The sequence below is a fragment of the Amycolatopsis sp. NPDC003676 genome, from assembly GCF_053587275.1.
In genome coordinates this window covers 1-92596 of sequence record NZ_JBSFNS010000027.1, presented here as the reverse complement: position 1 = coordinate 92596, position 92596 = coordinate 1, and the positions used below count along the sequence as shown (strand labels likewise).

The following is a 92596-nucleotide window of genomic DNA, read 5'->3' as shown; positions in this document are numbered from 1 at the left end:
GGGGTCGACGCGTACCTGGCCGAGCACGGGATCGGCACCGACTGGTTCGGCATCGCGTGGGTGAGTTCCCTCAGGGTTCCCCTCACGTACTTCGGCACCGCGCGACAGGCTCGGCGACTTACAGGACCTGCGACAAGAACTGCTGCAACCGAGGACTAGCCGGTGCCTCGAACACCTGCTCCGGCGTCCCCTGCTCCACGATCCGGCCCGCGTCCATGAACGCGACCTCGTCCGCCACACTCCGGGCGAAGCCCATCTCGTGGGTCACCACGATCAGCGTCAGGCCCCGCGAAGCCAGCCCGGCCATCAGGTCCAGGACGCCCTTCACCAGTTCCGGGTCGAGCGCGCTCGTCGCCTCGTCGAAGAGCATCACTTCCGGTTCCATCGCCAGCGCTCGGGCGATCGCCACCCGCTGTTGCTGGCCGCCGGACAACGCGGCCGGGCGGTACGGGGCCTTGTCGCCAAGGCCGACTTCCGCCAGGCGCGCCCGGGCGACCTCGATAGCGTCCTCTTTGGACAGACCGCGCACGCTGCGCAGCGGCAGCACGATGTTGTCCAGCACGCTTCGATGCCCGAAAAGGTTGAAGTGCTGGAAAACCATCCCGACGCGCTGGCGCAGCGCGTCGGGATCCGAGGCGATGACGCTTTCCCCGTCCAGCAGCAGGTCGCCGCTATCCGGCTCCTGCAGGCGGTTCACGCAGCGCAGCAAGGTCGATTTACCGGAACCGGACGGGCCGATCACGCACGTGGTGCTCCCGCTCGGCACCTTCAGGTTCACCCCGCGCAGGACCTCCAGCGTCCCGAATCGGACGTGGATGTCCTTCAGTTCCACCGAAGAAGAACGAATCGCTGTACTCATAACGTCCCACCCGCGAGCATTTCGTTGCTCTCCGCCGTCACCTTGCGGCCGGTCTGCAGCCGCTTGTCGATGTAGTTCACCAGGTGCGTCAGCGGAACCGTGATCACCAGGTAAACCACACCGGCGGCCACCAGCGGCGACAAGTTGCCCGTGTTGGCCGCGAGGTCCTGGCCAATCCTGAACAGTTCTCGTTGCGAGGTAAGGAAACCGAGGAAGTACACCAGGGTCGAGTCCTTCACCAGCGCGATGAACTGGTTCACCAGCGCGGGCAGCACCCGCCGAACGCCCTGCGGGATCACCACCAGCAGCATCGCCTTGGAGTAGCTCATGCCGAGCGCGCGGCTCGCCTCCAGCTGTCCTTTGTCGACGCTCTGGATGCCCGCCCGGAAGATCTCGCCGATGTACGCGGCGGCGATCAGGCTCAGCGCGGCGATGCCCAGCGGGTACGGGTTGTTGCCCACCACATTGCGGGCGAGCAGGCCGACGCCCTGACCGATCACCAGGATGGTCAGGATCGCGGGCAGCCCACGGAAAATGTCCGTGTACACCCGCGCCGGCCAGCGCAGCCAGCGTTTCGCGGACAGGCCCATCACCGCGAGCACCATGCCGAGCAGGGTCCCGATGACAGCCGCCGCCACCGAAAGGATCAGGGTGTTCAGCAGGCCGGTCTTGAGCAGGTCCGGGAAAACCTCCCAGATGTACTGCCAGTTCAGGAAAGTGTCGAAAAACTGATCCATCAGGCTACTTCGTCTTGAAATCCGCGGGAACCGGAATGCTCGGCTCGAACTGCTGGTGCACCTTCGCCCAGGTGCCGTCCGCGACGGCCTTCTTGATGCCGTCGTTCAGCTTGCCCAGCAGTTCGGTGTTGCCCTTCCGCACCGCGTATCCGTGCGGGATGCTGGTCGTGATCGCCTTCGTGACCTTCAGCTCGGGGTTCTTGGTCGCGTAGTCCTCCGCGGACACCTGGTCGAACACCGCGCCGTCGATCGCCGAGGACTTCAGCGCGCTCAGCGCCGCCGCGTCGTTCGGGAACCGGACCGCCTGCGCTTTCGGCGCGTTCGCGGCGAGCCAGGTGTCCGACACCGTGCCCTGCACCACGCCGATCCGCTTGCCGGTCAACGAGTTCTCGTCACTGATGCCCGCGCTCGCCTTCGCTTCGATGCCGAGCGACTGGTAGTTGTACGGATCGCTGAACGCCACCGTCTTCTTGCGCTCGTCGGTCTGCGCGATCGCCGAGCTGCCGATGTCGAACCGGCCGTTCGCGACGCTGCCGAGCAGCGCCGAGAAATCGGTCGCCACGAATTCCAGCTTCAGGCCCTCTTTCGCGGCGATATCCTTCAGCAACGCGTTGTCGAAGCCGGTGAATTCGCCGTTTTCCTGGTACGCGTTGGGCCGGGAATCGCTCAGCGTGCCGACTCGCAGGGTCTCGCCCGCGTCGCCACCGCACGCGGTGAGACCGGCGACCAGTGCCGCCGCGAAGGCGGTGACGATCAGTTTCTTCATGCCACCAGTGTGCCTGGGCATCAGGAGTTCGCCACCGGGAGGCCGGGGCCGCCCTTCTCCAGCTCCTTCGCGACCGGCGCCTCCTTGAAGAACTGCGCGTGCAGCCGGGCCGCGGTGCCGTCGGCGATCGCCTTGGCCAGTCCGTCGTTGATCTTCTTCAGCAGCTCGGGGTTCGACTTGGCGACCGCGAAAGCCGACGGGGTGTCCTTGTCCGCGACGGTGTAGCCGAATTCGAGCGGAATCGTCGGGTTCTGGTCGATGTACTTCTGGCCGATGTCCTTCGGCACGACCCAGCCGTCGAGACCGCCGGTCTTCAGCTGCGCGAAACCGGCGTTGTAGTCCGGGAACCGGACAACCTGCGCACCGGCGAGCTTGCCGGCGAACTCGTCCTGCACCGAACCCTGCACGACGCCGACCCGCTTGCCCGCGAAGGAGTTAGCGGCGGGCAGCGCGGCGCCCTTCTTGCTGACGACGGTCGTGTAGCTGGTGTCGTAGCCGTTGCTGAACGCCACGGTCTTCTTGCGCGCGGCGGTCGCGGAGATCGTTGAGCTGCCGATGTCGAGCTGGCCGCCGGCCACCTTCGCGAGCAGGCTGGAGAACTCGGTGCCGACGAAGTCGACCTTGAAGCCCTCGCGCTTGGCGATGTCCCGCAGCAGTTCGTTGTCGTACCCGGTGAACTGGCCGTTTTCGAGGTAGATGCTGGGCGGGGCGTCGGTGAGGGTGCCGACGCGCAGGGTCTCCCCGGAAGCGTCCGAGGATCCGCACGCCGTAAGGCCCGCGGTGGCGGCGACTACGACGGCGAGCGTGCTGAGGATCTTTCTCATGACTTCTTCCTGAATATCCGGCGTGCGCAGACAAGAAGCGCCAGGCCGCGGGGTGGCGGCCTGGCGCTTCCGGGGTTCGGCACGAAGACTAAAAGCTTCGCCCGATCGAGTAATGCCGTCTCAGCACGTGGACGACGTGCGCGCACTCACAGAATCGGCTGCGGCGCGTACGCCGCGGCCTCCGGGAATCGCTTGAGCACGTCCTCGACGCGCGCTGCGACCTCTTCGACCTGGCGCGGGGCGACACCGGTGAACGAGATCCGGTCGGCGAGGAGTTCGTCCAGGTCAGCGCGGTCGAGCGGGAGGCGTTCGTCGGCCGCGAGCCGGTCGAGGAGGTCGTTCTCCGCGCCGCGTTCACGCATCGCGAGGGCGACCCCGACGGCGTTCTCCTTGATGGCCTCGTGAGCCGTCTCACGCCCGACGCCCCGGCGCACCGACGCCATGAGCACCTTCGTGGTCGCGAGGAACGGGAGATAGCGATCAAGCTCACGCTCCACGACGGCCGGGAACGCGCCGAATTCGCCGAGCACGGTGAGGAAGGTTTCGAGCAGGCCGTCGAGCGCGAAGAACGCGTCCGGCAGCGCGACGCGGCGCACCACGGAATCCGAGACGTCGCCCTCGTTCCACTGGTCGCCGGCCAGTTCGCCGATCATCGACAGGTAACCGCGCAACACCACCGCGAGACCGTTCACGCGCTCGCACGAGCGGGTGTTCATCTTGTGCGGCATGGCCGACGAGCCGACCTGGCCCGGTTTGAAGCCCTCGGTGACCAGCTCGTGCCCGGCCATCAGCCGGATCGTCTTGGCGAGGCTGGACGGCGCGGCGGCGAGCTGGACCACAGTGGACAGCACGTCGAAGTCGAGCGAACGCGGGTACACCTGCCCGACGCTGACGAACCGGTTGCCGAAGCCGAGGTGCTCGGCGATCCGGGATTCCAGCTGGTCCAAAGTGGACTCGTCGCCGAGCAGGTCGAGCATGTCCTGCGCGGTGCCGACCGGGCCCTTGATGCCGCGCAGCGGGTAGCGCTCGATCAGGTTGTCCAGCCGCGAGAACGCGACGAGCAGCTCGTCGGCGGCGGTCGCGAAGCGCTTGCCGAGCGTGGTCGCCTGCGCGGCGACGTTGTGCGAGCGGCCGGCCATCACCAGGTCGGAGTGCTCGACGGCGAGCGCGGCCAGCCTCGACAGCACCGCGGCGACGCGGCCACGGACCAGCTCCAGCGAGCGCAGCTGCTGCAACTGCTCGACGTTCTCGGTGAGGTCGCGCGAGGTCATGCCCTTGTGCACGTGCTCGTGCCCGGCGAGGGCGTTGAACTCCTCGATCCGGGCCTTCACGTCGTGCCGGGTGACGCGTTCGCGCGCGGCGATCGAGTCGAGGTCGACCTGCTCGACCACGCGCTCGTAGTCGTCGAGGACGCCGTCGGGCACCTCGACGCCCAGTTCGGCCTGAGCCCGCAGCACGGCGAGCCACAGCCGCCGCTCGAGCACGACCTTGCGTTCGGGCGACCAGAGCGCCACCAGCTCAGGCGAGGCGTAGCGGGCGGCGAGCACGTTCGGAATGCTGGGCTTGAGCGTCACGGGGCCACGATACCTGCGCAGGTCAGCGGGGCGGTCACCACTCCGTGAGGCTGCCGTCGGGGAGGCGCCACACTGGGGATCGCCAGGCATGGCCGGTCTCGTCGGCTCGGCGGACGGCCTCCTCGTCCACCTCGATACCGAGACCAGGCGCAGTCGGCCGTGCGGCATACCCGTCGACGAAGCGGAACAGTGCGTCATCGGCGAGATACGCGACCGGCTCGCGGCCATCGTGATAGTGCATGCCCAGGCTTTGTTCCTGGATCAGGAAGTTCGGCGTCGCGAACGCCACCTGCAGCGCGGCGGCCAGCGAGATCGGGCCGAGCGGGCAGTGCGGGGCGAGGTTCGCGCCGTACACCTCGGCCAGCGCGGCGATCCGGCGCAGCTCCGAGATGCCGCCCGCGTGCGACGGGTCCGGCTGCACCACGGCGACGCCCGCGTCCAGGACCGGTTTGAACTCCCAGCGCGAGAACAGCCGTTCCCCGAGCGCGATCGGGACCGTCGAGGCTTCGACCACCGACCTCACCACGTCGGCGGACAGTTCCGGCAGCACTGGCTCCTCGACGAACATCGGCTGTACTTCTTCGAGCATCTTCACCAAGCGTCGCGCCATCGCGGGCGAGACGCGGCCGTGGAAGTCGATCGCCAGGTCCCGGTCGGGGCCGAGCGCTTCCCTGGCCTCTCGCGCGCGGGCCAATGCCGCCTGAGCCTCGGCCGGAGTGGCGATCGGCCCGAGAGGACCGGCGACATTCATCTTCACTGCGGTAAAACCACGCTCTACCTGCGCGGACACCGCGTCGAAGATCCCCGACGGACGGTCGCCGCCGACCCACGAGTACACCCGCACGCGATCGCGCACCGGTCCGCCGAGCAGTTCGTGCACCGAGGCGTTCCGCGCCTTGCCCGCGATGTCCCACAGCGCCTGGTCGAACCCGGCGAGCGCGCTGGACAGCACTGGACCGCCGCGATAGAAACCGCCGCGCCGCAGCACCTGCCAGTGGTCCTCGATACGCAGCGGATCCTTCCCGATGACCAGCTCGGCCAGCTCGTGGACGGCCGCGCGGACAGTCCCGGCGCGGCCTTCCACGACCGGTTCGCCCCAGCCGCTGATGCCCTCGTCGGTGCTGACCTTCAGGAACAACCAGCGCGGCGCGACGAGGAAAGTCTCGATCCCGGTGATCTGCACTTCGTCTCCTAAGCAGAATCTTTCGCGGCCGACCAACCGCCGTCGACGGTCAGCTCGGCGCCCGTGACGAACGACGCCGCGGGCGAGAGCAGAAACGCGATCACCGCGGCGATTTCGGCCGGGTCGCCGAGCCGTCCGGCGGGCGTCGCGCGGACGCTGCGTGCGCGGTCTTCCGCGCTGACCCGGCACCATGCCTCGGTCTCGACCGGGCCGGGAAGCACCGAGTTCACCCGCACCTCTGGCGCGTACTCCACGGCCAATTGCCGGGCCAGAGACACCAAAGCGCCTTTGCTGGCCGCATAAGCTGGGTGGCCGGGCAAGCCGAATCGCGCGTGTACGGAGGAAACCAGCACCACCGAGCCGCGCCGAGAGCGCAGCGAAGGCAGGCAGGTCCGGACGGCCAGGTACGACGCGGTGAGGTTCACGTCCAGTTGCCGTTGCCATTGCGCGCGGTCGGTTTCGTGCAGTGGGCCCAAAGTCGGCAGATACGCGTTGCTGACCACGGCGTCGACTTCGCCCACGAGATCGAGAACGCGTTGCCACGTCTCATCTTCGGTCACGTCGCCTTGCACGCCGCCGGGCACCGGGGCGAGGTCGACGCCGACCACCCGGTAGCCGTCAGCTTCGAGACGGAGGGCGGTCGCGGCTCCGATCCCGGACGCCGCGCCGGTCACCACGGCAGTGCGCATGGTTCGGAAGCATGCACGGACGCCCGCGAGCCCGTCAAGAATAATTAGTAATTTATAATTTGCCTGCTAGGCTGGCCGGCATGGGATACCGGTGGGAGATCACGCGCGAAGCAGTGCGCCAGGGCGTCGTCGGGATCGTGCGGACAGCGGACGCCGCCTCGGCCGTCGCCGCCGCGCGGGCAGTACTCGACGCCGGGTTGAAGTCGGTCGAGGTCCCGCTCACGAACGCGGGTGCGCTCGTCGCGATCGAGGAGCTGGCCGCCGCGTATCCGGACGCCACGATCGGGGCGGGCACGGTGCTCGACGAGTCGTCCGCGACGGCCGCGATCCGGGCAGGGGCCCAGTTTCTCGTGTCGCCGTCGCTGCACACCGAGGTATTGCGTACCGCTCATCGGTACGGCGTCGCGGCGCTGCCGGGCACCGGTTCGGTCACCGAAATCGTGCGCGCGATGGAGGAAGGTGCTGACGCCGTAAAGGTTTTCCCGGCTTCCGCGCTCGGCCCGCAGTGGATTAAGGACGTGCGCGCGGCGCTTCCGCAGGCCCCGCTGGTGCCGACGGGTGGAATCGCTCCCGAGGACGTGCCACGCTGGCTCGACGCGGGCGCGGTCGCCTGCGGGATCGGGTCGGCGCTGACCCGTGGTTCGACTGAGGACATCCGGGCCAGAGTGGCCGCATTGGTGAGGGAGAGCTCGTGAGCGACGTCGTACTCGTCGGCTGCCGTACCGCCGAAACCGGCGGAAACGGCACGGGAATCGCGGTTTTCCGACGCTCCGGCGGCGAGCTGACGGCGGAATCGACGTTGCCGATGGTGTCGCCGACCTGGCTGACCCAGCATCCCGCGCTGCCGATGGTGTACGCGACCAACGAGACGAGCTACGGCGAGGTCACCTCCGTTTCGGTCGCCGACGGCCTGGTCGCGCTCGACGTGGTCGAATCCGGCGGGGCCAGCCCCTGTCACCTCGCGGTGACGCCGAACGGCCGGTTTCTGTTGTGCGCCAACTACGGCGGCGGCAGCCTGGCCGTGTTCGCCTTGCGCGAGGACGGCCGGATCGACCGCCGCACCGACCTGGTGCAGCACACTGGGAGCGGTCCGCGCGCCGACCGGCAGGAAGGCCCGCACGTCCACATGGCGGTGTCGTCAGCGGACAGTTCCGTGGTGAGCGCCGTCGATCTCGGCACCGACGAGATCCGCAGCTACACCCTGTCTCCGGAAGGAAAGCTGACTCCGCTGGCCGTTTCGTCGCTGCCGCCGGGAACGGGGCCGCGCCAGCTCGTGCGCGGCGCGGACGGAATCGCTTACGTGGCAGGAGAACTGTCCGGCGAGCTGATCACGATGCGGGAGACTTCGCCGGGAGAGTTCGAGTTCGTCGCGGCGACTCCGGCGACCGCGGCAGGCGGCGAATCCCTGGTGGCACACCTGGAAGTGCTCGATTCCGGGATCTACCTGTCGAACCGCGGTCCGGAATGCATCACGTCGTTCGCCGGAGATCCGCTGCGCGCGACCGCCGATCAGCCGTGCGGCGCGTACCCGTGGAACTTCGCCGTGGCGGACGGAACGTGCTACACCGCCGCGTTCCGAGACGACGTCATTTCCGTTTTTCCGTTGAAGGACTTGGGAAACGCGGAGGTCCGCAAATATCCGACCGGCTCGCCGACGTGCGTGCTCCCGCTACGGTGACCGACCATCGCCCTCGCGGTCTGCACGGCCAGACCGTGGAAACGCTCGCCGCACGCATTCTGTCCGGCGAATGGCGCGAGGGCACGGTGCTGGACCTTCCCGCGCTGCGCGAGGAGCTGGACATCAGCCTCACCGCGTTGCGTGAAGCGTTGAAGGTGTTGGCAGCAAAGGGAATGATCGGCGCGCGACAGAAGCACGGCACCTTTGTGCAACCGCGCGAGAACTGGCAGCTTCTCGACGCCGACGTCATGCGTTGGCAAACTACCGCACGCGGAAACGCCGGCCTGCTGGACGAATTGGCCGAGGTCCGCGCTGTGGTCGAGCCCGCCGCGGCGCGGATGGCTGCTGAGCGGGCGACCGCTGAAGACCTTGCCGCGCTGGCGTCCGCGCTCGACGCGATGGTGGAAGCACCGGATCTGGAGGCGAGTGTCGAGGCGGATCTGGCGTTCCACCGCGGCCTGTTGACCGCCGCGCACAACAACTTCCTGCTCCAGATCGAACGCGTCATCGCGATCGGCCTGGCGGAGCGGGACAAACTCGTCCACAGTGCCGGTCCCACCGACGATCCGGTGCCGAGCCATCGCCGGGTGCTGGACGCCATCGCCGCGCACGACCCGGTCGGCGCGGAGACCGCGATGCTGGAGCTGCTGGTGAAATCCGCCGCCGACGCCAAGAGGACAGGTCAGGAAGTGAAAGCCCGCCGGTAAGCCGTCGGCGTGGTTCCGAGCGTCCGCCGGAAGTGCAGCCGCAGGTTGGCCGGGGTGCCCAGACCGCAGTCCCGCGCCACCCGGTCCACTGAATGATCCGTGGACTCCAGCAGTTCCCGAGCTTTGCCGAGCCGCGCGTTGAGCAGCCACTGCAACGGCGTCGTCCCGGTTTCCTCGGCGAACCGGCGCAGAAAAGTCCGCTGCGACATCTCCGCGTGCCGGGCGAGCAGGCGGATGCTGAGCGATTCGTCCAGTCGCTGCAACGCCCATTCCCGCGTGGCGGACAGCGAAGCGTCGCCAGCGTCCGCGAGCGGAGTGGGGACGTACTGCGCCTGGCTGCCCTCCCGATGCGGAGCGGCGACCAGGCCGCGCGCGATCCGATTCGCGACCGCGGCGCCCAGGTCGCGGCGCACGATGTGCAGGCACAGGTCGATGCCGCAGCAGACGCCAGCCGAGGTGAGCACGTCGCCTTCATCGACGTAGAGGACATCCCGATCGACCTGGACCGCTGGGTATTCGCGCTCGAATTCGTCGATGTATTCCCAATGCGTCGTGGCGCGCAGGCCGTCGAGAATTCCGGCCGCGGCCAGCGCGAACGCGCCGGTGCAGATGGACACCACCCGCCGGCCGCGGTCGCGCGCCTCGGCCAGCAGTTCGACCGCCGCTTCCGGGGTCTCCCGGATCGGGTCGTAGCCCGGCACGATCACCGTGTCCGCCGCGCGCAGTTCCTCGATCCCGCCTTCGGCCGCCAGTTCGAACCCGGCGCTGGTGGCGACTTTCGGGCCGAGCGCGCACAACGTCATCTCGTAGTGCGTTTGCGGCCGCGCGTGAAACACCTGCGCCGGAATCGCCAGGTCGAGCGGGAGAACCCCGTCCAGCGCCAGCACCGCGACTCGATGCACCGTCATGGCAAGATTCTATCGAAGTACGGCAAACTTGCCACTCACCAGGTCAGGGCGTCGCGGGCCAGGCTTGACGGCATGACCGAACTCCTTCCGGACCCGGTTGCCGCACTGCCGGCGACTCCGCTGGCGGACGCCGTTCTCGAGGTCGTCCGCCCGCTGGAATCGCGGTCAGTGTTCAACCACAGCGTCCGCTCCTACCTGTTCGCCCGGCTGGTCGCCGACCGGCTGGAGCTGTCCGGCTACGACGACGACCTGCTGTTCGCCGCGTGCGTCATGCACGACATCGGCGTGGCACCGGACGGGCCGCACGTGGAACGCTTCGAGGTCGAAGGCGCGGACCGCGCAGCGGAATTCCTTGTCAAACAAGGGATTTCCGTCGCGGACGCCGACGAGGTCTGGCAGGCCATCGCGCTGCACACCACCGCCGGCATCGCGGAACGCCGCGGCCAACTGTGCCTGCTCGCCCGCGCCGGGGTCTCCGTCGACTTCGGCGGCCCGATCAGCTCCGAGTACCTCGCCGCGGTCACCGACGAGCAGGCCACAACGATCCACGCCGCCTACCCCCGGCTGAACATGGTCCGCTCGCTCACCGACGCGATCGTCGCGCAGGCCGCGAAAAACCCGAAAAACGCGCCGGTGCCGTCCGTTCCCGCTGATTTCTTGCGCGAGCGTGCAGCCGACGGCGAAACCCGGCTGGAACGCGCCGCCAGCGCCTCCCGCTGGGGCAACTGAGAAAGGGATCCCTATGCACTCCGTCGAAATCCCCGAGGACTCCGAGGTTTTCGGACCGTCCGGGGCATCCGCCTTCGCCCGCTTCGGTTACTCAGCCGCGGTCCGCGCGGGAAATCTCCTGTTCATCGCGGGGACGATCGGCCGCCGCCTGGACGGAGCGATCGCGGAAACCATCGAGGAGCAAACCGAGATCGCGCTCCGCCGGATCGAGGAAATCCTTCGCCTGGAAGGTCTCGACCTCTCCGCACTGGTCGACATCACGAGCTACCACGTCGACATCCACCAGCACCTGCCCGGTTTCCTGGAAGCCAAGCAGCGCCTCGTGACCGCGGAGCCTTACCCGGCGTGGTCGATGATCGGCGTCAGCGGGCTGGCCAGCCCGGGACTGCTGATCGAAATCCGCGCCACCGCGGCATACCCGGACTGACTGTCCTCAATGGACGCCAGCGGACTCCGCGAGCGCGGTCCGCAGCATCCGCCCGGCCGCGGCGCGCGGGGCCGGGTCGACCGCGATCAGCGCGTTGACCACGGCCCCGTCCACCAGCGCGACCAGCCGGTCCAGCTCGTCCTTGGCCACCGGTGTCCCGGAGCGGGCGAAGATCTCCGTCAGCAGTTCGTTGAGCTGCTGGGACAACGTCCGCATCAACGGCCGCAGGTACGGTCGCCGCCCCGTCGCGACCAGGCGCTCGTAGCGCAGCAGGACCGCCTCGGCGTCGGCCTCCGGGTCGCCGCTCTGGGGGCCGAGCAGCATGTCCAGCACGAGTTCCACGGTCGCCTGCACGCCCCGGTTCCGGGTCGTCAGGTCGTCGAGCTGCCGTCGTCCGTTGGCCAGTTCGGTCTGCCCGTGGTGTTCCACCGCGGCGGTGACGAGCTCTTCCAGCGAGTCGAAGTAGTACGTCGTGGAGGCCAGCGGCAGGCCCGCCCGCTCCGCGACAGCCCGGTGCCGGACCGCGTCGAAGCCGCCCTCGGCCAGCAGCTCAGCGGCGGCTTCGACGAGCGCTGCCCGTCGTCGCTCGCCCTTGGGAGTGGTGGCTGCTGCCGTCATGTCCGGTCATTCTGCCAGCCGTGCTGTGGGCCGCTGATCAGAACCGGGTGGCCAGCGAAGCGGCGAAGCGCGCCAGATCGGTTGCGTACGGTGCTGGATGCCCGGACGTCCCCGGCACGCTGACCAGCACGAGAGTCCCGCCGCTGCCAGTTTGCTGACGCACGGTGACGGCTCCAGCCGGTTGCGTGGGCACATTCACCGCAGCACCGCGGGCGAACACCGCCGCGCCGATCGTGCCGTCCGGAAGCGGGAACCCCGCGCCGCGCGACGACGTCGTACAAACGCTGCCTGGGGAAGCCTGCGCGGCATTCAAGTGGCCTGGGAGCTCGCCAGCGAGGGCTGTGGCGAGCTCCCAGTCCACCCGTCCGCACCCGGAGGTGCCTTCGACCCGAGGGCCGGTCCTCCCGGTTTCGCCGGCTCCCTGCCGAGACGGCTGACCCGGGAAGTCATCCCCAGTGCTGAAAGGACGCGCCGCCGGTCCGCCGGGTTGCGCCGGTGCGGCCGCGGAATTCGCCATCGAATCGGACTTCTCGCTCGAAATTCCGACAATTCCCCACGTGCCGAACCCGGCGGCCACCACCACGGCCGCCGCGCCGGCGGTGATCCGGTTGCGCCGGCGCACCGTCTCGCGCTTGGAACGGCGCACCACGTCCTCCACCGAGAACGTCGGAGGCGGCACCTCGCCGGGAGCGGCGGAGAACAACGTCTCGGCTTCCCGCTCATCCATTGGTCTCCACCTCCCGTTCCAGCACCTGACGCAGATTCGCCAGCCCGCGCGCCGTCTGGCTCTTGACGTTGCCTTCGCTGCAGCCCAGCGCTGTCGCCGCGGCCCCGACGTCCAGTCCGTCGAAGAACCGCAGCACCAGTACCGCCCGTTGCTTCGGCGGCACTTCCTTCAGCGCGGCGAGCAGGTCCTCGCGCGTCGCGACGCGTTCGGCGAGCCCCGGGCCGTCGTCCACGGGCTCCGGCAGCACTTCGGTCTGCCGCTCCCGCCGCCACGGCCGCCGGGACTCGTCGATGACCGCGCGCACGAGCGTCTTGCGCACGTACGCGTCGGTCGCCGCGCGGTCTCTGATCTTCTTCCACCTCCGGTGCAACGCGACGAACGCCGTCTGCGCGAGGTCGTCGGCTTTGTGCCAATCCCCGCACATCAGATAGGCCGTCCGGCGCACGGCGTCCCTCCTCGCGGCGAAGTACTCCGCGAACTCCTGTTCGTCGCGCTGGTCCACGCGCTTTGCAGCTCCGCTCTGGCCATGTCCGGTGAAGGGACGGATCCGGGGGCGTCCACGGTTGCACGTCCGGCCGGAAACGTTCCACCCCCCGTCGCATTGATGCCGCGCCCACCTGTGTGATGTGATCGGACTGTGACCATGACTGGGCAGCTGATCGACTTCCGTTCCGACACCGTCACCCGCCCGGACGCGATCATGCGCGCGGCCATGGCCGAGGCCGAGGTCGACGACAACGTCATCGGCACCGACCCGACCATCGCCGAACTCGAACGCCGGGCCGCGCAGACGCTCGGCATGCCCGCGGCGCTGTGGACGCCGAGCGGGACGATGGCGAACCTGATCGCGCTGAGCGTCCACCTGCGGCGCGGCGACCGGTTCCTCGCCACCCGCGGCGCGCACGTGCTCACCAATGAACTCGGCTCGGCCGCCTGGCTCGCCGGCGGCATGCCGGACATCCTCGAACACGACGCGGGCCCCGGCCGGTGCCTCCCGGAAACGCTCGAAGCCGCGATCGGCAACCCCGGCCCGTACTTCACGCTCCGCACCACGCTGCTGTGCCTGGAGAACACCCACAACGCGGCCGGCGGTGCGGTCACTCCGCCGGACGAGCACGCGCAACTGCTGTCCGTCGCGAAACAGGCCGGGCTCACCGTGCACCTCGACGGCGCGCGGATCTGGCACGCGGCCGTCGCGCTGCAGGTGCCGCCAGCAGCGCTGACCGTGGGCGTGGACTCGGTGTCGGCGTGCTTCAGCAAGGGCCTCGGCGCGCCGGTCGGCTCGGTCGTCGCGGGCAGCGTCGAGTTCGTCGAGCAGGCCCGCCGGATGCGGCAGATGCTCGGCGGCGGCGTGCGCCAGGGCGGCGTGCTCGCCGCGGCTTGCCTGGTCGCGCTGGACCGCGTCGACGAACTGGCCGAGACGCACGAGTTCGCGAAGCGGCTGGCCGACGGCCTTTCCGAGCACGGCTGGGACGTGCGGACGCCGGACACCAATATCGTTCTGGCCGGGGTGCCGGACGTGCCGACCGCGCTGAACTGGCTCGGCTCGCTCGGCATCCAGGCTCTGCCCATGGCGGGCAAGGTCCGGTTCGTGACGCACCGCGACCTGTCGTCCGCTGACATCGCCGAAGCACTGCACCGGATCAAGGCCGGTGCCTGAACCCTGGGGGACTCGGGTGACCAACTGGATCGTGTTCGACTACGGCGAGGTGCTCAGCGTCCGCACCGCCGCGGTGCCGAAGCTGGCCGCCGCGATGGGCGTCTCGCTCGAGACGTTCGAGCCGGTGTACTGGAGCGTGCGCGACCCGTACGACCGCGGCTGCCCTGACCTGGAGTACTGGACGTCGATCGGCGACCAGGTGGGCGCGAAGGTGGACGACGCGCTGTCGGCCGAACTGACCGCGCTCGACGTCGCGGGCTGGGGACAGCTCGCGCCGGGATCGCTGGACCTGCTGCAGTCGCTCTCCGACGCCGGTGCCTCGCTCGCGTTGCTGTCGAACGCGCCGTCGGCGTTCGGCGTCTGGGTGCGCGAGCAGGAATGGTCGAAGCTCTTCAAGCACACGCTGTTCTCCGGCGACGTTAAGGTCGCGAAGCCGGACGCCGAGATTTTCCAGCTGCTGCTGGACAAACTGGGTGCGAAGCCGGACGAGTGCCTGTTCTTCGACGACCGCCAGATCAACATCGACGGCGCCCGCGCGGTCGGACTCCGCGCACACCTGTGGGACGGCGCCGAAGCCGCCCGCGCGGCACTGGCCTGAACCGCGAACGGCTCCCGCACCTTCCCGGTGCGGGAGCCTTCGTGTGCCTCAGTATGGTTCGGCGCCGGTCAGCGGCTGATGCGCTTCGACTGCTTCTTCCCGGTGATCGCCCCGTAGGCCGCGGTGCCCAGGAACAGCACCCCGCCGATGATGCCGATCCACAGCACGGCCTTGAACACGAAGCCGATCACTGACCCGAGCACCATGAAGGCGATCCAGGCCACGACGAGCGCTCCGACGATCTTCCAGAACATGGCTCCTCCGATGCCGTTTCCGCGCCACGTCGGCCCGGTGCCCTCCAGCGTGCCATCCGTGCGACGGAAACTCTCTACATCCTGTCAACGTTCAGGGGGATCTCCGGGTTCCCCCTGAGCCAGCTTTCCTGGTCGTCCCGTCCGGCGGGTCCGGCTCGAGTGCCCGAACCCAGCGCCGTGACCAGTGCGGCCCGCGCGGGGCCGAGACATCACGGAATGCAGTTTTTACGGCTTTACGACTGTCCGTTGAAAGGCACCTACTATCGGCCCGTTGTTCACTCAGCGCCCCGGACCAATTATTAATGGTGAATTATTCACCACTCAGTCGGGAGCAGAATCAATGCGCAAGAAATTGATCGCAGGCGGTGCCTTCGCCGTCGCGCTCGCCCTTACCACCGGTGGAACTGCCACCGCGCAGCAGTTCTCCGCCGCCCCCGCGGCCACCGGTGGTCCGACGGTGAAAAACGCCTGTGCGCAGGTGCGCGCGGCAGGCCACATGTCCTGCTTCGCACAGGTGCGCACCGACATCAAGCAGGCCCGGCGCGCCCCCGGCGCCGCCCCCTCCGGCTACGGCCCCGCTGAGCTGCAAGCCGCCTATCAGCTGAAGGCCGACGGCGGTGCGGGCCAGACTATCGCCGTCACCGAGTCCGGCGATTATCCCTCTCTCAAAGCAGATTTGGCCGCCTACCGCAAGCAGTTCGGATTGCCCGCGGGCGACGTGCAGATCGTGAATGAAGACGGCCAGGAGAGCCCGCTGCCGGCCGCCGACCCGGACTGGGCCGTCGAGACCGCGCTGGACGTCGACATGATCGCGGCGACCGCGCCGAACGCCAAGATCCTCGTGGTCGAGGCCAAGCAGGCCAACACCGACGACCTGGGCAAGGCGGTGGACACCGCGGTCAAGCTCGGCGCGAAGTTCGTCTCCAACAGCTGGGGCGGCGACGAGTCCGAGGGCGGCGCGGGCGACACGCACTTCAATCACCCCGGCGTGGCGATCACCGCGTCCAGCGGTGACAACGGCTACGGCGCGAGCTGGCCGGCGTCCTCCCCCTACGCCGTCGGCGTCGGCGGCACGACCCTGAAGAACAGCGGCGGCTCGTACACCGAGACGGCGTGGAAGGGCGCGGGCTCAGGTTGCTCCAGCTACGCGGCGAAGCCCGCTTACCAAACCGCCGCGACCGGCTGCGACAAGAAGGCCATCGCGGACGTCTCCGCGGTCGCCGACCCGGCCACCGGTGTCGCGGTGTATGACACCTTCCAGCAGAGCGGTTGGCAGGTCGTCGGCGGCACCAGCGCTTCGTCACCGATCATCGCGAGCGTCTACGCCGATGCCGGCACCCCCGGCGCGCAGGACTGGCCCGCCCAGTACCCGTGGTCGCACACCGACCAGCTGACCGACGTCACCTCGGGCAGCAACGGCAGCTGCGACACCAAGCAGTGGTGCAACGCGGGCACCGGCTGGGACGGCCCGACCGGGCTGGGCACCCCGAAGGGCACCGCCGCCTTCACCAAGTAAGAATCGACAATTTCAGATAGTTCACCTTAATCGGGCATAATAGCGACTAGCGATCGGGCGGAACAAATACGACGTTCCTCCCGATCGCTCGTCGTTACCTTTGTCTATCCCCTTTCACTCGATAGGGTGCCGAACGAAGGAAGGTGCCACCGGCACGGGGAGCCGCAGCGGAGGTGACGCGCGTTGACGCTCCACGACTATTCGAATGCGGCGCACAGTCCCGATCAGCAGAACAATTTTGACTCCCTCGACCTGGCCGGGCCCTCCTTCGCCGAAACGCTGCGCGGCGCGATCGATGCCAGCGGCCTCACCCTGGAACGCATCCGGGCCAGGCTGACCGAGCGCGGAAGCCGGGTCAGCCTGGCGACGCTGAGCAACTGGCAGTCCGGCAGCCGCCAGCCCGAACAACGCCGGTCGATAGAAGCGGTGCGCCAACTCGAGAACGTCCTCGAACTGCCGATGGGCAGGCTGTCCGGCAGGCTGGGACCGCCCCGGCCGAGGGGCAGGCAAGTCGCCGCCGAGGAGTCCGCCGCGCCCGACGAGCAGTGGCTGGACTCCAGTGGCCTGTCGGCGCTGATGACCGACGCCGACATCGCACCGCAGAACGGACTGCGCCGGATCAGCTTGCACCTGCGCTGCCACCTCGACTCCGACCGGGCGGTGCACCGGATCAGCTACCGGCACGTCCTGCTGGCCGAACAGGACGGCATCAGCCAGGACCTCAACCTGCTGGAGCTCACCCCGGGCTCCCGCAGGCGGCCCACGCTCATCCCGACGTACAACTGCAGGCTGGGCCGCCAGTCGGTGAGCGAAGAGAAGCACCTGATGATCAACGAACTGCTCTTCGACAGTGCGCTCCGCCGCGGCGAAACCGTGGTCCTCGAATACGAGATCGAGCTGTACCCCGAGCCTGGACAGCCGTCCGACAACGGCTGGACCGCCAGTTTCCGGCTGCCCATCCAGGAATTCCTGATCGAGGCCCGGTTCGGCCCCGGCGCCGTCCCGGTCCGCTGCCGGGAGGTCCGCCGTCCGTTCAGCGATCCGACCCCGACCGAACGACCGGTGCGCATCGGCGAATCGGCCAACACGCACGCCGTCATGCTCGGGCTGCGCGCCGGGAGGTACGGGCTCGAATGGGACTGGCCCGAGCAGCACGGCTGACCGGATTCACCCGAGCCAGCCGCCGAGCCGGCGCACCCCTTCGGTCACGTCCTCGGTCGCGCCCGCGAAGGAAAACCGCACGTAGCGGCCGCCGTCGACCGGGTCGAAGTCGATTCCCGGGGTGATCGCGAGGCCGGTGTCGGCGAGCAGTCGCTGGCACCAGCTGAGGCTGTCGGTGGTGTGGTCGGAAACGTCGGCGTAGGCGTAGAACGCGCCGTCGGCGGGGGCTAGCTTGTCGAGGCCGATCTCGCGCAGGCCGGCGAAGAGCAGGTCCCGGTTGCGCCGGTAATGCTCGACGTGCGCGTCCGCCTCGGCGTACGACTCCGGCGTGAACGCCGCGACCGCCGCGTACTGCGAAACCGCGGGCGGGCAGATAGTGAAGTTGCCGGTCAGGACGTCGACCGCGCGGTGCAGCCGCTGCGGCACCAGCATCCAGCCGAGCCGCCAGCCGGTCATCGCGAAGTACTTCGAGAACGACCCGAGCACCAGCGCTTCCCGGCCGTACTGCCAGGCGCAATCGAGCTGTTTGCCGTACGAGATGCCGTGGTAGATCTCGTCGCTGATCAACTGCACGCCGTGCGACGCGCACCAGCCGGAAATCGCGGCCAGCTCACCCGGCGGCAACACGGTCCCGGTGGGATTGCTGGGACTCGCGACGATGAGCCCGTCGATCGGCCCGAGCCGGTCGAGCTGCTCGACGGTCGGCTGGAAATTCGTCTCGGCGGTGGTGGCGAACTCGACGACCTCGCAGCCGAGAACGTTCAGCAGATTCCGGTACGCCGGATAACCCGGACGGGCCATCGCGACTCGCGCGCCCGGGTCGAACGCACTGAGGAACGACAGCAGGAATCCGCCGGACGAGCCGGTGGTCATGACGACGTCGGACGCGGCCACGTCGATGTCGTAGGTGCGCCGGTAATGCCCGGCGACGGCTTCGCGCAGCTCAGGAATGCCGAGCTGCTCGGTGTAGCCGAGGGTGTGCTTTTTGAGCGCTTCCTGAGCGGCCTCGAGCACCGCCGCCGGAGCTGGCACGGACGGCTGCCCGGCGGCCAGCGAGATGAGGTCGCCGTGGCTGCGCTGCCGGGCTTGCGCCGCGGACAGCACGTCCATCACGTGAAAAGGAGGCACGCCTGCCCGCAACGCGGGCCCGCCGAAAGCACCAATGTCGACCATGCGGCCAGGCTAACCGGCGGAACCGCGAGCGGGGTGTGGCGTGTGCTGTGCGGGTCTGTCGTCAGTAACCGCGGTACGCGCCGCCGTGCGCCATCGCCGCGATACCCGGAACGTTGGACATCGAGCCGTACCGGTCGAGCGAGTAGCGGACGCCCGCGATGATGTTGTCGACCGGGTTGTAGATGTTGTCGTGGCCGGGCAGCTTGTGCGCGTTGAACGTCGAGTCGATGCACTGCATCAGACCCTTGGACGGGTGCCCCGCCGCGGCGTTGGAATCCCAGTTGTTGATCGCGTTCGGGTTGCCGCCGGACTCGTGCTGGATGATCGCCCAGATGTTCTTGATGTCCGCGTCGGTCACGTTCACGCCCGCGGCCTGCAGGGCCTTGATGGCTTCCTGGATCCACTGCTGAACGTTGCCGGGAGGAGGCGAAGAGGGCGGACCGCCGCTCGGGCCGAGACCGCCGCCGCCACCGCTGGCGCCCCCGCCACCGCCGCCGTGGTGACCGCCGCCTCCGCCGCTGCCGCCACCACCGTGTCCGGTGTGCAGACCGCCGGTGCTCTGCGGGACGGTGCCGTCCGAGTTGGGCAGCGGAACCTTCGAGTAGCCGCCCTCGATCTGCGTCTTCATCAGATCCTGCGACTTCTTGACCATGTCGTCAGCCTGCTTCAGCAGCGGGTCGATGGTCTGCTCGGCAGTCGTGGCGTCCGTTTGGTTGGCCTTGTTCGCGGCGTCGATGATCGACTGCGACGTCGGGCTGGGCGGCGGGCCCTTCTTGTCCGACTTGTCGTTGGCGTACGCCGCTTCGGCCGCCTGCGCCTTCTGCGCTTTGTCCGACTCTTCCTTGATCCGCTTGTCGATATTCGTCTTGGCGGTGTTGAAGGCCTCGGTGACCTTGCTTTTGATCCCGCCGAGGTCAGACGACAGCTGCGTCAGGTCCTTGCCGACGTCGTCAAGATGCCCCTGCACCTTGTCGCCCGCCTTGGTGATCTGCGTGACGTACTCGACGAAGGAGTCCGCCGCCGGACCTTCCCACACTCCGCCTGACAACGACTTCGTGGAATTGTTCAGCGCGGCACTGTGGTCGCCCGCCTGCTTCGCGGCGTCGGTGAACTGCTTCCCGGCGTCGCTGATCACGCCCGGGTTGATCTTGTCGACCTTCTTAGCTTTATCGACAATGCCGTTCCAGTTCGGCGGATAGTCGATCAGCGCCATGCTCTAGCCCCCTCGTGCCTGCTCAGCGGTCTTCGTGGACGGTCAGGTCGGTCTTGTGGACCTGATCGGTCTCCTGGATCAGCCCCGCCGCCTTCTTGATAATGAAGCTGGTCGCCTCCATCAGCTTCCCGGCCGCGTCGAACTCGCTGTGCACGCCCTGCTTGAACGTGCCGACCGCGCCGTGCACGTCCTTCGAGCCGCCCATCGTGCCGAACGGGCTTTCGTGCTCCTCGTCAACGCCGGTGAGGTGCTTCTTGGACTTCTCGAACTCGTCCTTCAGCTTCTCCACGTTCCTGGCGGCAATGGCCATGGAATCCGGGTCGTAGACAGGCACCGTTCGTCATCCCCTTCGCGACACTCGCTTCCCGACCAGTTCGGACGCTCCGCTCACCGAGTCGGTTCCCTGCTTACTCTAAGACTTCGAGCGCGTGCCGTGTGCAGTTCTCCGCGACTTCGGGCCGCGAACCCCCGAACCGGGTTATAGCGCGAGCGAAAAGGGATAAAACGGTCATCCCGAAGGCGTCAAATCGCGGCCTGCAACTCCCGCACCCGCTCCGCCAACACCGCGTTGTCCGCCGGACTCACCGTCGCCCACGTGTGCCCGTCCGAATCATCAGTGAGCTGGAACAGATACCGCCCGGAATCAGTGTCGTAAAACGCCGCCACATGCGGCGACCGGCGCACCGTCCCGTCCCGCAGCACCCGCTCCGCGCAGAACTGGCCCCGTGCCGCCTGTCCCATCAGCATGCCCGCCAGCTCCTGCGCCTCCCACAACGCCACGCCCCGATCCTCCAACGCCGTGACCAGCGCTTTCGGGTCGCCAGCGGCCGCCGTATCGGCAGCGACGAGCGTGCTGTGCGGCACCGAGATCGACTGGCCGATGCCCGGGTCCAGCGATCCGGCCACCGACACCACGGCGTCGGCGAGCCCGTTGGCGTCAGCGGGGATCAGCCACACCTCGTCCCGGTCGACCACTGCGAGCACGGCCTGGCTGCCCCGGCTCACCGCGCGACCGCGGATCTCGCGGTCCGCCCACACCCAGACGTCCACGGCTTCCCGCGGACGCGCCAGCAAATGCAGCTGATCCAGCACCGTCCCGGATGGACGGCGGCCGCGCGCGAGCCTGCGCTGTGCCAGTGACTCCCAGACGGACTCGATCAGCTCGGCCCGTTCGGTGTGCGTGCGCCCTGGCGACGGAACCGCGAGCGCGGCCGGGCGTCCGCCCAGGTCCAGCGATTCCCACAGCACGTCGAATTCGAGGGCGGTCAGTACCAGGTTCACGGCCGGCGCACGTCTCCCGTGCCGTCGCCGAGGACGTCGCGCGTCACCATCCGGCCGTCGGCGAACAGGTCCTTGTCGTCGACGCCGAAGCGGCGCACGTGCTCGTCGTCGCTTTCCTGCGGAGCGGCTTCGGAGAGGTACTTGGCGTCGCCGCCGCCTGATTTCGGCGCGATCTGCTCGGCTTTCCGCAGTGCGACGGCTTCTTCCTCGGGAAGCTCGTCTACCGGCAACGGCCGGACCAAGCCCTTCTGCTGACCGTCTTGCGCGCGGCCTTGCCGTTCGCGGTCGCCGGAAAGCGCGCCACCGGCCACTCCCGCGCCCAACGCCGCAGCGCCTGCCCCGATTTCGCCAGCCGACGCTCCTCCGCCGCGCGGGGCCGGAGCGTTGCCGGGAGTTTCGGCGACGGGAGCAGGCGGTGGCTGCTGGACGCTGCCGACCAGCCGACCTCGTTGCAGCGCTTGGTTTTCGTGCCCGCCACCGGGGTAGCCGCCACCCGCGCCGCCGCCGGGGTTTCCTCCCGAGCCGCCGCGACCCGTTGTGCCGCCGAAGCTTTCGGAACTGCCGACAGTGCCGCGATTGGCCGGACCGCCGCTGTCGGATCCGCTGCTCGTCCCGCGCGGACCGGTCGGCAGGAATGTGCCGGACTCCCCGGGACGCACCGCGCCAGGAACCCGTGTCCCGCCGGAAGTGCTTGGCGCACTGGGGATTCCCGGCGCGTTGGTGGAGCCGCCCGACCGAGGCGCGCCAGGCAATCCCGGCTCGCTGCCCCGAGATGGCGGTGCTTTTTCCCAACCCGACGGCGGAGGCGCGGACGGCGGCACGTAGCTAGCCGCGACCACCGGCGCTGCTGGCCGCGCGGCCGGTGCCTGCGAAGCTGTGCCGTACGCAGGCGTCGGCGGGTCCACCACCGGAGCGGCCGGAGCGACTGGAGGCGGTGGGGGCACGTACTGCGACTTAACCGAAGCCGCAGCAGGCCGCACCTGGCCATCCGGCGTCACCTCGACCGCCGCGGCCGCACGGTCGACCGGACTCGGCCCGCTGCCGGGCTGGACCATCGCGAGCGATTGCGGCTGGCTCAACGGTTCGGTCGACAGCAGGTTTTCCCCGCTCTGCTGGGCATAAGAGTTCAGCGCCTCGACCGCTTGGCCGCGCGCGTTGTCCGCGGCCTGCACCTGTGCCGCGTGATCGGTCTCGAAGCCGAGGAAACTCGCCACCGAATCGACGAGCGTGAGGCTCTCCGCGCCTTTGCGCACCGCGGCCGGGTCGGGCAGCTTGTACTTGGTCCGGTTGAACGCTTCCCCTTGCGCGAAAAGCATTTCCGCGGTGTGCGTGACCTTCTGCATCGCATCCTGCGAGAAACCGGCCTGATCCGACAGCACCTGCCCGGCCTGCCCGCCCGCCTGGCTCTGCCATTCGACGCCGAGCTTCGCCAGCTGGTCGCGCAGCGTGCGGTCGGTGCCCGCGAGCGCGGTCGCGACCTCCCGCAGCGCCTCGACCGCGGTGGCGATGCTGGCGATTCCGTCGCCGGTGCCGAACTTCTCGATCTCGTCGGCGATGGCGGTGTCGGTCCACCCGTCGAAACGGTGGTCGCGGATCCTGCCCGCGAGTTCGGAGATCTCCACGCGCCCTCCCTAGGTCCGGTTCTTCAGGCCCTGCACGGCCAGGCCGGCGGCCTGGGTGGCGATATCGCACAACTGCGGCTGGCTGAACGCGCCGGCGGTGACCGCGAACTCCTGTGCCGCCATGGTTTGCCCCTGAGCGACGCCGACGAGCACCTCGCAGTCGGAGGGCGTGCCCGCCGCGCGGTAATTCGTGATCGCCGGATAGCCCTCGACGCTGGTGGCCGCGGTGGTCATGCTGTTCTTGCGCCGCGAGCCGGTGAGCCACTCCTGCACGTCCGCGCCGACGATCCGCAGGTGCAGCGCGTGGAACGGCTCGGTCTTGTCCGAGTCGAACACGCAGGTGGGCCCGTCCTTCGACTCTGCGGCCTTGCGCGGCACGCTCGTGACCTTCAGCAGGTCGAGCTGCGCCTGGCCGAGCAGGTCGCACGGGTCGGTCCCGGCGATCGGCAGATCCGACGGCCGCTGCGGCAGTGCGGCCGCTTTCGTCTGCTGCGCCAGGGAACTCATCGCGGGCTGTACGGGGTACGCGGTGCCTTGCGCGCCCGACGAGCAGCCCGCGACGCCGAGTACCGCGACCACCGCGAGGATCGGCTTAGTGGATGCCGTGCGCACCGCGGTCCCCGAAAGCCGCGGCCTTGTCCGCGTCGCTGGCTTCGTACGTCTTCGCTGCTTCGCGCAACTGTCCGACGAGCTTGTGCAGATTGGCGACGTACGCGCGCACCTGCGCCGCGTACGACTGATCACCTTCCGCGACAACGGTGTTCCACGCAGCCATCGCGTTCACGCTCACCGTGTCCGACGAAGGAGTGTCGACGCGCAGTTCGCCCAGCCGCGTGAGGAGCTTGTCCTCGAGCGCGCTGACCTGCTCGTCGACCACCCGCGCGACCTCGAGCAGCTTCGCCGGCTCGACCACGATGTCCGCGACGCCCGGCGCTGCCGGTATGGCCGAAGCCAGGTCGGTGAGCGGTGTGCTTCCCGGCATGCGCTAACCCCTCCCGTGATACGGACGGTGACCGTACGGACCCGTTTCGAGGCTACCAACCGCCGCGTGAACCCGAGGCGAACTTCGTGGAGAAGCTGCTCAGGCGGGAGCGCTTACTTCCCCGTTGGCCGCACGCAGTGCGATATCGGTGCGATGGTGCGAGCCAGCGAGGTGTACGCGCTCGACAGTCTCGTACGCGTGCTTACGCGCCGCCTTAAGCGACTTACCAGTGCCGACAACCGACAGCACGCGTCCGCCGGCCGAGATCACCGCACCGTCGTCGCGACGCCGTGTACCCGCGTGAAGCACGCCTTCGATCTCTCCGCCGGTGATGACGTCCCCAGTGCGCGGCTTGCCCGGGTACCCGTCCGCGGCGATCACGACGGTGACCGCGGCCCCGCCCGACCACTCCAGGGGCGGAAGCTCAGCCAGCTTCCCGGTGGCCGTCGCGTTCAGGACGGTCGCGAGCGACGTACGCAGCAGCGCGAGCACAACCTGCGTCTCGGGGTCGCCGAAGCGGCAGTTGAACTCGATCACCTGCGGGCCTTCCGAGGTGAGCGCGAGACCGGCGTAGAGCAGGCCGGAGAACGAGCTGCCCCGGTCGGCGAGCTCGTCCACCACCGGCTGCACGACCCGCGCGACGACGTCGTCCACCAGGTCCGCAGGGGCCCACGGCAGCGGTGCGTACGCGCCCATGCCGCCGGTGTTCGGGCCGGTGTCGCCGTCGCCGACGCGCTTGAAGTCCTGCGCGGGCAGCATCGGCACCACAGTGCGGCCGTCGACGAAGCAGAACAGCGAGGCCTCCGGACCATCCAAAAAGGACTCCAGGAGGACCGGGTGACCGCCGTCGAGCAGCATCAGCGCGTGCTTGCGCGCGACCTCGACGTCCTGGGTCACGACGACGCCCTTGCCCGCGGCGAGACCATCGTCCTTCACGACCCAGGTGGGCCCGAAGCGCTGAAGCGCGGCGTCGAGACGCGCGGGAGTGTCGACGACCTCGCTGCGCGCCGTCGGCACCTTCGCGGCCGCCATGACGTCCTTCGCGAACGCCTTCGACCCCTCGATGCGTGCAGCCGCGGCAGACGGCCCGAAGCAGGCGATGCCGGCTTCGCGCACCGCGTCGGCGACGCCCGCGACGAGCGGCACCTCCGGCCCGATCACGACGAGGTCGGCCTTCCACTCCTTGGCCAGGGCCGCGACGGCCTCCGGCTCGGCGAGCTCGACCCCGAGCTGCTCAGCGACCGCCGTCGTGCCGGCGTTGCCGGGGGCGCAAGCAAGCGCCGTGACCGCGGGGTCGCCTGCCACCGCGAGGACGAGTGCATGCTCCCGAGCGCCGGAGCCGATTACCAGTACGCGCACGCCGGACAGCGTAACGGTGGGTGTCGCGCCCCGGCAGCGCGCCGTCCGCGACCCCGGCCCGGACCAGGTGCGCGACTGGTCCGGCCCTGGGAGAACGCTGTCCGGAATCGGCCGCCATCCACCGTTTACCCGGTTGTCAACCGCCCGTCCGGCTGGTGCCGCGCGCCCGACGCTTGCGGCGATGAGGGTGACGCGGTAGTCGTGGCGAGCTGCGGATCGCCCGGTAGAGAAAGGTCCCCCCATGAAGCGCAAACGCCTCGGCGTGCTCGCCCTGTCCGGCCTGGCCCTGCTCGGCGTCGCCGGCCTCGCGATCGGCCCGGCCGCCGCGAGCGAGGACACGGCCGCGGGTGCGGTCGCGAGCGGCGCCCGGCACGATGGCCCGGTGATCGTCGGACACCGGGGCGCGCCCGGCTACCGCCCGGAGCACACGCTCGCGTCGTACGAACTCGCCTGGCGGATGGGCGTGGACTACGTCGACGTCGACCTGGTGCCGACCAAGGACGGCCAGCTCGTCGCCCGGCACGAGCCGGAGATCGGCGGCACCACCGACGTCGCGGCCCACCCGGAGTTCGCCTCGCGCAAGACCACGAAGGTCATCGACGGAACCACGATGACCGGCTGGTTCACCGAGGACTTCACCCTCGCCGAGCTGAAGACGCTCTACGCGAAGGAGCGGATCCCGCAGAACCGGCCGAACAACCAGCTCTACGACGGCCGCTACCGGATCGCGACGTACCAGGAGGTGCTCGACCTGACCCGGCGGCTCGGCCACGAGCTGCACCGGACGCTGGGCACCTACCCGGAGGTCAAGCACTCGACGTACTTCTCCTCGATCGGCAACCCGACCGAACCGAAGCTGGTCTCGATCCTCAACCGCAACGGCCTCAACCGGCCGAACGCTCCGGTGATCATCCAGTCGTTCGAGGTGACGAACCTGCAGGAACTGCACAAGCAGGTCCGGGTGCCGCTGCTGCAGCTGACCGAGGCGAAGGGCGCTCCGGCGGACTTCATCGCGAAGGGCGACAAGCGCACCTACGCCGACCTGGTCACGCCCGCCGGCCTGCGCGAGATCGCGAAGTACGCGAAGTACCTCGGCCCGGAGAAGGGGCAGATCATCCCGCGCGACGCGCAGGACAACCTCGGCAAGCCGACCACGCTGATCGCCGACGCGCACCGCGCCGGGCTCGAGGTGCAGCCCTACACCTTCCGCAACGAAAACCCGTTCCTGCCGGCGAACCTGCGCTCCTCGGCCAGTCCGAGCGCGTTCGGCAACGTGTTCGCGGAGGAAGCGGCGTTCCTGAAGGCCGGCGTCGACGGATTCTTCGCCGACCAGCCGGACACCGCACTGGAATCGGTGCGGGACTTCACCGGTCGCTGATTTTTGTTTCTTCCCGGCCCGCCGGTGACGTTCGCGTCGCCGGCGGGCCTTTCAGTTTCGCGGAGCGAGCACAACGATCGGGATTACGCGGTCGGTTTTCCGCGCGTACTCGTCGTACAGCGGGAACATCTTCGCCATCTGAGGCCAGAGAATCTCGCGCTCGTCCGGGATCAGGCAGGTGCGCCCGCGTCTGCTCAGCGGCCCAGTCCCACTTCGAATCGGTTGCGCGGTCGAGATCTTCGGCGACAGCCATGGCGGCAGTCCTTTCCGGCGCGGAGGGCGGTTTCTCGCCTCGGGGACGGAGGTGCCGCGACGTTCTCGACATCCTGGCCCGAAGCGGCAGTTCAGCCGGACGGAGGTAAGGCGGTCCCCACCCCGTAACGGGGGGCGCAGGCCATCGCCGTCGTGCCGTCGTGAGCCCTAGCGTTCGTTGCGCAGGCTGTCGAGGGGAGAAGACAGGTGGCTGGAATCGCGGCAACGGCCGTGCGGTGGGAGTCGGTCAGCACGAGCGGACGGCGGTAGGCCGATGATCATCTTCCGTCTCGCGCTTCGCTCGCTGCGGCATCGCCCCGCCAGCTTCGTGGCGAGCTTCGTCTCGCTGTTCCTCGGTGCCACGATCCTGATGACGTTCGCTTCATTGCTGGACACCCGCGCCAACGTTGACGAATCGACCGGACGCATCCTGACCATCATGGCGAGCGCGGTCGGCGGCTGGGGCCTGGTGCTCGTCGTGGTCGCCGTAATGTCCACACTCGGCTTGCTGGTACGCCAGCGGGACACCGAACTCGCTTTGCTGAAAAGCATCGGCGCAACCCCGGCCCAGATTGGCAAGCTGATCGTCGGCGAGGCCCTGTCCATCGCGATCATCGCGTTTCTCGCGGCGATCACACCGGCGGTGTTCACCGGAAGACTGGTGGTCGACCTGCTCAAGAACGCCCAGCGACTGCCTGAACGCGTGCCCGCCGAATTCGGCCCGTTCGCGATCAGCATCGGCCTCGGGATCACGCTGCTCGCGGCCGGGATCGCAGCCGCGGCAACAGCGTGGCGCAGAGCCAGGTCCGGGGTACGGGAAGGGCTGCTCACCGCTTCAATCGGCGACGGCCGCCCAGGGTGGGTCCGCCTCATCGCCGGGCTGCTCGTGCTCGCCACGGGCATTTCCGCCGGAGTGCTGACCGCAACCGTATTCACCGGCCGGGAGCCCGCGCTGATGGCAATCGGTGGCCAGGGCGCGATCCTGTCCGCGGTCGGGTTCGCGCTGCTCGCTCCCACGCTGCTGGCGGTGATCACGAGGGCGGTAGCCAAGCCGCTGAGGCGGACGGGAGCCAGCGGTCACTTGGCCGTGCTCAACCTGCGCGGACAGACTCAGCAACTGGCCGGAGCGCTCGTGCCGAACATCCTGTTCACCGGAATGGCCACCGGAACGCTCTACATGCAGAGCATCGAGAACTCCGCGGCGACCGGCGCGCGGACCGAGATCGCGCGGAGCATCGAAACACTGAACTACGTCGTGGTCGGCATGGTCGCGTTGTTCGCCGCGATCATGCTGGTCAACACGCTCATCGCCACCACCATTCACCGCAGGCGGGAGTTCGGCCAGCAACGTCTCGTGGGTTCGACCCCACCGCAGGTGCTCGGGATGGTCGGGCTGGAGGGGGCCGTGCTCGCGTTGACCGGGGTGCTGTTCGGCTCGATCGCTTCAGTCGCGACTGTGGTCCCGTACAGCCTGGTGAAGACCGGTTCGGTCCTGCCCGACGCCACGATCACGATCTACCTCGGCGTCGTGCTCATCGCGTGCGCGCTGACCCTGACCTCAAGCGTAGGCACTGCGCGGCAGGCGATCCGCGTCCCGGCAGTGCAGGCCTGCCGCTGACCGGCCCGCCTCGGGCGACTGATCAGGAGACGACCGGTTCGAGTGATGCGCTCTCGAACAATTGTTCGAGATACTGGACTCATGTCAATCACCGAGTCCCGGACCGCCCTGCGCCGTTCGGAGGAGCTTCCGCCCAGCGACCAGCGAAACCTTGACACCCGCGAACGGGGAGGGCTAACTTCTGCGCACTCTCAATGGTCTGTCCGCATACCTTTCAGGTGGGTGCCCGATGGATGTCTCCGACCAGCAGACCGGCCAACCCGACGAAGACAGCGCTCGCCTGCACGCGCTGGGCTACGCGCAGGAACTCAAACGCACGATGTCGGCGTTCTCGAACTTCGCCGTGTCGTTCACGATCATCTCGATCCTGTCCGGCTGCCTCACGCTGTACGGCTTCGGCATGAAAACCGGCGGCCCAGCGGCGATGATCTGGGGCTGGCCGCTGGTCGGGCTGTTCGTGGTGCTGGTCGGGCTGGGCATGGCGGAGGTGTGCTCGAGCTACCCGACGGCGGGCGGGCTCTACTACTGGGCGGCGAAGCTGGCGACGCGCAACGGTCCGGCGTGGTCGTGGTTCACCGGCTGGTTCAACCTGATCGGGCAGATCGCGGTGACGGCTGGCATCGACTTCGGCGCTGCCCTGTTCCTCAACGCGTTCCTCGATCTGCAGTGGGGCTTCAGCGCGACGCCGGGACACACGATTCTGTTGCTGGCCATCATTCTCGTCGTGCACGGGGTGCTGAACACCTTCGGCGTGCGCGTGGTGGCGGTGCTGAACAGCGTCAGCGTGTGGTGGCATCTGGTGGGCGTGCTGGTGATCGTGGGCGTGCTCGTGTTCGTGCCGGCGAAGCATCAGGAAGCGTCGTTCGTGTTCGGCAGCTTCGTGAACCAAACCGGCTGGGGTTCCGCGCCGTATGTGTTCTTACTGGGATTGCTGCTGGCGCAGTACACCCTCACCGGTTACGACGCCTCGGCGCACATGACGGAGGAAACCAAGAACGCGGCGAAAGCGGGTCCGCGCGGAATCATCAACTCGATCCTGGTGTCACTGGTCGCGGGCTGGATCCTGTTGATCGGCCTGACGTTCGCCATCCAGGACTACGACGGAGCCGTCAACTCGGCCACCGGCGTCCCGCCCGCGCAGATCTTCATCGACGCGACCGGTGCGGTGACGGGCAAATTCCTGCTCCTGATCTGCATCGGCGCACAACTGTTCTGCGGCATGGCCTCAGTGACCGCGAACTCCCGCATGATCTACGCCTTCGCTCGCGACGGCGCGATCCCGGGTTCGAAGATCTGGCACAACATCAACAAACGAACCCAAACCCCGACCAACGCAGTATGGCTGGCGGCCGGCGGCGCACTGGTGCTCGCGCTGCCGTACCTGTGGAGCGCGACGGCTTACGCAGCAGTCACCTCGATCGCGACAGTGGGCCTGTACGTCGCGTACGTGATCCCGGTCTTCCTCCGCGTCCGCCGAGGCGACAGCTTCGAGAAGGGCCCGTGGAACCTGGGCCGCTGGGGCAAACCGATCGGCATCGTCGCGACAGGGTGGGTCGTGGTGATCTTCGTGCTCTTCATGCTTCCCCAGGCAAGCCCCATCACGGTCGACACGTTCAACTACACGCCGATCGCCTTCCTGGTCGTCCTGGGCGGGGCCGCCCTGTGGTGGGTTTTGTCGGCACGGAAGTGGTTCACCGGCCCGAAGGTGCAGGGTTCGGCGGAGGAATTGGCCGCGGTGGAAAAGGAACTGAAGGAACTCGGTTAGTCCGGCGGATTCTGGAGACGGCTGGCCGTTCTCCACCCCGCATCGCCCTACCCCGCATCGCCCCACGCAGCGGCGCTCTACCCGGCCTCGCTCCACCCTGCGCCGCTTTACCCCGGCATCGCTCCACCCTGGGTCGCTCCGCTCGGCGTCGCCCTGCCCTGCGTTGCTCCGCTCGGCGTCGCCCTGCCCTGCGTTGCTCCGCTCGGCGTCGCCCTGCTCGGCGATGCTCCGCCGACGAGCATCGGGCGGGGCCGGTGAGCGGGGATTGACCAACCCGCCCGCCGAACCGCCGTGCGCCGACGACTTCCGCAGCACCGGCGGGCGACCTCGCCCATCCCCGCCAACCGCCTCACATCCGCACCATCCACCAACTGCCCCCACACCCGCACCGCCCACCCAGCCCGCCAACGATCCCGTGGCCGCGCCGTCCACCCTGCCCGCCAACGATCCGGTGGCCGCGCCGCCAACCACCCCGTGGCCGCACCCGTCCACACAGCCCACCAACCACCGCGATATCCGCGCCGTCCACACCGTCCACCGACGATCCCGTGGCCGCGCCGCCGCACGGTCCACTAACAACTCCTACGTCCGCCGACCGCCGCCAACTCCGTCGCATCCGCATCGCGCCGGAGCACGGGCCGACCACCCACGAGCCCTGCCCACCCTCGACCCGGCCCGTCCACCTCACCCCGAAGGGAGTCCGACACGAACCCACACCATCCGCGGCTCGCCTGACCCATGAGTCAAGATGCGAAGCATGGAGACCTTGACGCTGGTCGGCGTGCTCGCCGGGTCGCTTGGGCTGACCGCGGTCGCCCGGCGGTTCAACCTTTCCGCGCCGCTGCTCATCGTGGTGGTCGCGCTGGGGATCGCGCTGATTCCCGGCGTTCCGAGGGTCGAGCTGGAGCCCGAGCTGATCCTGACCGTCGTGCTGCCGCCGCTGCTGTACTCGACGTCGCTGGAGAGTTCGATCTCCCACTTTCGTGCGAATCTGCGGCCGATCATCACGCTCGGCGTGCTGCTCGTCGTGGCCACCGCGTTCGTGATCGCCTTCGTCGTGCACCTGCTGCTGCCCGACCTCCCGTGGGCGTCGGCGCTGGTGCTCGGGGCGGTCGTGTCTCCGCCGGATGCCGTGACCGCTGTCGCGATCGGGCGGCGGCTGGGGTTGCCGCGGGGCGTGATGACGGTGCTCACCGGCGAGAGTCTGGTCAACGACGCGGCCGCGCTCACGTTGTACAAGGTCGCGCTCGCCGCGGTGGCCGGGACGGCTGGGTCGCTCGGGCACGGGTTCGCGGTCTTCGCCGTCGCGACGGTGGTCGGCATCCTGGTCGGGCTGGTCGCGGGCGGGGTCGTCGAGCTGATCCGCACGAGGCTGGACGATCCGCTGCTCGAATCGGCGTTCGGGATCGTGGTGCCGTTCGCGGCGTACGTCACCGCGGAGCATCTGCATCCGTTCGGGGCCGAGTTCAGCGGGTCCGGCGTGCTGGCGGTCGTCACGGCGGGGCTGTTCCTCGGGCACCGGTCGTTGCGGGCGTCACCGGCGACGCGGGTGCAGGACCGGTCTGTCTGGGCGTCGATCGACGTCATGCTCGAGGCATTGGTGTTCGCGTTGATGGCGTTGCAGCTGCCGTTCGTGCTCGACGGGGCGCAGCATGCCGCGCGGGACAACGGGACGCTCGCGCTGTCCGCGGTCGTCGTGCTGCTCGCGACGATGTTCGTGCGGATTCCGGCCGTGTTCCTGTCCAGCTATCTGCCTCGGTCGCTGCAACTTCTCAGACGCACCAAGCACGATCCGCCTGCCTGGCGTTCGCTGGCGGTGATCTCCTGGACCGGCATGCGCGGCGTCGTCACCATCGCCGCCGCGTCCGGTGTTCCCGCGGATACGCCTGGTCGCGCCGAGATCCAGCTCTTCGCGTTCGCCGTCGCGGTCGGGACCGTGCTGATCCAAGGACTCACGCTGCCGCCGCTGATCCGGTTGCTCAAAGTCCAGGACCCGGACGAGGACGCACGCGACCAGGCCGAGGAGCTGGCCGCGCGCAAGGTCGCGCAAAAGGCCGCGCACGAACGGCTGCGCGAGCTTGCCCGCGATCAACTGTCCACATTGGACATAGAGCCGGAGAAGATGAAGCGGCTCGAACAACGGCTGGAACGCGTCGTGGACACCCGGTACCGGTTCGCGCAGGCCGCGATCACGCTGTCTGGCGAGGAGCGGCGCGACAGTCCGCAGGCGCAGTTCGCCAAGGCGCGGCGGGAACTCCTCATCACCCAGCGGGCGGCGATGATCGAGGAGAACCGCGCCGGGCGCCTTGACGACGACGTCCTGCAGAAAGTGCTGCGCGAACTCGATCTGGAGGAAATGTCAGTGACGACAACCCTTACGAACCGGATGAGTTGAGCTCGCCCGTCAGCCGCCAGGTGCGCCGCCGGTCCTCGTCGGTGTGCAGGGCGGTCTGGGTGAGCAGCACGTCGGTCGCGCCGGCGTCGAGGTAGCGCTGCACGCCGGCGGCGACCGTCTCCTCGTCGCCGATCAGCACCAATTCCGCCGCGTTTTCGACGCCGCCTGCCTCCAGAACGCGCCGATACGACGGAATCGAACCGTAGAAACCGAGTTCCCGCGCCGCGATCTCGCGCACCGCCTCGACGTCGCTGGTCACCACGGCCGGAACGGCGGCGATCACTCGCTTGCCAGGACCGATCCCCGGCACGATCAGGTCCGAGAGCGCACGCGGGCTCGCCAAGTACGGCAGCGTGCCGTCCGCCAGTTCGCCGGTGACGCGCAACGCCTGCGGTCCCATCGCGGCAACGAGCACCGAAATCGCAGCCGCCGGCGCGGGCTCCGACAGATGCACTTCCACCGTCGAGCCGGTGAAGTCGACTTGTTCGCCCGCGAACAACGCGCGCAAGACGGTCAGGTACTCGCGAAGGTGCCGCACCGGCGGCGGATACGGGGTGCCGTAGACGGGTTCGAGAAAGTTCTTCGCCCCCAGACCGATGCCGAGAGTGAACCGCCCGCCAGTCGCCTCGCTCGCCGTACGCGCGGCGGAGGCCAGCACCAGCGGATGCCGCGGGTAAATCGGCACGACGGACGTGCCGATCTCGACCCGGGAGGTCGCCTGTCCGGCCAGCGCGGCCGCCACCAGCGCGTCAAAGCCTTCGGGCAGCTGGGCGAACCAGATCGACGCCGCACCGGCCTCCTCGGCCTCGCGTGCCTGGTTCAGCAATTCGGTCACCGTGATCTGCTCCCGCGGAAGGGCGGGCAAGGTCAGTCCGACGCTCATATCTTCAAACTATTCAGGAGCACCACCGGTTTCTCATCATTCGGAACAAGCGCGCAGCTTTGTGTCAGTCGACTTCTCATCCGACGAGAGCCCCTGCCCGGCCGCCCGGCTGACCCGCACCCTGGACGCCCGACGACCCCAGGAGGACCGATGTCTCTGACCGACGTCATCGACGGCACCCGCCAAGCCGTGCGGACGGACCGGCACAACGCGGCGGTGTCGTTCAGCGTCGACCACGCACTGGCCGCGAACACCGCGACGGTGGTGGACGTCCGGGTGCGCGACCACGCGTTCACCGTCGACGAACCGCCCGCCCTCGGCGGCACCGACCAGGCGGCGAACCCGGTCGAGTACGCGCTGGCCGCGCTCGGCTCCTGCCAGGTGATCACGTACCAGTTCTGGGCCGCGCGCCTCGGTATTCCGCTGGACGCAGTGCGCGTGAAGGTGGACGGCGACCTCGACCTGCACGGCTTCTTCGGCTTCGACGAATCGACCCGGCCCGGTTTCAGCGACGTGCGAGTGTCCGTAGAACTCGACGGCCCGGCCGCGCCCGAGGTCTACGAACAACTCCGCCGCGCGGTGGACGAACACTGCCCGGTGCTCGACCTGTTCCGCAACCAAACCCCAGTCACCACAACGGTTCGCTGACCACGCCGATCACGACGGATCCAGTTCGCGGCGATAGGTCAGAGTCCCGTCAGCGGAAACACTCCAGCGGTCGGGCAGTGTCGGCTCTTCGGCCAGCTGCCCGATCCTCGCACCCTGGAAGTTGAAGCGGGTACCGGGAAAATCGTCCCACAACAACGAATCGCCGACAGACCCGCCGCTCGGCTCGCCGATCTTCGGATGCGCATCGAATACGATGAATCGATCGAACTCCCCGTCACGAAAATTGCACTTGCCGCAAAAGACAGAATTATAAAACCAGGCTCCGTCAAGAAACCGAACGTCAGCCGCGAAAAAATTCCAGCCGAACCGCGTGCCCGTGAATACCGCCCGGTCGAGAAACTTCGCCCCAGAGAAGCTCGCCAGCCCGGCAAAGTCGGACTCGTAGAACCACGTCTCTCCGCGAAAGACGGTCCGGTCGAACCTGGCCACCACCAAGAACTGGGTTCCGCGGAACCGGGCTTTGCCGACGGAACACCGCTCAAGCCGGAAGTCGATCAAGACCGCGCGGCTCAGATCCAGATCGAGGGCACCCCATTTATCCGGGGAGCCGTCCGCCTCCCGGAGGTGATCCGCCAGCATTTCCTGCGCGGCGAGCCGCACCTGAAGCTCCTCGCGTTCCTGCCGTTCGGCCTCCGGCATGCCGCTTTCCAGGTCGGCTGCTCGTGAGCCTTCGTACTCCCACGAAGGTTCCGGAAACGGCATCCGCAGATAAGCGCAGACGACGTTGACCACCGCCTGCCGAAGCGTCGGATTCGCATTCGCCAGCCGTTCAAGTGCATACAACCCGCCGAGCCGGACGGGTGCCTTGTCCGAACCGATCTGTTCGACAGCCTTGCCGTACAACTCGGTGATCCGCCGCTCGGTCAGGTCGAACTCGGTTGCGAGCTGGACCTTCTCCCGGTGCCGCTGGTCCTCGGCAGTGGCGGCGATCGTTTCTCTGATCTGTATTTCCGTCGACCGCTGCCGCCGCGCCGCGAGCCACAACGCGAAAGCACCGCCCGTGCCGACCGCGAGGCTCAGTGCCGTGCGGATGGCGTCCAGCTCAGCCCGGGCCGTGTCCGACGTTGGGGCGGTCGCTACCTGGCTCACCAACAGCCAAGTAGCCGCTGCGATCAGAACCGCGGTCGCTGCGGCGGCAGCGGCAACCCACCACCACCGCAGCTCCGGCAGTTTCCGCGCCGAGCCAGAGCGCCCGGCAGCACCGTCTGTCATGCCGCTCTCATCGAACAGCGGCCGACAGACGCAACAAACTCAGGCGAACTCGTGCCGCACGATCGTCTGCTCCCGGCCGGGACCGACGCCGATCGCCGAAACCCGTGCGCCCGACAGCTCCTCGATCCGCTCGACGTAAGCCCGCGCGTTGGCCGGCAGCTCGTCGTACGTGCGGCAGTTCGAGATGTCCTCGAACCAGCCCGGCAGCTCTTCGTAGATCGGGACCGCGTGGTGCACGTCGGTCTGGGTCATCGGCATGTCCGAGGTCCGGAAGCCGTCCACCTCGTAGCCGACGCACACCGGGACCTTCTCCAGGCCGGACAGCACGTCCAGCTTGGTGAGGAAGTAGTCGGTGATTCCGTTGACCCGCACCGCGTAGCGGGCGATCACCGCGTCGAACCAGCCGGTGCGCCGCGAGCGGCCGGTGGTGACGCCGAACTCGCCGCCCTGCTTGCGCAGGTATTCGCCGGACTCGTCGTCGAGTTCGGTCGGGAACGGGCCGGAGCCGACGCGGGTCGTGTAGGCCTTCAGGATGCCCAGCACGGTCGTGATGCGGCCGGGGCCGATGCCCGAGCCCGCGCTCGCGCCGCCGGACGTCGGGTTCGACGACGTGACGAACGGGTACGTGCCGTGGTCCACGTCGAGCAGCGTGCCCTGCGAACCCTCCAGCAGCACCGTCTCGCCGCGCTCCAGCGCCTGGTTCAGCTGCAGCCGGGTGTCGGCGATGCGGTGCGCGAACTTCTCGCCCGCCGCGAGCACCTCGTCGGCGACCTGGTCGGCGTCGAGCGCCTTGCGGTTGTAGACCTTGACCAGCACCTGGTTCTTGAACTCCAGCGCCGCCTCGACCTTCTGGCGGAAGATCTTCTCGTCGAGCAGGTCCTGCACGCGGACGCCGACGCGGGCGATCTTGTCCTGGTAGCACGGGCCGATGCCGCGGCCGGTGGTGCCGATCTTGCGGCTGCCGAGATAGCGCTCGGTGACTTTGTCGATCGCCACGTGGTACGGCATGATCAAGTGCGCGTCGGCCGAGATCAGCAGCTTGCTGGTGTCGACGTCGCGCTCCTCGAGACCCGCCAGCTCGTCCAGCAGCACGCCAGGGTCGATGACCACGCCGTTGCCGATGACGTTCGTCACGCCCGGCGTCAGGATCCCCGACGGGATGAGGTGCAGCGCGAAGTTCTCGCCGTTGGGCAGCACGACCGTGTGGCCCGCGTTGTTGCCGCCCTGGTAGCGGACGACCCACTGGACGCGGTCGCCGAGCAGGTCGGTGGCCTTGCCCTTGCCCTCGTCCCCCCACTGGGCACCGATCAGCACGATGGCCGGCATGTGACACTCCAGGTGTTCGGCAATAGGAATAGTGCTCCCGGACGGGGGCACGGGTGGCGCTGGTAAATGCCGGTGCATGACTTTAACGGAGGACGCCGGAGTGCGCGGAATAGTGGTGGCCTGCGGGGCCGCGGCGGATCTCCCCGCGCGGCTCGGCGACGTCCCGCTGGTGCACGCCAGCCCCCGTCCGGGCAAGGCGGAAATCGACCCCTTGCTGGGGGAACACGACCGGCTCGTCGTGCTGGGCTCCGACGCCGACCTCGCCGCCGTGGTGGTGCGTCTCATGCGCCGCGAAGTCCTCCCGGGCGTGTCAGTGGGTTTCGTGGCCACTGAGACCGGCTCTCGCGTCGCCGCGCACTGGCGGCTGCCCTCGGACCCGGACGAGGCGTTCGCGCTCGCTTGGAAGGGCGAGGACGCCGAGACCTCGCTCGTGCGCGACGACACCGGCGGCGTGCTCCTCGGGCACGCGACCCTGCGCGATGTCAAGGGCCAGGCGTATTGCGACGAACAGGTGGCTTTCGACGGATTGGTTTCCGGCATCGAGGTCGCACCGGACGAGTCCGGAGTCACCGCCCGAATCACCCGCGGCAAGCTCCTCAAACGGTCCTCGACGTATCGCGGGCGCGCCTTCCAGCTCGGCTGCGTTCCGACGTTTTCGCTGGTCATCGACGGTGTACCGCAGGAGCGCGCGATCACCCGGCGGACCTGGTACCGGCACACCGCCGATCTCCGCGCGGTCCGCGGCTGACCCGGCAGCGCGGACGAGGTTCAAGCCGACTTGGACTCTCGGTGACTTTCCGTTTACTGAAGGTCGGTTTCCTGTCACCTGACGGTGTTGCGCACGCCACTTTCGTGGTCAAAGGTGAATCAGTCCCGCATCTGACCAGGAAGGCAGCAATATGCCGACCACACGTACAGTTCGCAACTCCTTGACCGTCCTGGCCGGCGTCGCGCTGCTCGGCTCGGTCACGGTGGGCGTCGCCGATGCCACCCCGCCCGGCATCCCGTCGGCGGACACCGCGAAGAGCCAGCTCGCCGGGCTCACGGTGAAACCGGACGGCTCGCAAACCGGGTACAGCCGCGACAAGTTCCCGCACTGGATCGACCAGGGCAACAACTGCAACACGCGCGAGATGGTGCTCAAGCGCGACGGTACGAACGTCAAGGTCGGCTCCGACTGCGCCCCGACCTCGGGCACCTGGACCTCGCCGTACGACGGCGCGACCTGGAGCGCTCCGTCCGATGTGGACATCGACCACGTCGTGCCGCTCGCCGACGCGTGGCGCACCGGCGCGTCGTCCTGGACCACCGCGCAGCGGCAGGCCTACGCCAACGACCTGACCGACCCGCAGCTGATCGCAGTGACCGACAACGTCAACCAGGAAAAGGGCGACAAGTCGCCGGACCAGTGGAAGCCGCCGTCCACCGGATACTGGTGCACCTACGCCAAAATGTGGGTGGCGGTCAAGTCGAAGTTCAAGCTCACCGTGAATTCGGCGGAGAAGTCTGCGCTGACGGACATGCTGGGGCGCTGCTGACCCGATCAGCCCTACCGCGGGCGCCGCCGCCGTCCTATGGTCCGAACCATGAGGAAGATCACGGCGGCGGTGCTGGCGGTGTTCCTGGTGCTCTGCGGAGCGGTCCCGGCGACGGCGGCGACCGGGCGCAGAGTCGTTGTGTACTACCAAACCACGCACCAAAACGGGTCGTACATCTCCCCGCTGGGGCTCACCGACCACGACGCCGGCGTCACCGACGTGATCGTCGGAGCCGTGCACCTCAACGACGGCGGAACCATGACGCTCAACGACGATCCGCCGTCGGACGCAAAATTCACGCAGATGTGGGTCGACCTCGCCACGATGCAAAGCAAAGGCGTGCACGCACTCGCTTTCGTCGGCGGTGCGGCGAAGGGCAGCTTCCAGCGTCTTGAGCAGGACTTCGACACCTACTATCCGTTGCTGCGCAACCTGATCCGCGACCATTCGCTGTCCGGCATCGACCTCGACGTCGAGGAGCAGATGTCGAACGACGCACTGAACCGCGTGATCGACGCGTTGCGGGGCGACTTCGGCTCGGACTTCCTGATCACTCTCGCACCGGTCGCCACCGAACTCAGCGGCGGAGGCGGGCTTTCCGGCCTCGATTACGACCGGCTTTACCGCGAGCGCGGCGACCAGATTTCCTGGTTCAACACCCAGTTCTATTGCGGCTGGGGCTCGCTGGCGGACACCTCGGGCTACGACCAGATCATCGGCCGTGGAGTCGTCCCGGCGAGCAAGGTCGTCGCGGGGACGGTCACGAATCCCGCTAACTGCAACGGTTACGTCGACATGCCGACGCTGAAGAACACCGTCGGCAGTCTCGTCCAGAAGTATCCGGACTTCGGCGGCATCGACGGCTGGGAGTATTTCAACTCGCTGCCCGGCGACACCGCCGCGCCGTGGGAGTGGGCGCAGCAGATCGCGCCGACGGTCAAGGGTTAGCCAGCCGCAGGATTTCCCTTGCCAGTGCGTCGTTCTGCCGGAACGAGATCGCATTCGTGCGCGGCCGGGTGAAAGCGCCTGCCGATCGGACACTCGTGTGCGGACCCACCGCGAACCGCCGAGGATGCGCCGCACCGTCCACGGTGACCAGTCGGAAGTCGTTGAGCGACGTGGCGATCCGGCCGGAAGGCAACGTCGCGCCGTCGACATCCGGGACGGTTTCCTCGGCCAGCGCACCGGTTTCCCGCAGGCTGCGCAACAACGGGTCGGACACTCGTGGGACGCTGGCGTTCGGCAGCCGCGCCTCGATCAACGTGCGCGCGGCGACAGTGTCCGGATGGCTGGTGCTTGACGCGACGAACGCCCCAGTCGTCTCGTCGGCGGCGATCGAGATGTCCGCGCCAAGGAAAGACACAACGCCAGCGTCCTCCAGTGCGAGCAGTTCATCGAGCCGACGCGGCGGCGGACCGCTTGCGTAGTAAGAGAAAAACCCGTGGAACCAGCCGTCCATATCGGACACTTGAGACGCTGCGGTCAGCCGTCCGGTCGCGAGCAGCGCGGGCAGCTGGCCGATCACCGACAGCAGCGCCATGAACGCGCCGAGGTCCGCACTGTGGTGCACGTCCGCCCGTCGCGCGAGATCGGACTCGACGTACTTCCGCACCGCCTTCCCGAATTCCTCGCCGGAGTCAAAGCGGCGGCCAGCGAACGGGCGATCCAGCCGCTCAAGGTCGAGCCGATCCTCCAGCGCAGGCACCGCGGTCGCGATCAGAGCGTCCATTTCGGACGTCCCCCACGGCAGGTCGGCGAATTTGTCCGCGAAGACCGCGAAATCCGTGCGCACGCGATCCGGATGTCCGGTCAACAGTTCGGTGTAATACGCCCAGGCGAGTTCCTTCGCGATCAGCGGCCACACGTCCGCTCGGAAGTCGAGCGGACCGGTCAGACCGTCAATAGCGCGCTTGTCAAAGAATCTGGGCAGCTGCAATGGTTTCCCGCGCAGCCGATAGCCGGTTTTCGCGTGATACGGCACCCCGCGCCGGGACCCGACGTGCAGCACCGGCTCGGCACCGCTCGGGTGATAACGCAGACCACCGCACGGCAGCTCCTCGAACCGGCCGCCGCGACCCTCCGTCAGCAACAGCATCAGGTCCACGAACGCGAGCCCGAAACCGCGCACTAGCACCGGTTCTCCAGCGGGCACCGCGGAGTAGTCGACGTCCGCGGTGTAGCCAGCGGGGTAGTAGGACAGCTCGTGCTGCTCGGCGAACGCCTCCAGTTCGCGTTCCCGGGAATCGGGGACCGCGTCGAGATGGCCGACCGTCAGCACCACGGCGTCGGCGGTCACGGTCGTGCCGTCGGAAAGCCGCACAGTCTCGTCGTCGTCGATGCTCTCTGCCGTGGCGAGGTGCTCGATCACCGTGATGCCGGGCGGCAATTCGGCCACCACCTTGCGGTAGAACCACTCCAGGTACCGGCTCTGCAGCCGCCGGGTCGGGAAGTCCGTGGAGGCTAGGGACTCGAACTCGGCGCGGACGTCGTCCGGCACCGGATACGCGAGGGTGCCCGCGCGCACCTGCCGCACCCACTCGATCAGCGACGGACCCGGCCGCACCGGGCCGTCGATCCGGACGGTGTCGTCGGTGAAGACGGTGACGTCCTCGGGCATCGAGTTCATCCGCAGCAGCGGCGACTGCTCGTACCGCCACACGCGGCCGGGGCCGGGCGGGAACGGGTCGATGAGGTGGACTTCGGCTTGCCGGTCGCCGAGCAGTTCGGCGGCGTTCGCGGACAGCCGTTCGAGGACGCCGACCCCGCGAGGTCCGGCGCCCACGATGGCGAGCGTGAACGTCGGGAGAGCGGTCACCCGGGCGAAGCTACGCGGCTGGCTGACCGAGCGGCGGCCGTTCCACTCTGCGGACGGTCGACCCGAACGGATGTGGCACAAACCACAAAGATCGAACCAGTCCCGGAAGAGAGTGCGGAGCGCTATCGTCTGGACACGTGGCGAACTGATCGTGACCTGTCGGATACCGGCGAAAGAACCTAGAGAATCACCAACAGTCACGAGACACTGAGCTTGGCAACTCACTTCGTGTGACCGGCCCGTGACCAGGAGGATCTAGGGTCACCCGTTGGTCACTAGTGCGGCACAGTCCGCACACAGCAGCGGGGAGAACACGCATGACGACAGCACCACACCGGGTCACGTTCCGCGAGGTGTTCGGAGTCGCCGAGTTCCGCGCGATGTGGTTCGGCGAACTGCTGTCGATCGCCGGTGACCAGCTCGCCCGCGTCGCGTTGTCCGTCCTCGTCTACGCCAACACCGGTTCCGCGACGCTGACCGGCCTCACCTACGCGCTCACGTTCTTCCCGTCGCTGCTGGGCGGCATCTTCCTCACCGGATTCGCCGACCGCTTCCCTCGCCGGGCGGTCATGGTCACCGTCGACGCCACGCGCGCGGCGCTGATTCTGTGCGTTGCCATACCCGGGCTGCCGTTCTGGGCGCTATGCGTGCTCGTCGGCTGTGTTTCACTGCTGAATCCGCCGTTCAAGGCGTCTCAGCTGGCATTGCTGCCGCAGGTGCTCGAAGGCGACCGATTCGTGGTCGGCATGGGCATCCGGAGCATGACCGTGCAGTCCGCGCAGCTACTCGGTTTCGCCGGCGGTGGCGCGCTGCTGCTCGCGATGGACGCCCGCCTCGCCTTGGTGCTCGACGCGGGCACGTTCGTGCTCTCCGCGCTCTTCCTCCGCTTCGGGCTCAAGTCGCGCCCCGCGGCGGCCAGCGGGGAAAAGCGCAAGCCGTTCCTCTCCTCGCTGAGCGCGGGCGGCAAGGTCGCCTTCGCGACCAGTGCGTTGCGGTCCTTGATGGTCTTCACGTGGCTCGCCGGGCTGATGCCGGTGTACGAGGGCATTGCCGCGCCCTACGTCGCGTCCTCGGGCGGCGGGTCCGAAATGATCGGCTTCCTGCTGGCCGCGGATCCGGTGGGCAGCGTGATCTTCACGTTCGTCTACACGCGCTGGGTGCCCGCCGGGATCCGGCCGAAGCTGATCGGCCCGATGACCGCGCTCGCCGCGATCCCGCTGCTGCTGTGCTTCCTGCAGCCGGGTCCGGTCGTTTCGGTGATTCTGTTCGTGATCTCCGGCGGCTTCGGCACGATCGCGCTGCTGCAGGCGACGGCGTCGCTGACGGTCGCAGTGCCGGACGAGAGCCGGGCGCAGACGATGGGGCTGTCGAACACCGGCTTGACCACGACGATGGGCGTGACGCCGTTGATCGGCGGGGTCATCGCGGACCACGTGAGCGCGCAGACGACGGTCGGGATCTTCGGATTGGCCGGGCTGCTCATCACGATTCCGCTCGCGATCGCGTGGCAGCGGACCGTTTCCGGGCAGGCCAAAGACGGGTCTGCGAAGGAAGCCACACGCGCCGAACATGCCTGACTACCCCGACATGCCCCGCGCGTGAGGCTCTGACCTGCGCGACCTTGCGGTGCTGCTACGCGGTCACTGTTCCTTGCTGCGCATCGCTGGTCACCCTTCATCCGGCGTGTTCGGGAAAAATGTACACACCTAAGGCCCTTGTGGACAGGCGGCAAACGGTCTGAAACTGTGAGTAAGGCGAGTGTCACTGGAGATCCGCGCAAGACCCGGGGGGAAGAATGGTCACATTGGGGGAATTTTCTGGTCTGGGGCTGCGCGATGCGGTTTCCCGGTGGTCGCTCTGGACTCGGCCGCGGCAGTGGGTCGCGGTCACGCTGACGAGCATGGCCGTCACGGTGGTGCTCACCGTGGTGAGCACGCTGGTGTTCCCGGTCAGCCTCGGCGAGCTCGGGATCCTCGGCATGCTGGCCGGCTTGGCGATCGCGCAGACCGAGGTCACGCGCCAGATCGAGCGGCAGCGCCGGATGTTGAGCCAGGGCCCGCACATCACCGTGACCTCGGTGTGGCTGCTTCCGGCGGCGCTGCTGGTGCCGCCGCAGCTGGTGGCCGCGCTGGGCGTGATCATCTACGTCTACCTGGCGTTCCGCAGCTGGAACGGCACGCGCCCCGGTGAGGCGCACCGCGTCGCGGCCAACGCGACCACGATGATCCTGTCCGGATTCGGCGCCGCGCTGGCCGGACACCTCGCGGACGGCCACAGCGTCACCACCGTGGTGGCGGGCGCGCTCGGGTATTTCCTGGTCAACACCGCACTGACCGGCCTTGGTCTGTACCTGACCGACCCGGCGAAGGCGACCGCCGAATCCTGCCTCGGCACGATGGACGACAACCTGCTGGAGCTGGCGACCCTGTGCGTCGGCGGGCTGCTCGTGATGGTGCTGAGCCACGAACCGCTGCTGTCGGTGCTGGTGATCCTGCCGCTGTACGTGCTGCAGCGCTCGATGCTGATCAAGCGGCTCGAGGAACTCGCGACCACGGATCAGAAGACGCAGCTGCTCAACGCCACCACCTGGCAGGACGGCGCGCAGCGCGAGATTTCCCGTGCCGAGCGCGAGAACGGCAGCTTCGGTGCGCTGATGATCGACCTCGACCACTTCAAACGGATCAACGACACCTACGGCCACCTCGCGGGCGATGACGTGCTCAAAGCCGTTGCCGCGGTGGTGAAACAGGAGACGCGGGCGCACGACCTCGTCGGCCGGTTCGGCGGTGAGGAGTTTGTCGCGCTGCTGCCGTCGACGTCGAAAGAGGACGCGATTGTCACGGCGGAACGGATCCGGCAGCGCATCAGCGAGCTGGTGATTCCCACGCAGACCAACGAGGGCGTGGCAGTCGCGATCGAGAACCGGACGGCGTCGATCGGGGTGGCGGCGTTCCCGCTGGACGGGACAAGCATCGAGGAAGTGATGGCCGCGGCCGACGCCGCGGTGTATGCGGCGAAGAACAGCGGCCGCAACCGGGTCGTCGGCTCGGTCGCACCGACCCGGGAACTCGCGGCAGTCGCCTGACGACCTCGGACCCGGCCGGCACCCTCCCCCGGCCGGCCGGGTCCATCCCTTCGTCAGCTCCGGAATTCGGAGAGGAAACCTGTGCCGCGCGCCGAGATCCGCCCAGCCCGCGACGACGAACTCCCCGCCGTCGCCGCCTTGCGCTGGCGGTGGGTTGCCGACCAAGGCGGTCCGTTGCACCGTGCTCGGGCCGATTTCGTCCGCGAGTTCGCCGACTGGGCCCGCGCGCACGCCGAAACGCATCGCTGTCTGGTCGCGGTGCGGGCCGAGCACGTGCTCGGCATGGCCTTCCTCGCCCTGACCCCCAGAGTGCCGACACCGCACGACTTTTCGCGGGTCTGCGGCGACGTGCAATGCGTGTACGTCGTGCCGGAAGCGCGTGACAGCGGCGTCGGCGGGCTTCTGATCGAGGCGACGCTACGGCTCGCCGCGGAGTTCGGGCTGGAACGAGTGACCGTGCATTCCTCGGATCGCGCGATCCCGGCGTACCTGCGACACGGGTTTTCGGTGTCGAAGCACCTGCTGCAAAGCGAACTGCGAATCGCGGTCGACGTGCCGGCTAACCGAGCATATTCCTAGGCCCCTCCTGCTTTTTCCCCTGCGCGATCTCCCTGAACTCCTGCGCGGTGCGCTGCACGAACGCCGCCGACGCGCGGGAGTCCAGGGAGAAATCGCGGATCCGGTCCGCGACCTCGCAGTAGGTGTCGTTCCCCTCGTCGAGGAGGAAGGCCCCCGAGTGCTGATGCTCGAAGTAGACGATCGGGTCGCCGACCTCCACGTAGTACACGCAAAACCGACCGGCCAGGCCCGAATGCCCGCCCTTGCTGGCGGGCACGACGCGGACCGACAGCTTCGCCGACGTCGCCATCAGGTCGGCGAGAAAACGCAGCTGCCGGGCCATCGTCGAGGGCCCGCCGATCGGATTGCGCAATGCCGCCTCGCCCAGCAGCACCTCGCACGGGATCGCGCCGGGGCCGACCACCAGCGGCCTGCGCATCATCCGGATCTCCGCCTGGCGTTCCGCGTCCTGCACCGGCAAACCGTCGGCGAGGAACAACGCCCGCGCGTAATCCGGGATCTGCAGCAGCCCCGGCAGGAGCAGCGGCTGCCATTCGACGACCGACGTCGCGGCGCGTTCGCAGGCGAGCAGCCCGCCGAGGTGGTCTGGGTCGGACTGTTTGCCTCGGGCGACCCAGCCCGGTTCGGCGGTGCCGCGCGCCAGTTGCAGGATCCGCTGTTTCTCCGCGCCCACGACGCCGAGCGCGCCGAGGATGCCCGCGACGTCCTCGAGCGCGGGAACCCGTTGTCCCAGCTCCCAGTTCGACACCAGAGCGGGATTGGTGCCGACTCGCCGGGCGAGTTCGCGCAGTCCGAAACGGGCGTCGACCCTGGCCTCGCGCAGTGCGGTGCCGAGGGTGCGGATCCGGGGGGTGAGCATGGCCGTGCCTCGCATGGCCGTCTTTGTAGGTGTCACCAAATGCGAACACCTCTAGCTGTCACCCGAAGGTGGGCAACGGGCCGGTCGCGCCCGGGTTTTCCGGGGCGCGACCGGCGGCCCGCGTCACTTCAGACCGGTCGCCTCGGCCGCGGCCGGGTCGGAGTCGGCGAGGAACGTCTTGCAGCGCTCGTACTCCTCGGATTCGCCGATGCGCCCGGCGGCCGTGCCGAGCACGGCGAGCGCGCGCAGGAAACCCTGGTTCGGCCGGTGCGCCCACGGCACCGGGCCGAAGCCCTTCCAGCCGGCGCGGCGCAGCTGGTCGAGGCCGCGGTGGTAGCCGGTGCGGGCGTAGGCGTACGCGGCGACGGTCTCGCCGTCGGCGAGCGCGCGTTCGGCGAGCGCGGCCCAGGCCTCGCTGTAGTCGGGGTGTTCGGCGGCCACGGCGGACGGGTCCGTCCCGGAGTCGAGCGCGGCCTGCGCGTCGGTGTGCTCGGGCAGCAGCGTGGGCTCGGGGCCCAGCAGGTTGTGCGTCATGCCGCCATTGTGCCCACGATGCCCTCGGTCAGAGGAACAGGCTGGTCAGCACGCCTCCGCCGGCCAGCACGAGTGCGGCGATCAGCACGGCGGCGACGGCTCGTTTCGGCATCATGGGCCGACACCCTGCCGTGCCGGGCCGGGCAGGGGCAAGTCCGCCACCCGTAGGGGTGAACCCCGGTTTTTGCCCCTTCTCCCGCCGCGTCCTCTTGCGGCAGGGAATGATGGCGCCTATGACGAAGGCGGTTGAAGACGTCGCCGGCCCCGCGGTCCCGCGCGGACCAGTGGGCAAGACCAGGCTTTTCTTCGCGACGCACTGGCACCGCGGCGCACCGGGAGCACCGACTCCGGCGTGGGTGCTGCGGTTCTGTTACGGCATGTGGCTGACCGCGTTCGCGTTCAAGCTGGTCGGGTCGTCGTGGGACATGTCGTGGCACTTCAAGTGGCTGCGCGACGACCTCGCCCCGCCGCACCTGATCAACACCGTCGGCACGGTGATCATCATCGTGCTGGTCGCGATCCACAGCTACACCGGCCTCGGCTGCGACCGGCGCTCGCTGCGGCTCATGCAGGCCGGGTTGATCGTGTTCCTGGTCGCCGCGCCGCTCGACGTGATCAACCACCGCGTGAACGGCCTCGACCTGACCGCGTGGAGCCCGTCGCACATGATGCTGTACCTCGGCACCGGCATCATGCAGGCGGGCGTCCTGCTCGGCTGGCTGCGGCTGGCCCCGCCGGGCCGCTTCCGCACCGGGGTGCTGCTCGCGCTGTGGGCGTTCTTCCTGGAGAACACCTTCTTCCCGAACGGACAGCAGGAATACGGCATCCTCGGCCTGCGGGCGTGGGAACGCGGCACGCCCGAGGCGGAGCCGACGCTGCTTTCCTTCGCCGCCAACCAGATCGGCCACCCGGTCGACCGGGCCGCGGTGCTGCACTTCACGATGCCGATCCCGGAGTGGGTGTATCCGCTGTGGGGGATCGGGGTTTCGGCGCTGATCCTGGTGCTGGCGCGCAAGACCGTCGGAAAGCGCTGGGCCGGGCTGACCGTGGCCGGCGCGTATGTCGCGTACCGGTGCGTGATGTGGCCGCTGCTGCTGGCGCTGGGCTTCCCGGTGTCGACGGTGCCGTTCTATCTGCTGGCTGTCGGGCTCGCGGTGGACTTGGCCTTCCTGCTTCCCCGGCCCGCGCTGGCGGGGGCGGTTCTGGTGACGGCGTTCGGGTACGGCGCGTTCTGGGTGCAGTCGCAGTTGCGGCCTTGGCTGCTCGGGGGCTCGCAGACGGAGTCGGCGCCGCCGGTGGCGTATTGGACGGCTTTGGTCGCTGTGGCGGCGGTGTTCGTGTTGTGGGCTGGGGCTGGTCCGGCGAAGGAGTGGTGGCGAAGCCGCGCCGCCTCATCCCAGGTCGGCGTATAGCCTCATTTCGGAAGGTGCCGCGGTGCGCAGCCAAAGGGGTGCACCTATCAAGACCCGGCCGTGTCCGTCCTGCGGTCCGCCTGAGGTCTCTGCCAGATCGAGGTCCTGATATATCTCGGCGAACCATTCTCCGCCGTGCAACACGTCCCCGTACATGTAACCGCGGTCCGGACTATCCACTTTCGCAGGTTGATCGTAAAGGCCTTGGAAGGCGGCGACCTTGACCGCCTCTCGGGCCATATTCTCGCGGTTCTCCCATCTGGACGGGGTGACTCGGCATTCGCTCTGGAGAAACCGGTAAATGCTTCCCGCCGCAGACGACGTCCACCCGCGGCGGGGCGGTCCGCCCGGAGGAGACACGAAGTCAGCGTAATTCTCCACGCTGCCAAACAGGCATACGGCGGCAAGGTCGCCCCGCGAGGTCTTTTGCGGAATGTACATCATCGCCCGACTCTCCTCCGCTCCGACGAATTCACCGAAGGCGACCGGGCCTACCCCTCTCGCGAAGCAGATCGGCGCAGGAGACTCCAAATCCGACACGACCTCTTCGCTGAGGGCAGACTCGATCTTCGCCGCCAACTGCGGCCTGGTCAACGATGAGGATTCGGCCGTCCACTCGACGACCGGAAGGAAGCTTTTGATATTGGGCGTCGAGATCTTGCGCTGACGTCGCTCAGCTAAGCTCACACCTTGATCCTCCAGGATGCTCAGCACTCGACGGTTGGCCCAGTAGACATACCGGCGAACACCTGTTTCCCTCTTCATGCAACAGCCTTTCTGCCAGCTTACCGGCCGATCTCGACGCGAACCTCTTCTCGGATTCTCGCAAGAACCAGGTCGAGTTCACGCTTCGCGGAAAAGAACTCGGAGCTTGCCCGATACGAATCCGGCGTCAAGTCTTGAGTGTTCTCGAGAACTTTATTGAGATCACGAACGGACCAGCTGACAAAATCATGCATCTTACGGTAAAATTCACCCATGAGGTCGCGTACATCGTTGTTCCAATAATGCTGGGACGCGGATACTTCACGCGGTGGCCGCAGTGTTGACCACGACCACTCGTCCAATTTTGTGCGCAGCTCACGGAGAATTTTCTCGTTATCCGAAAATAATGCGACGTGAACCCCGTCTACATCGATTTCCAACTCATAGAGCCAGCCCGTCAGCTGGCCATACGCGTGGTCTGTCTTTTCGAGCCGCCTCCTCGCCTCGTCGGCATCCAGCTTCATCTGGAGGCATCGCTCGACGACCGCCAGCGCCTCGACTGGTTCCGGGCTGGGCAACGCCGGTGGCGACGCCCTGGTCGCGCGAAAGCTGAGCAGGCTGCCGACGGCCACGCCGGCAAGTGCTGTCACCGCGAACATCCACGCAGACGTCATGAACGCATGATGCCCGCTACACGAGCGCTAAGCGACCTTGATTCGGCGACCGACCGTCGTTCACGAGGACAGAAGGCGACGGTAATAGTCAGTTGCCGGTTTGATGCCGTGATTCGGATCGGCGTTGTACAGCCCGTCCGGCCCCTTCGGACCGAAACTGTACGGCTGATACAGCGTCGCGCAAGATGGTTCGGTCTTGGCAAGTCGTTGCCAGCCTTGCCATTCCGCGTCGTAGCGGGCCAGGTGGTAACGCAGGACCGCTTTGTCATACCCACCGGCGTAACCGCGCAGCATTACTTCCCAGCCGTGATGCACGACGCGGTGCCAGGATTGGCCGTAGCGCGCAGACACTCGCAGATACGTCCGGTCGGCGTGGTTGCGCAGCGGGATCGTGTCGGACAGCGCGACGATTTCGTCCCACATCCGGGCCGCTTCGGCTTTCTCGGAGAGCACCGGTTCGACCCGGTCTTTCGCGATTATTGCGTCGTAATCGCTGGTCAGGTCCTTGTCTGAGCCGCCGAGGAACTGGTCGCGGGTCCACATCAGCCTGCCCATCGGGTGCACCACGCTGTAATGCCCGCGCAGCACGGCGGCCGCCGACAGCAGTGCGAGGCGGCGGAAACGGCGGACTTGATCGCCCCGCAAGCCGAGCCGCGTGGTCGCGTATTCGGTGAACGCGCCTTCCTCGCCGAGACCGGTGTCGCGGGCCCAGCGGGCGATCACCCACGTGTTGAGGTCGCACCACAGTTCGTTGTGGAGATACGGTCCGCGCCAACCGCCGCCGCGAGACCAGGTCCAGATTCCGGCGATGATGGGATTGTCGGCTACCTCGGCGAGCCCGATCGGGCCAGTGCGCGGCTGGGTGCGGAATTCTTCGAAACCGTTGACCACGCCGTCGATCACGTAATTCGGGAACGCACCCTTGCCTTCGTACTCGCGCTGGCATTCCACTTCGATAATCTGGCGATGTTTCCCGACGCCGATGGTACGGTTGAACGGGATGGTTCGCCAGAAGTCTTTCGCGGTGTGCTTGATCGAGAAGATCAGGTTTTCGTGCGTTTCGACCTGGTCGGTCACCTGCCGGTAGAAGTCCGGGTCGCTGGTAAGTTTGTCGCTGCCGGTGGACCAGGTGCGGTAGAAGACTCGCTTGCCGCGCAAGCACATCTCGTCGCGCAGGATGCCGAGCAGCGTCAGGTGGCTCGTGGCACCGTTGGTGATCGGGTTGTTTCCGGTGTGGAACGGGACGTTCTGCACGTAAGTCTCGCCGGTTCTTACGACAATTCCGTCCAGGCTGGGGAAGCGGGCGCAGATCTCGCGCAGCATCAGGCGGTGGATCTGCTGGGTGAGCGGACGGTCGAAGCTGATGCGGCCTTGACTGTCGAGAATTTGGTCGCCGTACAGTTCTACCAGCCGTTTCGGCAGCACGATGATGTCGGTGAAGAAATACGCCGCGATACCCGCCGCGTGCGCTCGCGCGATGTGTGCGTCGATCTTCTTCGCCGTGGCTTCAACCCAAGCGCGACCCGGGGAGTCCGCGGGGAAAATGCGCTCGTCGAACGTCTCGAAGGTGATCGCGGTCTGCGGCGGGGTGAATTCGTTGATCACCTGACCGTCGTAGCCGTAGCTCTTCAACGTCGCGGGATCGTTGAAGCGACTGGAAAACAGCGGTTCGCCGGGGTTGTTCTGGACCATGTCGAGCAGGAACGGCAACCGTCGCGCGGCGGGTTTCGCGAAGGCTGTCCCGGCGGTGGCCGCGAGAGCCGCGAGGGCGACCCCGCCGCGCAACGCCGTCCGCCGACTGGTTTCTCCCATTACAGCCGCCTTTGATAGATCGGATGTATTAACTCGACCATAAGAAGGGTTTTCAGCCGAGTCAATCGGCCAACCGTCGTGTTCATACTTGCGAAAATCTGTCTCGACTAGACAGGATGCTTGCCGGTCACTCGGCGAGCTGGTACCTCTGAAGGACCGATACATCCGATGACCGCCGCCGCAACGGGAGTGGATGCGTCATGGACCAGGCAGGAATCAGCCGTCGCAGTGTGCTCGCCGCAGCAGGCGCCGCCGGACTGCTCGGGCTCACCGCGGCCCCGGCGCACGCCACCCCCGCCGCCACGCCGTGGTACCCCTCCGCCAAATTCGGCATCTTCATCCACTGGGGCGCCTACTCAGCCGCGGCCTGGGGCGACGCCAAACACGCCGCGGAGTGGTACCTGTACGCCATGAACGTCACGGATCCCGCGCGCGGCACCGGAACCCGTGACCACCACCTGAAAACCTACGGCGCGGACTTCGCGTACGACCAGTTCATCCCGCGCTTCACCGCCCGCCGCTACGACCCGCGCTCCTGGGTGCGCCTGTTCGAACAAGCCGGAGCCCGGTATTTCGTCCTCACTTCCAAGCACCACGACGGTTTCCAACTGTTCCGCAACACCGCTTCCGACCGCAACTCCGTCCGCCTGGGCCCAGGCCGCGACCTGGTCGGCGAACTCTTCTCAGCAGCCGCCCACTCCCGCCTCAAACGCGGCCTCTACTACTCACTGGGCGAGTTCTACAACCCCGCGCTCGGCACCCCACCTCAAAACCCGTACACCGGAGCGGAAATTGCCTACACCGGCTACCGCCCAGTCACCGACTACGTAACCCAATACGAACACGCACACCTGAAAACCCTCATCGACCACTACGACCCCGACCTCCTATGGGCAGACGGCCAGGGCTACCACGACTTCGGCGGCGGCCCGATCTTCCGCCCGAGGACGTGGGACTGGCGCAGTGACGAAATCCTGTCGTACTACTACCGGAATGCCGCCGACCGCCCGCACCCGAAGAGCGTCCTGGCAAACGACCGCTTCGAAGCTTCGCACGCGGATTTCGCTACCGTGGAAGGAGATAACAAGAAATACGTCCTGCGTCCGGATCCGTGGGAAGCTTGCCTGAACATCGGAAAGTCCTGGGGTTACAACGAAAATGAGGATCCGGCGAAGATCAAATCCTCCGTGCAGCTGATCCGCCTGCTAGCCGAAGTGGTGAGCAAGAACGGAAACCTGCTGCTCAACATCGGCCCCCGAGAGGACGGCACGATCGCGGACTGGATGAGCTCGCGCCTGCTGGACATGGGCCGCTGGCTCCGCCTGAACGGCCGCGCGATCTACGGTTCGACGCCGTGGATTAGAGCGATGGACGGCGACCTCTGCTACACCCGAACGCGCGGCGCGTTCCACCTGATCCCACTGCATTGGCCCGGCGCGCGGCTTCTTGTTCCGGGAGATGTACCGATCAGTGGCCGGTCACGAATCCGTTTGCTGGGCGGGGATTCCCGGCCGCTGCCGTGGACTCGCACGGCGGAGGGGATCGTGATCGAGTTGCCGCGGCGTCGGACGGACGACTTCGGAGAGGAGTTCCCGGCGGTGCTCTCGGTGACGGATTGGTGAGCGGACCGCTCACCAGCCGCGTTCACGCCACTCGGCGAGCTTCGGGCGTTCCACACCCAGCGTGGAATCGCCGCCATGCCCCGGGTAGAACCAAGTCTCGTCCGGCAGCTCCCCGAAGATCTTCTCCTCCACGTCCTTGAGCAACGACGCGAACCGAGCCGGATCCTTCTCCGTGTTGCCAATCCCGCCAGGGAAAAGCGAGTCCCCAGTAAAGACGTGCGGAATCCCTTCCGGGTCCCGGTAAACGAGCGCAATACTCCCAGGCGAATGCCCGACAAGATGCCGAGCCGTCAACGAGACCTCGCCGACGCGGATGGTGTCGCCGTCATCCACCGGGACGTCGATGCGGGCCTTGATCCCGTCGATGTCATCGCGCCCGGCATAGGTACGGGCACCGGTTGCCTCGGCGACTTCCGCCAGCGCGATCCAGTGATCCCAGTGCTGGTGCGTCGTCACGATCGACGCGAGGCCGCCATCGCCAGCCAGCGCGAGCAGGGTTTGCGGGTCGGCGGCCGCGTCGATGAGGAGTTGTTCGCCGGTGGCACGGCAACGGAGCAGGTACGCGTTGTTGTCGATCGTGCCGACTGAGACTTTCGAGATGGTCAGGCCGCTGGTCTCCCGCACATCAGCGGGGCCGCCGGTGGTCAACACTCCGGTGTAGGTCATCGGGTTCCTCCCTCGTCACGGTCCAGCCAACCGATGCGATGCGGAGCCGTCAACCAGGCCCCGGCGATGCGCGCCGCTGCCGCAAGCAAGCCCGTCAACCGCCGATAAAAAAGCAGGAAGGCCGCCTCCGCAAAGAAGACGGCCTCCCCACCCAAAACCCCGTCAGCCCAGCTTCTGGCCAGCCGAGCCCAGCGCCTGCGTAGCCTCGACCACCCGGGCAGCCATGCCCGCTTCAGCGGCCTTCAGGTAGCTGCGCGGGTCGTAGACCTTCTTGTTCCCGACCTCTCCATCAATCTTCAAAACACCGTCGTAGTTCTTGAAGAAGTGGTCCGCGATCGGGCGGGTGAACGCGTACTGCGTGTCGGTGTCCACGTTCATCTTCACGACGCCGTAGGAAACCGCCTCGCGGATTTCTTCCGGGAGGGAGCCCGAGCCGCCGTGGAAGACGAGCTCGAACGGCTTCGAGCCGGCGTCCAGGCCGAGCTTCTTCGCGGCTGCTTCCTGGCCGCCCTTGAGGACGTCCGGGCGGAGCTTCACGTTGCCCGGCTTGTACACGCCGTGCACGTTGCCGAAGGTCGCGGCCAGCAGGTAGCGGCCCTTCTCCCCGGCGCCGAGCGCGTCGATCGTCTTCAGGAAGTCGCCCTCGGCGGTGTACAGCTTCTCGTTGATCTCCGCCTCGACGCCGTCTTCCTCGCCGCCGACCACGCCGATTTCGACCTCGAGGATGATCTTCGCCGCCGCGGCCTTGGCGAGCAGTTCCTGCGCGATCTCCAGGTTCTCGTCCAGGTCGATGGCCGAACCGTCCCACATGTGGGACTGGAACAGCGGCAGCCCACCGTTCCGGACGCGTTCAGCGGAGATCTCGATCAGCGGGCGGACGAAGCCGTCCAGCTTGTCCTTCGGGCAGTGGTCGGTGTGCAGCGCGACGTTGACGTCGTACTTCGCCGCGACCACCTGAGCGAACTCGGCCAGCGCGGTCGCGCCGACAACCATGTCCTTCACCTTCTGCCCGGACGCGAACTCCGCGCCGCCGGTGGAGAACTGGATGATCCCGTCGCTCTCCGCCTCGGCGAACCCGCGGATCGCGGCGTTCACGGTTTCCGACGAGGTCACGTTGATGGCCGGGTAGGCGAACTCGTTCGCCTTCGCCCGGTCGAGCATCTCCGCGTACACCTCGGGGGTGGCGATGGGCATCGGTTCCTCCTCGAGACGACTGGCTTCTACAGCGGCATCGTACGAGGTGGACCGGCCGCGCCGACCGGTCCTACCTCACACGAGACGAAACCGACTGGAGCGATTCAGAGCAACTCCGCCGCGATGGCCCGGTAGGCGGGGAACGGATCGTCGTCCAGCGACTGCACGCTGACGTGGTCCGCCCCCGCGTCGAGGTGCGCCTGCAGGCCCTTGGCCAGCGCTTTTCCGTCCCCGTGGACGGCGAGCGCGTCGATCAGGCGGTCGCTGCCCTTCCCGGCGATGTCCTCCTCGGAGAAGCCGTGCTTGCGCAGGTTCGCGGTGTAGTTGGACAGACCGAGATAGAACTGCACGGTCTTGCGGCCGGTCTCGCGCGCCCGCTCCGGGTCGGTGTCGAAGACGACCTTCTGCTCGGGCGCGAGCAGCGCTCCGGCTCCGACGATCTCGCGCGCGGCCCGGGTGTGTTCCGGGGTGGTCAGGTACGGGTGCGCGGCCGCCGTGCGGTCGCGGGCGAGTTCGAGCACCTTCGGGCCGAGGGCGGCCAGCGCGCGCGACTCCTTCGGCACTCCGGCCGCGTCGAGCGCGTCCAGGTATTCGACCAGCGCCGCGTACGGCTTCTTGTACTCCTGCGTGTGCTCGCGGTGGCCGGCGCCGACGCCGAGCACGAACCGTCCCGGGTGCTTGTCCTCGATGCGGCGGAACGCCCGTGCGATGTCCTCGGGCGCGTCGGCCCAGATGTTCACGATGCCGGTGGCGACCTTGATCCGCTCGGTCGCGGCCAGCAGTTCGTCGACGATCGCCAGGCCGCCGCCGGGGGAACCGCCGAGCCAGACCGTGCCGTAGCCCAGTTTCTCCACCTCCGCGGCGAACTTGCCGTCCACCGCGGTCGACATCCGCCAAACGCCTAGCTTGCCCAGTTCGATAGCCATGTCCCGCCCAACGCGCGAGAACCCGGTTTTCCTCCCGCCCCGGCCGGATTAGGTTCGAAAGCATGACCAAGCTCGGTACTACGGAACTGGACATCCACGGCCTCAACCTCGGCTGCAACGTCTTCGGCAACACCGTGGACGAACCCGCGTCCTTCGCTGTTCTCGACGCGTACACCGCGGCTGGCGGGAACTTCCTCGACACCGCCAACACCTATGGCGGCGGAGGCGGTTCCGAAACGATCATCGGCAACTGGTTCGCCAAACGCGGCCGCCGCGACGACATCGTCCTCGCCACCAAGGTCGGCGGCGGAGACCAGCGACCCGGCCTCTCCGCGAAGAACATCGCCGCGGCAGCCGAGGAATCGTTGCGCCGCCTGCGAACCGATCACATCGATCTGTACTACGCACACGTGGACGATCTCGACACTCCGCAAGAAGAAACCCTCGCCGCGTTCGACCAGCTCGTGCGCGACGGCAAGGTCCGCTACATCGCGGCGTCCAACTACGAACCGGACCGGCTCGCCTCCGCACTGTCCATTTCGGACCAGAACGGCCTCGCCCGGTACGCGGCCCTGCAACCGCATTACAACCTGGTCGAGCGCGACTACGAGCGGGAGCTGGCCCCGCTCGTCGCTCGCGAAAACCTCGTGACGCTGCCGTATTTCGGGCTGGCCAAGGGATTCCTCACCGGCAAGTACCGCTCGAAGGACGAGCCGGGCGACTCCCCGCGTGCTCCGCGGGCGCTGGAATACCTCGACGCCCGCGGCGAACGGGTGCTCGCCGCGCTGGACGACGTGGCCGCCGCGCACAACGCCTCGGTCGCCAGCGTCTCGCTCGCTTGGCTCCGGCAGCAGCCGACCGTCGCCGCGCCGATCGCCAGCGCGCGGACCCCGGAGCAGCTCGTTGACCTGCTCGCTTCGGTCGAGCTGGACCTGACCGACGCCGAACTCACCGCTTTGGGCGAAGCGTCGAACTGATACTTACCGAACAGTAGCTTACTGCGGGTAGGTTGTTGTACGGTGCCCTCCGGACAGGCAAAACCGGCTCAGGAGGGCACCGTGGCTCAGAAGCAGGTCGACGGCAAGGTCGTGCTCATCACCGGAGCCGCTCGCGGGATCGGAGCCGGCCTGGCCGAGCGGCTCGCCGCGCGCGGAGCGAAGGTCGCGCTCGTCGGGCTCGAAGCCGCCGAGCAGGAGGCGGTCGCCAAGCGGATCGGGCCGAGCGCCAAGTCCTGGGAAGCCGACGTGACCAGCTGGGACGACCTCGAACGCGTCACCGAGGGCGTGGTCGAGCACTTCGGCGGCATCGACATCGTCATCGCCAACGCGGGCATCGCGACCGCCGGTTTCGTGCGCTCGGTGGACCGCGCCGCGTTCGAGCGGGTGATCGAGGTCGACCTGCTCGGCGTGTGGCGCACGTTCCGCGTCACGCTCCCGCACGTGATCGAACGCCGCGGCTACCTGCTCGGCATTTCCTCGCTCGCCGCGATCACGCACGCGCCCGGCATGGCGAACTACGCCGCGGCGAAGGCGGGCGTCGAGGCGTTCTGCAACAGCCTCCGCGCGGAGGTCGCGCACCTCGGCGTGAAGGTCGGCGTCGCGCACCCGACCTGGATCCGCACCGACCTCGTCGAAAGCGCCGACGCGCACCCGGTGTTCGGCAAGCTGCGTTCCGGCATGCCCGGCCTGCTCGGCAAGACCTACCCGCTGGACGTGGCGCTCGACGACCTGGAGGCCGGGATTCTGCGCCGCGCCAGGACGATCCACGTGCCACGCTGGGTCGGCGGCCTGAAGCTGCTGCGCTCGTTCCTGCCGCCGATCGTCGAACTCGGCGCGCGGACCCGGGTGCCGGCGGCAGACCGGGCCGCGCTGAAGGACGTCGAGGAGCGCGGCGCGTTCGAGTCGTCGGTCAACGGCCACGGCGGGCGCGCGGCCACCAAGCGCAACTGAGGAGCGCCATGTCCCGTCGCGACCAGATCCGGATGACTCCGGGCGAGGTGCAGGCCTACCTGGCCGAGCAGAAGGTCATCAACGTGGCCTCGGTCGGCCCGAAGGGCAGGCCGCACCTCACCGCCCTCTGGTACTACCCGCACGAGGGCGGGGTCGCGACGTGGACGTATGGCACCTCGCAGAAGGCGAAGAACCTGCGACGGCTGCCCGAGGCGACCGTACTGATCGAAAGCGGCGACGCGTACGACCAGCTGCGCGGGCTTTCGTTCGAGGCCGATGTCGAGTTCGTCGAGGACACCGACCAGGTCACGGCGATGGGGATCGCGCTGATGATGCGCTACTCCGGAGCCGAACCAGGCGCGCCGGTGCCCGACGAGCTGCGGACCTTCATCGAACGGCAGGCCCCGAAGCGGCTCGGGCTGATCCTGCGTCCGACGAAGATCGCGAGCTGGGACCACTCGAAACTCGGCGGCACTTACTAAGGCACCAGGGCGACAAAGCTCAGCCCAGAAGTACGTTCCGCCAGGTCAAGCGCGCTTTCCGGGTCGTCGAGGCCCACCTTCAGCAGCTCCACCGCGGAGAGGTCCAGTACGCCCGAGCGAACCAGGTTCCACACCCTCGTCACGGTCTCGTCGTCGCTCATCCAGGAGCCGCGCAAGGTCAACCTGCGGTGCATGAAGTCGCTGTACGGAATGGTCAGGTCCTGGCGTACGCCACCGACGAGCACCAGCGTGCCGCGCACGCGCAGGCTGTCGTAGGCGGCCATCGTCGCGTCGGCCGTGGGCGTGGCACCTAGAGCGTCGAGGGCGATGTCCACCGGGCTGATCGCCGCCGCGTCCGTCGCGCGATCGCCGGTCAGCTGATGGGTACGCACGCGCGGACCGAGTTCGGCCAGCCGGTCGAGCGCGACCTTGTTGCGGCCCACCGCCGTCACCGTCGCCGCGCCTTCGGCCAGCGCCAGCATCACCGCCGCGCCGCCCATCTGGCCGGTCGCGCCGAGCACCGCGACATCGCGCCCGGCCAGCGGACCTGCCGTGCGCAGTCCCGCAGCGGCAACGCAAAGCCACGGCAGAAACGCCAGCCGCGCCGGGTCGGGGTAATTCTCCGCACCGGGCAGTTTGACCATGGTTTCCTTGGCGCACAACGCTTTCTCCGCGAAAGCACCGTCACGCCACACCTCCCGCATGCGGTCCGTGCGTTCGGTGCTGCCGGAAGCGCCGAGGCCGACCCAGCCGACCAGGATCTCGTCGCCGTCGCCCGCGTTGAGCAGCGCCGTATCCAGCACGACGTCGCCGGGCGCGACATGGAAGACATCCGGCGCGACATCGGTCACCCGTCCGATGCAGGAAGGGCCAAGAATCAACGGGGTCAGCAGGCCGCCGCGCCCGCCCGTCACGACCGTTTTCGTATAAGCCGGGAGGTGCGCGGCGAGTACCTCCACAACCACGCCACCGCCCTGGAGAGAAGGCTCCGGAACTTCGGAAAGGCGCAGGTCGTCGTCTTGTGAAGCAACAGTCCAAGCTCGCATACGACAAGCCTCGCGCGCCGTTAAGCTGGTATCCAGAATCGCTTTATTCTGGTACTGGAGGTTCTAGGGTGAGCGTCGAACTGGGCACCTTCCTGCGCAGCCGCCGCGAGCGGATCGCCCCGGCCGACGCGGGTCTGCCGATCACCGGACGCCGCCGCACGCCCGGGCTGCGCCGCGAGGAATTGGCCCTGCTCGCCGGAATCAGCGCCACCTGGCTCACCTACCTCGAACAGGGCCGCGACGTCCGCCCGTCCGACCAGGTGCTCGACGCCTTGGCCCGCGCACTTCGGCTGACCAGCGCCGAGCAGGAACACCTACGCCGCCTCGCCGACGGCGGAAAAACCCCCGAGGACGCTCCCGAAGAGGCTGCGCCCGAGGTCGCGGGCGTCCCGGCGATGCTGGGCGACAACCCCGCGTACGTCACCGGAATCTGCTACGACCTGCTCGCCTACAACGACGCCGCCGCGGAGCTGTTCCGGAACATCGAACCGGGTGCCAACGTCGTCCGCTGGATGTTCACCGAGCCCGCCGCGCGCGAGGTCCTGGTCGACTGGGAGCAGGAGGCGCGCAACATCCTGGCCCGGCTGCGAGCGATCGCCGGACGGCATCCTGACCACCCGCGCGCGACCCGGCTCGTGGCCGAGTTGACCGAGGCGAGTCCCGAGGTGCGCGAGTGGTGGCCGCACTACGAAATCCAGTTCAGCCACGCAGGTCACAAGCGCTTTCGGCACCCCAGGCTGGGCGTGGTCACCGCGTCGCACGCCGCGTTCCACGTGGCCGAGCGGCCGGAGCAGACGCTGGTGGTCTATCGGCTGCCGAGTGGTACTGACGAGTAGGAAGTACTTTCAAGTAACTGTTACCTGAGGTAACATCAACGCTGCCAGACCCCCAGCGCAGCGGAGGCCGACAAGATGACCGAGCGGTTCAAGGTCGTGATCGTGGGCACCGGGTTTTCCGGGCTCGGCCAGGCGATCCAGCTCGAAAAAGCGGGCATCCGGGACTACGTGATCCTGGAGAAGGCCGACGAGGTCGGCGGCACCTGGCGGGACAACTCGTACCCGGGCTGCGCGTGCGACGTGCAGTCGCACATGTACTCGTTCTCCTACGCGCAGAACCCGGACTGGAGCCGGTCGTTCTCGCCGCAGCCGGAGATCTTCGACTACCTCAAGGGCGTCGCTGACAAGTACCGGCTGCGCGACCGGATTCGCTTCGGCGTCGAGATCACCGGGGCGCACTGGGACGAGGGCGAACGCCGCTGGACGATCGAAACCAAGGGCGGCACCGAGTTTTCCGCGCAGTTCCTCGTCGCGGGCGTCGGCGGGCTGCACATCCCGCAGATCCCGAAGCTGCCCGGGATTTCCAAGTTCAAGGGCCAAACCTGGCATTCGGCGCAGTGGAACCACGAGTTCGACCTGGCGGGCAAGCGGGTCGCGGTGGTCGGCACCGGCGCGAGCGCGGTGCAGTTCGTGCCGAAGATCGCGCCCGAGGTCGGCGAACTGACGCTGTTCCAGCGCACGCCGCCGTGGATCATGCCGAAACCGGACCACGCGATGCCAGGCTGGGCCAGGCAGTTGTTCAAGCGCGTGCCAGGCACGCAGCGGCTCTACCGCAACGCGTTGTACTGGATGCTCGAATCCCGCGCGATCGGGTTCAACGGCCATCCGAAACTCATGCAGGCCGCCGAGGTTCTCGCGCGCAGGCACATCGCGAAGGGCATCAAAGACCCCGCGCTGCGCCGGAAAGTCACGCCCGACTACACGATGGGCTGCAAACGCGTCCTGCTGTCGAACGACTATTTCCCTGCACTGGACCGGCCGAACGTCGACGTCGTCACCGACGGTATCGCCGAGGTCCGCGCGCACAGCATCGTCGACACCGCCGGGGTCGAGCACGAGGTCGACGCGATCATCTACGGCACCGGCTTCAAGGTGACCGACGCGCTGGAGTACCTCGACATCACCGGCGTCGACGGCCGCAATCTCGCGAAAACCTGGGCCACCGAAGGAATCCAGACGCACAAGGGCATCACCGTGTCCGGGTTCCCGAACCTCTTCTTCCTGCTCGGCCCGAACACCGCGCTCGGCCACAACTCCGTGGTGTTCATGATCGAATCGCAGTCCCGCTACGTGGTCGACGCGATCCGGCTGGCCGATTCGCGCGGTGCCGCGGCGCTCGACGTGCGCCCGTCGGTGCAGGACGAATTCCAGGAACAGATCCAGGACAAGCTCGTCAAGGGCGTGTGGACCCAGGGCGGCTGCAAGAGCTGGTACCTCGACGCGAAGGGCGTCAACCGGACGATCTGGCCGGGCTTCACCTGGCGGTACTGGCTGGAGACCCGCCGCGTCGAGCCGAGCGACTACGAACTGAGCGGCCGGTCATGAGTGCCGACCACGAACAGATCGTGCTCCACGCGCGCGACGTGGAGTTCGACTGGTCGAAGCTGCCGATGCACTGGATTCCCGGGCAGCCGCAAGCCACACACAGCATCAACGTGCTGCATCTCGCGCTGCCCGAAGGCGAACGCTGGTTCGTCGAGGTGTTCAAGCAGGCCGTCCCGCTGATCCGCGACGAGCGGCTCAAGGAGGACGTGCTCGGGTTCATCGGCCAGGAGGCGATGCACGCCGAGGCACACGACGGCGCGGCGGAACATCTTGAGTCCGCCGGGGTTTCCGTGCGGCCCTACATCGCGCAGATGGAGTGGATGTTCCGGCGGCTGCTCGGCGACCGGCCCGGATCGAGCCGGGAGTGGCTGATCGAACGGCTCGCGCTGGTCGCCGCGATCGAGCACTACACGGCGTTTCTCGGCCAGTGGATCCTCGACGCGAAGGAACTCGACGCGGCCGGAGCCGACGAGACGATGCTGGATCTCCTTCGGTGGCACGGTGCCGAGGAAGTCGAACACCGGTCGGTGGCCTACGACCTGTTCTGCCACCTCGACGGCCGTTACGGTCGGCGAGTGCGTTCGATGATCGTGGTGACGCCGGTGCTGGCGTGGGTTTTCCTTCGCGGGACGCGATTCCTGATGAAGAACGACCCGACGCGACCCGGCCGCACCAGCTGGCGGGCATACCGGCGCGCCGCCCGCCAGGGGCTGCTGCCGGGACCGCGCGAACTGCTGCGCGAGATCCGGCCGTACTTCCGGAAGTCCTATCACCCCACCGAAACCGGCAACACCGACCAGGCGGTGGCGTACCTGGCGAGTTCGCCCGCGGCCAAGGCCGCCGACGCTCCGCGATGACCGCACCGCAGTTCCCGCCCCGGCTCGACGGCAGCGGCAAGCGCGACCGGCTGATGTCCACTTTGGTCGCCGTCACCGCGACCTACCGGCGGCTGGCGGAGATTTCCGGCCGACGGCGTCCTCCAGTGCAGGAGGTCGACCGGCGGCTGCCGTTGGTCGTCGACGCCGTGCGCACTGAGGCCGACGGTGTGGTGAGCCTGCGCCTCGTGCGGCCAGACGGAACTTCGCTGCCCACTTGGCGTCCAGGCGCGCATATCGATCTGCTGCTGCCTTCAGGGGAAGTGCGGCAATACTCGCTGTGCGGCTCGCCTTCCGACCTGTCGCACTACCGGATTGCCGTGCGACTCATCGGTTCCGCCTCCGCCGAGGTCCACGCGCTCACCGCCGGAACTCGCGTCACGGTACGCGGTCCGCGTAACGCTTTCCCGTTCGTCACCGCGCCCGCGTACCACTTCATCGCGGGCGGAATCGGGATCACGCCAATCCTGCCGATGGTGCACCGCGCGGAGGCGATCGGCGCGGATTGGCGGCTGGTCTACACCGGCCGCGACCGGGAGTCGATGCCGTTCCTCGACGAACTCCCGGCCGAGCGGGTCCGGATCCGGCCGGACAAAGAATTCGGCATGCCCGCGTCCGGCGCGGAACTGCTGGAGGAAATGCCCGCCGGCGCGTCGGTGTACTGCTGCGGACCGGTGCCGATGATCACCGGCGTCCGCGTCGATCTGGCCCGCACCGGCAACGCCTCGGTCTACTTCGAACGATTCTCGCCGCCGCCGATCGTGGACGGCGAGCCGTTCCAGGTGGTCTTGCGCCGCAGCGGACACACCCTCGACGTGCCCGCCGACCGTTCCACGCTCGACGTGGTGCGCGAGGTGCTGCCGGACGTGCCGTACTCATGCCGGCAGGGCTTCTGCGGCACCTGCGAGGTGGCGGCCGAAGACGGCGGGCGCGTGCGGATCTGCGTCGACCGCGGGCCCGCCGTCCTGGAGCTCTAGTTCTGCGGGGGCACCCAGTCGCCGAGCACCGGCTTGAACTCGCGGACAGTGCGCTCGGCCACGACGCCCTCGAGCGCGTACGGGTCGTTGTCGATCAGCTCGTTCAGCGCCGCCTCGTCCTCGGCCTGCCAGAGCACCAGCCCGCCGGAGTTGTCGGCGAGCGGACCCGCGACGGCCACGCGACCTGCCTCGACGTGCTCTTTCAGGTAGTCCCGGTGCCGCGGCCGGACGTCGGCCAGCTTCTCCTGGACGTAGCGGATTTCGACGAGGTACCAGGCCATGCGCTTACTCCCGGGGTGAACACGACGGTGACGCCGCAGACGCTACCGGTGACCGCCGGGCGGACGCACCATGCGAGCGGTGGCAGCGGAAGGCCAACCCGATAGGCTAGGCGCGGGCGGAACCTGTGTGCACGCTGAGCCCATCGCGCGCCAATGGGCCTGCTGAGCGGACACGTCGAGGACAGGCGGGGATACATGCTGGAGGGGAACGCGGAACGCAGCGTCGAGGCGACCCTCGGCCACCTGCGGACCATGGACGGGCCGGTCCCGGCGCAGCCGCCGACCGCCCCGTTGAACCTGGAGGACCTCTACCGGCAGCACCGGATGCGGCTCGTGCGACTCGCCATCCTGCTGGTCGACGAGCCCGCCACGGCCGAGGACGTCGTGCAGGAGGCCTTCACCGGACTGCACCGCAACTGGGGAAGGCTGCGCGACGCCGCCGCGGCGGTCGGCTACCTGCGCACCGCGGTGGTCAACGGATCGCGCAGCGTGCTGCGCCGGCGCAAGACCGCGCGCGAGTACGTGCCCCCGCACGCGGTGAACGCCCGGTCCGCGGAAAGCCTCGCGATGCTCTCCAGCGAGCACCAGGCCGTGGTCAACGCCCTGTCGAAGCTTCCGCCGCGCCAGCGCGAGGTGCTCGTGCTGCGCTACTACGGCGGGCTGAGCGAAGCGGAGATTTCGGAAGCCGCGGGCATTTCGAAGGGCACCGTGAAGTCAACCGCCAGCCGGGCGCTGGAGGCGTTGCAGAAGGCAATGCAGCCGCCCCAGTGACCTGGGCGGACCAATCTCGCGCTGGTCGGCCCTCTCTGGTCCAGACCAATATATGCTGGACCGCGTGAAGCACCCCGGAGACTTCGTCATCACGGGCGGCCGCGTCGTGGCCCCGGACCGCGTACTCGACGACGGCTGGCTCGCCGTGTCCGGCGGACAGATCGCCGCGGTAGGCACCGGCACGCCCCCGAGCAGCCCGGATGCCGCGACGGTCGACGTCGCCGGCGCGCTGGTCGTCCCCGGCTTCGTGGACACCCATTGCCACGGCGGCGGCGGTGCCTCGTTCTCGACGCTGGACCCGGACGAGATCCGCACCGCGGTCCGCGCCCACCGGCGGCACGGCACCACGACCATGCTCGCGAGCCTGGTCTCCGACCCGATCGATCTGCTCACCGAGCAGATCGCCGCGCTGCGCGAACTCGTACAGGAGGGCGACCTCGCGGGCATCCATCTGGAAGGCCCGTTCATCTCGCGCGCCCGCTGCGGCGCGCACGATCCGGACACTCTGCGTGAACCGGACACCGGCACCGTCGAGAAGCTGCTGCGCGCCGGGCACGGCTCCATCCGGATGGTCACGCTCGCGCCGGAGCTGAACGGCGGCGTCAAGGCTGTCCGGCAACTGGCGGAGTCGGGCGTGATCGCGGCGATCGGCCACACCGACGGGGTCGCTGACCAGCTGGTTCCGGCCATCGACGCCGGGGCGACGGTCGCCACCCACCTGTTCAACGGCATGCGCCCGCTGCACCACCGCGAGCCGGGCCCGGTCGGCGTGCTGCTCGACGACGAGCGCGTGACCGTCGAGCTGATCTGCGACCTGGTCCACCTGCACCCGACGGTCGTGCGGCTGGCCGCGCAGCACGCGGGGCGCGGCCGGACGGTGCTGATCACCGACGCCATGTCGGCCACCGACGCCGCCGACGGCCGCTACACCCTCGGCAGGCTGGCGGTCGACGTCCACGACGGCGTCGCCACCCTGGACAACGGTTCACTCGCCGGAAGCACGCTGACCATGGACAACGCCTTCCGCAACCTGGTGAAGGGTGCGAAACTCGACGTACTGGACGCCGTCCGGGCGACGTCGGCGCGGCCGGCCGAGCTGCTCGGCATCGCCGACCGCACCGGCGCGCTGCGCCCCGGCCTCGCCGCGGACGCCGTGATCCTGGACGACGACCTGCGCCCGTCCCGGGTACTGCACCGGGGCGAATGGGTGGCCGAGGCGGGCCGGGCTACCTTGAGTACGTGACGAGCTAGCACTTCGACAGGCGGACGGAGCGGATGAGCGAGCCGAAAGACCCGGAACGGTTACTGGCCGACGCGCTGCGTGCACAAGCCGTCTTCGCTCCGCACGTCGTGGCGAACCCGGTCGACGAGCAGGCCGAGTCCGGGACCGGTGCGCAAGGCGCGGTCCAGCCTGGTGCTTCCGGCACAGGTTCGTTCAGCGCGGCCGGCGGACCCGGCATTTCCGGCCCCGGTGCTCCCGGAACCGGCTCGTTCAACGCCGCTCCGGCTTCCGGCACCGGGTCCTTCGTTCAGACCGGCGCGCCGTCGCAGACCGGTCCGACCACCGAACTGCCGCCCAACTACGGGCTGTTGTCCGGCGCGGGCGCGGACTCGCTCGCCCGCGAACGCGCCGCCCTCGACGCGGCCGACCACACCTCGCCCGGCACGACCGGCTCGATCCCGCCGGTCGGGGCCAGCGACGAGACGGTCCGCCGTCCCGTGCAGGCAGCCCAAAGCGGCCCGCTGCCCGCGCACTGGGTGCTGTTGCTGGCCGTGCTGCTGGGACTGGCCGCCGGATCCGTCATCGGCCTGCTGACGCTGATCTGAGGCCTTGTTGCCCGGACGGCCACTCCGGCAGGGCACTCCCGGGCCGAGTTCTTAACCCCGATCCCACACCGATGACCTGCGATTCCTTGCCCGATGAGGCCACCGTGAGTCACCCTGTACCGTTTTCGGTGTGATTCTCGCCCAGAACACAGTGACCACCATGTCCCTGCTGCCGTCGTGGCTGGACCCGCAGCATCTGCTGAACGGGCTGACGGCGCCCGTGATCGCCGTGCTGTGCTTGATCATCTTCATCGAGAGCAGCATCTTCCCGGTGCTGCCCGGCGACTCGCTGCTCTTCACCGCGGGCCTGTTCATCGCGAACGGCACGCTGAAGGCGCCGCTGTGGCTGGTGTGCGTGCTGGTCACGGTCGCCGCGCTGCTGGGCAACGTCGTGGGGTACTACCTCGGCTACTTCGTCGGGCCGAAGCTGTTCAGCAGGCCGGACTCGAAGTTCTTCAAGCAGGAGTACGTCGACAAGACGCACAGCTTCCTGGAGAAGCACGGTCCGAAGGCCGTCGTGCTGGCCCGGTTCGTGCCGTTCGTGCGGACGTTCATCACCTGGATCGCCGGCATTGGCCGGATGGACCCGAAGCGCTACTTCACCTACACGATCATCGGCGGCATCCTCTGGGCCGCGGGCATCACTGTGCTGGGGTCGCTGCTGGGCAACATCGGCTTCATCCGGGACAACGTCGACGCGATCTTCGTCCTCATCGTGCTGGTGTCGGTGGTGCCGATCGCCATCGAGTACCTGAAGAGCCGCCGCGAGAAGAAGGCCCGCCCGGCCGACGATTCCGCCGACGTCACGCAGCAGATCCCGCGCGTGCGCGACTGAGCTTTTCTTGGCTGACCGAAGCGGCGTCCGGACTTTTCCGGACGCCGCTTCGTCGTTGCTGGGGTCAGTCAGTCATGGAAAACATCGAGCCCGGGTTGAAGAGGTTTTCCGGGTCAAGGGCTTGTTTGATCTGCCGGTGCACGCGGATCCCGACCGGGCCGATCTCGCGGGCGAGCCATTCGCGCTTGATCTTGCCGACGCCGTGCTCGCCGGTCACCGTGCCGCCGAGCGACAAGCCGACCTCGAGGATCTCGTCGAACGCCTGCTGGGCGCGCGCGAACTCGTCCTCGGAATCGGGCGCGTACACGATGGTCGGGTGCATGTTCCCGTCCCCGGCGTGGCCGACGACGGCGATCTTGAGCCCGACCTTCTCGCTGATCCGTTCGCAGCCGCGGATCAGTTCGGCAATCCGGGTGCGGGGCACGCTGACGTCGTCGGTGAGCCAGACGCCGTAGGTCTCCAGCGCGGTCAGCACGACGCGGCGGGCCTGCAGCAGCATCTTGCCCTCTTCGAGATCGTCCGTGGCGTAGACGAGGTCCGCGCCGCAGTCGGTGCAGATCTGTTCGAGCAGCGCCAGCTCGCGCCGGGCCGCCTCGCCGCCCGCGTCGGACTGGCCGAGCAGCAGGGCCTGACAGTCCGAGCCCGCGCCGAGGTCGGTGTTGAGGTAGGTCTCGGACGCCTTGATCGACGCCGCGTCCATGATCTCCAGCAGCGACGGCACGAGCCCCTCGCGCACCGCCCGCGCGACCGCTTCGCCCGCCGCCTCGGTGGTGTTGAATCCGGCGACAAAAGTGGCCGGGGCCTGCGGAAGCGGTCGTAGCGAGACGGTCGCCTGGGTGATGACGCCGAGCGTGCCCTCGCTGCCGATGAACAGCTTGGTCAGGTCGTACCCCGCGACGCCCTTCACCGTGCGGCGGCCGGTTTTCAGCAGCGATCCGTCCGCGAGCACGACTTCGAGGCCGAGCACCGAATCCGTGGTCACGCCGTATTTCACGCAGCAGAGGCCGCCGGCGTTGGTGGAGAGGTTTCCGCCGATGGTGCACCAGTCGTAGCTGGACGGGTCCGGCGGATAGAACAGGCCGTGCTTTTCGACGGCGGACCGGAAGTCGAGGTTGACGACACCCGGCTGCACGACGGCGAGCCGGTTGCCCGCGTCGACCTCGACGATCTCGTTCAGCTTGGTCAGCGAAAGCACGACACAGCCGTCGATCGCGTTGGCCGCGCCGGAAAGCCCGCTGCCCGCCCCGCGCGGCACGATGGGGACTCTCGCTTCGGCACAAGCCCGGACAGTCGCCTGCACTCCCGCGGTATCCGCCGGAAGCACTACCGCCAGCGGTTTTCCCGAGGGAGCGAGCGGCATCATGTCGCGCGCGTAGGCGTCGGTGACGTCAGCGTCGGTGAGCACCGCGGCCGGGCCGAGGTCGTCCCGAAGCCGCTGGAGGAGGGCGTCGTTGCTCATTCCCGCATGGTAAACCGGGAAGTTCGCAGTGCGGAATATTAATTCCGATATTAGCTGGTCCGCTGGGCGCGCAGGACGGTGTCGCGGGTGTGCGCGGTGCCTGGCGGGGCAGGCGACACCCGCGGTCGGCTCTCGTTGACGAGGACGGTCCACTCGTCGCCGAGAACCCGCGCGATGTCGTCGGGCTGGCGGTAGCCGGAGTGCTCCGGCCCCAGGTCGCGCGGATCGTGACTGGCGAAGAGGAAGGTACCGCCGGGCGCGACCGCGTCGAGCAGCTTTCGCAAGACCCCGTCGTCGGGGCGGAGCGGGAAATACTGGACGCTGACCAGGTCGAACGCCCTAGCCGGAACCGGACTCGCGGCCAGATCCGAACACACCCAAGCGATCCCGGCGTTAGCGGCAGCCGCCCGCTGGAGTGCGGTGCGCGAGATGTCGAGTGCCGTCACCTGCCAGCCGTGCGCGGCCAGCCACCGCGCATCGCCGCCTTCCCCGCACCCGACGTCCAACGCCTGCCCCGGCGGCAACCCTTCGACCTCGGTGACGAGGACGCCATTGGGCTCACCACTGAAGACCTGCTCGCGGCTGCGGTAGAGGTCTTCCCAGAACTGCGCGTCGTGTGGTGCTTCGGATTCGCCGGACGGAGCCATTTTCGTTACCACCTCCGCCGTTCACGATTCCGCTGACCGCGCCGGACGGCAAGGTTCTTTGCTGGAACCGCAAAATCAGCCCCGAAGGTTCTCCAGGTCCGCCAGCAGGCCGGGGTGTTTCGGCGTCCAGCCGAGCGCTTGCTGGGTGTGCGCGCTGGAGGAGGGCTGATCGGTCGCGAAAATGGGACCGAGCGGCCCATAAGTCGCCTCCGGCACCGATTCGACCGGGAGCCCCAGCCGCCGTCCGATCACCGCCGCGATGTCCGCGACCCGAACGCCTTCGTCGGCGACCGCGTGCCAGGCCGTACCGGGCTCCGCCTTCTCCAAAGCGAGCCGGAAAAGCACCGCCGCGTCGAGCGCGTGCACCGCCGGCCACCGCTGCGAGCCGTCGCCCGGATAACCGGACACTCCCGTTTGCCGGGCGATATTGGTCAACAGACCGGCAAACCCGCCCTCGCCGTTGTTGTGCACCGTGCGCGGCAGGCGCACCGCGGACGTCCGGACCCCGCGATCCGCGAACCCCAGCACCTCGGCGACCGTGCGCCCCCTCCCGCCGACGGGCCCGTCCGTCGAAACCGGGTCAGCCTCGGTCGACGCGCGACCCGTCGCATACGGCGTCCCGGAAACCGTGACCAGCGGCCGATCGCTGCCGACGAGCGCCTCAGCCTGCGCCTTGAGCGCCGCCGTTTCCTCGGCGACCGCGTTCGCGAGGGCTTCGTCGCTGCTGAACGCATTGGCGAAGGCGAGGTGCACCACCCCGTCGGCCTTGGCCACGGCCTCGCGGATGACGGCCAAATCAGCCAGCGCACCCCGCACCGGCTCAGCACCAGCCTTTTCGGCCGCCGCGGCGGAGGCTTCGGACCGAGCGAGCGCCAGGACGGAGTGGCCGTTGTCCAGCAACTCGGCGACGACCGCGGAACCGATCAACCCGGTCGCTCCGGTGACGAACACGCGCATGGATTTCTCCCTCACAGTGATGGGACTCTTGTCCCGTCACACGCTACCAGCATGACGGGACAAAGGTCTCATCACATAGGATGGTTTTCATGGCCCGATGGGAACCCGGAGCGCGCGAACGGCTGGTCGTCGCGGCCGTCGACCTGTTCGCCGAACAGGGCTACGACGCCACGACGGTCGCGCAGATCGCTGAGCGCGCCGGCGTCACCAAGAGCACGTTCTTCCGGCATTTCCCGGACAAGCGGGAACTGCTGGTGGCCGGACAGGAAACGCTGAGCCGGCTGCTCACGGAGGGAATCGCCGACGCGCCCGCCGACGCCAGCCCGCTGGAAGCAGTCGCGGGAGGTCTGCGCCGCGCCGCGACCGCGATGGGCCCGATGAACCGGGAACTCGCCCCTCGGTTGAAGGCCGCGGTTGCGGCCAGCACGGAACTGCAGGAGCGGGACGCACTGAAGAGCGTCGGCCTCGCCGCGGCGATGACGGCCGCACTGACCGCCCGAGGCCTGCCCGACGCGACCGCGGCGCTCGCCAGCGAGTTGGGGGTGCTGGCTTTCAAGCGGGGTTATTTCGCGTGGTCGGAGAGCGATCGCGGGGATGACGCTGATCCGGCGGAGTATTTGGTGGCTGCGCTGGAGGAGCTTCGCGCGGCCAGCGCTTCGTTGGGTTGAGAGGCGGAGCGGATCCTGCTCACTTGCCCGGCTCGCGATGCTGAAGTCTGTGAGGGGAACCCTGAGGGAATCTGATTCCCTCAGGGTTCCCCTCACAGACTTTCGCAGGAGCGAACCCACCGGCCCCGGCAGCTGCTCCCGCGCCATTGAGTCGGGCGGGATCCGAGCAACGCCAAAGGTTTCCGCTCGCTTCAGAGCCCACGAGCATCTCGATCCGTCTCTGAGCCCCGAGCATGTCGAGCCGGACGGTACCCGCGCTCGTCAAGCCGCAACGCATTGCCGCCCGGCCGGAAGCCTTTCCTTGTCCGCTAAGCGAAACTGCGCGTCCCGTCAAGCAGGCGACTCTTGCTCACCCGCCTGACGGGACCGAATGAGAATCTTCGCGCGGCCAGCGCTTCGCTGGGCTGACCGGCCGAGCCAATCCGGCTCACTCCCGCGGACTGGCCCGGCGCACGCCGGCCGTGGTCCGTGAGGGGAGCGAACCCACCGAGCCCCGCAGCTGCTCCCGCGCCGTTGGGCCGGACAGGATCCGAGCAGCGCCAACGGTTCCCGCTCACCTCAAAGCTCCGAGCATCTCAAGCCGGACGGGTACCCGCACTTGTCACGCATCAACGCATTGCCGCCCGGCCGGGCCCCTTTTCCTTGCCCGCCAAGCGAAACTGCGCGTCCCGTCAGGCAGGCGACTCTCGTTCGCCTGCCCTACGGGCCTGGGTCACGCCGACATCGCAGCCTCCTCCGGCTGCTCCGCCTGCGGACGGTTTCGACGGCGTCCCAACAGGAAGTACGCCTGCACTGCCGTGTACACGAGGATCGCGGCACCCACCCACGCACTCGTGTGCAACGCCGTCACGAAGGACTCGCGTGCGGTGCTCAGCAACTCCGCACCTTCAGCGGCGGGCATGCCATGCGCAGTGGCTACCGCACCGCCCAGGGTGTCGTGGGCCGCGGCGGGCGTGGTGGCTGGCAGGCCTGACTGGTAGACCGCCGTGGCGAGGCTGCCCAGCAGAGCCGTGCCCAGTGCTCCGCCCAGTTCGTAGCCCGTTTCCGAGATCGCCGACGCGGCGCCTGCGCGGTTGACCGGGGCGGCGGAGATCACGAGGTCGTTCGTGAGGGTTTCCGACAGCGCCACCCCGCCGCCGACCAGGACGAACGCGATCACGACCGCGGCCAATCCGGCGTCGGCTCCGATCGTTGTCAGGACCAGGAAGCCGGCCGCGCCGAGCAGCAGGCCCAGGCTGACCAGGACCGGCACCCGGACTCGGCGGGCGAGCCACGCGGCCGCCAGGGCGCCGACGACTCCGGCGACCGTCGCGGGCAGCATCCACAGGGCCGCGACCAGCGGCTTCAGGCCGAGGACCAGCTGCAGGTACTGCGGCAGCAGGAACAACAGCCCGACCAGAGCGAACACACCCAGCAGGTTCGTGATCACCGAACCGGCGAACTGGCGGTTGGCGAACAGGCCGAGATCCAGCATCGGCTGGTCAAGCTGCCGTTGCCGGCGCACGAACGCGACACCCAGCGCTAGCCCGGCGACGATCGCGAAACCGGCTGGCCAGGTGATGCCCTCCGTCGCGGCGATCTTCACGCCGTAGACGACCGGCAGCATCGTGCCCAGCGACAGCAGCGCCGACCACGGGTCGAAGCGGCCCGGGTTCGGGTCGCGGAATTCCGGCAGCAGCACCGGGCCCGCGACGAGCAGCAGCACCATCACCGGGACGTTGATCAGGAAGACCGAACCCCACCAGAAGTGCTCGAGCAGCCATCCCCCGACGACCGGGCCGACCGCCATCCCTCCGGAGAACGCCGCGCTCCAGATCGCGACCGCGGTGCGCCGCGTGCGGTCCTCGGTGAAGATGCTCCGGATCAGCGACAGCGTGGACGGCATCAGCGTCGCGCCGCCGACGCCCAGCAACGCCCGCGCGACGATCAGCATCAGCGGCGACGTGGCGAACGCCGCCAGCACCGAGGCCGCGCCAAACGCCGTGCCGCCGATGAGCAGCAGCCGCCGCCTGCCGATCCGGTCGCCCAGCGTGCCCATGAAGACCAGCAATCCGGCCAGGACAAACGAGTAGACGTCGACGATCCACAGCTGCTCCGCACCCGTGGGCGCGAGATCCTCGCTGAGATAGGGCAGGGCGAAGCCCAGGACTGTCGTATCCACGCTGATCAAGAGGACCGGCAGCACCAGCACTGCCAAAGCCCACCACTGGCCTCCGCGCCGCACCATGGCGCACTCTTCCTTTCTTATACCGTCCAGACGGTACAGTTTCGTTCCTGAGGTAGAAGGTAAACCGTCTGGACGGTATAGTCAAGGTGATGGCTAAACCTTCAGCACGTGAACGCATCCTCGGTTCGTACGAGGTCATCCTCGCCGACCGCGGCCCGGCCGAGATCACGCTCGACGCCGTCGCGGCGCACGCCGGGGTGTCCAAGGGCGGCCTGCTCTACCACTTCGGCTCGAAGGACGCCCTGCGCGACGGCCTGCTCGAACGCCTGGAGCGGCTGACCGACGACGACCTCGAACGCGCGCGGGGCGCGCCGGAGGGCGTGGTCCGCTACTACCTGCGCTCGGCGATCACCGACGTCACGAGCGACCTCGCGCTGCACCGCACGACGATGGCCGCGATCCGCTTGGTGCTCAACGACCCGATCGCGGCGGAGGTGTCGCGGCGCTGCACCGAGCGCACCCGCGCGCTGATGCTGGAACACATCGAGGACCCGCTGACGGCGGAGCTGGTGATGCTGGTCGGCGAGGGCCTCTACATGCGCGCGGCACTGGGCGAAGAGGCGACGGAAAGCCTGCTGGCGCAGATCGACGAGATCGCGGACCGGATCCAGGCCGGGGCACCGGCCGAGGCGACAGTCGCGGCGGGGCACCGGAAAAGCTGAGTCGCGACGCACGGCGAGAAGCAGCGCGCCCGAACCGGGCCGCGGTCTCACGCAGGGCTTCGACGGTGGGCAGGTCGACGGCCTTCGTACCCGGCTGCCGTGCCGGGTCAGCTCCGAAACAAACCACCGCCGGGCACCTAGCCGCACCCGACTTCACGTCCGTGAGGGCCCCCTGAGGGACTCTGATTCCCTCACGACCCGAAGGCGCGCAAGCACGCCCAGCCGAAAACCTCAGCGAGCCAACCCGTAAACCCGCTCGATCTCCACCGTCAGCACCAGCCGCTGATCCGCCACCATCGCCGCCCGGTACTCCGCCCAGTCGGGATGCTCGCCCGCGACCTTGCGATACAACGCGATCAACGCCTCCACCGCCTCGTCGTCCGGCGCCGCGGCGACCGGCGACAGCACCGCCCGCCCCTCCGCCACCGCGTACGACCAGCCATTCGACGACGCCACGTGGTAACTCACCCGCGGATCCCGCCGCATGTTCTTCGTCTTCGCGCGCGTGTCCGTGATCGACACCTGCAACTGGCGGGCGTCGCGGTCGAAGTAATGGGTCACCGTCGACAGCTGGGGACGGCCGTCCCGCTTCAGGGTCGCCAGGACCCCCTGCTTGCCCGCCGCGATGAGGTCGTAGAGCGCTGTGTCGTCAGTCATACCCCTACAAGGCCCGGCGAGAAGGATCTGTTCCCGCCCCGAAACCCCGAGTGAACCCCGGGTGACCAGCGGCGTCCGCATATCGGGAGAAACCGGACGCCACCCCTCCGGTTGAAATCTGCTTGCATGCGGCAACTAAAGTGTCCTGTGACACAACCAGGGGTCGGCCGCTTGCGAAATACGCCGTACGGGCACACTCTTGCTTAAGGCAACTAGTTGCAGTCGCCAACCAATGGTTTGCTCCGCCCCAAGGAAGACCCACATGGCACCTCAGAACTCCGCCGTCAGGCCCGAGGCCGACCTCGACATCGCCGACCAGCTCGGACACGAGCTGGTCCGGTTCATGCGCTTGATCACCAAGGCGAAGTCACAGGTCGCCAAACACGGTCCGGACGGGATCGAAAGGGCCGCGTACGCGATCCTCTTCTGCCTCGTCCACGAAGGCCCGCAACGCACCAGCAAGCTGGCCGAGTTCCTGCACTCGGAGATCTCCACGATCAGCAGGCAGTCCAGCTCGCTCGTGCAGCACGGACTCGTCGAACGGCAGGCCGACCCCGAGGACGGCCGCGCCTGCTTGCTCGCCCCGACCGCCGAAGGCCTGCGCGTCTTCGACGAAAACCGCAAGCACCGCGCCCGGTGGCTGGCCGAAGTACTCGGCGACTGGAGCCAGGAGGAGCGCGAGACGCTCAACGAGCTTCTCGCGCGGCTCAACACAGGTATCGAAAAGAACAATCCGTCGCTGTCCGACACCACAGCGCCGGCACAGGCCAAGGGGGCCTCGAACGCATGACGTCCACCGTTGAAAAACAACCTCAGTCGCGAGGGGGAGCGCCCGCTGACGACAGCGAGAGCGGTCCGCGGCTGACTCACCGCCAAATCGTCACGATCATCAGCGGCCTGATGTGCGGCATGTTCCTCGCCGCGCTCGACCAGACGATCGTGGGCACCTCGATCGTCCGGATCGCCAACGACCTGCACGGCTTCGACCTGCAGGCGTGGGCGACCACGGCGTACCTGATCACGTCGACGATCGCCACGCCGATCTACGGCAAGCTTTCCGACATCTACGGCCGCAAGCCGTTCTACCTCGCCGCGATCGCGATCTTCGTCGCCGGTTCGGCCGCAGCGTCGTTCTCGACCTCGATGTACGAACTGGCCGCGTTCCGCGCGGTGCAGGGTCTCGGCGCCGGCGGTCTGATGTCGCTGGCCATGACGATCATCGGCGACGTGGTCCCGCCGCGGGAACGCGCGCGGTACCAGGGGTACTTCCTCGCCGTGTTCGGCACTTCGACGGTGCTCGGCCCGGTGCTCGGCGGCTTCTTCGCCGGCTTCGACAGCCTCGGCGGCCTGCACGGCTGGCGCTGGGTCTTCCTGATCAACGTGCCGATCGGCATTATCGCGTTGTTCGTCGTCGCGAAGGTGCTGAATGTCCCGCACAACCGCCACGACCACAAGATCGACTGGTGGGGCGCGCTCACCATGGTCATCGCCGTGGTGCCGTTCCTGATCGTCGCCGAACAGGGCCAGAAGTGGGGCTGGGGCGACCAGAAGTCGATCTGGATGTACATCATCGGCGGCGTCGGCATCGTGCTGTTCATCGTCGTCGAGAAGCTGATGAAGGACGCCGCGCTGATTCCGTTGCGGCTGTTCAAGAACTCGACCTTCACCGTGGCCATCATCGGCGGCGTGATCGTCGGGGTGGCGATGTTCGGCGCGATCACGATGATCCCGCAGTACCTGCAGGTCGTGCAGGGCTACACGCCGACCGAATCGGGTCTGCTGATGCTGCCGCTGATGGTCGGCATCATGTCCAGCTCGATCATCTCCGGCAAGATCACCTCGAAGACCGGGCGCTACAAGATCTTCCCGGTCGTCGGCACGATCCTGATCGCCGCGGGCGCGTTCTTCTTCGCGCTGGTCAAGTACGACACCCCGATCTGGCACCCGCTGGTGGCCGCCCTGGTCATCGGTCTCGGCCTCGGCCAGTGCATGCAGACGCTGATCATCGCGGTGCAGAACGCGGGCCCGCGCAAGGACATGGGCGTGTCGACCGCGTCGGCCACGTTCTTCCGCCAGATCGGCGGTACCGCCGGTGTCGCGGTGTTCCTGACGATTCTGTTCAACGTGCTGCCGGGCAACATCACCAAGGCGTTCGGCGGGCACCTGCCTCCGGGCGGGGGCGCCAACCTCGGCGACCTGTCGAGCAACACGAGCGTCATCCAGACGCTGCCGGAAGCGGTGCGCACGCCGATCCTGATCGGCTTCACCGAGTCCATCACCACGGTGTTCTGGGTCGCCGGCGGCGTCGCGCTGCTGGCCACGCTGGTGCTGCTGTTCATGAAGGAGATCCCGCTGGCGGGCATGAACCCGGCCGCGGCCGCGGTCGAAGGCGGCGAGGCGCTGCTGGACTTGGACGAGACCGCTCCGGTCCCGGCCAACGACGACACCACGGAGCTGAAGACGGGTTCGCTGTTCGAGGAGGCCCCGAAGCAGGAGCCGGTACTGGTCGGAGCGGGCGGCAAACACGCACTGACCAACGGTCACGGCGACGCGCAGGCGGTGGCCGACGCCCGGCCGATGCCGATCACCAATTCGCTGGCTGACGCCGAATTCGGCACGACCACCGGCTCGGGCGGCGTCCCGGTCACCGGCCACGTGCGCCGCCAGGACGGCAGCCACGTGAGCGCGGCCGCGCTGACCCTGATCGACCAGCAGGGCCGTCAGGTGGCGCGGGCGACCGGCAACGGCGACGGCAGCTACTCGATCCCGACCCAGGGTCCGGGAACGTACGTGCTGATCGTGTCCGCTCCCGGGCACCAGCCGCAGGCCTCCAGCGTGGTGGTCGGCGGGCACCCGGCGAACCTGGACGTCACGCTCACCGGTTCCGGCGAGCTGACCGGCGTGGTCCGTTCGATCGGCACCTCGACCCCGCTGGCCAACGCGACGGTCACGCTGACCGACTCGCGCGGCGAGGTCAACGGCGCGTTCATCACGACCGAGGACGGCGTCTACACCTTCAGCGGCGTCGGTGCCGGGCAGTACACGCTGGTCGCGAGCGGCCCGCACTACCGCCCGGTCGCGGTCACGCTGACGGTGCCGGACAGCGGCGTGCTCCGCCACGACGTCGAACTCGCCGGCGCGGTGCTGCTCCAGGGCGTCGCGCGCACCGAGGGCGACCGGATCGTGCCGGACGCGCGGATCACCGTGCTCGACGCGAACGGCAACGTCGCGGCGGTGGCCCGCACCGACAGCGAGGGCCGGTATGTCGTCAGCGACCTGCCGATCGGCTCGTACACGGTCGTGGCGAGCGGCTACCCGCCCGCCACCAGCCAGGTGACGCTGAACGACGGCGAGGCGCAGCACGACGTGCGGCTGAGCTACGACCAGGCGCTCGACGAGCTGGTCGACCGGTCATGAGCGGGGGCCTGCGCGCACAGCTGCGCTCGAACGGCGGATGGCCGGTCGAGAACGCGGTGCTCACGGTCACCGACCTCAACGGTCGCCAGGTCGCGCGGCAGGTCACGGACGCGAAGGGGGCAGTGGTCACTGACCCGCTGCCCCCGGGCGTCTACACCGCCGTGATCACCGCGCCGGGGTACACGCCGCTGGCCCGCACCGTGCAGATCGGCTCCGACGGGGCCGGGCTGCTCGGCGACATCGCGCTCGTGCCGGTTTCCGGCGCGGTCGAGCTGCCGCCGGAGGGTCCGTGGACGATCGACCCGATGCACTCGTCGGTGGTCGCCACCGCGCGGCACATGGGCATCGCGAGCATCAAGGTGCGGTTCCCGGACGTGGCCGGGCGGATCGAGGTCGCCCGCCCGGTGGAACGGTCGACGGTGCACGCCGAGATCAAGGCGGGCAGCATCGAAAGCGGCATCAAGATGCGGGACGACCACCTGCGTTCGGCCGAGTTCCTCGACGTCGACGCGTATCCGCTGATCACGTTCGAAAGCACCGGGCTTTCCCAGCTCGGCACGGACAACTGGGCGCTGCGCGGCGTGCTCACGCTGCACGGCGAACGCCGCGACGTCACGCTCGACCTGCGCTACACCGGGCACGGCCCGGACCCGTGGGGCGGCGTGCGGGCCGCGTTCCACGCCGAAACGCAATTGCACCGCAACGATTTCGCGATCAACTACAGCGCGATGGTGCGGGCAGGCGTGGCCGCGATCGGCACGACCGTCAAGGTGGAGCTGGACATCGAGGCGGTGCAGGGCGAGTCCCTGCCGCAGTTCTAGAGAAAACCGCGACAGGCCGCCCGGGAACTGTTCCGGGCGGCCTGTTCGTTGTCCTGGGCGAAAAGGGTGAACAGTCTGGTTACCCCAGGAATACCCAAAGTCACCGAATGCGGAGGATTCGATGGTTGCGTACTGCAGCCGCTTCCCGCCACGTAGGCTCTTCGCGTGAACCTCGACGCCGCCCAGCCCGCGCACGCCGCGGGAATCGGCCTGAGCTGGCTGGACACCGCCGGCCCGGTGCTCGTCTGGGTCATCGTGCTGTCGTTCGTGCTCATCGAATGCGCGCTCATCATCGGGCTGTTCCTGCCCGGCGATTCGCTGCTGTTCGGCGCGGGCGTGGTGCTCGCGCAGCACGGCTCGGACCTCAACGCGTGGCTGCTTTCCGCGGCCGCGCTGCTCACCGCCGTGTTCGGCAACCAGATCGGCTATTACATCGGCCGCGGCGCGGGCACCACGCTGATCGCCCGGCGCGGCGGCCGGATGCTCAACCGGCGCAACCTCGAACGCGCGCAGGAGTTCCTGGACCGCAAGGGTTTCTTCGCGATCGTCGCGGCCAGGTGGATCCCGTGGATCCGCACGCTGGCCCCGCTCATCGCCGGCGCCGCGCGGATGGATTCGCGCCGGTTCCTGCTCGCCACCACCGTCGGCGGGCTGCTGTGGGTGCCGACGCTGGTGCTGCTCGGCTACTACGGCGCAGGACTGCTCGACGCCATCCCGTGGGTCAAGACCGCGGCGCTGTGGGTGAGCATCGCGTTCTTCGTGTTCGGCACCGCGTACGGCGTGCTGCGCTACCGCCAGGAAATGCGGCGTCCGGTCGACGAACCCGACGACGCGCACGCCTGATTTTCAGGACGGGTCGGACCAGACTTCCAGCTGGATGCCGTCCGGATCGCGGAACACGATCACCGCCGAACCTTCGAAGGTCTGCGACTGCGTCGCGGGCAGGTAGGAAACGCCGTACTCCCGCAGGCGGTCCTCCCATTCGGCGACCTCGGCACGCGACGAAACCGAGAACGCGACGTGGTCCAGACCAGTGCGTCTTTCGTCGAACACGGGTCTCTCAGTGTCCGGATGCTGGACCAGCACGACGGAGAAACCGTCTCCCGCCGAACGCAGAACTACTTTGCGCACCCCGGTTTCCGGGTCTTCGCGCCGATGGCTTTCCTCGAGGTCGAGCACCCGGACGTACCAGGGAACACTTCGGTCCACATCGGTCACGGTGAGCGCCAGATGGTGCACAGACGTGAGCTTGGGCATGACTTTCGCGGCCGTCCTTTCAACCCCTCGTTCCAGACTCGCACACCGGGACAACCGCTACGGGCGAGTTCACCGAGTTCCGGGGTCAATCGTGATCTGCCCGTCTCCGGGCGTCTCACTGTCCGAGATCGATCAGCGGCCGCCGCCGACTTCGAGCACCGCTCCCACCGTGTAGGACGCTTCCTCGGACAACAGCCACAGCACGGCCGTCGCGATCTCTTCCGGCTGGCCGGCGCGCAGAAGCGGGATGCCCGCGCTGAGCCGCTCGAGCCGGTCCGGCATTCCCGCGGCGGCGTGCAATCCGGTCTCGACCAGGCCGGGGGATACGACGTTGACCCGGATTCCTTCGTCGGCAACCTCCCGCGCGAGGCCGAGGCTGAGCGTGTTGACCGCCGCTTTGGACGCCGCGTAGTGCACCCACTCGCCCGCTGACGCGTTCCGCGATGCCGTGGACGAAACGTTCACGATCGCGCCGCCAGAGCCGCCGTAGCGCGTGGACAGCCGCCGCACCGCCTCGCGGCAGCACAGGAAAACGCCGGTGACGTTGATGTCCAGCACTCGCCGCACGGTCTCGACGCTCTGCTCGTCAAGCCGGCCCGGGGTGTTGCCGGTGATGCCCGCGTTGTTCACCAGGCCGACGATCGGCCCCACCTCGGCCGCCGCCGAAAAAAGCTCGCTGACCTGCTGTTCGTCCGACACATCGGCGCGGTGCGCAAGCGCTTGCGCACCGTGGGAACGCACCCGCTCGGCGACCTCCTCGGCCGCGGCTTGGTCGCCGGAGTAGTTCACCACCACGTCGTAACCGCGAGTCGCGGCCAGTTCGCAGATCGCCGCCCCGATGCCCCGGCTGCCGCCGGTGACGATCAAAACCCCCACAGGTCACTCCCTCATCAGCTTGGCTTGAGCGGCTCGACGAACTGGGCGTCGAGCCACCGCATCTGCGCCATCCACATCCACCACGTCGCGTCGTCCGGACAGTGCTGCCCGTCGACCGCCTCGCCACGCAGCCACGCGCCGAGCAGCGCGGTGATCGCCGTGCACACGTCGAGCAGCGCGCGTCCCCACCACCATTGGTGCATCGGGGTGTGCAGTTCGAGGACCCCGCCGTGCTCCGGCAGCACCGACAACGCCCAGTCCAGCCGCGTCCGGACGTCGGCGAGCACCTCCGGCTCGAGCTGCGGTTCGGCACCGGTCTCGCGCATCCGCTCCACCAGCAGCGCCAGCCTGGGATCCGGCCCCAGCGCCGAAGCGGGCTCGGTCAGCCGCCGCTCGACCAGCGCCCGCAACCCGTTCAGGTGCGTGCGCACGAGCGGGACGTACGGCGGGTAGAGCACGGCGATCCGGGCGTCGCCTGCCCGGTCCCAGGTGACCGCGCCGGCGTAGGGATCCGTCGTCGCCGGATCGTCGAACATCACCTGCTCAGAGCCCGCTCAGAGGGCGAAATTCGTCAGCGGCAGGTTCTCGAGCACCAGGTCGGCGCGGTCGCGGGTGTTCGCGATCAGGTCCGCGTTGCGCTGGTCGGAGCCGAGCGCGCGCTGCCGGGCCTCGACCAGCGAACGGCCGTAGCGCCGATGCCGGGACACCAGCCGCTCGATCCGCTCCGGCTCGTCCGGGGCCAGGAACCAGGCTTCGGTGAGGTACTGCCGCACGCCGCTCCACGGGTCGTCCGGAAGCAGCAGGTAGTTGCCCTCGGTGATGACCAGCTGCACCTCGGGCGCGACCGGGACGGCACCGGCGATCGGCTCCTCTATCTCACGGCGGAACTCCGGCGCGTACACCGTCTCGCGGCCCTCGGCGAGCCGGCGGATCAGGTGCACGTAGCCGGCCGCATCGAAGGTGTCCGGCGCGCCCTTGCGGTCGGTGCGGCCGAGCCGCTGCAGTTCGACCTGGGCCAGGTGGAAACCGTCCATGCCGACGACCGCGGCGCGCGAGCCGAGCGCATTGGCGATCGCCCAGGCCAGCGTGGTCTTGCCGGAGGCGGGCGCGCCGATGATGCCGAGCACGTGCCGCTCCCGCGGTTTGGCCAGCTTTTCGGCCCGCGCCAGCAGATCCTCGAACGCCGTCATCGCACTCCCTCTTCTCTGCTCTTCGCCAGTTCTCCGACCGGCCCGGTCCACGAGCGCGGACCCACGTGCCGGACGCGTTCCGCGGCCACCGCGTTCGCGTATCCGATCCAATCGGGGACAGCGCTGTCCCGGTTCGCCACGGCGTACGCGAGCGCGCCGTGCCACACGTCTCCGGCCCCCAGGGTGTCCCGCGCTTCGACGAGCGGCACGGGGACCTGCCCAGAGTCTTCCGTAGTGCTCCAGGCGACCGGCTCCGGGCCCGCCGTCGTGATCGTCACTGACACTCCGCGTTCGGCCAAACTCGGTGCGGGAGCACGGAACCGCGCTGAACAGGCTGCCACGCGGACCAGTGGCAGCAACTGGTCCAGTACCGGTTTCCAGCTGCCCGCGTCGAGGACGACCGGCACTTCGCGGGCGCGGGCTTCCCGGGCGACAGCAAGCGCTAGCTCGGGGTGGTGCCCGTCGACGAGGACGGCTTTCACGCCGTCGAAAATCGGGGCGAGGTCAGGCAGTTCGAGCGGCTCGTCGGCGGCGGCGTTGCGGGAGACGACGGTGCGTTCGCCGTCGCCGTCCCGCACCACGACCGCGCTGACCGGCGGCGCCTGCGTGCGTTCTGGAGCGAGATCGACCAGGTCGACGCCGCAAGCTTCGAGGTCAGCCCGCGCGAGTGCGGCCAGCGGGTGCGCACCGAGAGCCGTCACGAGAGTCGCTTCGCCGCCGAGCGCCGCGACGGTCACCGCGGCGTTCGTCGCGGGCCCACCGGCCGCGACATCCACCTGCAGCGACTGCACTTTCTCGCTCGGCTCCGGGAATTCCGCGACCCGTTGCACGACATCGACGGTGCACAACCCCGCCAGCAGCACTCGCACGTCAGGTCAGCCCGGCGTGCGTGGTGGACGCGACCTCGACGACTTCGCCGTTGTCGTCGAGCTTCAGCGCACCGGTGAGCAGGCCGACGACCTGGTTCATGCTGTGCGACTTCGGCGTTACCACGGCGACGCGCTTGCCGAGCCGGTGCACGTGGATCCGATCGGCGATTTCGAAGACGTGCGGCATGTTGTGGCTGATCAGCACCACCGGCAGGCCGCGGTCGCGGATCCGGCCGATCAGCTCCAGCACCTTCGCGGATTCCGCGACGCCCAGCGCGGCCGTCGGCTCGTCCATGATCACCGCTTTGGTGCCGAACGCCGCCGCGCGCGCCACCGCGACGCCTTGCCGCTGGCCGCCGGAAAGCGTTTCCACCAGTTGGGTAATGGATTTGACCTTGATGCCGAGATCGTCGAGGATCCGCTGCGCCTCAGTGCGCATGGTCGCGCTGTCGAGCTTGCGCAACCCGATCCCGAACGGTCCCTTCAGCCGCTTTTCCCGGCCGAGGAACATGTTCGACGCGATGTCCAGCGCCGGCGCGACCGCCAGATCCTGGTACACCGTCTCGATTCCGTAGTGCCGGGCGTCCAACGGGGACTTGAAGTGGACCGTCTTGCCGTCCACTTTGATCTCTCCGGCGTCCGGCACCACCGCACCGGACAACGCCTTGATGAGACTGGACTTTCCGGCCCCGTTGTCGCCGACCACGGCGAGCACTTCGCCGGGATAGAGGTCGAAATCGGCGCCGTCGATGGCGGTAACCCGGCCGTAGCGCTTCACCAGGCCGCGCGCGGAAAGAGTCGGCTGCTGCTGCGTAGTAGTCATGACTGCTGCTGCCTCCGTGCGATCCGGTCCACGACCACCGCGGCGATCAGCAGCGCGCCGGTCGCCAGGTCCTGGTAGTTGCCGTCCACGCCCATCTGCGTCAGGCCCGAGCGCAGCACCGCGACGACCAGCGCACCGAACAGCGTGCCCAGCACCGAACCGCGGCCGCCGAACAGGCTCGTTCCGCCCAGCACCACGGCGGTGATGGAGTCGAGGTTACCGAGCTGGAACTGGTTCGGGTCGGCGTTCGGCGTGCGGCCGAGCGCCTGCCACGCGGCGATGCCGAAGCACAGACCGGCGACGAGGTAGACCGACAGGACGGTGCGGTTGACCTTGATCCCGGACAGCCGCGCGGACTCCGGCGCGTTGCCGACCGCGTAAACGTGCTTGCCCCACGCGGTTTTCGTGAGCGCGTACCAGACGGCGAGGAACATGAGCAGCGCGAGCGTCATGCCGTATGTGATCGGGATGCCGCCGAACAGGTACCGCTTCGTGCCGAGCCAGGTGAGCAGCCCGTCGGACACCGGAACCGCCTGGCCGCCCGCGATCAGCTTCGCCACCGCGGTCAGGCCGGTGAACGTACCGAGCGTGATGATGAAGGCGGGCAGCTTGATCCGCGTCGCCAGGGTGCCGATGAACAGGCCGACGACGACGGTCAGCACGACTCCGGCCAGCAGTGCGAAGAAAACGTTTGTGACCGCGGCGAGTTTCGCCATCACCAGCGTCGCCACGACCATCGACGACGCGTTGGAAAGGTCGATGCCCGCGATCAGGATGATCAGCGTCTGGCCGAGCGCGAGGGTGCCGACCACCAGCGACTGCTGGACCACTGTGGACAGATTGTCCAGGTCGAAAAAGGTGTCCGTGGCAAAGGAAAACACCACGACCGCCACGACCAGTGCCAACGCGGGACCGACCGCGGGGGCGCGCAGGAAGAACTCGCCGAGCGTTTCGCGCTCGCGGTTGTTGACCGTCGCGGTCGTCATTTCCCGCCTCCCCAGCAGTTCTGCAGGCCCCACGCGGTGTCCTTGCTCGGGACGCCCGGCATCGGGTGGTCGGTGATCGCGGTCGAGCCGGTGTTCACGAACCCGCTCGGCTTCTTCCCGGTCTTCGCGTAGTCGACCGCCGCCAGCACGCCCTGCTCGGCCATCTTCCGCGGGAACTGCATCACGGTGACGGCGAACTGGCCGTTCTTGACGTTCTGCACGCCCTCGCAACCGCCGTCGATCGAGCCGACGGTGAGCTGTCCGTTGAGCCCACGCGCTTTCAACGCCGCGTACGCGCCGCGGCCCATCGGCTCGTTCATCGTGTACACCGCGTTGATATCGGTAGTGCGCTGCAGGAGGTTCTCCATGCCCTGCTGGGCGAGGCTCTGGTCACCGTTGGCGGCGGTGTGGCCCTTGATCTCCGGCGCGCCGTCCTTGAGCCCGATGCCCTTGAGGAACCCGCCGTGCCGCTGGGTGTCGACCGAACTGCCCGCGGTGCCGTCGACCATCAGGAGTTTGGGATCGGTGCCCTTCAGCGCCGCCTTGACGTACGCGCCCTGCTGCTCGCCTGCCGCGAAGTTGTCGGTGGCGAAGGTGGCGTCGACCGCGTCCGGCGGTTCGGTGGCGGTGTCGAGGGCGATCACCAGGATGCCCGCGTCGCGAGCGTCCTTGATGGCCTTCAGCACGCCGGTCGACGAACTCGGGGTGATCAGGATGGTGTTGACGCCCTGCTGCATCAGGTTCTCGATCGCGCGCACCTGACCGTCGTTGTCGCCGTCGAACTGCCCGGCGAGCGCACTGAAGTCAGCGCCGTTGGCCTTCGCCGCGGCGGACGCGGCGTTGCGCAGTTCGACGAAGTACGGGTTGGTGTCGGTCTTCGTGACGAGGCCGACCTTGGCCTTGCCGCTCCCGCCGGTTTTGGAGCTGCCGCCCCAGTGGCGTTCGACGGTGCACCCTGCGGTGGAGACCGCGACAGCGGCCGCCAAGGCGAGTGCGGTGAGACTCCGGTGTCTCATGGGGATGCCCTCCGAATCGAGGTGCGAGCTTGCCGATGGACGGGAAGGTAGACAGACTCATGCCATGACGCAAGCGTTTGCGCAAACGCTTGCCAACGCTTCTGGTTGAGCTCTCTTGATGAAGGACAGACATGCCGCGACCCCGCTCCGCCCGCCCGACCCAGCGCGACATCGCCGAAATGGCGGGCGTGTCGATCACGACGGTGTCGCACGTCGTCAATGGCACGCGGGCGGTGGCCGAGGAGACGAAAGCCGCGGTGCTGCGGGCGATCGAGACCACCGGGTACACCGGCGACGCGATCGCTCGTTCGCTGGTCACCGGGGGTACGCGGTCGATCGGGATGGCGATCTCGCTGGTCGCGAACCCGTACTTCGCGGCGCTGATGCACGCGATCGAGCGAGAGGCGTCGGCAAACGGATACACCGTGCTGCTGGCGGACACGCACGACACCGCAGGCACCGAGCGGGACGTAGTGCGCGCCTTGCGGTCGCGGCGGGTCGACGGCCTGCTGATCACGCCCGCGCCCGGCGACGGATCGGTGCTCGGCGAGCTGGTGTCGCTGGACGTGCCGACCGTGCTGATGGACCGGCTCACCACCCGGACCGACATCGACCAGGTCGGCGCGGAGAACATCCAGGCGACCTCGGCGCTGACCGCACATCTGGCATCGCTGGGCCATCGCCGGATCGGCATGATCTCCGGCGCGCCCGGTCTCACGACCAGCGACGAACGCGTGCTCGGCTACCGGCTCGGCCTCGGCCGCTCGGGTTTGAGCTGGTCGGCTGATTTGGTGGCCTGCGGACAGTCCTCTCGCGACGGCGGCGGCCTGGCGCTGAGCACGCTGCTGGCGCTGCCGGATCCGCCTTCGGCCTTGGTAGTGGCCAACGACAGCATGATGGTCGGCGTGCTGCACGAGGCGCGGCGGCGGGGTTTGCGGATCGGCCAGGACCTGCCCGTGGTGGTGTACGACGACGTCGAATGGGCCGATCTCGTGGACCCGCCGCTGACGACCATGGCCCAGCCGATTGATGAGATCGGCCGCCGCGCGGTCCAGTTGTTATTGGCTCGGCTGGCGGATCCCGGCCGCCCAGCCGAGACTGTGCGGTTGCCGCCGACTTTGCGGCACCGGGCTTCCTGCGGGTGTGCGTAGCCGCCGGTCTTGACTGCCCGGTGTAACCAAGCACGTGCTTCGTTCACTCACCTCAGTGATTCTCGGGACCCGATCGTCTCGGACCCTCTCTTGTGCGGCCCGACAGTGGCTACTGTTGGGTAGGTATCTACGACGAGGGCCATGAGAAATGACCGTTCTGGCGCCGGAGGTCTCCCACTGGGACCTGCCGGTCACCCATCGGTTCGGGGTGGCATTGGGGAGGCACGCCAGCCCGTACCACGACCAGCTGCTGCGTGCCATCCGCGGCGCTGCCGCGCGGGCGGGTTGCGACCTGCTGCTCGCCGACACCAGCGACTGCCCGCGCGAGGAAGCCGAAGTGCTGCGCGCCCTGCGGGCGGACCGCGTCGACGGCGTGCTCTTGGTGCCCGCCCCCGGTGACGAGGACGTCGTGAACGGGCTCGTGCGGACGGGCGTGCCCACCGTGCTGGTGGACCGGATCGCCGGCCGCAACGACGTCGACCAGGTCGGGTCGGAGAACTTCCAGGCCATGTCCGCGCTGGTCGAGCACCTGGCTGCGCGACGGCACCGGCGGATCGCGCTGATCACCGGGACCGAGGGGACCACCGTCAGCGAAGAGCGCGCCCTCGGTTACCGCCTGGGCCTGGGCCGCGCGGGCCTGCGCTACCACCCGGAACTGGTCGCCTCCGGCCTATCCACCGCCGGCGGCGCGGCCCGAGCTGCTGCGAAGTTGTTGGACGGTTGGCCTTCACCTACTGCTCTGGTGGTCGCTGGCGAGGCCATGCTGATCGGCGTGCAGTGGGAAGCACACCGCCGCGGAATCCGGATCGGATCGGAGCTGGCGGTCGTCGGTTACGGCGACATGGACTGGGCGCGGACGGTTTCGCCTGGCGTGACGACGATGGCGCAACCGATCTCGGAGATCGGCCGCCGAGCGGTGCAGTTGCTGCTGGCGCGCTGCCGGGAGCCAGAGCGTCGACCGGAGTCGGTCCGTCTCGCGCCTCGGTTTTTGCACCGCGCTTCTTGCGGGTGCTGAGGTTTAGAGGGTCGCGGCCGCTTCCAGCAGCATCCAGCCTCCAATTTGGACAGACAAGTCCTTTTCTGCTTTCCCTGGCGGATTCTCTGCTGTCCTTGCCCACTCGGCACTGAACAGTGGTCCGGTTTTCTCTTGCGTCGCCCCGTTCCAGCACGATTCGGCCGACTTCTGGACTAGCCTCTTGGCCGTCTCCGCTTCCGGCTTGGGGAGTTCTTTCGACGCAAGTGCTAGATATCGGGCCAAAATCGCCGAGAAGAGCCCGCCGTCGCCGCCCTCCGAACCGGGGAGGATTCCGCCGGGCGCTCCGTGTTGTTCGACTGCCCGGATCGTGCGAGCCGCATCTTCCCACCGTTCCTGCTCGAGGCATGCGCCGAGGTAAACCCCTTGGCAGTACGAGAAAATATGCTTGACTACTTCGCCGGTGTCCGCCCTTATCCCGTCCCAAACCAGCCCGGTTTCCGGGTCGACCAAGGTGTCGGTGAGCCATTGCGTCATCGCACGGGCGCGTTCTTGATCACCCACACGAGCGTGAAAGATGGCAGCCGGACCGTTCGCCGGGGTATTCTTGAATGAGTCGCCCCGCCGCCACCAGATTCCCCCGCCAAGGTCTTCCGTCCAGCCTTCATGCAGCCGTTTGTCGATGGCCTCGATCGCTTGGTTCACGGTCGCTTCGTCCACTGTGGACAGTCGGAGTTGGCGCACTCGTTGCAACGCGAGCCCTAGCCAGGCTATGTCGTCGTAGTAGTCGTTGACCCAAGAGCCGAAGTTGCGCCGGTGCACCGTCGTGATGAACCGATCGATCAGCCGCGCCCGGTCGTCGGTGGGTTCACGCAGCTGCGCGTCGACGAGGCTGTCGAGGAGATGGGCCTGCCACCAGTAGTTCCAGTGCCAGTGAAACCGCTGACTCAAGGTGGGCGGCCAACCGCTGCGACCGAGAGCCGTGCCGGGCAGAGCCCACAGCCGACGGACGTGCCTGGCACACACAGCCCGCTCAGCCGCCGCGGCTCGTTCTGCGGGGCCGGTCGTGCATTCGGCAGGGTCGGTCGCGCCGGTGCCAGGATTGCGCGTGCCCTCGACAGGCTCCGTCGTGCGCTCGGCAGGACCGCCCTCGGCAGAGTCACTCGCGCTGGCAGCGGGGTCGCGCATGCCCTCGACACGGTCGGCCGCCGCGGCATCGGCAGGGTCGGTCGCGGCCTTGGCGGAGTCGGCAGCGCGCTCGGCAGGGTCGGTCGCGTGACCGCGTGCAGCAGAATCGGCGGGCTTAGCGGGCTCGGATGGATCGCCGGTCATAGACCGATTCTGCCTGCGCCGCGGAAAGCACGCCTCTCCACGACCTATGCCCACCCACGAACAACTCGGAAGATCCGCGTCTCCACCGCGCCGCTGCTGCCATCGGCCAACCATTGCCATGTCGATCACTCGAGAGCTCTGCTGGCAGAACGGAGCGCTCTGCGAGCGTGCGCTCGAGCTGCTTGACCCGGATTCAGGTCAATCGCGCGGCCAGAGCCAAGGCCGGGTGCTCGTGAGTGGCTATACCGGTTCTAACCGGCGCAGCCACTCACGAGACACCCCGACGGCGGCGAGGCGGCGGGGACGGCGAGGGTCACCAGGCTTTGGATAGGTCCGCGTGCTGCCGAACCCACGCGTGCATCACGATTCCCGCCGCAACCCCGGCGTTGATCGACCTTGTCGTGCCGAACTGGGCGATCGACACCACTTTCGCTGAGTCCGACTGGGCGGCTTCGGACAGGCCGGGGCCTTCCTGGCCGAACAGCAACAGGCACTTGCGCGGCAGCTCGGCAGTCTCCACCGGCTCGGCGCCGGGTGTGTTGTCGACGGCTACCACCGTCAAACCCTCGGCGGTGGCGAATTCCAGCAAGGCCGCGACGTCCTCGTGGTGGCGTAGGTGCTGGTAGCGATCCGTCACCATGGCGCCGCGGCGGTTCCAGCGGCGGCGGCCGACTATGTGGACCTCCGCGGCGGCGAAGGCGTTCGCGGTGCGGACCACGGTGCCGATGTTGTGGTCGTGCTGGAAGTTCTCGATCGCGACGTGGAACGGGTGCCGTCGGGTGTCCACATCGGACACGATTGCTTCGCGGCGCCAGTAGCGGTACGCGTCGACCACGTTGCGGCGGTCGCCGTTGGTCAGGAGTTCGGGGTCGTAGCGCGGGTCGTCTGGCCAGGTTCCTGGCCACGGACCTACGCCGACCTCCTCGCGGTTCACCCACTCGGTGGGGCCCGCTTCGGGGTGTTCCGTCGTCACGAAGGACGATTCTCGCTCAGCCGAGGCTGACGCCGTGCGCCGGACTGTCGTCGTGGCGGTGTCGCCAGCGCAGATACGCACCCAGATACGAGATGACCAGCACCGCCAGCGCCACTACGACCACCACCGGCAGCAGGGAGCGCGGGATGACCGTCCCGTACAGGTAGTAGGCGTTGAATCCGCCGGGCAGGTCGCCGAGACCCTGCTGATGCCGGAAGAAATCCTCCAGCGCGGTGAGCGGGCACGGAATCGGGGTGACATTGACGAGCACGCCCCATACCGCGAAGAAAATGTGCCCGAAAATGACTTTCGGCCATCGCCAGGCTAGGAATCCGCCGAAGCCGATGAAGAGCAGGGCAAGGATGTGCACCGCCACGGTTACGTCGGCGAGAACGTGCGCGACTGTCGTGTCCACCTTCGCCCCCTTCCAGTGCACCCACCAGCGACGTTACTCCGATTACCCGCACCAGGAGCGGGAATTAGGGGGACCTCGTGTGATGTTCGACCCACCGGAGCAACGTGTTCACCCGGCAGGTAACGGAGGGATCACTCCGGGTAGGAAACCCCCGCGGCACCCGCCACGAGAGGACCCAATGCGGTCTAAATGACTCCGTTCCGTACACGCGGGCGGAGTGCGAATCGGCGGAGAAAGCGGGCGGAAAAGCGATTGACAAACTCGGGAAGAAGGCGCTGACCGCAGTTAGCCCGCGCCGCCGACGCCCGGCCAGAGGGTGACCGCGTTGAGCTTGAGGTCATCGGGCAGCAGGGGATCGCGGTTCGAGCCCTCCATCGTCCAGACGACCTCAGAGTCGGGATAAAGAGTCACGTCGAAGGTCACGTCAACGAGCTGCACGAACTCGATCGAGAGCACGTCATCGACGCCGAGAACGACTTCGTCGCCATAGGGTTCGACGTTCCAGGTCCTGGGCTTGTCGTCCTTGTTGGTCACCTGGATCCGGATCAATGCGCCCCCCTGGCTCGAATGCCAGGGTACCGAAAACGGGCCGGGAGCGTTCAGCCAGTGAACGCCGCCCCGTCGATGTCCGTCACCACCAAGCGGATGCGCGCGTCCGCCCACTCCGTCCCCTCGAGCAGCTCGCGCACCCGCGTCTCGGCGGCCGACAGCAAAGGCGGCAGCGGCAATCGCAAAGCCACCAAGCGAACCTCCACTGACTCCGGGGTCAGATCCACCGAACCACCAGCGGGATCGGTCGGGAGCCAGCTGATTTCCGCGGCCGCGCTCATCGCGGGGCGGAGACCGTCGATGGCGGACAGGGCGTCGGCGAGTCTTCCGGCCAGCGAACGCGGATCGGTCACTGCCGCCCCACTTCGATGTCCAAAATGGACACTCGGACGGCGTCCACGGAACGACCGGTCTGCGCCAGGACTTCCCGGAACACCGCGAGCTGCACCGCGCGGCCCACGGCGGCGGCTTGGTCCGCGCCCGAGATGATCACGTCGACCTCGACGGTCAGGCGGTCCTCATGGACCCGCACCCGGACGCCGTCCGCGGGGGCCGGTTCCAGGCCCTTCCACCGTTGCCGGGCTTCGCGGGCCCAGGCGGTCGCCAAACCGCGCAGGCCGGGCTCCAGGCGCACGACTCCAGCGGTTTCGGCGGCCGCCCGGGCGGCCACGCTCGCGATCACCGGGGCGGCGATCACGTATTCGGCGGTCATTCCCCGTCCTCGTACACGTCTTCCACCAGCAGATCCAGGCTTACCAACGAAATACCCACTCGCGAGCTCGCGGCGGCGGACACCAGCTCTCGTACGCGGGCCAACGTGTCAGCGCCGCTGGTGTTCCCCAGGCGCGTCGTGAGGGTGAGTTCGACCTCGACCTGCGCCGCGCCAGAGGGATCGACGCCGACCTTTCGCACCCGTACGCGGCGGGCGCGGACGTTGCCGGCGGAGTCAGCGGCGTAGCGGAGCACGACCGCGACAGCTTGCTCGCTCACTTCGACCGAACCCGGTTCGGCGGCGGGCAGGTCGAGCATCTGGCCACGACGCACCTCGGCACGGACGGCCGACATGATCCGTCCTACCAGGTCAGGCGGGGTCGGGTCGGGTTCGTCGATCAGCTCCTGCGTCGCCGCGCGCAGGGCCAGCAGGCTTTCCCGCGCGGTACGGCAGTGGACACAGTCCGCCTGGTGCTCGTCGGCCTCGTCCAGGTTCTCCCAGAGCGTCTCCAGTTCCCGGCCGCACGGCAATTCGTAGTCCTGGTTCACCTCCACGGCTTCATCACCTCCGCCAGCTGCGCACGGGCCCGGGCGATCCGGCCCCGGACCGCGGTGGGGTTCGCGCCGACGATCTCGCTGATCTCGTCGTACGACCGGCCGTGCACCTCACGCAACAGCCAGCACGCGCGCTGCTGCGGCGTCAACGTCTGAAGCGCGTTGTCGAGCGCCGCGAGCTGGCCGCTGACCTGCGCGGCGTGCTCGGGCTGAGTGTCGCGTCGCGGCGATTCGGCCAGGTCGAGGTCGACATCGGCCTGCGGGCGGCGCGCCCGGATCACGTTGAGGCAGCGGTTGGTCGTTCCTCGGTACAGCCAGCCGACGAACGCCTTGTCGTCGTTCAGCTGCGCCAGCTTCCGCCACGCGCCGAGGAACGCTTCCTGCACTACGTCCTCGGCGTCGCCGCGGTGGTGCAGCATTTTCAGGGCGAGCCGGAACATCGGGCCCTGATAACGCTGCACGAGCTGTTCGTACGCGCGCACGTCGCCGTCTCGCGCACGGCCGACGAGCGTGGCGTCGTCGAGCGGGACACTGGTCGTGGTCACGGCACCCCCTTCCGTCAGGGGGACACCGCGTGGCGGGCATTCGTCACGCACGCATTGTGAGTGACTGTGCTCACTCCCGCTCGATTTGAGTCCTCAGTTGAGCCCGAGGTCGTCCTTGCTCAGCAGGTACCGGTACTCGAGCCCGGCCTTTTCGATGGCCTCGCGCGCGCCGGTGTCGCGGTCGACGACCGTCGCGACGCCGACCACGGTGGCCCCGCCTTCGCGCAGCGCCTCGACCGCGGTGAGCACGGGCGTGAGGGGCCTTCGGCCTG

97 protein-coding genes are annotated in these 92596 nt (G+C 68.2%); 41 read left to right on the top strand and 56 right to left on the bottom strand.

The annotated features are described in order from the left end of the window. Positions 1-118: 118 nt before the first annotated feature. From ACWDNU_RS18640 to ACWDNU_RS18610, 7 genes are all read right to left on the bottom strand, one after another. Positions 119-859, bottom strand: a complete 741-nt coding sequence (locus ACWDNU_RS18640) for an amino acid ABC transporter ATP-binding protein (RefSeq protein WP_449669763.1) — start codon at positions 857-859, stop codon at positions 119-121. Beyond that, entirely contained in the window at positions 856-1596 is a 741-nt protein-coding gene (locus ACWDNU_RS18635; protein ID WP_449669762.1) for an amino acid ABC transporter permease, read from the bottom strand. Before ACWDNU_RS18635 ends, ACWDNU_RS18640 begins: the two co-directional genes overlap by 4 nt. Before the next feature lie 4 nt (positions 1597-1600). Next, entirely contained in the window at positions 1601-2362 is a 762-nt protein-coding gene (locus tag ACWDNU_RS18630) for an ABC transporter substrate-binding protein (RefSeq protein ID WP_237597572.1), read from the bottom strand. Positions 2363-2382: 20 nt separating this feature from the next. Then, complete coding sequence (locus ACWDNU_RS18625) at positions 2383-3186, bottom strand: substrate-binding periplasmic protein (protein WP_182892769.1); 804 nt, start codon at positions 3184-3186, stop codon at positions 2383-2385. Positions 3187-3332: 146 nt separating this feature from the next. Beyond that, a complete protein-coding gene (gene purB / locus ACWDNU_RS18620; RefSeq protein ID WP_449669761.1) occupies positions 3333-4760 on the bottom strand; it encodes an adenylosuccinate lyase in 1428 nt (475 codons plus the stop codon). Between the two features lie 34 nt (positions 4761-4794). Next, positions 4795-5943, bottom strand: coding sequence for a galactonate dehydratase (gene dgoD / locus ACWDNU_RS18615; protein ID WP_449669760.1), 1149 nt, complete (start codon positions 5941-5943; stop codon positions 4795-4797). Positions 5944-5951: 8 nt separating this feature from the next. Beyond that, positions 5952-6632, bottom strand: a complete 681-nt coding sequence (locus tag ACWDNU_RS18610; RefSeq protein ID WP_449669759.1) for an SDR family NAD(P)-dependent oxidoreductase — start codon at positions 6630-6632, stop codon at positions 5952-5954. Positions 6633-6712: 80 nt separating this feature from the next. Between ACWDNU_RS18610 and ACWDNU_RS18605 the strand changes: the two genes are divergently transcribed. The 3 genes from ACWDNU_RS18605 to ACWDNU_RS18595 are packed head-to-tail and all read left to right on the top strand — an operon-like array spanning position 6713 to position 9017. Then, positions 6713-7327: a bifunctional 4-hydroxy-2-oxoglutarate aldolase/2-dehydro-3-deoxy-phosphogluconate aldolase gene (locus ACWDNU_RS18605; protein WP_370933160.1), complete on the top strand. Its 615-nt coding sequence runs from the start codon at positions 6713-6715 to the stop codon at positions 7325-7327. After that, on the top strand, positions 7324-8310 hold the full coding sequence (locus tag ACWDNU_RS18600; RefSeq protein ID WP_449669758.1) for a lactonase family protein: 987 nt from the start codon (positions 7324-7326) through the stop codon (positions 8308-8310). The genes ACWDNU_RS18605 and ACWDNU_RS18600 overlap by 4 nt, the downstream gene beginning before the upstream one ends. Continuing rightward, on the top strand, positions 8307-9017 hold the full coding sequence (locus ACWDNU_RS18595) for a FadR/GntR family transcriptional regulator (RefSeq protein WP_449669766.1): 711 nt from the start codon (positions 8307-8309) through the stop codon (positions 9015-9017). Before ACWDNU_RS18600 ends, ACWDNU_RS18595 begins: the two co-directional genes overlap by 4 nt. Here ACWDNU_RS18595 and ACWDNU_RS18590 read toward each other — a convergent pair. Beyond that, positions 8993-9925 carry a GlxA family transcriptional regulator gene (locus ACWDNU_RS18590; protein WP_449669757.1) on the bottom strand — a complete coding sequence of 311 codons (933 nt, stop codon included), beginning with the start codon at positions 9923-9925 and terminating at the stop codon, positions 8993-8995. The genes ACWDNU_RS18595 and ACWDNU_RS18590 overlap by 25 nt on opposite strands. Before the next feature lie 72 nt (positions 9926-9997). On the opposite strand from ACWDNU_RS18590, the gene ACWDNU_RS18585 reads away from it, so the two are divergent. Together ACWDNU_RS18585 and ACWDNU_RS18580 are read left to right on the top strand one after the other, a co-directional pair. Continuing rightward, positions 9998-10654: an HD domain-containing protein gene (locus ACWDNU_RS18585; protein WP_370933156.1), complete on the top strand. Its 657-nt coding sequence runs from the start codon at positions 9998-10000 to the stop codon at positions 10652-10654. 13 nt (positions 10655-10667) lie between these two features. Then, entirely contained in the window at positions 10668-11081 is a 414-nt protein-coding gene (locus ACWDNU_RS18580; RefSeq protein WP_449669756.1) for a Rid family hydrolase, read from the top strand. Positions 11082-11087: 6 nt separating this feature from the next. Here ACWDNU_RS18580 and ACWDNU_RS18575 read toward each other — a convergent pair whose 3' ends face one another. Genes ACWDNU_RS18575 through ACWDNU_RS18565 form a run of 3 tightly spaced genes read right to left on the bottom strand, consistent with a single transcriptional unit; the run spans position 11088 to position 12928 of the window. Further along, positions 11088-11699: a TetR/AcrR family transcriptional regulator gene (locus tag ACWDNU_RS18575; RefSeq protein WP_344266380.1), complete on the bottom strand. Its 612-nt coding sequence runs from the start codon at positions 11697-11699 to the stop codon at positions 11088-11090. Between the two features lie 37 nt (positions 11700-11736). Further along, the gene (locus ACWDNU_RS18570; protein ID WP_370933153.1) at positions 11737-12426 is read right to left on the bottom strand and encodes a hypothetical protein; all 690 of its coding nucleotides are present in this window, start codon (positions 12424-12426) and stop codon (positions 11737-11739) included. Continuing rightward, entirely contained in the window at positions 12419-12928 is a 510-nt protein-coding gene (locus tag ACWDNU_RS18565; RefSeq protein ID WP_354740876.1) for a SigE family RNA polymerase sigma factor, read from the bottom strand. The genes ACWDNU_RS18570 and ACWDNU_RS18565 overlap by 8 nt, the downstream gene beginning before the upstream one ends. Before the next feature lie 141 nt (positions 12929-13069). Here ACWDNU_RS18565 and ACWDNU_RS18560 point away from each other — a divergent pair, with 141 nt between their 5' ends. Both ACWDNU_RS18560 and ACWDNU_RS18555 read left to right on the top strand, forming a co-directional pair. Continuing rightward, a complete protein-coding gene (locus ACWDNU_RS18560; protein WP_370933152.1) occupies positions 13070-14086 on the top strand; it encodes a threonine aldolase family protein in 1017 nt (338 codons plus the stop codon). 16 nt (positions 14087-14102) lie between these two features. Then, positions 14103-14684, top strand: coding sequence for an HAD family hydrolase (locus ACWDNU_RS18555; protein ID WP_449669755.1), 582 nt, complete (start codon positions 14103-14105; stop codon positions 14682-14684). 68 nt (positions 14685-14752) lie between these two features. On the opposite strand, the gene ACWDNU_RS18550 is transcribed toward ACWDNU_RS18555, so the two are convergent. Then, positions 14753-14938 carry a hypothetical protein gene (locus ACWDNU_RS18550; protein WP_344266394.1) on the bottom strand — a complete coding sequence of 62 codons (186 nt, stop codon included), beginning with the start codon at positions 14936-14938 and terminating at the stop codon, positions 14753-14755. A gap of 340 nt (positions 14939-15278) precedes the next feature. Between ACWDNU_RS18550 and ACWDNU_RS18545 the strand changes: the two genes are divergently transcribed. Beyond that, complete coding sequence (locus ACWDNU_RS18545; RefSeq protein WP_449669754.1) at positions 15279-16454, top strand: S53 family peptidase; 1176 nt, start codon at positions 15279-15281, stop codon at positions 16452-16454. 183 nt (positions 16455-16637) lie between these two features. Then, positions 16638-17615 carry a hypothetical protein gene (locus ACWDNU_RS18540; RefSeq protein WP_370933147.1) on the top strand — a complete coding sequence of 326 codons (978 nt, stop codon included), beginning with the start codon at positions 16638-16640 and terminating at the stop codon, positions 17613-17615. 6 nt (positions 17616-17621) lie between these two features. On the opposite strand, the gene ACWDNU_RS18535 is transcribed toward ACWDNU_RS18540, so the two are convergent. From ACWDNU_RS18535 to purD, 8 genes are all read right to left on the bottom strand, one after another. After that, a complete protein-coding gene (locus tag ACWDNU_RS18535) occupies positions 17622-18788 on the bottom strand; it encodes a pyridoxal phosphate-dependent aminotransferase (RefSeq protein WP_449669753.1) in 1167 nt (388 codons plus the stop codon). 61 nt (positions 18789-18849) lie between these two features. Then, entirely contained in the window at positions 18850-20001 is a 1152-nt protein-coding gene (locus tag ACWDNU_RS18530) for a transglycosylase SLT domain-containing protein (RefSeq protein ID WP_449669752.1), read from the bottom strand. 22 nt (positions 20002-20023) lie between these two features. Continuing rightward, the gene (locus ACWDNU_RS18525) at positions 20024-20335 is read right to left on the bottom strand and encodes a hypothetical protein (protein WP_370933142.1); all 312 of its coding nucleotides are present in this window, start codon (positions 20333-20335) and stop codon (positions 20024-20026) included. Between the two features lie 188 nt (positions 20336-20523). Beyond that, entirely contained in the window at positions 20524-21282 is a 759-nt protein-coding gene (locus ACWDNU_RS18520; RefSeq protein ID WP_449669751.1) for an ESX secretion-associated protein EspG, read from the bottom strand. Continuing rightward, positions 21279-22904 carry a hypothetical protein gene (locus ACWDNU_RS18515; protein WP_449669750.1) on the bottom strand — a complete coding sequence of 542 codons (1626 nt, stop codon included), beginning with the start codon at positions 22902-22904 and terminating at the stop codon, positions 21279-21281. Before ACWDNU_RS18515 ends, ACWDNU_RS18520 begins: the two co-directional genes overlap by 4 nt. A 9-nt stretch (positions 22905-22913) precedes the next feature. Beyond that, positions 22914-23516, bottom strand: a complete 603-nt coding sequence (locus ACWDNU_RS18510) for a DUF3558 domain-containing protein (RefSeq protein WP_449669749.1) — start codon at positions 23514-23516, stop codon at positions 22914-22916. After that, positions 23497-23886, bottom strand: coding sequence for a PE domain-containing protein (locus ACWDNU_RS18505; RefSeq protein WP_449669748.1), 390 nt, complete (start codon positions 23884-23886; stop codon positions 23497-23499). Before ACWDNU_RS18505 ends, ACWDNU_RS18510 begins: the two co-directional genes overlap by 20 nt. A 99-nt stretch (positions 23887-23985) precedes the next feature. Next, positions 23986-25245, bottom strand: a complete 1260-nt coding sequence (gene purD / locus ACWDNU_RS18500; RefSeq protein ID WP_449669747.1) for a phosphoribosylamine--glycine ligase — start codon at positions 25243-25245, stop codon at positions 23986-23988. 241 nt (positions 25246-25486) lie between these two features. On the opposite strand from purD, the gene ACWDNU_RS18495 reads away from it, so the two are divergent. Further along, on the top strand, positions 25487-26623 hold the full coding sequence (locus ACWDNU_RS18495) for a glycerophosphodiester phosphodiesterase (RefSeq protein ID WP_449669746.1): 1137 nt from the start codon (positions 25487-25489) through the stop codon (positions 26621-26623). 51 nt (positions 26624-26674) lie between these two features. On the opposite strand, the gene ACWDNU_RS18490 is transcribed toward ACWDNU_RS18495, so the two are convergent. Beyond that, positions 26675-26752 (bottom strand): hypothetical protein, encoded by a 78-nt coding sequence (locus tag ACWDNU_RS18490; protein ID WP_370940622.1) that lies wholly within the window; start codon positions 26750-26752, stop codon positions 26675-26677. A gap of 397 nt (positions 26753-27149) precedes the next feature. Between ACWDNU_RS18490 and ACWDNU_RS18485 the strand changes: the two genes are divergently transcribed. The 3 genes from ACWDNU_RS18485 to ACWDNU_RS18475 all read left to right on the top strand — a co-directional run bounded on the left by ACWDNU_RS18485 (position 27150) and on the right by ACWDNU_RS18475 (position 32653). Continuing rightward, positions 27150-28493, top strand: a complete 1344-nt coding sequence (locus ACWDNU_RS18485; RefSeq protein WP_449669745.1) for an FtsX-like permease family protein — start codon at positions 27150-27152, stop codon at positions 28491-28493. Positions 28494-28722: 229 nt separating this feature from the next. Then, positions 28723-30258: an amino acid permease gene (locus ACWDNU_RS18480; protein WP_370933129.1), complete on the top strand. Its 1536-nt coding sequence runs from the start codon at positions 28723-28725 to the stop codon at positions 30256-30258. Between the two features lie 757 nt (positions 30259-31015). Continuing rightward, on the top strand, positions 31016-32653 hold the full coding sequence (locus tag ACWDNU_RS18475; RefSeq protein ID WP_116201141.1) for a Na+/H+ antiporter: 1638 nt from the start codon (positions 31016-31018) through the stop codon (positions 32651-32653). Here the strand turns inward: ACWDNU_RS18475 and ACWDNU_RS18470 are convergent. Continuing rightward, the gene (locus tag ACWDNU_RS18470; protein ID WP_370933127.1) at positions 32634-33536 is read right to left on the bottom strand and encodes a TIGR03564 family F420-dependent LLM class oxidoreductase; all 903 of its coding nucleotides are present in this window, start codon (positions 33534-33536) and stop codon (positions 32634-32636) included. The genes ACWDNU_RS18475 and ACWDNU_RS18470 overlap by 20 nt on opposite strands. Positions 33537-33686: 150 nt before the next feature. On the opposite strand from ACWDNU_RS18470, the gene ACWDNU_RS18465 reads away from it, so the two are divergent. After that, a complete protein-coding gene (locus ACWDNU_RS18465) occupies positions 33687-34184 on the top strand; it encodes an OsmC family protein (protein WP_449669744.1) in 498 nt (165 codons plus the stop codon). 9 nt (positions 34185-34193) lie between these two features. Here ACWDNU_RS18465 and ACWDNU_RS18460 read toward each other — a convergent pair whose 3' ends face one another. Continuing rightward, positions 34194-35294, bottom strand: coding sequence for a pentapeptide repeat-containing protein (locus ACWDNU_RS18460; protein ID WP_449669743.1), 1101 nt, complete (start codon positions 35292-35294; stop codon positions 34194-34196). A gap of 162 nt (positions 35295-35456) precedes the next feature. After that, positions 35457-36743, bottom strand: a complete 1287-nt coding sequence (locus tag ACWDNU_RS18455) for an adenylosuccinate synthase (RefSeq protein ID WP_037808782.1) — start codon at positions 36741-36743, stop codon at positions 35457-35459. Between the two features lie 76 nt (positions 36744-36819). Between ACWDNU_RS18455 and ACWDNU_RS18450 the strand changes: the two genes are divergently transcribed. The 3 genes from ACWDNU_RS18450 (at position 36820) to ACWDNU_RS18440 (ending at position 39229) form a co-directional block, all read left to right on the top strand. Beyond that, positions 36820-37491: a hypothetical protein gene (locus ACWDNU_RS18450; protein ID WP_449669742.1), complete on the top strand. Its 672-nt coding sequence runs from the start codon at positions 36820-36822 to the stop codon at positions 37489-37491. A 151-nt stretch (positions 37492-37642) separates the two neighbouring features. Beyond that, positions 37643-38281, top strand: coding sequence for an HNH endonuclease family protein (locus ACWDNU_RS18445; RefSeq protein ID WP_370933120.1), 639 nt, complete (start codon positions 37643-37645; stop codon positions 38279-38281). Positions 38282-38329: 48 nt separating this feature from the next. Beyond that, entirely contained in the window at positions 38330-39229 is a 900-nt protein-coding gene (locus ACWDNU_RS18440) for a glycosyl hydrolase family 18 protein (protein ID WP_449669741.1), read from the top strand. Here ACWDNU_RS18440 and ACWDNU_RS18435 read toward each other — a convergent pair. Then, positions 39219-41096 (bottom strand): FAD/NAD(P)-binding protein, encoded by a 1878-nt coding sequence (locus ACWDNU_RS18435; RefSeq protein WP_449669740.1) that lies wholly within the window; start codon positions 41094-41096, stop codon positions 39219-39221. The genes ACWDNU_RS18440 and ACWDNU_RS18435 overlap by 11 nt on opposite strands. Positions 41097-41413: 317 nt before the next feature. Here ACWDNU_RS18435 and ACWDNU_RS18430 point away from each other — a divergent pair, with 317 nt between their 5' ends. From ACWDNU_RS18430 to ACWDNU_RS18420, 3 genes are all read left to right on the top strand, one after another. Beyond that, positions 41414-42673 carry an MFS transporter gene (locus ACWDNU_RS18430; protein ID WP_370933115.1) on the top strand — a complete coding sequence of 420 codons (1260 nt, stop codon included), beginning with the start codon at positions 41414-41416 and terminating at the stop codon, positions 42671-42673. A 323-nt stretch (positions 42674-42996) separates the two neighbouring features. Beyond that, entirely contained in the window at positions 42997-44181 is a 1185-nt protein-coding gene (locus ACWDNU_RS18425; RefSeq protein WP_449669739.1) for a GGDEF domain-containing protein, read from the top strand. 81 nt (positions 44182-44262) lie between these two features. Further along, positions 44263-44760, top strand: a complete 498-nt coding sequence (locus tag ACWDNU_RS18420) for a GNAT family N-acetyltransferase (protein WP_449669738.1) — start codon at positions 44263-44265, stop codon at positions 44758-44760. Here ACWDNU_RS18420 and ACWDNU_RS18415 read toward each other — a convergent pair. Together ACWDNU_RS18415 and ACWDNU_RS18410 are read right to left on the bottom strand one after the other, a co-directional pair. After that, positions 44741-45634, bottom strand: a complete 894-nt coding sequence (locus ACWDNU_RS18415) for a helix-turn-helix domain-containing protein (RefSeq protein WP_370933110.1) — start codon at positions 45632-45634, stop codon at positions 44741-44743. The two genes, ACWDNU_RS18420 and ACWDNU_RS18415, sit on opposite strands and share 20 nt — an antisense overlap. A gap of 108 nt (positions 45635-45742) precedes the next feature. Beyond that, positions 45743-46153, bottom strand: a complete 411-nt coding sequence (locus tag ACWDNU_RS18410; protein WP_370933108.1) for a DUF3151 domain-containing protein — start codon at positions 46151-46153, stop codon at positions 45743-45745. Positions 46154-46386: 233 nt separating this feature from the next. Between ACWDNU_RS18410 and ACWDNU_RS18405 the strand changes: the two genes are divergently transcribed. Next, positions 46387-47565, top strand: a complete 1179-nt coding sequence (locus ACWDNU_RS18405; RefSeq protein WP_449669737.1) for a hypothetical protein — start codon at positions 46387-46389, stop codon at positions 47563-47565. Here ACWDNU_RS18405 and ACWDNU_RS18400 read toward each other — a convergent pair. The 3 genes from ACWDNU_RS18400 to ACWDNU_RS18390 are packed head-to-tail and all read right to left on the bottom strand — an operon-like array spanning position 47545 to position 50756. Beyond that, a complete protein-coding gene (locus ACWDNU_RS18400; protein ID WP_449669736.1) occupies positions 47545-48330 on the bottom strand; it encodes a hypothetical protein in 786 nt (261 codons plus the stop codon). The two genes, ACWDNU_RS18405 and ACWDNU_RS18400, sit on opposite strands and share 21 nt — an antisense overlap. A gap of 20 nt (positions 48331-48350) precedes the next feature. Continuing rightward, entirely contained in the window at positions 48351-48944 is a 594-nt protein-coding gene (locus ACWDNU_RS18395; RefSeq protein WP_449669735.1) for a hypothetical protein, read from the bottom strand. A 60-nt stretch (positions 48945-49004) separates the two neighbouring features. Continuing rightward, a complete protein-coding gene (locus ACWDNU_RS18390) occupies positions 49005-50756 on the bottom strand; it encodes a hypothetical protein (RefSeq protein ID WP_449669734.1) in 1752 nt (583 codons plus the stop codon). 200 nt (positions 50757-50956) lie between these two features. Here ACWDNU_RS18390 and ACWDNU_RS18385 point away from each other — a divergent pair, with 200 nt between their 5' ends. Then, the gene (locus ACWDNU_RS18385) at positions 50957-52378 is read left to right on the top strand and encodes an alpha-L-fucosidase (RefSeq protein ID WP_449669733.1); all 1422 of its coding nucleotides are present in this window, start codon (positions 50957-50959) and stop codon (positions 52376-52378) included. A gap of 9 nt (positions 52379-52387) precedes the next feature. Here ACWDNU_RS18385 and ACWDNU_RS18380 read toward each other — a convergent pair whose 3' ends face one another. The 3 genes from ACWDNU_RS18380 to ACWDNU_RS18370 form a co-directional block, all read right to left on the bottom strand. Then, a complete protein-coding gene (locus ACWDNU_RS18380; RefSeq protein ID WP_449669732.1) occupies positions 52388-53044 on the bottom strand; it encodes an MBL fold metallo-hydrolase in 657 nt (218 codons plus the stop codon). Positions 53045-53206: 162 nt separating this feature from the next. After that, complete coding sequence (gene fbaA, locus ACWDNU_RS18375; RefSeq protein ID WP_449669731.1) at positions 53207-54238, bottom strand: class II fructose-bisphosphate aldolase; 1032 nt, start codon at positions 54236-54238, stop codon at positions 53207-53209. A gap of 104 nt (positions 54239-54342) precedes the next feature. Continuing rightward, on the bottom strand, positions 54343-55164 hold the full coding sequence (locus ACWDNU_RS18370) for an LLM class F420-dependent oxidoreductase (RefSeq protein ID WP_449669730.1): 822 nt from the start codon (positions 55162-55164) through the stop codon (positions 54343-54345). Between the two features lie 62 nt (positions 55165-55226). On the opposite strand from ACWDNU_RS18370, the gene ACWDNU_RS18365 reads away from it, so the two are divergent. The 3 genes from ACWDNU_RS18365 to ACWDNU_RS18355 all read left to right on the top strand — a co-directional run bounded on the left by ACWDNU_RS18365 (position 55227) and on the right by ACWDNU_RS18355 (position 57595). Then, positions 55227-56141 carry an aldo/keto reductase gene (locus tag ACWDNU_RS18365; protein ID WP_449669729.1) on the top strand — a complete coding sequence of 305 codons (915 nt, stop codon included), beginning with the start codon at positions 55227-55229 and terminating at the stop codon, positions 56139-56141. Positions 56142-56222: 81 nt separating this feature from the next. Beyond that, positions 56223-57113, top strand: a complete 891-nt coding sequence (locus ACWDNU_RS18360) for an SDR family oxidoreductase (protein WP_370933093.1) — start codon at positions 56223-56225, stop codon at positions 57111-57113. Positions 57114-57121: 8 nt separating this feature from the next. After that, the gene (locus ACWDNU_RS18355; RefSeq protein ID WP_449669728.1) at positions 57122-57595 is read left to right on the top strand and encodes a pyridoxamine 5'-phosphate oxidase family protein; all 474 of its coding nucleotides are present in this window, start codon (positions 57122-57124) and stop codon (positions 57593-57595) included. Here ACWDNU_RS18355 and ACWDNU_RS18350 read toward each other — a convergent pair. Continuing rightward, positions 57592-58560, bottom strand: coding sequence for a zinc-binding dehydrogenase (locus ACWDNU_RS18350; protein ID WP_449669727.1), 969 nt, complete (start codon positions 58558-58560; stop codon positions 57592-57594). The two genes, ACWDNU_RS18355 and ACWDNU_RS18350, sit on opposite strands and share 4 nt — an antisense overlap. Before the next feature lie 149 nt (positions 58561-58709). On the opposite strand from ACWDNU_RS18350, the gene ACWDNU_RS18345 reads away from it, so the two are divergent. The 4 genes from ACWDNU_RS18345 (at position 58710) to ACWDNU_RS18330 (ending at position 62874) form a co-directional block, all read left to right on the top strand. Continuing rightward, a complete protein-coding gene (locus tag ACWDNU_RS18345) occupies positions 58710-59477 on the top strand; it encodes a helix-turn-helix transcriptional regulator (protein ID WP_449669726.1) in 768 nt (255 codons plus the stop codon). A 75-nt stretch (positions 59478-59552) separates the two neighbouring features. Beyond that, positions 59553-61022 (top strand): flavin-containing monooxygenase, encoded by a 1470-nt coding sequence (locus ACWDNU_RS18340; RefSeq protein WP_449669725.1) that lies wholly within the window; start codon positions 59553-59555, stop codon positions 61020-61022. Further along, positions 61019-61879, top strand: coding sequence for a metal-dependent hydrolase (locus ACWDNU_RS18335; protein WP_449669724.1), 861 nt, complete (start codon positions 61019-61021; stop codon positions 61877-61879). The genes ACWDNU_RS18340 and ACWDNU_RS18335 overlap by 4 nt, the downstream gene beginning before the upstream one ends. After that, the gene (locus ACWDNU_RS18330) at positions 61876-62874 is read left to right on the top strand and encodes a PDR/VanB family oxidoreductase (protein WP_370933083.1); all 999 of its coding nucleotides are present in this window, start codon (positions 61876-61878) and stop codon (positions 62872-62874) included. The genes ACWDNU_RS18335 and ACWDNU_RS18330 overlap by 4 nt, the downstream gene beginning before the upstream one ends. On the opposite strand, the gene ACWDNU_RS18325 is transcribed toward ACWDNU_RS18330, so the two are convergent. Then, the gene (locus ACWDNU_RS18325) at positions 62871-63155 is read right to left on the bottom strand and encodes a YciI family protein (protein WP_449669723.1); all 285 of its coding nucleotides are present in this window, start codon (positions 63153-63155) and stop codon (positions 62871-62873) included. The genes ACWDNU_RS18330 and ACWDNU_RS18325 overlap by 4 nt on opposite strands. A 195-nt stretch (positions 63156-63350) precedes the next feature. Between ACWDNU_RS18325 and ACWDNU_RS18320 the strand changes: the two genes are divergently transcribed. The 4 genes from ACWDNU_RS18320 (at position 63351) to ACWDNU_RS18305 (ending at position 66588) form a co-directional block, all read left to right on the top strand. Next, positions 63351-63926: a SigE family RNA polymerase sigma factor gene (locus ACWDNU_RS18320; protein ID WP_051172562.1), complete on the top strand. Its 576-nt coding sequence runs from the start codon at positions 63351-63353 to the stop codon at positions 63924-63926. Between the two features lie 52 nt (positions 63927-63978). Then, the gene (gene nagA / locus ACWDNU_RS18315) at positions 63979-65169 is read left to right on the top strand and encodes an N-acetylglucosamine-6-phosphate deacetylase (protein ID WP_344266539.1); all 1191 of its coding nucleotides are present in this window, start codon (positions 63979-63981) and stop codon (positions 65167-65169) included. A gap of 32 nt (positions 65170-65201) precedes the next feature. Beyond that, positions 65202-65753 (top strand): hypothetical protein, encoded by a 552-nt coding sequence (locus tag ACWDNU_RS18310; protein WP_449669722.1) that lies wholly within the window; start codon positions 65202-65204, stop codon positions 65751-65753. Between the two features lie 130 nt (positions 65754-65883). Beyond that, on the top strand, positions 65884-66588 hold the full coding sequence (locus ACWDNU_RS18305) for a DedA family protein (protein WP_449669721.1): 705 nt from the start codon (positions 65884-65886) through the stop codon (positions 66586-66588). Between the two features lie 64 nt (positions 66589-66652). On the opposite strand, the gene ACWDNU_RS18300 is transcribed toward ACWDNU_RS18305, so the two are convergent. The 3 genes from ACWDNU_RS18300 to ACWDNU_RS18290 form a co-directional block, all read right to left on the bottom strand. Further along, the gene (locus tag ACWDNU_RS18300; RefSeq protein ID WP_182892825.1) at positions 66653-68047 is read right to left on the bottom strand and encodes an FAD-binding oxidoreductase; all 1395 of its coding nucleotides are present in this window, start codon (positions 68045-68047) and stop codon (positions 66653-66655) included. A 50-nt stretch (positions 68048-68097) separates the two neighbouring features. Further along, positions 68098-68694 carry a class I SAM-dependent methyltransferase gene (locus tag ACWDNU_RS18295; RefSeq protein WP_449669720.1) on the bottom strand — a complete coding sequence of 199 codons (597 nt, stop codon included), beginning with the start codon at positions 68692-68694 and terminating at the stop codon, positions 68098-68100. Between the two features lie 75 nt (positions 68695-68769). Beyond that, positions 68770-69651: an SDR family oxidoreductase gene (locus tag ACWDNU_RS18290; RefSeq protein WP_449669719.1), complete on the bottom strand. Its 882-nt coding sequence runs from the start codon at positions 69649-69651 to the stop codon at positions 68770-68772. Positions 69652-69740: 89 nt separating this feature from the next. Here ACWDNU_RS18290 and ACWDNU_RS18285 point away from each other — a divergent pair, with 89 nt between their 5' ends. Further along, positions 69741-70319: a TetR/AcrR family transcriptional regulator gene (locus tag ACWDNU_RS18285; protein WP_449669718.1), complete on the top strand. Its 579-nt coding sequence runs from the start codon at positions 69741-69743 to the stop codon at positions 70317-70319. A gap of 712 nt (positions 70320-71031) precedes the next feature. Here ACWDNU_RS18285 and ACWDNU_RS18280 read toward each other — a convergent pair. After that, a complete protein-coding gene (locus tag ACWDNU_RS18280) occupies positions 71032-72546 on the bottom strand; it encodes an MFS transporter (RefSeq protein WP_449669717.1) in 1515 nt (504 codons plus the stop codon). 89 nt (positions 72547-72635) lie between these two features. Between ACWDNU_RS18280 and ACWDNU_RS18275 the strand changes: the two genes are divergently transcribed. Next, positions 72636-73208, top strand: a complete 573-nt coding sequence (locus tag ACWDNU_RS18275; protein ID WP_370933070.1) for a TetR/AcrR family transcriptional regulator — start codon at positions 72636-72638, stop codon at positions 73206-73208. Between the two features lie 231 nt (positions 73209-73439). Here the strand turns inward: ACWDNU_RS18275 and ACWDNU_RS18270 are convergent, their stop codons facing one another. Next, positions 73440-73865 carry a PPOX class F420-dependent oxidoreductase gene (locus ACWDNU_RS18270; RefSeq protein ID WP_344266564.1) on the bottom strand — a complete coding sequence of 142 codons (426 nt, stop codon included), beginning with the start codon at positions 73863-73865 and terminating at the stop codon, positions 73440-73442. A gap of 262 nt (positions 73866-74127) precedes the next feature. On the opposite strand from ACWDNU_RS18270, the gene ACWDNU_RS18265 reads away from it, so the two are divergent. The 4 genes from ACWDNU_RS18265 (at position 74128) to ACWDNU_RS18250 (ending at position 78946) form a co-directional block, all read left to right on the top strand. After that, positions 74128-74655 carry a MarR family winged helix-turn-helix transcriptional regulator gene (locus ACWDNU_RS18265; RefSeq protein ID WP_370933068.1) on the top strand — a complete coding sequence of 176 codons (528 nt, stop codon included), beginning with the start codon at positions 74128-74130 and terminating at the stop codon, positions 74653-74655. Further along, positions 74652-77282 carry an MFS transporter gene (locus tag ACWDNU_RS18260; protein ID WP_449669716.1) on the top strand — a complete coding sequence of 877 codons (2631 nt, stop codon included), beginning with the start codon at positions 74652-74654 and terminating at the stop codon, positions 77280-77282. The genes ACWDNU_RS18265 and ACWDNU_RS18260 overlap by 4 nt, the downstream gene beginning before the upstream one ends. Next, entirely contained in the window at positions 77279-78103 is an 825-nt protein-coding gene (locus ACWDNU_RS18255) for a YceI family protein (RefSeq protein WP_354740776.1), read from the top strand. The genes ACWDNU_RS18260 and ACWDNU_RS18255 overlap by 4 nt, the downstream gene beginning before the upstream one ends. Before the next feature lie 165 nt (positions 78104-78268). Next, on the top strand, positions 78269-78946 hold the full coding sequence (locus ACWDNU_RS18250; RefSeq protein WP_449669715.1) for a DedA family protein: 678 nt from the start codon (positions 78269-78271) through the stop codon (positions 78944-78946). Between the two features lie 3 nt (positions 78947-78949). On the opposite strand, the gene ACWDNU_RS18245 is transcribed toward ACWDNU_RS18250, so the two are convergent. The 8 genes from ACWDNU_RS18245 to ACWDNU_RS18210 form a co-directional block, all read right to left on the bottom strand. After that, on the bottom strand, positions 78950-79360 hold the full coding sequence (locus tag ACWDNU_RS18245) for a VOC family protein (protein ID WP_370933064.1): 411 nt from the start codon (positions 79358-79360) through the stop codon (positions 78950-78952). A 132-nt stretch (positions 79361-79492) separates the two neighbouring features. Further along, positions 79493-80236, bottom strand: coding sequence for an SDR family oxidoreductase (locus ACWDNU_RS18240; RefSeq protein WP_449669714.1), 744 nt, complete (start codon positions 80234-80236; stop codon positions 79493-79495). A 14-nt stretch (positions 80237-80250) separates the two neighbouring features. Further along, entirely contained in the window at positions 80251-80772 is a 522-nt protein-coding gene (locus ACWDNU_RS18235; RefSeq protein ID WP_449669713.1) for a hypothetical protein, read from the bottom strand. A gap of 18 nt (positions 80773-80790) precedes the next feature. Beyond that, entirely contained in the window at positions 80791-81426 is a 636-nt protein-coding gene (locus tag ACWDNU_RS18230; RefSeq protein ID WP_009084950.1) for a nucleoside/nucleotide kinase family protein, read from the bottom strand. Beyond that, positions 81423-82289, bottom strand: coding sequence for a PfkB family carbohydrate kinase (locus ACWDNU_RS18225; protein WP_449669765.1), 867 nt, complete (start codon positions 82287-82289; stop codon positions 81423-81425). The genes ACWDNU_RS18230 and ACWDNU_RS18225 overlap by 4 nt, the downstream gene beginning before the upstream one ends. A gap of 7 nt (positions 82290-82296) precedes the next feature. Further along, the gene (locus ACWDNU_RS18220; RefSeq protein WP_344266589.1) at positions 82297-83118 is read right to left on the bottom strand and encodes an ATP-binding cassette domain-containing protein; all 822 of its coding nucleotides are present in this window, start codon (positions 83116-83118) and stop codon (positions 82297-82299) included. After that, on the bottom strand, positions 83115-84104 hold the full coding sequence (locus tag ACWDNU_RS18215) for an ABC transporter permease (RefSeq protein WP_449669712.1): 990 nt from the start codon (positions 84102-84104) through the stop codon (positions 83115-83117). Before ACWDNU_RS18215 ends, ACWDNU_RS18220 begins: the two co-directional genes overlap by 4 nt. Then, the gene (locus ACWDNU_RS18210) at positions 84101-85120 is read right to left on the bottom strand and encodes a substrate-binding domain-containing protein (protein ID WP_370933057.1); all 1020 of its coding nucleotides are present in this window, start codon (positions 85118-85120) and stop codon (positions 84101-84103) included. Before ACWDNU_RS18210 ends, ACWDNU_RS18215 begins: the two co-directional genes overlap by 4 nt. A gap of 131 nt (positions 85121-85251) precedes the next feature. On the opposite strand from ACWDNU_RS18210, the gene ACWDNU_RS18205 reads away from it, so the two are divergent. Beyond that, the gene (locus tag ACWDNU_RS18205) at positions 85252-86271 is read left to right on the top strand and encodes a LacI family DNA-binding transcriptional regulator (RefSeq protein ID WP_449669711.1); all 1020 of its coding nucleotides are present in this window, start codon (positions 85252-85254) and stop codon (positions 86269-86271) included. A gap of 148 nt (positions 86272-86419) precedes the next feature. Continuing rightward, complete coding sequence (locus ACWDNU_RS18200) at positions 86420-87286, top strand: LacI family DNA-binding transcriptional regulator (protein ID WP_370933055.1); 867 nt, start codon at positions 86420-86422, stop codon at positions 87284-87286. 3 nt (positions 87287-87289) lie between these two features. Here ACWDNU_RS18200 and ACWDNU_RS18195 read toward each other — a convergent pair whose 3' ends face one another. The 8 genes from ACWDNU_RS18195 to ACWDNU_RS18160 all read right to left on the bottom strand — a co-directional run bounded on the left by ACWDNU_RS18195 (position 87290) and on the right by ACWDNU_RS18160 (position 92324). Continuing rightward, a complete protein-coding gene (locus tag ACWDNU_RS18195) occupies positions 87290-88270 on the bottom strand; it encodes a glycoside hydrolase family 76 protein (protein ID WP_449669764.1) in 981 nt (326 codons plus the stop codon). Between the two features lie 619 nt (positions 88271-88889). Then, positions 88890-89549 (bottom strand): TrmH family RNA methyltransferase, encoded by a 660-nt coding sequence (locus ACWDNU_RS18190; protein WP_449669710.1) that lies wholly within the window; start codon positions 89547-89549, stop codon positions 88890-88892. Positions 89550-89565: 16 nt separating this feature from the next. Then, on the bottom strand, positions 89566-89964 hold the full coding sequence (locus ACWDNU_RS18185) for a DUF2784 domain-containing protein (protein WP_344266605.1): 399 nt from the start codon (positions 89962-89964) through the stop codon (positions 89566-89568). A 285-nt stretch (positions 89965-90249) separates the two neighbouring features. Then, positions 90250-90498 carry a hypothetical protein gene (locus ACWDNU_RS18180; protein ID WP_370933052.1) on the bottom strand — a complete coding sequence of 83 codons (249 nt, stop codon included), beginning with the start codon at positions 90496-90498 and terminating at the stop codon, positions 90250-90252. Positions 90499-90563: 65 nt separating this feature from the next. After that, positions 90564-90866: a hypothetical protein gene (locus ACWDNU_RS18175; RefSeq protein ID WP_370933050.1), complete on the bottom strand. Its 303-nt coding sequence runs from the start codon at positions 90864-90866 to the stop codon at positions 90564-90566. Then, a complete protein-coding gene (locus tag ACWDNU_RS18170) occupies positions 90863-91225 on the bottom strand; it encodes an Asp23/Gls24 family envelope stress response protein (protein WP_370933048.1) in 363 nt (120 codons plus the stop codon). Before ACWDNU_RS18170 ends, ACWDNU_RS18175 begins: the two co-directional genes overlap by 4 nt. Then, the gene (locus tag ACWDNU_RS18165) at positions 91222-91779 is read right to left on the bottom strand and encodes an Asp23/Gls24 family envelope stress response protein (RefSeq protein ID WP_370933046.1); all 558 of its coding nucleotides are present in this window, start codon (positions 91777-91779) and stop codon (positions 91222-91224) included. Before ACWDNU_RS18165 ends, ACWDNU_RS18170 begins: the two co-directional genes overlap by 4 nt. Further along, positions 91770-92324 (bottom strand): RNA polymerase sigma factor, encoded by a 555-nt coding sequence (locus ACWDNU_RS18160; RefSeq protein ID WP_370933045.1) that lies wholly within the window; start codon positions 92322-92324, stop codon positions 91770-91772. Before ACWDNU_RS18160 ends, ACWDNU_RS18165 begins: the two co-directional genes overlap by 10 nt. Positions 92325-92596: the final 272 nt, after the last annotated feature.

Bases quoted from the DNA above. Each gene is read 5' to 3' on its own strand.
- ACWDNU_RS18505 (WP_449669748.1), bottom strand. From the start codon at position 23,886: ATGCCGGGAAGCACACCGCTCACCGACCTGGCTTCGGCCATACCGGCA.
- ACWDNU_RS18220 (WP_344266589.1), bottom strand. From the start codon at position 83,118: ATGACTACTACGCAGCAGCAGCCGACTCTTTCCGCGCGCGGCCTGGTG.
- ACWDNU_RS18640 (WP_449669763.1), bottom strand. From the start codon at position 859: ATGAGTACAGCGATTCGTTCTTCTTCGGTGGAACTGAAGGACATCCAC.
- ACWDNU_RS18285 (WP_449669718.1), top strand. From the start codon at position 69,741: ATGGCCCGATGGGAACCCGGAGCGCGCGAACGGCTGGTCGTCGCGGCC.
- ACWDNU_RS18610 (WP_449669759.1), bottom strand. From the start codon at position 6,632: ATGCGCACTGCCGTGGTGACCGGCGCGGCGTCCGGGATCGGAGCCGCG.
- ACWDNU_RS18605 (WP_370933160.1), top strand. From the start codon at position 6,713: ATGGGATACCGGTGGGAGATCACGCGCGAAGCAGTGCGCCAGGGCGTC.
- ACWDNU_RS18230 (WP_009084950.1), bottom strand. From the start codon at position 81,426: ATGACGGCGTTCGAGGATCTGCTGGCGCGGGCCGAAAAGCTGGCCAAA.
- ACWDNU_RS18380 (WP_449669732.1), bottom strand. From the start codon at position 53,044: ATGACCTACACCGGAGTGTTGACCACCGGCGGCCCCGCTGATGTGCGG.
- ACWDNU_RS18295 (WP_449669720.1), bottom strand. From the start codon at position 68,694: ATGGCTCCGTCCGGCGAATCCGAAGCACCACACGACGCGCAGTTCTGG.
- ACWDNU_RS18495 (WP_449669746.1), top strand. From the start codon at position 25,487: ATGAAGCGCAAACGCCTCGGCGTGCTCGCCCTGTCCGGCCTGGCCCTG.
- ACWDNU_RS18625 (WP_182892769.1), bottom strand. From the start codon at position 3,186: ATGAGAAAGATCCTCAGCACGCTCGCCGTCGTAGTCGCCGCCACCGCG.
- ACWDNU_RS18335 (WP_449669724.1), top strand. From the start codon at position 61,019: ATGAGTGCCGACCACGAACAGATCGTGCTCCACGCGCGCGACGTGGAG.
- ACWDNU_RS18215 (WP_449669712.1), bottom strand. From the start codon at position 84,104: ATGACGACCGCGACGGTCAACAACCGCGAGCGCGAAACGCTCGGCGAG.
- ACWDNU_RS18455 (WP_037808782.1), bottom strand. From the start codon at position 36,743: ATGCCGGCCATCGTGCTGATCGGTGCCCAGTGGGGGGACGAGGGCAAG.
- ACWDNU_RS18440 (WP_449669741.1), top strand. From the start codon at position 38,330: ATGAGGAAGATCACGGCGGCGGTGCTGGCGGTGTTCCTGGTGCTCTGC.
- ACWDNU_RS18280 (WP_449669717.1), bottom strand. From the start codon at position 72,546: ATGGTGCGGCGCGGAGGCCAGTGGTGGGCTTTGGCAGTGCTGGTGCTG.
- ACWDNU_RS18430 (WP_370933115.1), top strand. From the start codon at position 41,414: ATGACGACAGCACCACACCGGGTCACGTTCCGCGAGGTGTTCGGAGTC.
- ACWDNU_RS18450 (WP_449669742.1), top strand. From the start codon at position 36,820: ATGACTTTAACGGAGGACGCCGGAGTGCGCGGAATAGTGGTGGCCTGC.
- ACWDNU_RS18570 (WP_370933153.1), bottom strand. From the start codon at position 12,426: ATGGATGAGCGGGAAGCCGAGACGTTGTTCTCCGCCGCTCCCGGCGAG.
- ACWDNU_RS18235 (WP_449669713.1), bottom strand. From the start codon at position 80,772: ATGTTCGACGATCCGGCGACGACGGATCCCTACGCCGGCGCGGTCACC.
- ACWDNU_RS18355 (WP_449669728.1), top strand. From the start codon at position 57,122: ATGTCCCGTCGCGACCAGATCCGGATGACTCCGGGCGAGGTGCAGGCC.
- ACWDNU_RS18320 (WP_051172562.1), top strand. From the start codon at position 63,351: ATGCTGGAGGGGAACGCGGAACGCAGCGTCGAGGCGACCCTCGGCCAC.
- ACWDNU_RS18630 (WP_237597572.1), bottom strand. From the start codon at position 2,362: ATGAAGAAACTGATCGTCACCGCCTTCGCGGCGGCACTGGTCGCCGGT.
- ACWDNU_RS18290 (WP_449669719.1), bottom strand. From the start codon at position 69,651: ATGCGCGTGTTCGTCACCGGAGCGACCGGGTTGATCGGTTCCGCGGTC.
- ACWDNU_RS18330 (WP_370933083.1), top strand. From the start codon at position 61,876: ATGACCGCACCGCAGTTCCCGCCCCGGCTCGACGGCAGCGGCAAGCGC.
- ACWDNU_RS18465 (WP_449669744.1), top strand. From the start codon at position 33,687: ATGTCTCTGACCGACGTCATCGACGGCACCCGCCAAGCCGTGCGGACG.
- ACWDNU_RS18200 (WP_370933055.1), top strand. From the start codon at position 86,420: ATGACCGTTCTGGCGCCGGAGGTCTCCCACTGGGACCTGCCGGTCACC.
- ACWDNU_RS18300 (WP_182892825.1), bottom strand. From the start codon at position 68,047: ATGAGCAACGACGCCCTCCTCCAGCGGCTTCGGGACGACCTCGGCCCG.
- ACWDNU_RS18340 (WP_449669725.1), top strand. From the start codon at position 59,553: ATGACCGAGCGGTTCAAGGTCGTGATCGTGGGCACCGGGTTTTCCGGG.
- fbaA (WP_449669731.1), bottom strand. From the start codon at position 54,238: ATGCCCATCGCCACCCCCGAGGTGTACGCGGAGATGCTCGACCGGGCG.
- ACWDNU_RS18405 (WP_449669737.1), top strand. From the start codon at position 46,387: ATGACGAAGGCGGTTGAAGACGTCGCCGGCCCCGCGGTCCCGCGCGGA.
- ACWDNU_RS18470 (WP_370933127.1), bottom strand. From the start codon at position 33,536: ATGAGCGTCGGACTGACCTTGCCCGCCCTTCCGCGGGAGCAGATCACG.
- ACWDNU_RS18170 (WP_370933048.1), bottom strand. From the start codon at position 91,225: ATGACCGCCGAATACGTGATCGCCGCCCCGGTGATCGCGAGCGTGGCC.
- nagA (WP_344266539.1), top strand. From the start codon at position 63,979: ATGCTGGACCGCGTGAAGCACCCCGGAGACTTCGTCATCACGGGCGGC.
- ACWDNU_RS18445 (WP_370933120.1), top strand. From the start codon at position 37,643: ATGCCGACCACACGTACAGTTCGCAACTCCTTGACCGTCCTGGCCGGC.
- ACWDNU_RS18265 (WP_370933068.1), top strand. From the start codon at position 74,128: ATGGCACCTCAGAACTCCGCCGTCAGGCCCGAGGCCGACCTCGACATC.
- ACWDNU_RS18370 (WP_449669730.1), bottom strand. From the start codon at position 55,164: ATGGCTATCGAACTGGGCAAGCTAGGCGTTTGGCGGATGTCGACCGCG.
- ACWDNU_RS18575 (WP_344266380.1), bottom strand. From the start codon at position 11,699: ATGACGGCAGCAGCCACCACTCCCAAGGGCGAGCGACGACGGGCAGCG.
- ACWDNU_RS18550 (WP_344266394.1), bottom strand. From the start codon at position 14,938: ATGTTCTGGAAGATCGTCGGAGCGCTCGTCGTGGCCTGGATCGCCTTC.
- ACWDNU_RS18385 (WP_449669733.1), top strand. From the start codon at position 50,957: ATGGACCAGGCAGGAATCAGCCGTCGCAGTGTGCTCGCCGCAGCAGGC.
- ACWDNU_RS18325 (WP_449669723.1), bottom strand. From the start codon at position 63,155: ATGGCCTGGTACCTCGTCGAAATCCGCTACGTCCAGGAGAAGCTGGCC.
- ACWDNU_RS18310 (WP_449669722.1), top strand. From the start codon at position 65,202: ATGAGCGAGCCGAAAGACCCGGAACGGTTACTGGCCGACGCGCTGCGT.
- ACWDNU_RS18410 (WP_370933108.1), bottom strand. From the start codon at position 46,153: ATGACGCACAACCTGCTGGGCCCCGAGCCCACGCTGCTGCCCGAGCAC.
- ACWDNU_RS18275 (WP_370933070.1), top strand. From the start codon at position 72,636: ATGGCTAAACCTTCAGCACGTGAACGCATCCTCGGTTCGTACGAGGTC.
- ACWDNU_RS18270 (WP_344266564.1), bottom strand. From the start codon at position 73,865: ATGACTGACGACACAGCGCTCTACGACCTCATCGCGGCGGGCAAGCAG.
- ACWDNU_RS18255 (WP_354740776.1), top strand. From the start codon at position 77,279: ATGAGCGGGGGCCTGCGCGCACAGCTGCGCTCGAACGGCGGATGGCCG.
- ACWDNU_RS18365 (WP_449669729.1), top strand. From the start codon at position 55,227: ATGACCAAGCTCGGTACTACGGAACTGGACATCCACGGCCTCAACCTC.
- ACWDNU_RS18545 (WP_449669754.1), top strand. From the start codon at position 15,279: ATGCGCAAGAAATTGATCGCAGGCGGTGCCTTCGCCGTCGCGCTCGCC.
- ACWDNU_RS18390 (WP_449669734.1), bottom strand. From the start codon at position 50,756: ATGGGAGAAACCAGTCGGCGGACGGCGTTGCGCGGCGGGGTCGCCCTC.
- ACWDNU_RS18580 (WP_449669756.1), top strand. From the start codon at position 10,668: ATGCACTCCGTCGAAATCCCCGAGGACTCCGAGGTTTTCGGACCGTCC.
- ACWDNU_RS18490 (WP_370940622.1), bottom strand. From the start codon at position 26,752: ATGTTCCCGCTGTACGACGAGTACGCGCGGAAAACCGACCGCGTAATC.
- ACWDNU_RS18485 (WP_449669745.1), top strand. From the start codon at position 27,150: ATGATCATCTTCCGTCTCGCGCTTCGCTCGCTGCGGCATCGCCCCGCC.
- ACWDNU_RS18480 (WP_370933129.1), top strand. From the start codon at position 28,723: ATGGATGTCTCCGACCAGCAGACCGGCCAACCCGACGAAGACAGCGCT.
- ACWDNU_RS18245 (WP_370933064.1), bottom strand. From the start codon at position 79,360: ATGCCCAAGCTCACGTCTGTGCACCATCTGGCGCTCACCGTGACCGAT.
- ACWDNU_RS18475 (WP_116201141.1), top strand. From the start codon at position 31,016: ATGGAGACCTTGACGCTGGTCGGCGTGCTCGCCGGGTCGCTTGGGCTG.
- ACWDNU_RS18210 (WP_370933057.1), bottom strand. From the start codon at position 85,120: ATGAGACACCGGAGTCTCACCGCACTCGCCTTGGCGGCCGCTGTCGCG.
- ACWDNU_RS18400 (WP_449669736.1), bottom strand. From the start codon at position 48,330: ATGAAGAGGGAAACAGGTGTTCGCCGGTATGTCTACTGGGCCAACCGT.
- ACWDNU_RS18560 (WP_370933152.1), top strand. From the start codon at position 13,070: ATGACTGGGCAGCTGATCGACTTCCGTTCCGACACCGTCACCCGCCCG.
- ACWDNU_RS18205 (WP_449669711.1), top strand. From the start codon at position 85,252: ATGCCGCGACCCCGCTCCGCCCGCCCGACCCAGCGCGACATCGCCGAA.
- ACWDNU_RS18585 (WP_370933156.1), top strand. From the start codon at position 9,998: ATGACCGAACTCCTTCCGGACCCGGTTGCCGCACTGCCGGCGACTCCG.
- ACWDNU_RS18635 (WP_449669762.1), bottom strand. From the start codon at position 1,596: ATGGATCAGTTTTTCGACACTTTCCTGAACTGGCAGTACATCTGGGAG.
- ACWDNU_RS18535 (WP_449669753.1), bottom strand. From the start codon at position 18,788: ATGGTCGACATTGGTGCTTTCGGCGGGCCCGCGTTGCGGGCAGGCGTG.
- ACWDNU_RS18260 (WP_449669716.1), top strand. From the start codon at position 74,652: ATGACGTCCACCGTTGAAAAACAACCTCAGTCGCGAGGGGGAGCGCCC.
- ACWDNU_RS18415 (WP_370933110.1), bottom strand. From the start codon at position 45,634: ATGCGAGGCACGGCCATGCTCACCCCCCGGATCCGCACCCTCGGCACC.
- ACWDNU_RS18590 (WP_449669757.1), bottom strand. From the start codon at position 9,925: ATGACGGTGCATCGAGTCGCGGTGCTGGCGCTGGACGGGGTTCTCCCG.
- ACWDNU_RS18395 (WP_449669735.1), bottom strand. From the start codon at position 48,944: ATGACGTCTGCGTGGATGTTCGCGGTGACAGCACTTGCCGGCGTGGCC.
- ACWDNU_RS18425 (WP_449669739.1), top strand. From the start codon at position 42,997: ATGGCCGTCACGGTGGTGCTCACCGTGGTGAGCACGCTGGTGTTCCCG.
- ACWDNU_RS18530 (WP_449669752.1), bottom strand. From the start codon at position 20,001: ATGGCGCTGATCGACTATCCGCCGAACTGGAACGGCATTGTCGATAAA.